Annotated in this window: 96 protein-coding genes and 1 tRNA gene (2 of these 97 only partly in view); 53 read left to right on the top strand and 44 right to left on the bottom strand. The window is 56.6% G+C overall.

Going from position 1 to position 115,343, the window contains the following annotated elements; all coding sequences use genetic code 11:
• Positions 1–1,800, bottom strand: partial view of a M13 family metallopeptidase gene (locus V9K67_RS12290; protein WP_336722833.1) — the 5' portion only. 231 nt of this gene lie to the left of the window's left edge; 1,800 of the gene's 2,031 nt are visible here — the first part of the coding sequence; its start codon is at positions 1,798–1,800; the stop codon falls past the left edge of the window.
• A 117-nt stretch (positions 1,801–1,917) separates the two neighbouring features.
• Here V9K67_RS12290 and V9K67_RS12285 point away from each other — a divergent pair, with 117 nt between their 5' ends.
• Positions 1,918–3,381 (top strand): D-alanyl-D-alanine carboxypeptidase/D-alanyl-D-alanine-endopeptidase, encoded by a 1,464-nt coding sequence (locus V9K67_RS12285; RefSeq protein ID WP_336722831.1) that lies wholly within the window; start codon positions 1,918–1,920, stop codon positions 3,379–3,381.
• A 32-nt stretch (positions 3,382–3,413) separates the two neighbouring features.
• Complete coding sequence (locus V9K67_RS12280) at positions 3,414–4,019, top strand: L-threonylcarbamoyladenylate synthase (protein ID WP_336722829.1); 606 nt, start codon at positions 3,414–3,416, stop codon at positions 4,017–4,019.
• 506 nt (positions 4,020–4,525) lie between these two features.
• Here the strand turns inward: V9K67_RS12280 and rnhB are convergent.
• The gene (gene rnhB, locus V9K67_RS12275) at positions 4,526–5,104 is read right to left on the bottom strand and encodes a ribonuclease HII (RefSeq protein ID WP_336722827.1); all 579 of its coding nucleotides are present in this window, start codon (positions 5,102–5,104) and stop codon (positions 4,526–4,528) included.
• A 124-nt stretch (positions 5,105–5,228) separates the two neighbouring features.
• Between rnhB and V9K67_RS12270 the strand changes: the two genes are divergently transcribed.
• Complete coding sequence (locus V9K67_RS12270) at positions 5,229–6,332, top strand: COX15/CtaA family protein (RefSeq protein WP_336722826.1); 1,104 nt, start codon at positions 5,229–5,231, stop codon at positions 6,330–6,332.
• A gap of 158 nt (positions 6,333–6,490) precedes the next feature.
• Positions 6,491–8,650, top strand: coding sequence for a hypothetical protein (locus V9K67_RS12265; RefSeq protein ID WP_336722825.1), 2,160 nt, complete (start codon positions 6,491–6,493; stop codon positions 8,648–8,650).
• Positions 8,651–8,735: 85 nt separating this feature from the next.
• Here V9K67_RS12265 and V9K67_RS12260 read toward each other — a convergent pair whose 3' ends face one another.
• Positions 8,736–9,638: a diacylglycerol/lipid kinase family protein gene (locus tag V9K67_RS12260; protein ID WP_336722823.1), complete on the bottom strand. Its 903-nt coding sequence runs from the start codon at positions 9,636–9,638 to the stop codon at positions 8,736–8,738.
• A gap of 45 nt (positions 9,639–9,683) precedes the next feature.
• Between V9K67_RS12260 and V9K67_RS12255 the strand changes: the two genes are divergently transcribed.
• The 4 genes from V9K67_RS12255 (at position 9,684) to V9K67_RS12240 (ending at position 13,537) form a co-directional block, all read left to right on the top strand.
• The gene (locus V9K67_RS12255; protein ID WP_336722821.1) at positions 9,684–9,908 is read left to right on the top strand and encodes a DUF2905 domain-containing protein; all 225 of its coding nucleotides are present in this window, start codon (positions 9,684–9,686) and stop codon (positions 9,906–9,908) included.
• Between the two features lie 154 nt (positions 9,909–10,062).
• Positions 10,063–11,874, top strand: coding sequence for a translational GTPase TypA (gene typA, locus V9K67_RS12250; RefSeq protein ID WP_336722819.1), 1,812 nt, complete (start codon positions 10,063–10,065; stop codon positions 11,872–11,874).
• A 93-nt stretch (positions 11,875–11,967) separates the two neighbouring features.
• Positions 11,968–12,192 (top strand): hypothetical protein, encoded by a 225-nt coding sequence (locus V9K67_RS12245; RefSeq protein ID WP_336722817.1) that lies wholly within the window; start codon positions 11,968–11,970, stop codon positions 12,190–12,192.
• 391 nt (positions 12,193–12,583) lie between these two features.
• Positions 12,584–13,537 carry an aldo/keto reductase gene (locus V9K67_RS12240; RefSeq protein WP_336722816.1) on the top strand — a complete coding sequence of 318 codons (954 nt, stop codon included), beginning with the start codon at positions 12,584–12,586 and terminating at the stop codon, positions 13,535–13,537.
• A gap of 264 nt (positions 13,538–13,801) precedes the next feature.
• Here the strand turns inward: V9K67_RS12240 and V9K67_RS12235 are convergent, their stop codons facing one another.
• The 4 genes from V9K67_RS12235 to V9K67_RS12220 all read right to left on the bottom strand — a co-directional run bounded on the left by V9K67_RS12235 (position 13,802) and on the right by V9K67_RS12220 (position 15,905).
• A complete protein-coding gene (locus tag V9K67_RS12235; RefSeq protein WP_336722813.1) occupies positions 13,802–14,008 on the bottom strand; it encodes a hypothetical protein in 207 nt (68 codons plus the stop codon).
• A gap of 75 nt (positions 14,009–14,083) precedes the next feature.
• Positions 14,084–14,587, bottom strand: coding sequence for a GNAT family N-acetyltransferase (locus V9K67_RS12230; protein WP_336722810.1), 504 nt, complete (start codon positions 14,585–14,587; stop codon positions 14,084–14,086).
• 96 nt (positions 14,588–14,683) lie between these two features.
• Positions 14,684–15,337 carry a hypothetical protein gene (locus tag V9K67_RS12225; RefSeq protein WP_336722809.1) on the bottom strand — a complete coding sequence of 218 codons (654 nt, stop codon included), beginning with the start codon at positions 15,335–15,337 and terminating at the stop codon, positions 14,684–14,686.
• Between the two features lie 142 nt (positions 15,338–15,479).
• Positions 15,480–15,905 carry a VOC family protein gene (locus V9K67_RS12220; protein ID WP_336722807.1) on the bottom strand — a complete coding sequence of 142 codons (426 nt, stop codon included), beginning with the start codon at positions 15,903–15,905 and terminating at the stop codon, positions 15,480–15,482.
• Positions 15,906–16,050: 145 nt separating this feature from the next.
• Between V9K67_RS12220 and V9K67_RS12215 the strand changes: the two genes are divergently transcribed.
• From V9K67_RS12215 to V9K67_RS12205, 3 genes are all read left to right on the top strand, one after another.
• Positions 16,051–16,122 (top strand) — tRNA-Arg (locus tag V9K67_RS12215).
• A 114-nt stretch (positions 16,123–16,236) separates the two neighbouring features.
• On the top strand, positions 16,237–17,601 hold the full coding sequence (locus V9K67_RS12210; protein WP_336722804.1) for a right-handed parallel beta-helix repeat-containing protein: 1,365 nt from the start codon (positions 16,237–16,239) through the stop codon (positions 17,599–17,601).
• Positions 17,602–17,700: 99 nt separating this feature from the next.
• On the top strand, positions 17,701–18,183 hold the full coding sequence (locus V9K67_RS12205; RefSeq protein ID WP_336722802.1) for a VanZ family protein: 483 nt from the start codon (positions 17,701–17,703) through the stop codon (positions 18,181–18,183).
• A gap of 160 nt (positions 18,184–18,343) precedes the next feature.
• Here the strand turns inward: V9K67_RS12205 and V9K67_RS12200 are convergent, their stop codons facing one another.
• Positions 18,344–19,840, bottom strand: a complete 1,497-nt coding sequence (locus tag V9K67_RS12200; RefSeq protein WP_336722800.1) for a sensor histidine kinase — start codon at positions 19,838–19,840, stop codon at positions 18,344–18,346.
• A 297-nt stretch (positions 19,841–20,137) separates the two neighbouring features.
• On the opposite strand from V9K67_RS12200, the gene V9K67_RS12195 reads away from it, so the two are divergent.
• From V9K67_RS12195 to V9K67_RS12175, 5 genes are all read left to right on the top strand, one after another.
• Complete coding sequence (locus V9K67_RS12195) at positions 20,138–20,551, top strand: OsmC family protein (RefSeq protein WP_336722798.1); 414 nt, start codon at positions 20,138–20,140, stop codon at positions 20,549–20,551.
• A gap of 132 nt (positions 20,552–20,683) precedes the next feature.
• Positions 20,684–20,896 carry a hypothetical protein gene (locus tag V9K67_RS12190; protein ID WP_336722796.1) on the top strand — a complete coding sequence of 71 codons (213 nt, stop codon included), beginning with the start codon at positions 20,684–20,686 and terminating at the stop codon, positions 20,894–20,896.
• Between the two features lie 51 nt (positions 20,897–20,947).
• On the top strand, positions 20,948–21,205 hold the full coding sequence (locus V9K67_RS12185) for a hypothetical protein (RefSeq protein ID WP_336722794.1): 258 nt from the start codon (positions 20,948–20,950) through the stop codon (positions 21,203–21,205).
• 223 nt (positions 21,206–21,428) lie between these two features.
• Positions 21,429–21,755 (top strand): hypothetical protein, encoded by a 327-nt coding sequence (locus V9K67_RS12180; protein WP_336722791.1) that lies wholly within the window; start codon positions 21,429–21,431, stop codon positions 21,753–21,755.
• A 205-nt stretch (positions 21,756–21,960) separates the two neighbouring features.
• Positions 21,961–22,176 (top strand): hypothetical protein, encoded by a 216-nt coding sequence (locus V9K67_RS12175; RefSeq protein WP_336722789.1) that lies wholly within the window; start codon positions 21,961–21,963, stop codon positions 22,174–22,176.
• Positions 22,177–22,638: 462 nt separating this feature from the next.
• Here V9K67_RS12175 and V9K67_RS12170 read toward each other — a convergent pair whose 3' ends face one another.
• The 8 genes from V9K67_RS12170 to V9K67_RS12135 all read right to left on the bottom strand — a co-directional run bounded on the left by V9K67_RS12170 (position 22,639) and on the right by V9K67_RS12135 (position 35,221).
• Positions 22,639–24,420, bottom strand: a complete 1,782-nt coding sequence (locus V9K67_RS12170; protein ID WP_336722786.1) for an AMP-dependent synthetase/ligase — start codon at positions 24,418–24,420, stop codon at positions 22,639–22,641.
• A 210-nt stretch (positions 24,421–24,630) separates the two neighbouring features.
• Positions 24,631–25,644, bottom strand: a complete 1,014-nt coding sequence (locus V9K67_RS12165) for a tetratricopeptide repeat protein (protein ID WP_336722783.1) — start codon at positions 25,642–25,644, stop codon at positions 24,631–24,633.
• 115 nt (positions 25,645–25,759) lie between these two features.
• Entirely contained in the window at positions 25,760–26,980 is a 1,221-nt protein-coding gene (locus V9K67_RS12160) for a DUF1015 domain-containing protein (protein ID WP_336722781.1), read from the bottom strand.
• Positions 26,981–27,016: 36 nt separating this feature from the next.
• Positions 27,017–28,120 carry a 3-phosphoserine/phosphohydroxythreonine transaminase gene (gene serC / locus V9K67_RS12155; RefSeq protein ID WP_336722780.1) on the bottom strand — a complete coding sequence of 368 codons (1,104 nt, stop codon included), beginning with the start codon at positions 28,118–28,120 and terminating at the stop codon, positions 27,017–27,019.
• Between the two features lie 109 nt (positions 28,121–28,229).
• Entirely contained in the window at positions 28,230–31,811 is a 3,582-nt protein-coding gene (locus V9K67_RS12150; RefSeq protein ID WP_336722777.1) for an efflux RND transporter permease subunit, read from the bottom strand.
• Positions 31,812–31,935: 124 nt separating this feature from the next.
• A complete protein-coding gene (locus V9K67_RS12145; protein ID WP_336722774.1) occupies positions 31,936–33,102 on the bottom strand; it encodes an efflux RND transporter periplasmic adaptor subunit in 1,167 nt (388 codons plus the stop codon).
• A gap of 87 nt (positions 33,103–33,189) precedes the next feature.
• Entirely contained in the window at positions 33,190–34,602 is a 1,413-nt protein-coding gene (locus V9K67_RS12140; protein WP_336722771.1) for a TolC family protein, read from the bottom strand.
• Between the two features lie 4 nt (positions 34,603–34,606).
• Positions 34,607–35,221 (bottom strand): TetR/AcrR family transcriptional regulator, encoded by a 615-nt coding sequence (locus V9K67_RS12135; RefSeq protein WP_336722769.1) that lies wholly within the window; start codon positions 35,219–35,221, stop codon positions 34,607–34,609.
• Between the two features lie 144 nt (positions 35,222–35,365).
• On the opposite strand from V9K67_RS12135, the gene V9K67_RS12130 reads away from it, so the two are divergent.
• Entirely contained in the window at positions 35,366–35,959 is a 594-nt protein-coding gene (locus V9K67_RS12130; RefSeq protein WP_336722768.1) for a DUF502 domain-containing protein, read from the top strand.
• A gap of 374 nt (positions 35,960–36,333) precedes the next feature.
• Here V9K67_RS12130 and V9K67_RS12125 read toward each other — a convergent pair whose 3' ends face one another.
• A complete protein-coding gene (locus V9K67_RS12125; RefSeq protein ID WP_336722765.1) occupies positions 36,334–37,137 on the bottom strand; it encodes an ion transporter in 804 nt (267 codons plus the stop codon).
• 116 nt (positions 37,138–37,253) lie between these two features.
• The gene (locus V9K67_RS12120) at positions 37,254–37,505 is read right to left on the bottom strand and encodes a hypothetical protein (RefSeq protein ID WP_336722763.1); all 252 of its coding nucleotides are present in this window, start codon (positions 37,503–37,505) and stop codon (positions 37,254–37,256) included.
• Between the two features lie 194 nt (positions 37,506–37,699).
• On the opposite strand from V9K67_RS12120, the gene htpG reads away from it, so the two are divergent.
• A complete protein-coding gene (gene htpG, locus V9K67_RS12115) occupies positions 37,700–39,592 on the top strand; it encodes a molecular chaperone HtpG (RefSeq protein WP_414696771.1) in 1,893 nt (630 codons plus the stop codon).
• Positions 39,593–39,655: 63 nt separating this feature from the next.
• Here htpG and V9K67_RS12110 read toward each other — a convergent pair whose 3' ends face one another.
• The gene (locus V9K67_RS12110) at positions 39,656–39,883 is read right to left on the bottom strand and encodes a hypothetical protein (protein ID WP_336722762.1); all 228 of its coding nucleotides are present in this window, start codon (positions 39,881–39,883) and stop codon (positions 39,656–39,658) included.
• 412 nt (positions 39,884–40,295) lie between these two features.
• Between V9K67_RS12110 and V9K67_RS12105 the strand changes: the two genes are divergently transcribed.
• Both V9K67_RS12105 and V9K67_RS12100 read left to right on the top strand, forming a co-directional pair.
• Positions 40,296–40,706, top strand: a complete 411-nt coding sequence (locus V9K67_RS12105; RefSeq protein WP_336722760.1) for a response regulator — start codon at positions 40,296–40,298, stop codon at positions 40,704–40,706.
• A gap of 285 nt (positions 40,707–40,991) precedes the next feature.
• The gene (locus V9K67_RS12100) at positions 40,992–41,891 is read left to right on the top strand and encodes a carbohydrate kinase family protein (protein WP_336722758.1); all 900 of its coding nucleotides are present in this window, start codon (positions 40,992–40,994) and stop codon (positions 41,889–41,891) included.
• A gap of 299 nt (positions 41,892–42,190) precedes the next feature.
• Here the strand turns inward: V9K67_RS12100 and V9K67_RS12095 are convergent, their stop codons facing one another.
• A complete protein-coding gene (locus V9K67_RS12095; protein ID WP_336722756.1) occupies positions 42,191–43,105 on the bottom strand; it encodes a toxin-antitoxin system YwqK family antitoxin in 915 nt (304 codons plus the stop codon).
• Positions 43,106–43,393: 288 nt separating this feature from the next.
• The gene (locus V9K67_RS12090) at positions 43,394–44,509 is read right to left on the bottom strand and encodes a mechanosensitive ion channel family protein (RefSeq protein ID WP_336722754.1); all 1,116 of its coding nucleotides are present in this window, start codon (positions 44,507–44,509) and stop codon (positions 43,394–43,396) included.
• A 171-nt stretch (positions 44,510–44,680) separates the two neighbouring features.
• Here V9K67_RS12090 and V9K67_RS12085 point away from each other — a divergent pair, with 171 nt between their 5' ends.
• Together V9K67_RS12085 and V9K67_RS12080 are read left to right on the top strand one after the other, a co-directional pair.
• Positions 44,681–44,902 carry a hypothetical protein gene (locus tag V9K67_RS12085; protein WP_336722752.1) on the top strand — a complete coding sequence of 74 codons (222 nt, stop codon included), beginning with the start codon at positions 44,681–44,683 and terminating at the stop codon, positions 44,900–44,902.
• 80 nt (positions 44,903–44,982) lie between these two features.
• Positions 44,983–45,873 (top strand): alpha/beta fold hydrolase, encoded by an 891-nt coding sequence (locus V9K67_RS12080; protein ID WP_336722750.1) that lies wholly within the window; start codon positions 44,983–44,985, stop codon positions 45,871–45,873.
• A 120-nt stretch (positions 45,874–45,993) separates the two neighbouring features.
• Here the strand turns inward: V9K67_RS12080 and V9K67_RS12075 are convergent, their stop codons facing one another.
• Positions 45,994–48,231, bottom strand: a complete 2,238-nt coding sequence (locus V9K67_RS12075; protein ID WP_336722748.1) for a TonB-dependent receptor — start codon at positions 48,229–48,231, stop codon at positions 45,994–45,996.
• Between the two features lie 108 nt (positions 48,232–48,339).
• Here V9K67_RS12075 and V9K67_RS12070 point away from each other — a divergent pair, with 108 nt between their 5' ends.
• A complete protein-coding gene (locus V9K67_RS12070) occupies positions 48,340–48,993 on the top strand; it encodes a metal-dependent transcriptional regulator (protein ID WP_336722746.1) in 654 nt (217 codons plus the stop codon).
• A 105-nt stretch (positions 48,994–49,098) separates the two neighbouring features.
• On the opposite strand, the gene V9K67_RS12065 is transcribed toward V9K67_RS12070, so the two are convergent.
• Positions 49,099–49,347: a hypothetical protein gene (locus V9K67_RS12065; RefSeq protein WP_336722744.1), complete on the bottom strand. Its 249-nt coding sequence runs from the start codon at positions 49,345–49,347 to the stop codon at positions 49,099–49,101.
• 101 nt (positions 49,348–49,448) lie between these two features.
• Between V9K67_RS12065 and V9K67_RS12060 the strand changes: the two genes are divergently transcribed.
• Positions 49,449–50,249 carry a TIGR00266 family protein gene (locus V9K67_RS12060; RefSeq protein ID WP_336722742.1) on the top strand — a complete coding sequence of 267 codons (801 nt, stop codon included), beginning with the start codon at positions 49,449–49,451 and terminating at the stop codon, positions 50,247–50,249.
• A 180-nt stretch (positions 50,250–50,429) separates the two neighbouring features.
• Positions 50,430–51,509: a PA0069 family radical SAM protein gene (locus V9K67_RS12055; protein ID WP_336722740.1), complete on the top strand. Its 1,080-nt coding sequence runs from the start codon at positions 50,430–50,432 to the stop codon at positions 51,507–51,509.
• On the opposite strand, the gene V9K67_RS12050 is transcribed toward V9K67_RS12055, so the two are convergent.
• Both V9K67_RS12050 and V9K67_RS12045 read right to left on the bottom strand, forming a co-directional pair.
• Positions 51,506–52,567, bottom strand: a complete 1,062-nt coding sequence (locus tag V9K67_RS12050; protein ID WP_336722737.1) for a DNA polymerase beta superfamily protein — start codon at positions 52,565–52,567, stop codon at positions 51,506–51,508. The two genes, V9K67_RS12055 and V9K67_RS12050, sit on opposite strands and share 4 nt — an antisense overlap.
• Before the next feature lie 179 nt (positions 52,568–52,746).
• Positions 52,747–53,502 (bottom strand): nucleotidyltransferase domain-containing protein, encoded by a 756-nt coding sequence (locus tag V9K67_RS12045; protein WP_336722734.1) that lies wholly within the window; start codon positions 53,500–53,502, stop codon positions 52,747–52,749.
• Between the two features lie 460 nt (positions 53,503–53,962).
• On the opposite strand from V9K67_RS12045, the gene V9K67_RS12040 reads away from it, so the two are divergent.
• The 4 genes from V9K67_RS12040 to V9K67_RS12025 all read left to right on the top strand — a co-directional run bounded on the left by V9K67_RS12040 (position 53,963) and on the right by V9K67_RS12025 (position 59,882).
• A complete protein-coding gene (locus tag V9K67_RS12040) occupies positions 53,963–55,426 on the top strand; it encodes an RtcB family protein (protein WP_336722731.1) in 1,464 nt (487 codons plus the stop codon).
• 151 nt (positions 55,427–55,577) lie between these two features.
• Complete coding sequence (locus V9K67_RS12035; protein ID WP_336722729.1) at positions 55,578–57,071, top strand: RapZ C-terminal domain-containing protein; 1,494 nt, start codon at positions 55,578–55,580, stop codon at positions 57,069–57,071.
• A gap of 16 nt (positions 57,072–57,087) precedes the next feature.
• On the top strand, positions 57,088–57,837 hold the full coding sequence (locus V9K67_RS12030) for a nucleotidyltransferase family protein (protein ID WP_336722727.1): 750 nt from the start codon (positions 57,088–57,090) through the stop codon (positions 57,835–57,837).
• A 101-nt stretch (positions 57,838–57,938) separates the two neighbouring features.
• Positions 57,939–59,882: a M1 family metallopeptidase gene (locus V9K67_RS12025; RefSeq protein WP_336722725.1), complete on the top strand. Its 1,944-nt coding sequence runs from the start codon at positions 57,939–57,941 to the stop codon at positions 59,880–59,882.
• Positions 59,883–59,977: 95 nt separating this feature from the next.
• On the opposite strand, the gene V9K67_RS12020 is transcribed toward V9K67_RS12025, so the two are convergent.
• Entirely contained in the window at positions 59,978–61,081 is a 1,104-nt protein-coding gene (locus V9K67_RS12020) for a metallophosphoesterase (RefSeq protein ID WP_336722723.1), read from the bottom strand.
• 38 nt (positions 61,082–61,119) lie between these two features.
• On the bottom strand, positions 61,120–62,655 hold the full coding sequence (gene treA, locus V9K67_RS12015) for an alpha,alpha-trehalase TreA (protein ID WP_336722721.1): 1,536 nt from the start codon (positions 62,653–62,655) through the stop codon (positions 61,120–61,122).
• A 304-nt stretch (positions 62,656–62,959) separates the two neighbouring features.
• On the opposite strand from treA, the gene V9K67_RS12010 reads away from it, so the two are divergent.
• A complete protein-coding gene (locus tag V9K67_RS12010; protein ID WP_336722718.1) occupies positions 62,960–66,394 on the top strand; it encodes an Ig-like domain-containing protein in 3,435 nt (1,144 codons plus the stop codon).
• 79 nt (positions 66,395–66,473) lie between these two features.
• Here V9K67_RS12010 and V9K67_RS12005 read toward each other — a convergent pair whose 3' ends face one another.
• Positions 66,474–66,854, bottom strand: coding sequence for a RidA family protein (locus V9K67_RS12005; protein ID WP_336722716.1), 381 nt, complete (start codon positions 66,852–66,854; stop codon positions 66,474–66,476).
• A 116-nt stretch (positions 66,855–66,970) separates the two neighbouring features.
• On the opposite strand from V9K67_RS12005, the gene V9K67_RS12000 reads away from it, so the two are divergent.
• The 5 genes from V9K67_RS12000 (at position 66,971) to V9K67_RS11980 (ending at position 70,949) form a co-directional block, all read left to right on the top strand.
• Entirely contained in the window at positions 66,971–67,600 is a 630-nt protein-coding gene (locus tag V9K67_RS12000) for a 3-hydroxyacyl-CoA dehydrogenase family protein (RefSeq protein WP_336722715.1), read from the top strand.
• Between the two features lie 162 nt (positions 67,601–67,762).
• Positions 67,763–68,248, top strand: coding sequence for an RNA polymerase sigma factor (locus V9K67_RS11995; protein ID WP_336722714.1), 486 nt, complete (start codon positions 67,763–67,765; stop codon positions 68,246–68,248).
• Positions 68,238–69,332: an anti-sigma factor family protein gene (locus V9K67_RS11990; RefSeq protein WP_336722713.1), complete on the top strand. Its 1,095-nt coding sequence runs from the start codon at positions 68,238–68,240 to the stop codon at positions 69,330–69,332. The genes V9K67_RS11995 and V9K67_RS11990 overlap by 11 nt, the downstream gene beginning before the upstream one ends.
• Before the next feature lie 49 nt (positions 69,333–69,381).
• A complete protein-coding gene (locus V9K67_RS11985) occupies positions 69,382–70,230 on the top strand; it encodes an outer membrane beta-barrel protein (protein WP_336722712.1) in 849 nt (282 codons plus the stop codon).
• Positions 70,231–70,370: 140 nt separating this feature from the next.
• Positions 70,371–70,949, top strand: a complete 579-nt coding sequence (locus V9K67_RS11980; RefSeq protein WP_336722711.1) for a L,D-transpeptidase family protein — start codon at positions 70,371–70,373, stop codon at positions 70,947–70,949.
• 185 nt (positions 70,950–71,134) lie between these two features.
• On the opposite strand, the gene acs is transcribed toward V9K67_RS11980, so the two are convergent.
• Both acs and V9K67_RS11970 read right to left on the bottom strand, forming a co-directional pair.
• Positions 71,135–73,048, bottom strand: a complete 1,914-nt coding sequence (gene acs, locus V9K67_RS11975) for an acetate--CoA ligase (protein ID WP_336722710.1) — start codon at positions 73,046–73,048, stop codon at positions 71,135–71,137.
• A 209-nt stretch (positions 73,049–73,257) separates the two neighbouring features.
• Complete coding sequence (locus tag V9K67_RS11970; RefSeq protein ID WP_336722708.1) at positions 73,258–73,896, bottom strand: acetate uptake transporter; 639 nt, start codon at positions 73,894–73,896, stop codon at positions 73,258–73,260.
• 268 nt (positions 73,897–74,164) lie between these two features.
• On the opposite strand from V9K67_RS11970, the gene V9K67_RS11965 reads away from it, so the two are divergent.
• From V9K67_RS11965 to gldA, 5 genes are all read left to right on the top strand, one after another.
• Positions 74,165–74,506 (top strand): hypothetical protein, encoded by a 342-nt coding sequence (locus tag V9K67_RS11965; RefSeq protein ID WP_336722706.1) that lies wholly within the window; start codon positions 74,165–74,167, stop codon positions 74,504–74,506.
• A 367-nt stretch (positions 74,507–74,873) separates the two neighbouring features.
• Positions 74,874–76,499, top strand: coding sequence for a SulP family inorganic anion transporter (locus V9K67_RS11960; protein WP_336722704.1), 1,626 nt, complete (start codon positions 74,874–74,876; stop codon positions 76,497–76,499).
• 159 nt (positions 76,500–76,658) lie between these two features.
• Positions 76,659–77,297: a carbonic anhydrase gene (locus V9K67_RS11955; protein ID WP_336722702.1), complete on the top strand. Its 639-nt coding sequence runs from the start codon at positions 76,659–76,661 to the stop codon at positions 77,295–77,297.
• Between the two features lie 15 nt (positions 77,298–77,312).
• Entirely contained in the window at positions 77,313–77,579 is a 267-nt protein-coding gene (locus V9K67_RS11950; protein WP_336722700.1) for a TFIIB-type zinc ribbon-containing protein, read from the top strand.
• Positions 77,580–77,708: 129 nt separating this feature from the next.
• Positions 77,709–78,614: a gliding motility-associated ABC transporter ATP-binding subunit GldA gene (gene gldA, locus V9K67_RS11945; RefSeq protein WP_336722697.1), complete on the top strand. Its 906-nt coding sequence runs from the start codon at positions 77,709–77,711 to the stop codon at positions 78,612–78,614.
• A gap of 112 nt (positions 78,615–78,726) precedes the next feature.
• On the opposite strand, the gene V9K67_RS11940 is transcribed toward gldA, so the two are convergent.
• Complete coding sequence (locus V9K67_RS11940) at positions 78,727–79,275, bottom strand: dihydrofolate reductase family protein (protein WP_336722696.1); 549 nt, start codon at positions 79,273–79,275, stop codon at positions 78,727–78,729.
• A gap of 202 nt (positions 79,276–79,477) precedes the next feature.
• Between V9K67_RS11940 and V9K67_RS11935 the strand changes: the two genes are divergently transcribed.
• From V9K67_RS11935 to V9K67_RS11925, 3 genes are all read left to right on the top strand, one after another.
• Positions 79,478–79,615 carry a hypothetical protein gene (locus V9K67_RS11935; protein WP_336722695.1) on the top strand — a complete coding sequence of 46 codons (138 nt, stop codon included), beginning with the start codon at positions 79,478–79,480 and terminating at the stop codon, positions 79,613–79,615.
• A 199-nt stretch (positions 79,616–79,814) separates the two neighbouring features.
• A complete protein-coding gene (locus tag V9K67_RS11930) occupies positions 79,815–86,222 on the top strand; it encodes a pectinesterase family protein (RefSeq protein ID WP_336722693.1) in 6,408 nt (2,135 codons plus the stop codon).
• 544 nt (positions 86,223–86,766) lie between these two features.
• The gene (locus V9K67_RS11925) at positions 86,767–89,376 is read left to right on the top strand and encodes a MopE-related protein (RefSeq protein ID WP_336722692.1); all 2,610 of its coding nucleotides are present in this window, start codon (positions 86,767–86,769) and stop codon (positions 89,374–89,376) included.
• 64 nt (positions 89,377–89,440) lie between these two features.
• Here V9K67_RS11925 and V9K67_RS11920 read toward each other — a convergent pair whose 3' ends face one another.
• The 3 genes from V9K67_RS11920 to V9K67_RS11910 are packed head-to-tail and all read right to left on the bottom strand — an operon-like array spanning position 89,441 to position 92,411.
• Positions 89,441–89,974, bottom strand: a complete 534-nt coding sequence (locus V9K67_RS11920; RefSeq protein ID WP_336722689.1) for a hypothetical protein — start codon at positions 89,972–89,974, stop codon at positions 89,441–89,443.
• Between the two features lie 10 nt (positions 89,975–89,984).
• Positions 89,985–91,142, bottom strand: a complete 1,158-nt coding sequence (locus tag V9K67_RS11915; protein WP_336722687.1) for a zinc-dependent alcohol dehydrogenase — start codon at positions 91,140–91,142, stop codon at positions 89,985–89,987.
• Between the two features lie 51 nt (positions 91,143–91,193).
• Complete coding sequence (locus V9K67_RS11910; RefSeq protein ID WP_336722686.1) at positions 91,194–92,411, bottom strand: amine oxidase; 1,218 nt, start codon at positions 92,409–92,411, stop codon at positions 91,194–91,196.
• A gap of 195 nt (positions 92,412–92,606) precedes the next feature.
• Between V9K67_RS11910 and V9K67_RS11905 the strand changes: the two genes are divergently transcribed.
• The 3 genes from V9K67_RS11905 (at position 92,607) to V9K67_RS11895 (ending at position 96,812) form a co-directional block, all read left to right on the top strand.
• Entirely contained in the window at positions 92,607–94,103 is a 1,497-nt protein-coding gene (locus tag V9K67_RS11905; protein ID WP_336722684.1) for an ankyrin repeat domain-containing protein, read from the top strand.
• Positions 94,104–94,109: 6 nt separating this feature from the next.
• Entirely contained in the window at positions 94,110–94,595 is a 486-nt protein-coding gene (locus tag V9K67_RS11900; protein WP_336722682.1) for a DUF2271 domain-containing protein, read from the top strand.
• A 66-nt stretch (positions 94,596–94,661) separates the two neighbouring features.
• Entirely contained in the window at positions 94,662–96,812 is a 2,151-nt protein-coding gene (locus V9K67_RS11895; protein ID WP_336722680.1) for a PepSY domain-containing protein, read from the top strand.
• A 6-nt stretch (positions 96,813–96,818) separates the two neighbouring features.
• Here V9K67_RS11895 and V9K67_RS11890 read toward each other — a convergent pair whose 3' ends face one another.
• Entirely contained in the window at positions 96,819–97,817 is a 999-nt protein-coding gene (locus tag V9K67_RS11890) for an FAD:protein FMN transferase (protein WP_336722678.1), read from the bottom strand.
• Positions 97,818–97,868: 51 nt separating this feature from the next.
• Between V9K67_RS11890 and V9K67_RS11885 the strand changes: the two genes are divergently transcribed.
• Entirely contained in the window at positions 97,869–98,714 is an 846-nt protein-coding gene (locus V9K67_RS11885; protein WP_336722675.1) for an alpha/beta hydrolase family protein, read from the top strand.
• Between the two features lie 74 nt (positions 98,715–98,788).
• Here the strand turns inward: V9K67_RS11885 and V9K67_RS11880 are convergent, their stop codons facing one another.
• Together V9K67_RS11880 and V9K67_RS11875 are read right to left on the bottom strand one after the other, a co-directional pair.
• Complete coding sequence (locus tag V9K67_RS11880) at positions 98,789–100,099, bottom strand: APC family permease (protein WP_336722672.1); 1,311 nt, start codon at positions 100,097–100,099, stop codon at positions 98,789–98,791.
• Between the two features lie 174 nt (positions 100,100–100,273).
• The gene (locus V9K67_RS11875) at positions 100,274–100,492 is read right to left on the bottom strand and encodes a hypothetical protein (RefSeq protein WP_336722670.1); all 219 of its coding nucleotides are present in this window, start codon (positions 100,490–100,492) and stop codon (positions 100,274–100,276) included.
• Positions 100,493–100,725: 233 nt separating this feature from the next.
• Here V9K67_RS11875 and V9K67_RS11870 point away from each other — a divergent pair, with 233 nt between their 5' ends.
• A complete protein-coding gene (locus tag V9K67_RS11870; RefSeq protein WP_336722668.1) occupies positions 100,726–101,592 on the top strand; it encodes a cyanophycinase in 867 nt (288 codons plus the stop codon).
• Between the two features lie 75 nt (positions 101,593–101,667).
• Here the strand turns inward: V9K67_RS11870 and V9K67_RS11865 are convergent, their stop codons facing one another.
• The 5 genes from V9K67_RS11865 to V9K67_RS11845 form a co-directional block, all read right to left on the bottom strand.
• A complete protein-coding gene (locus tag V9K67_RS11865; protein ID WP_336722667.1) occupies positions 101,668–102,312 on the bottom strand; it encodes a response regulator in 645 nt (214 codons plus the stop codon).
• Between the two features lie 3 nt (positions 102,313–102,315).
• On the bottom strand, positions 102,316–104,958 hold the full coding sequence (locus V9K67_RS11860) for a sensor histidine kinase (protein ID WP_336722665.1): 2,643 nt from the start codon (positions 104,956–104,958) through the stop codon (positions 102,316–102,318).
• Positions 104,959–105,254: 296 nt separating this feature from the next.
• Entirely contained in the window at positions 105,255–105,713 is a 459-nt protein-coding gene (locus tag V9K67_RS11855; RefSeq protein ID WP_336722664.1) for a DUF983 domain-containing protein, read from the bottom strand.
• A gap of 2 nt (positions 105,714–105,715) precedes the next feature.
• A complete protein-coding gene (locus V9K67_RS11850) occupies positions 105,716–107,002 on the bottom strand; it encodes a UDP-N-acetylmuramoyl-tripeptide--D-alanyl-D-alanine ligase (RefSeq protein ID WP_336722663.1) in 1,287 nt (428 codons plus the stop codon).
• A gap of 90 nt (positions 107,003–107,092) precedes the next feature.
• Complete coding sequence (locus V9K67_RS11845; protein ID WP_336722661.1) at positions 107,093–108,505, bottom strand: SUMF1/EgtB/PvdO family nonheme iron enzyme; 1,413 nt, start codon at positions 108,503–108,505, stop codon at positions 107,093–107,095.
• Positions 108,506–109,099: 594 nt separating this feature from the next.
• Here V9K67_RS11845 and porV point away from each other — a divergent pair.
• The 5 genes from porV to V9K67_RS11820 all read left to right on the top strand — a co-directional run bounded on the left by porV (position 109,100) and on the right by V9K67_RS11820 (position 113,745).
• The gene (gene porV, locus V9K67_RS11840; RefSeq protein ID WP_336722659.1) at positions 109,100–110,263 is read left to right on the top strand and encodes a type IX secretion system outer membrane channel protein PorV; all 1,164 of its coding nucleotides are present in this window, start codon (positions 109,100–109,102) and stop codon (positions 110,261–110,263) included.
• Between the two features lie 159 nt (positions 110,264–110,422).
• Entirely contained in the window at positions 110,423–110,902 is a 480-nt protein-coding gene (gene ispF / locus V9K67_RS11835) for a 2-C-methyl-D-erythritol 2,4-cyclodiphosphate synthase (protein WP_336722658.1), read from the top strand.
• Between the two features lie 35 nt (positions 110,903–110,937).
• Complete coding sequence (dut, locus tag V9K67_RS11830) at positions 110,938–111,378, top strand: dUTP diphosphatase (protein ID WP_336722655.1); 441 nt, start codon at positions 110,938–110,940, stop codon at positions 111,376–111,378.
• A gap of 5 nt (positions 111,379–111,383) precedes the next feature.
• Positions 111,384–112,196: a lipoprotein insertase outer membrane protein LolB1 gene (gene lolB1, locus V9K67_RS11825; RefSeq protein ID WP_336722653.1), complete on the top strand. Its 813-nt coding sequence runs from the start codon at positions 111,384–111,386 to the stop codon at positions 112,194–112,196.
• A 67-nt stretch (positions 112,197–112,263) separates the two neighbouring features.
• Positions 112,264–113,745, top strand: coding sequence for a murein hydrolase activator EnvC family protein (locus V9K67_RS11820; RefSeq protein ID WP_336722652.1), 1,482 nt, complete (start codon positions 112,264–112,266; stop codon positions 113,743–113,745).
• A 180-nt stretch (positions 113,746–113,925) separates the two neighbouring features.
• Here V9K67_RS11820 and bshA read toward each other — a convergent pair whose 3' ends face one another.
• Together bshA and V9K67_RS11810 are read right to left on the bottom strand one after the other, a co-directional pair.
• Entirely contained in the window at positions 113,926–115,059 is a 1,134-nt protein-coding gene (gene bshA, locus V9K67_RS11815) for an N-acetyl-alpha-D-glucosaminyl L-malate synthase BshA (protein WP_336722650.1), read from the bottom strand.
• Positions 115,060–115,189: 130 nt separating this feature from the next.
• On the bottom strand, positions 115,190–115,343 hold the final stretch of the coding sequence (locus tag V9K67_RS11810) for an SAM-dependent methyltransferase (protein ID WP_336722647.1). Its footprint extends 554 nt past the window's final position; the window shows 154 of its 708 coding nt (coding positions 555–708); its start codon lies beyond the right edge, outside the window; it ends in the stop codon at positions 115,190–115,192.

Genomic DNA, 115,343 nt, shown 5'->3' with positions numbered 1-115,343 from the left:
CTTTTTGCCGCCCTTGAATTGCTTGGTATGCGTGAAGGCTTCGTAGGCGATGCTCAGTCCGCCCAGGTCGGCCAGGTTCTCGCCCAGGGTCAGGCGGCCATTGACATGCAGGGTATCCTGCACGGTATACGCATTGTACTGCTCCACCACTTTGTCGGCTTTGGCCTTGAATTGAGCGGCATCGGCGGGCGTCCACCAGTTTTTGAGGTTGCCGTCGGCGGCGTACTGGCTGCCGTTGTCGTCGAAGCCGTGGGTCATTTCGTGGCCGATCACGGCACCGATGCCGCCGTAGTTCACGGCATCGCTGGCGCCGAAGTCAAAGAAGGGGAATTGCAGGATGCCCGCCGGGAACACGATCTCGTTATTGACCGGGCTGTAATAAGCGTTGATGGTGGGCGGGGTCATGCTCCAGCGGGATTTGTCCACCGGCTTACCGAAGCGGTTGACCATGTCGTCGTACGCCCAGGCGTTGGCCCGGCGGATGTTGCCGAGGAAGTCGTCCTTGCGGATGGTGATGGCGCCGTAGTCCTTCCATTTGTCGGGGTAGCCGATCTTTTTGGTAAAGGCGTTCAGCTTTTCCAGGGCGCGGGCCTTGGTTTCGTCGCTCATCCAGTCGAGGCGCTGGATGCGGGCGGCAAAGGTGGTCTGCAGGTTGGTCACCAGTTCCTGCATGCGGGCCTTGGCTTCGGGCTTGAAATGGCGGGCAACGTACAGCTGGCCGATCAGGTCGCCCAGTTGACGGTCGATGAGGCCGCTGATGCGCTGCCAGCGCGGTGATTGCTCCTTCTGGCCGGTCAGCACCCGGGTAAAGGAAAAGTCCTGTTTGACGAAATCACTGCTCAGGTAGGGGGCCAGGTCGTTCAGCAGGCTCCATTTTACATAAGCCTTCCAGTCCTGCAGGGGCAGGGCGGTCAGCAGCAGGTCGGCCGACTTAAAGAAGGACGGGTTGTTGACCACGACGCTGTCGCCGCCGTTCAGCTTTAATTTTTTCAGCAGCCCGGTCCAGTCCATGGTAGGCGTGAGGGCCGAAAAATCTTTGATGGAAAACTTGTTGTAGGTCTTGTGGGGATCCCGCAGTTCGGTGCGGCTCATCTGGACCTTGGCCAGGGCGGTTTCGATGCGCAGGACCGCATCGGCGTTGCGCCGGGCTGCCGCCGCGTCTTCGCCGGCCAGGAGGAACATTTTTTCCAGGTGCTCGCCGTAGGCCTTGCGGATGGTGGTGCTGCGGGCATCGCCCTTCAGGTAATAATCCCGGTCGGGCAGGGTGGTGCCGCTCTGGTAGATGTGTGGAATGTACTGGGTGACGTTTTTACGGTCCTGGGCCACGCCGAAGGCGAAGATGCCGTTGCCGATGCCCTGGGTGCGTTCCAGCGCAATTTCGTCCAGGAGGGCTTCCAGGGAGGTCAGGGCGTCGATGCGGTGGAGGTCGGCCTGGATGGGGGTGGCGCCCAGTTGCTCGATGCGGGCGCTGTCCATGCCGCTGGTGTAAAAGTCGCCGATCTGCTGCATGCCGGGATTGGAGGCTGCCTTGGCGGCGGCTTCGGCCAGCAGGGCCTTCAGGCGCTTGGTGCTTTCTTCGGCCAGGATGTTGAAGGTGCCCCAGCGGGTTTTGGAAGCGGGAACAGGGTTATTCTTCAGCCAGTTGCCGTCGGCATAGAGGTAGAAGTTGTCGCCGGGCTTCACGGTCAGGTCCATGTTGGCGCGGTCAATGTATTTCGGTTTCTTATCGCCGGGAGGTACAAAAGATGCCAGCGCCAGGGCCGAGGAACCCAGCAAGGCTATTTTGAAAAAGTTCTTCATAAAATCGTTTGATGGCGCGAAGGTATTTACACACTTATTTAAAACATTGGTAAAGTGATGAATGGTGCCGGGAAGGGTACTTTTGTGCGCTACATTTGAGCTTTATTTAACAATTGAATGAGATCCTGCTTTTTCCTCCTTTTTCTCGTCCTGGCTGTTGTTTCCTGCGGCCCTTCCCGTACCCTGTCGCGGTCGGCCCGAAAAGGCCTGTTGGCCGAAATGGACCGGGCGGGCGCCCATACGGGCATTACCCTGTACGAGCCGGCAACGGGCAGGTACTGGTACGATCATGACGGGGATAAATACTTCGTGCCGGCCAGCAACGTCAAGATCGCCACCTGCTATGCCGCCCTGAAATACCTGGGCGACAGCCTGCCGGGAATAAAATACGGCTATTCCGAAGCGGGAGATCCCAACAGTGTGATCCTGGCGCTGCAGCCCACCGGCGATCCCACCCTGATGCACCGGGATTTTCCCCGTCAGCCGGTGCTCGATTTCCTGTTGCAGCAATCCAAAAGCTATAAGGACCGCATGGCCGTGCTGGATACGGCCTGGAAGGACCGGCCGTGGGGCAGGGGATGGGCCTGGGAGGATTATGATGCCGGCTTTATGCCCGAGAAAAGCAGCCTGCCCGTTTATGGAAACGTCATGCGGGTATCGGTCAACCCCTTATCCGATAGGCAGATAACGGATACAGTTGCCCCCCAGCTTAATTATGTGCGTCTTTTTAAAACCCAGGACCGCCTGTTCGATACGCTGCTGAATGAGCGCTATTACCTGATTTCAAGAGAAAACCTGCTGGCCCCGAAACCGCACCTCCGGATCCGGCGGGGGCTTTCGGGAAATACCATTTCCTTCGAGGAAACAAAGAATGAGTTCAGCGACCTGTCGCTGCCTTTTGTAACCAACGGCAGCTCCACGGCGCTCTGGATCTTATCCGATACGTTGAAAACCCAACTAGGGCTGTTAAATAAGGTGAGCCATGAAGGGGCAGCGGACCGTTACCGGTATTTTGGTGCGGATGCGAAGATCAGTACCCTGGGCATTCCTTCCTGGTCGGTCCTGCATTCCCGGCCCACCGATTCCCTGCTGCGCCCCATGATGCACCAGAGCGACAACTTCTTTGCCGAGCAGTCGCTGCTGATGGTGAGCAACAGGTTGCGGGGCGTCATGAACGGCGAGAGCGCCATCGACACGCTGCTGCAGGCCGACTTCCGCGACCTGCCGCAAAAGCCGCGCTGGGTGGACGGGTCGGGCCTCAGCCGCTACAACCTGTTTACACCCCGCGACCTGGTGACGATCCTGGACAAAATGCAGCGGGAATTCGGCATGGCACGCCTGAAGACCCTGTTTCCTACCGGCGGCGAAGGAACGCTGGGCAGTGCGTTCCTGCAGGACAGCGGCTCTCTCTTTGCCAAGACGGGTTCTCTATCCGGCATCGTGGCGCTGAGCGGCTACCTGTACACCCGCAAAGGCAGGCTGCTGCTGTTTTCGGTGCTGGTGAACAACCACATGACCACGGGTACGGCTGTACGTGGGGCTGTTGCCCAATTTTTGCAGCAGGTGAGGCAACGCTATTGAGCAATCAACTTCTACACTTTTAAACAGGATCTATGCGTATTCATATCCATCCCGACAATCCGCAACAGCGTCTTATCCGGCAGGTAGCCGATGTGTTGCGGAAAGGAGGCGTGATCATTTACCCTACCGATACCATCTACGGCCTGGGTTGCGACATCAACCAGCACAAGGCCGTCGAACGCATTTGCCAGATCAAAGGCGTGGACCCCGCCAAAGCCCACCTTTCGTTTGTGTGCTTCGACCTGAGCCACCTGAGCGAATACACCAAGCAGTTGCCTACCTCGGTCTACCGCGACCTGAAGCAGCACCTGCCCGGCCCGTACACCTTTATCCTGGAAGCCAGCAAGCAGGTGCCCAAGATCTTAAAGACCAAAAAAGACACGATCGGGCTGCGGATCCCCGACAATAAGATCGCCCGCTGCATTGTACAGGAACTGGGCAACCCCATATTGAGCGCCACCCTTCCGGGCGAATACGTGGAAGAATATACCGATCCGGAGGTGATCCACGACCGGTTTGGAAAGCTGGTGGACCTGGTAATTGATGGCGGCGCCGGGGGCATGACCCCTTCCACTATTGTTGACTATACGGGGGAGGAGCCGGTAGTGACCCGGCAGGGCGCCGGAACCTGGCGTTAAGGAGATCATAATCTCCCGGTCTCCAAAAACGAAAGCGCCGCTGTACGCGGCGCTTTGTAACCTTTAACCATTTCTACGGCAGAAACTGAGAAAATACAACACAAGAAAAAGACGGAGATAGGACGTCAAAGCGTTGCATGGGTTTAATCCATTTTGAAGAAAGTTTTTTCCGGGGACCGGTAGGGGCAAAAAAAAGCCCCGAGTAGAAACAAGGGGCGACTAACGATTGCTTGCCATATGAAAGAGTTCGAAAAATATCTGTTGTGCTGATTCACAGCTTCTGGTTGCTCTGAGCTTTTGTCTTCACTTTTTTCTTTTCGTCCGCTTTTCGCTCATTTGCTACAGCAAAAATAGGCGGAGATTATTTCCCTGTCGAATCAAATAGGGCGGAATTCTATGATTACAAAATACCTTTATGTATGTTAAAACCCTTGACTGTATTGAGTTTCAGGTCCTTATTCTCATTATGTCCAACCGTTTTTTCGGCCGTTTTTTAGCCCGGCAGATTAATATTCCAGGCGAAAAGAGGTCCGGTGATAGGGTGAAGGACCGTACTGGCGCAGGGCTTCCTGGTGGTCTTTGGTGCCATAGCCCTTGTTTTTTTCCCATTTATAGTGGGGCAGCTCGTGGTGGAGCGCCTTCATGAAGTCGTCGCGGTAGGTTTTGGCCAGGATGCTGGCCGCCGCGATGGAGGCATAGGTGCTGTCGCCCTTGACCACGCAGCGGTGGGGTGTATCCTTGTACGGCAGGAAGCGGTTGCCGTCGATCAGCAGTAGTTGCGGCACCACCAGCAGCTTCTCGATGGCCAGGTGCATGCTGTGGAAGGAAGCTTTTAATATGTTAACAGCGTCGATCTGGCGGTTGCACAGGCTGGCCACCCCGAAGGCCACGGCCTCCTGTTCAATGATGGGGCGAAGGGCGTAGCGGTCCTTTTCGGACAAGAGCTTCGAGTCGTTGAGCAGGGGGTGGTGAAAATTTTTTGGCAAAATGACCGCCGCGGCAAATACCGGCCCGGCCAGGCAGCCTCTTCCGGCCTCGTCGCAGCCGGCCTCCACCAGCTCTTCCTGAAAATAGGGATGCAGCATAGAGGTGCAAGTTCCGGCAATTTTTATTAAGGATTTCCGAAAGTAGGCGCCCTGCCAGCGGCCACAGGCGCAGTTTTCCACTTCCCAACCGGACTTTCCGGCCATCGCTTTACATTTGCGGTGCATGAAAAAATTACAACATTCTTCGAAGCCTGTGGCGATCTGGTTGTTGGTGGGCGTGTTTATGATCATCGTCCAGATTATTTTAGGCGGCATCACCCGGCTTACCGGCTCCGGGCTTTCGATCACGGAATGGGATGTAATTACCGGCGCCCTGCCCCCGCTCAATAAGCAGCAGTGGGTGGAAGAATTTCATAAATACCAGCAAACGCCGCAATACCGGCTGCTGAACCAGGACTTTACCCTCAGCAACTTTAAATTCATCTTTTTCTGGGAATGGTTTCACCGCCTCTGGGGCCGGCTGATCGGCGTGGTGTTCTTTATTCCCTTTGTCATTTTCCTGATCCAGCGCCGCTTTCGCACCGACATGATCAAGCCGCTGGTAATCCTGTTCCTGCTCGGCGGCCTGCAGGGAGCGATCGGCTGGATCATGGTGGCCAGCGGGCTCACCGGCGACGCGGTTTATGTAAAGCCTACCCGCCTGGCCCTGCATTTCGTTTTTGCGCTGGTGCTGCTGTTCTACACCTTTTGGTTTGCCCTGCGGCTGCTGGTGAAACGGGACGACAAGGTGTACAATACCACCCTTCGGAATTCCACCTGGGTCATCATCATCCTGCTGTTCGTGCAACTGGTATTCGGTGCCCTGATGGCGGGGCATAAAGCGGCCACCGCCGCCCCCACCTGGCCCGATATCAACGGCGAGTTCATCCCGGCCTATGCCCTGCACCCGCCCGAAGGCTTTCTGGGGATCATTGAAAACCGCATCACCGTTCACCTCGTTCACCGCATGCTGGCGTACCTGCTGGTGGTGCTGATCGTCACCTGGACGCTGCGGGCCTACCGCAGCCGCTCCTCTACCACTCTATTCGCCCTGGCCCGCATGCTGCCCCTGTTCTTCGTGGTCATCCAGCTGGTGCTGGGTATTGCCACGGTGCTTTCCAGCCTCAAGATCGTGCCCGGCACTTGGGGCGTATTCGAGTGGATGGCCCAGTTGCATCAGCTGACCGCCATCTTCCTGCTGCTGTCGCTGGTGTTTGCCCTGTACCTCGTTCAGCACAAGGAGCGGTCGGCCTACAAAACCCCGGCTTTCGACCCGCATGTGATTTAACGGCCTTACCGGAAAGAACGGCATTTTACCCGGCATTAATTTAGTAGTATCTTACACTACGGAGTACAAGCTGCGGTATGGTCTACTTAAGAGGGATATTTTTTTCATTGCCCGTACAACTGGTGTTTCTGCATTTTCGGAAATACCAGGTTCTTCTTGTGTTCTGGATCATTCTGTTTACCACCGTTAATGGTGTTTTCCTGAAAGACTTCGGCGCCGACGCCCTGTTCCTGGCCCCGGAATACCTCGGAGATGTCAATGCCATCAGCGCCGCCCTTATGGGCATTTCCATCGGCGTGTTCATCATGTGCTGGAACATCACCACCTTTATCCTGTTCAGCCGGCACTTCACCTTCCTGGCCGCCACGCAATACCCCTTTGTCAAGTACTGCATCAACAACAGCGTCATTCCGATTGTCTTCCTGATCTTTTACCTGGTCAAAGGTTACGAGTTCGCCCACTACAAGGAGTTGATCGGCAACGGCAGCATCGTGCTGCTGGCCGTCGGTTTCCTTTTAGGCCTGCTCCTGATCCTGGCCCTTTCGTTTTCCTATTTTTTCAATGCCGACAAAACCATCCTGCGCAAGCTGAAGCCCCTGTTCGACGAAGCCAAGGATTACATTGCCCAACTGCAACCCGACAAGCCTCCGTCGGGTTCGTTGCTTCATACCGAGTATTTTCTGGATTCGTTCGTGTCGTTCCGCCGCTGCCGCGACGTATCGCACTATTCGGTGCAGCTGATGGAAACCATTTTCAAGCGCCACCACTTTGCCGCCGCCGCCTCGGTGCTGATCGCTATCGGCTTTTTGATCATCACCGGCTATTTCCTGGAGTACCGCCTGTTCCAGATCCCGGCGGGGGCGTCCATTACCCTGTTCTTCGCTATCCTTATCGGGGTGTCGGGGGCGGTGACCTACTTTCTGCAAAGCTGGAGCGTGCCCTTTATGGTGGTGTGCATCCTGCTGCTCAACTTTTTTTACCGCCTCAACTGGCTCGACCCCAAAAACAAAGCCTATGGCCTCAGCTACCGCAATTCCAAGCAGTGGCCGGCCTACACAAGGGCCAACATTTCGGGGCTTTGCGCGCCGCAGAACGTACAGCAGGACAAGAAGAACATGGAAGGCATCCTGGACCGCTGGAAGCAGCGGCAACCGGAAGAAAAACCCCTGATGGTGCTGATCTGCACCAGCGGGGGCGGCAACCGCAGCGCCACCTTTACCATGAACGTGCTGCAGTACCTCGACTCCGCCACCCGGGGCCAGTTGTTTTCCCAGACCTTCCTGGTCACCGGCGCCTCCGGCGGCATGATCGGCGCCACTTACTTCCGCGAGCTGTACCGGCAAAAAGTCCACGGCACCCCCATCAACCTGCACGACAGCCGCTATATCGACCACGTTTCCGAAGACCTGCTGAATCCTACCTTTTCTTCCTTCGTCACCCGGGATATCTTTTCGCCCCCGCAGTATTTTACGGTAGGACCGTACCGCTACATTAAGGACCGGGCCTTTTCCTTTGAGCGGGAGCTGAACAGCAATACGGGCGGCATTCTGAACAACCAGCTGAAGGATTACATACAGGACGAATGGGAAGCGAAGATCCCGCTGGCCGTTTTCCACTCGGTGATCACCCGCGATGCCAAAAAGCTGTACATCAGCAGCCAGCCCCTGCGGTTTATGATGCAGCCGGCCCAGGACACCGCCGTGGCCCTGACCAACGAACCGGACGCCATCGACTATGTTTCGTTCTTTTCGCGCCAGAATCCTTACAACCTGCGGATGCTGACCGTCATGCGCATGAATGCCACCTTTCCCATTGTGCTGCCGTCGGTCTGGTTGCCGACCAAGCCGGTGGTGGACGCCATGGACGGCGGCCTGCGGGACAACTACGGCGTGGAAACGGGCCTGCGCTTCTTGAGCAGTATGCGCTCCTGGATCAGCCAGAATACCCGGGGGGTGCTGCTGCTGCAGATCCGCGACCGCGAGGCCGGCGGCTGGGAGAATCCCTACGAGCTGCAGGGCCTGGCCGACCATACCATCAAGCCGATCCTGCTGCTGCAGCACAACTGGAGCAAGATGATGGAATACTCCCAGACCGACATGTTCGCCTATTTCGCCCATGACAACGGCTTCCCGGTTTACCGGGCGGTACTGCAGTACATTTCGGAGAACGAAGAAAATAAGGCGGCCCTCAACTTCCACCTCACCCAGCGCGAAAAGCACGACATCCGCGAATCCCTGAACTCCCCGGTGAATGCCAAAACTTTTGAAAAAATTGCGGCGCTAATGGCCGATACCGCCAAGGGGAAATTGGGGAATTAGTTAATTGGGAATTTGGCGGGAAAAGCCTGTTCCGCCTCCCTAATTCCCAATTAACCAATTAACCAATTAACGAATCCCTTATCCCTTACGCAGGAAAGATCAATTGAAAAGTACCGGGTAAAATAGCCACATCGATCACGCCGGCGGTGTCCACGGGCTCGCCATCGAGGTGCAGGGGGGCAAAGGCGGGGTTGCGGATGACGATGTCCTGGGTCTGGAAGTAGAGGATGCCGGTCTGTTCGTGGATCATTTCCACCTGTTGCAGGCGGTTGAAGCCCCTTACCTGCCGGAAGGTTTGCAGCAGCAGGTGGAAGCGGTTCAGCGAGGTGGCTACCACCACGTCCAGCAGGCCGTCGGTCAGGGAGGCCCGGGGCGCTATGGTGAAATTGTTGCCGAACTGGTTGCTGTTGGCGATGCTGATGAAGTAGGCATCCAGGGAAAGGGTTTTGCCGCCGACCCTCAATTCGAAGGGGTAGGTGGCCGCTTTGACGAAGTTGCGGATCACCTGCTTGACGTAGGTGGCCAGGCCCCGGTTGGGGTCGCGGGCAAAATCGTGCGCCACCTGGGCGTCGAAGCCGAGGCCGCAAAGCATGCAGGCAAAGTGGTGGTTGATCCGGAAAGCGTCGGCCCAGGCGATTTTGCCCCGGAAAACGATCTCCAGCGCCCGGGCGGGGTCCCTGGGAATGCCGGCGCTGAAAGCCAGGCCGTTGCCCGAGCCGCAGGGGATGATGCCGAAGGGCAGGCGGTGCTTCTTCAATCCCGCCAGGCAGGCGTTGACGGTGCCGTCACCCCCGGCCACAACGATGTCGGTATAGCCTTTTTCCCGGATAATGGGGTCCAGGGCGCTGTAATCCCCGGCCGGGTCGGAAGGATAAATGTCATAAGGCAGGCCGACGGCTTCCGTGGTGGAGCGGATGAGCTGCTGCAGCGACTGCTTGTTCCGGGTGCCGGAAATGGGGTTGACGATGTACAGTAAACGGCGTTGCATGAAAGGGATTCGAGCAGCAATAATAAGGTATTGTACCTTGCAGTCATGGATCAGAACACCGGAAAATACCTCATTTTCATCGGCGGGGCCGTAGTGGTCGCGGGCCTGCTGGTGTATTTCCTGCACGACAAGCTCCACTGGCTGGGCCGGCTGCCCGGCGATATCCGGGTGGAACGGGAAAATTTCCGCTTTTATTTCCCCCTGACCACGATGATACTGCTCAGCCTGGTGCTTAGCCTTATTGTGAATCTTATTAAAAAATTCCTGTAAAGTCTTTTTTAGCGACTGTTCCGCTGCCAGAATGCCGTACCTTTGCGGCTCTTTATCCATTTTCCGGGCCGGCAATGCATCTTTTTGCCCGTTCAGAAAATGAGTAGGGGAGCAAAGAATCGTACATATTAAAATTAAATTCCCGTCAGGGTTTATGGAAATCAGAAATATAGCCATCATTGCGCACGTTGACCACGGTAAAACTACCCTGGTAGACAAGATCTTACACGCCACCAAGGTGTTTCGTGACAACCAGGAAACCGGTGAGCTGATCATGGACAGCAATGACCTCGAACGCGAACGTGGTATCACCATCTTCAGCAAGAATGCCGCTGTGGAATACAATGGCATTAAAATCAATGTAATCGATACCCCGGGCCACGCCGACTTTGGCGGTGAGGTGGAACGCGTATTGAAAATGGCCGACGGTGTGATCCTGCTGGTGGATGCCTTCGAAGGCCCCATGCCGCAGACCCGCTTCGTACTGCAGAAAGCCCTGCAGCTGAACCTGAAGCCCATCGTAGTGATCAACAAAGTGGATAAGCCCAACTGCCGCCCCGACGAGGTGCACGACGCGGTTTTCGAGCTGTTCTTCAACCTCGATGCCACTGAAGAGCAACTGGACTTCCCCACTTATTATGGTTCCGGCAAGAACGGCTGGTTCAACGATTCCCTGACCCAGATCGATAATATTAACCCCCTGCTGGACGGTATCGTGAAGCACGTACCGCCCCCGACCGTAAGCGAAGGTACCCTGCAGTTGCAGATCACCTCCCTGGATTATTCCTCTTTCCTGGGCCGTATCGCCATCGGTAAAGTAAGCCGCGGCAACATCAAAGAAGGCCAGCCCATCTCCCTGATGCAGGCCGACGGTACCGTGAAAAAGCAGCGCGTACGCGAACTGTACGTGTTCGAAGGCATGGGCAAGAAGAAAGTGACGGAAGTAGTAGCCGGCGACCTCTGCGCCGTAGTAGGCCTGGAAGGTTTCAACATCGGCGATACCGTTGCCGATTTCGAGAACCCCGAAGCCCTGCCCGTGATCAGCGTGGACGAGCCCACCATGAACATGATGTTCAGCATCAACAACTCGCCTTTCTATGGTAAGGACGGTAAGTTCGTTACTTCCCGCCACCTGCGCGACCGCCTGATCAAGGAAACTGAAAAGAACCTCGCCCTCCGCGTGGTAGATACCGACAGCGCCGACTCCTTCCTGGTGTACGGTCGCGGTATCCTGCACCTGGGTGTACTGGTGGAAACCATGCGCCGCGAAGGCTACGAGCTGACCATCGGCCAGCCCCAGGTAATTGTAAAAAATATCGACGGCGTTAAATGCGAGCCTTACGAAAACCTGGTGGTGGACGTGCCGCAGGAATACGCTTCCAAGGTGATCGACCTGGTAACCCGCCGCAAGGGTGAAATGCTGATCATGGAAACCAAAGGTGAAATGCAGCACCTGGAATTCGACATTCCTTCGCGCGGCCTGATCGGTCTGCGTACCCAGATGCTGACCAACACCGCCGGTGAAGCCGTGATGAACCACCGCTTCAGCGAATACAAACCCTGGAAAGGACCCATCCCCGGCCGTAGCAACGGTGTGCTGATTGCCAAAGAGGCCGGTACCACTACCGGTTACTCGCTGGACAAGCTGCAGGACAGGGGCTTCTTCTTTGTGGATCCGGGTGAGGAAGTTTACCGCGGCATGGTGATCGGCGAGAACAACAAGCCTGGCGACCTGGTGGTAAACCCCAACGAAGGCAAGAAGCTGACCAACATGCGCGCCAGCGGTTCGGATGCAGCCACTTCCATCGCCCCCAAACGCCTGATGACCCTCGAAGAATGTATGGAGTACATCCAGCATGACGAGTGCATCGAGGTAACTCCCAACTACATCCGGATGCGTAAGACCATCCTGGACGAAGAGGAAAGAAAGCGGAATCAGAAGAGAATGAGCTCTGAAGCTGTTTAAATAAAAATGAAAAGCCCCGGTATCAAACCGGGGTTTTTCATTTTTATACTTCACCGGTTCACGGGTTCATTTAGGCTGTACCTTTGCAGCCTTATGAAACGATTTATTGTGTTGATCCTCCTGGTGGTAGCGCTGATGGCAACCGTTTCTTCTTACGCCCAGTGTTCCATCTGCACCCGCACGGCCGAGCAGCTGGGTGAGAAGCCAGCCCAGGGCCTGAATGCAGGCATCATTTACCTGGCCCTGACGCCCTTCGTGATTGTGGGCATCATCGGTTACCGCTGGTGGAAGGGCCGGAGCGCTAACCTCCAGGCATAAAAAAAGGCAGTTGTGAGTACAACTGCCCTGTTTTTTTAACGCACGTCTTTTGCTCTAGAAAATATTGACCAGCACAAACAGCAGGATAAAAACTGCAACTGCGCGGAGGGCTATTTTGATCGAGTAAGCATCAATGGATTTCTGCTTCATGGTGCATAGGTTATTTTAGAGAAACAAAATTAAAAGGGCGTCTGCTAAAAAAGGGTTAAATAGCTGATAACCATTTTTTTATCGGTGAAACCGGTAAAGGGAACGGTGTGCCGGGCAACATATGGCGCGCCTTTTTTATTTGACAGGAGATCTTCCTGTCTCTTTTTCTTCCCTGCACCCTTCCATCCTTCGTACTTCATACCTCTAACCTCGTACCTTCCTTCTGTCTTACATTTATAGCATGGAAAAAAGAAAGATCGGCACTTCGGCTTTGGAAGTAGCGCCCCTGGCTTTTGGGGGTAATGTTTTTGGCTGGACGGCGGATGAAGCCGCGTCCTTCGGGCTGCTGGATGCGTTTACAGAGGCAGGCTTTAACCTGATTGATACGGCGGATTCGTATTCGCACTGGGTGCCGGGCAACCAGGGAGGCGAGTCGGAAACCATTATCGGCAAATGGCTCCGGCAGCGGGGCAACCGCCACAATGTTATTATTGCCACGAAGGTGGGCAGCGCCGTCGGGAAAGGAAAGAAAGACCTGTCGCGGGCCCATATCCTGCGGTCCGTGGAGGCATCGCTGCGCCGCCTGCAAACCGATTATATCGACCTGTACCAGTCACATTACGATGATGTGGATACGCCGGTGGGAGAGACGCTGGAAACCTATGCCCAACTGATCCGTGAGGGTAAGGTGCGGGTGATCGGCGCTTCCAACTTTACGCCCGCCCGCCTGGAGGAGTCGCTGCGGTACAGCCGCGAGCACGGGCTGCCGCGTTACGAGTCGCTGCAACCCGAGTACAATTTATACAACCGTTCTACATACGAGCAGGAATTTGCGGGTCTTTGCCAGCAGGAAGGGTTGGGCGTGATTCCTTATTATGCCCTTGCCAGCGGTTTTCTTACCGGCAAATACCGTTCGGAAGCCGACGCTGCCAAAAGCGCCCGGGGCGGCGGGGTAATTAAAAATTACCTGAACGAACGGGGCTTCCGCATCCTTTCCGCGCTGGACGAAGTTGCCGCCCGGTACGGGGCCAGTGTGGCGGCTGTTTCGCTGGCCTGGCTCCTGACACGACCGGGGATTACCGCCCCCATCGCCTCGGCCACCAGCCTCTCCCAACTGGGCGACCTGGAGCAGTCGGCCCGGTTGCAACTGGATGCGGAGGCGTTGGCCTTATTGAACGAAGCATCGGAACGCTGAAGTTGCAGGAATACGACCATATTTCCTTACGGCATTTGGGCACCGTAGGTGCCGCCTGTTTATAGAAACATCCCAACACAGGGAAATCGCTCCGTAGGAGCGCCCTGTGAAAGAAGGAGATTCGCTTTCCGATAAAGGGGCTGTCTCTGCTGCACAGGGGGCTCCTATGGAGCCATAGCTCTGCTCCGTTGTTTCTATAAACAGGCGGCACCTACGGTGCCCAAATGCTTTAGAAGAAAGCCATTTTCTATATATTCTGTGTATTTAATCCTTCTTTTTACCGGTGTCGGTGGCGGTGCGGGTATTATCCGGCGGTGTCATGGCGGCGGTATCGGTGCTGATCACGCTGCCGCTGGTAATGCCCGTCGGGTGCTGGGTGGTGTCAATAGCCGAAGGGTTTTCCGTGGCCGGCGCTTCATTGGCAGTATTGTTATCATTTCCTCCACAGCTCCATAATGCTACAAGTATCATTGATCCCAAGGCTAACTTTTTCATGGCTAAAGGTTTACCGTTTCCTTTCAATTTTTCTGCCAATTGCCCTTTTCCTCAGGGAGCGATGCGTTTGCCCAGGATGACCAGGCTGCGCTCGATGCCGTCCAGCACGGCAATATTGGGCATATTGGCCCAGGCTTCGAAGCCCTGCTGGTAAAAGAGTTTCAGGCTGGGTTCGTTGTGGGCAAAGACGAAGCCCAGGAGGGTTTTGATGCCGAAGCGGGGGGCGTTCCGGATGCAGTAGTGCAGTGCTTCTTTGCCCACGCCTTTGCCCCGGGCGGCGGGGGCCAGGTAGATGCTGATCTCGGCGGTACCATTATAGGCTTCGCGTCCGTAAAAGTCCTGGAAGCTTACCCAGCCCAGGATGTCGCCCTGTTCGTTTTCCACCATCCAGAGTGGTCGCCGGTCGGGGGTGTGTGCGTGGAACCAGGGCAGGCGGCTGTCCGCCGATACCGGTTCCAGGTCGGCCGTGACCATGCGCCCGGCTATGGTGGAGTTGTATATGTCTACGATCAGGGGAAGGTCTGCCAGGGTAGCATCCCGGAAAGAAAGTGCCATAGTATCGTTTTTAGCTTGCTTCTACATAAGAATCGCCATATTCTTACCCGCTTGCGGATAAAAATACGGCGATTCTTTATTGCTTTTGCTCCTGTGTTAACCAGGAATGCGGGAGATGTATTTTTCGATCTGCTTGATCTGGTCCACGATCTGCGGGGTGGTGGGCTTCAGTTCTTTTGCCTTGCGGAAAAAGTCCTTGGCGGCCCGGAACTCGCGCTTGTTCATCATGATGCTGCACATCTGCAGGTAGGCGGCGGCTTTGTTTTCCTTGTCGGGCAGGCCGGCACGGAGGGCGGCGCGGATGTAGTTCTCGCCCCCTTTCAGGTCGTTGCGCTGCAGGGCCAGCATTCCCATTTGCAGCATGCTGGCGCCTTCGGCTTCTTTCATGGGCATGCCCAGGTCGAGGCCTTTTTTCATGTTCTTTTCGGCTTCGTCAAAGTTCTGGTTCATCATGGCCAGGTTGCCCTTGAGGGTAAAGTAAACCGAGCGGATCGGCTTGTACAGCAGGTTGGGAAACTTGATAGAGTTCACGATCTTTTCGGCCTCGGCGGTATTGCCGCTTTCGAGGTGTTCCTGGATCAGGCGCAGCGGGCCGAAGAAAAAGTGGCCGGCGATGAGGATGACGCCAATGAGGTACAGGGGAAATACAGGCCAGAAGCCGCTTACAGTGACATTCAGGGCAATGCCTAAAACAATGAGGGCAATACCAACATATAAGCGGTATTTGATTAACCAGTTGTAAAATTTCATTCGTTATGAGTTTTTTTAATCGGACGGTACAGCAGTTTTTCGCCTTTTTGGGCGGCCGGGGCCTGAAGGTACACGCAAACGGTGCGCAAATTTACGCCGATTTCTCCATCCGCAGGAAGCCGGCGAGCCTATTGGAAATAAATTACTTAGGATCCCGGGGGTGATCGTTGTTGATTTCGATCCAGTAACCGTCGGGGTCCTGCAAATAGATTTGAAGAATGCCGTCCGCCCGGGTGGTCACGCTGCGGTACCTGCCTTTGGCGTCCTCGAACAGGATGTTGGCCTGCTGCAGGCGGGCGATGAACGCTTCGATTGACGGTACGCTGAAGCACATATGGTGGTCCTTGTCCTTGGGGGCGGCGGCATGGGCGCCGGCTTTGAGGTGCAGGGTCTGGCCCCCGCCTACGCTCAGCCAGGTATGCCGGCCGTCGTGGAAGGGTTCGGGCACGGTGTCCAGGCCGATCACCTGCCGGTAAAAATCGGTGCTGCGGGCAAGGTCCTGCACGTACAGGGCCAGGTGGTTCAAAACGGGGGGCTGCTTCTGTGCGGCAAGGTTAAGGACGCTCATAAAACAAAGAAGGAATAAAAGATAGGCTTTTTTCATAAAAAGAGGTAGAAGGTAAAAAAACTTCGGCGGAAAGCGAAAAATGGAGCGGAACAAGCGCCACAATCATTTATTTTTGCTGCGCTGCAGCCGTTTCGGCTGTGCTGCCGGCCCGGTAGTTCAATGGATAGAATAGGAGTTTCCTAAACTCTAGATACAAGTTCGATTCTTGTCCGGGCTACACTTCCCAAAAGCCGCTGTTTCAGTCCATTGCTGCAACGGCGGCTTTGTCTTTTTGCTGCACTTTCGTACGTTCGGGCAAATCGTCGTTTTCTTTTCTTAATCACTGCCGTCCATGAGAAAAACAATCGTGTCCACCTTATTGCTCCTCTTTACTACTATCCACGCGTTTGCCGCCACCTGGTACATTGCTCCGGATGGGGCCGATACCAATGCCGGCACGCAAGCCCGTCCCTTCTTAACCATTCAAAAGGCGCAAAGCGCCGCGGCGCCGGGTGATACGGTCTATGCCCGTGGCGGCACCTACCGGGTGCAGGAAGCCCAGATCGCTTCCTTTGCACGCATCTCGGCCTTCGTCCACCTGCTGGACAAAAGCGGCGCGCCCGGCAAGCCCATTTACTACTGGGCCTACCCGGGCGAAAAGCCGGTATTTGATTTTGCCGACGTCAAGCCCGCCAACTACCGCGTCCATGCCTTCGAGGTCACGGGCTCGTGGCTCCACCTGAAAGGGTTGGAGGTAGTGGGCGTACAGGTGCCCCTGGTCAATGCCAATACCCAGTCCATCTGCTTTTCCAACAACGGCGGCAGCAACAATATTTACGAGCAATTGAGCATGCACGACGGGCAGGCCATCGGCTTTTACCTGGTCAAAGGCTCCAACAACCTTATTTTGAACTGCGATGCTTATCGCAACAACGACTACACCTCTCAAACCGCCGGCGCCCGCAGGGGTGGCAACGTGGACGGCTTCGGCAACCACCCCGACAAGGGCAGTGTCAACAACATATTCCGCGGATGCCGGGCCTGGTTCAACAGCGACGACGGCTACGACTGCATCTCGGCCCATGAAGCAACGGTCTTTGAAAACTGCTGGGCCTTTTACAACGGCTATACTCCCGGCTTTGTGAGCAGGGCCGACGGCAACGGCTTCAAGGCCGGCGGCTATGGCGCCCGCCCCTTTGGCCTGTTGCCCGCCCCCATTCCCCGCAATACCATCCGCTTTTGCCTGGCGGTGATGAACAAGTCCAACGGCTTTTATGCCAACCATCACCTCGAGGGCAGCGACTGGTACCACAACACGGCCTATAAGAACGGCGTGAATTACAATATGCTGAACCGAAAGGGTAAGACGGAAGGGGAATACCTGGCAGATGGCCCGGGCTACAACCATGTGCTCCGGAACAACATCAGCCTGGAACCCCGTACCGAAGGCAACGACATCGCCAACTACGACCCTGCCCGCTGCACCATCGACCATAACAGCTTTTTGAACCCGGCGATCCGCATAAGCGCTACTGATTTTATCAGCCTGGATACCGCCCTGCTGACGGCACCCCGCCAACCGGACGGCAGCCTGCCGGCAGTTGATTTCCTGCGGCTGCGGCCGAAAAGCGCCCTGGTGGACAAAGGCGTAAACGTGGGCCTGCCCTTTACCGGCAAAGCGCCCGACCTGGGATGTTTTGAAGTAAAGAGAAAATAAAGGAAAAGGTTTTGCCGGCGGCAGCCCTGATGCATGAGTATTTCTGAGCATTTGTTATCTTCGGTTTGTTCGCCCTATTCATAACCGCAACCCGTGCCTATGAATTCTAATGCAGCTTCGAGGCTTTCTGTGCTTCTTTTCGTTATCTACCTGCTGGTATTGTGCAAATTGATCCTGTTCAAGGGGTCGTTTGGCGACCTGTACCAGCACTTCAGCCAGCATTACGGGGGCGCTGCCATCCGGAAAACCTGGGCGCATGCCAACCTGGTTCCCACCAGCAGGATCCGGTACTACCTGCGGGGCGAGGAGCCCCTGGAGCCGGCGGTGCAAAACCTGGCGGGCAATATTTTGCTGTTCGTTCCCTTCGGTTTCCTGCTGCCCTGGATCCATGCGCGCCTGGCGGCCTACCGCAAAGTCTTTGTGGCGGCGGCGCTTGCCAGCCTTTCCTTGGAGCTGCTGCAGCTGGCCCTTGCCTGCGGCGATTTTGATGTGGATGATCTGCTGCTGAATACCTTAGGCGCCCTGCTGGGCTACGGCTGTTTTGTCCTCCTGCCTACCAGTCCTGATTTTCAAAAGACCTGACAGGGTTTTTTTTGTGTCCTGTATTTTTTCTGAAAAAAGTCTGACCACGTACCCCGGAATTGTATTCCGGGTAAGTTCACTTCATCCTAAGAAACCAAGTACATGGAAGTCCCGCCTAATACCCAATTACCCAATTAACTAATTCCCAATACCGCCTCCCTCAGTCGTATTTACTGGGAAGGGTGATGATGAAGGTGGTGCCCATCAGCGGCGTGCTTTCTACGGTTATGGATCCCCGGTGGCGCTCCACGATCTTTTTGCACATGGCCAGCCCGATGCCGGTGCCTTCGAGCTTCGGCGATACCTTGATGCGCTGGAACAGGCGGAAGATCTTTTCCTGCTCGTTCGTGTCCATGCCGATCCCATTGTCCCTGACCAGTATCTGCACCATGCCCGGGAGGTCCTGCCGGGCCATGATCTCCACAAACGGCTCCAGGTCCTTCCGCCGGTATTTTATGGCATTGCTCACCAGGTTTTGAAACAGCTGCCGCATTTGCTGGGGAGCGGCCTCTATGGAGGGCAGGGGGCCGGTTCGGACGTGCACCCCGTTATCGCGGATCAGCAACTCCAGGTCGGTGAGTACGCCCTGCAGCACTTCGTTCAGGTCGGTTTGCTCGAAATGATGCCGGTCGCTGGTATGGTTCGAATACGCCAGGATCGAGTCGATCAGGTGCGACATCCGGCGGGCGGCCTTGCAGATCTTTTCCGCGTACCGCTCCACCGCCTCGGGCAGCTCGGACCGTTTCTGTGTCAGGATCAGGTCGCTGAAGGTGATGATCTTGCGCAGCGGCTCTTTCAGGTCGTGCGAGGCCAGCCAGGAATATTGCTCCACTTCCCGGTTCGACTGGTCCAGCTCTTTCTGCTTTCTTTCCAGCGCCTGGGCGTTCTTCTTCTGGATGGAAATGTCCTTGACAAAGGCGATGAAGGCGGATTGGCCGTTTTGCGCCGTAGCCGAAACGGTAAAGGAAACCGGGAACTCGTCCCCGTTTTTGCGCAGCGCCCAGGCCTCCAGCGGCTTGTTCAGCAGGGGCGCCTCGCGGCTGGTTAGGTATTTCTGGACGCCCTTGCTGTAGGCTTCGCGGTACATGGGCGGGATGATCCGGTCGAATACGCGGCTGCCGGTAATTTCTGCGGCCTTCCAGCCAAAGATTTTTTCCGCCCTCGGGTTCCACAGCAGGATGCGGCTGAGTTCGTCGATGACAATGATGGCGTCGGGGGCGTTCCGGATCAGTTGCTGCAGGTTGTCTTCGCTTTCCTTTAGCTGGCGGGTAAAGGCGGCTAGCTGCGCTTGGTGCTGCACGCGGGCCGTGATGTCGCGGAAGATGGCAAAGGTATACGCCGGCGCGTCCGTGGGTGTTTCCAGGCATACCACGCCTTCCACGATCACTTTGCGCCCGCTCTTTGCCCGCAGGGTCACCACGATTTCGCGGGATTCGGCGGCGCCGGTCAGTATATTTTCACGGTAATGGACAAACCGTTCGCGGTCGGCTTCGTCCACGATCGAGTAGAGATTGAGGTGACTGACCTCGTCGGCAGTATATTCCAGGGTTCTGATCCAGGAGGGGTTGACATGCAGGAGCGTGCCATCGAGCCGCACCATATGTATCAGGTCGTTTGCATGGTCAAAAACAGCTTTATAACAGTCTTCACATTCCATAAAATGAGAACAAATAGTTTTGGCCCGTTTGCATGGGGTTCTTTATAAAACATTCCATGAATGTTTTATGTTTGTTTGTCCTTGTAATTTACTAAGAAAAACGCTGTTTTCATAGCCGGTCAACCGGGCGCAGGTGTTGTAGGGGGCTGGTAACGGGCTTCTGTTATGAAAAGATACGTGTGTTAATTTTTATTTACCCTTTATGGTCGGCGGAAGGGTGCTTTTTCCCGCCTTGCATTGCAATGCCGTTTTACTCTATATTTACTCATTATTCATACTAAACCCTAATTTTTTTGTATGGTACGTAACGCAACAGCCGTATGGAACGGCTCCGGCAAGGAAGGAAAAGGACATTTGACGGCCCCGAGCAATGTATTGAATGCTACCCCTTATTCGTTCAAAGACCGTTTTGAAGACGGCCCCGGTACCAACCCGGAAGAGCTGGTAGCCGCCGCCCATTCCGGCTGCTTTACCATGAAGCTGAGCTTTGTACTGGGCGAAGCCGGCTTTACTCCCGAAAGCCTGCAGACTAAATGCGAGATCACCTTCGCCAATGGCGCCATCACCAAGTCCCACCTGATCGTGGAAGGCAAGGTGCCGGGCATTACCGAGGAAAAATTCCAGGAGGCCGTGAAGAACGCCGAGCAGAACTGCCCCATCTCCAAATTATTGAATACCGCTATTTCTTCCGAGGCCAAGCTGATCCAGTAAGGCGCTGAAGAAAGTTTTTGCAAGGGGCGGGTGGTAACACCCGCCCCTTTTGTTTAGGGCCGTAGCTTGCGGCAACGGCATGGTTTTCGGGTACAAAGCGGTAGAACCTGTTTGGTGATTAAATGCAGGATTATGAAAAATAAAGCGAAAGAGGAGGGCAGCCGGATCACCCGTTTGCCCGACGACCATGAGGCGGCCGGCGGCTTCAGCCAGAAAAACAAAGGCGTGAGCGACAAGCCCTCCGGCGAAGGCCTCAACAGCGGTAAAGCGGGCGAGCACCGCCCGCACCGGCAGCACAGCGGATCCGATGGTTCCGGTAATATGGGCAGGGGCAGCAACCACTGACCCGGCGAATGGATTTGTTTTATCCCTATTTCATCATTAAAACCGAAGCGTATGTCAGAGAATGTAAGAGGGCAGAATACGGAGCGCAATCGGCCCGAAAGTGAAAATGAAGTGAACCAGGGCAGTGGCCGGCCGGACCTGGCCCAAACAAACCTGGGCAGCGAGCGGCAGGTGTCCCTCAACCGGGGAACGACCGATATGGACCCGCAACCTTCCATAGGTACCAATGTACGTCCTTCCGGTTCCGGTATTACGACCAAACGGAACGTGACCGGCAGCGACTATGACGGCCAGCTTTCCTCCGACTGACGGAATGGGAAGCCCCCGGAACAGCCCCTGGCCTTCAACGGTACAGGGGCTTTTTATGCCACACCCCGTTGTTGATTTCCTTCTACAAAGAATTGAGGGACAATGCTTAATGATGAGATTGGCTTCTTTTCGGCCCTCTCGGAAAGCCCTGTGGCGACTAAAAGGCACAATGTTTTCTATACTATAATCTCTTTACTATTTCTTGACTCTAAAACTTTCAGTTATGGCAGACAATCAAAGAAATCAGGATCAAAGCAGAAACCAGGGCCAACAAAGTGGTGGCCAGGAAAATCAATCCTGGGGCTCTCAAAGTGGTTCTCAGTCAGGTCAAGGACAAACAGGTAGCCGCAGTTCGCAAGGATTAGGCAACCAAAGTCAAAATACCAGCAGCTCCCAGCAATCTGGTACCAGCCGCACCCAGCAGGGTTCCTCCGATTACGGCAGTTCCGGCCAGGGTCTTGAAGGCGGCGATGCCGGCAGAGGCAGCAGCTCGGGCCTGGGACGCGATAAAGACCTGGGCAGCTCCCGCAGCGGACAAGGCGGTATGTAATACCGTAAACGATTGCTAAAGCCAAACCTATTGCTGGCCTTAGCTGAACCAGTAAGCCCTGTTGGTACAGGGCTTACTGGCTTTTTATCCCAAGGGGCCAACGGGTGGATAGGAATTCGTTAATTGGTTCATTGGGAATTGGGAGAGACGCCGAAGAGTGGAACGGTATTTTTTATGGTGATACGAATCAACTAAAATATATTTTATGTATAACGACAGAAAAGACAGGGAACGGCCGGAAGCTTATCCGAAGCCGAGCCAAACAGACCAGCAATGGAAAGGCCAGCACGAGTTCCTGGAACCCGAACCCAACCGCAACGAGGAGGACTTCCAGGTAGATAATGAACGCGGAGAACGGGACTGGTCCCGGGCCTCCAGCGCCACGGAAGAAAACAGGGACTCCCAGAAAGGAGGGGAATGAGGGAATTTCGGATTTCGGATCCCCTTGACAGGAGCATGGTTCTTTTCCATGAGGAAATTATAGAAATGCGAAAAAAAAATAGCCCCTGGGTTTCGGGGGCTTTTTATTTCGTAGGAGTCGTTCGATTGTCAAGAGGATCCGAAATCCGAAATCTGACATCCGAAATTACTACACTGTAATTAAAGTAAGTTATTATCCATCGGAATAGGGCACCGTAGGTGCCTCCTGTTTATAGAAACAGCCTTAGAGATATTCCCAGGCTCTGTAGGAGCCACCTGTGCAGAACGGAAGGCGCCATTACAGGAAGGGAAATGCTCGGGGCTTCACAGGGCGCTCCTACGGAGCGACGTTCCTCGGTTGTTGATTTGCTATAAACAGGAGGCACCTACGGTGCCCTAAAACCAGAAACAAGAACAGGGATGCCGCCATAAAATGACTTTCATTACAGTGTAATTACTGGGTCTAATCAAAAATCTTTTCGATCTCCTCCTTGTATTTGTCCATGATTACTTTTCGCTTCAGCTTCAGGGTAGGGGTGAGCTCACCGCCTTCGATGGTCCATTCCCGTCCCAGGAGCTCGAACTTCTTGATCTGCTCTACCTGGCTGAAGTTTTTGTTGAGCTTGTCCACCGTTTCCTTGATCAGGCCCACGACTTCCGGCCGGCAGATCAGCTCCTCGTTCGTAGTGCCCTTCAGTCCGTTTTTGGAGCACCACTCCCGTACCCGCTGAAAGGAAGGAACGATCAGGGCGCCGGCAAACTTCTTCCCGGCACCGACCACCATCACCTGCTCGATCAGTGGCGATTCGACCAGCTTGTTCTCGATGGGCTGGGGCGCCACGTATTTCCCGCCCGAGGTTTTAAAGATCTCTTTCTTGCGGTCGGTGATCTTTAAAAACTTGTTGTTGATCAGCACGCCGATGTCGCCGGTGTGCAACCATCCATCCTGGATGGCCTCTTCCGTCAGGTCGGGACGCTTATAATAGCCCATCATCACATTGGGGCCTTTGCACAGAATTTCCCCGTCTTCCGCAATCCGCACTTCCACCCCGTCGATCACCGTACCTACGGTACCAAACATCCGTTGCTTGGCATCAGGGCGGTTAAAGCTGATCACCGGTGAGGATTCGGTCAGACCGTATCCTTCCAGGATGGGAATGCCGGCAGCGGTAAACAGGCGGATCAGCTTTACCGGGCAGGCAGCCGCACCTGTTACAATACATTCCACCTCGCCGCCCAGGGCCTCCCGCCATTTTTTAAAGACGATCTTGCCGGCCAGCGCCAGCTGCAGGCGGTACCAAAGGCTTTTCTTGCCATGGACGTCGTATTGACCCCCCAGGTGCAGCGACCAGCCAAAGATTTTCTGCTTCAGGTTGCTCTGCTCCCTGGCTTTGGACAGGATGCGCTCGTACACTTTTTCCAGCAGCCGCGGAACGGTGGTAAACATATGGGGTTTCACTTCCCGCAGGTTTTCGCCCAGGGTGTCCATGCTTTCGGCATAGTAGATGGAGGTGCCGCTGAACAGGTAGAGGTAAGTGGCCACCCGCTCGAACACGTGGTTCAGGGGCAGGAAGGACAGGGAGCGCTTATGCCGGCCCAGGTTAAAGGAGGGCATGGCGCTCATCACGTTGCTCAGCACATTGTGGTGCGACAGCATGACGCCTTTGGGCGTGCCGGTAGTGCCCGAGGTATAAATGATGGTGAACAGGTCTTCGGTATTGATCTTATCGGCGATCTCCGCCAGTTGCTCAAACTGCTTTTGCTTGCCCAGGGGCAGGATCTCGGCCCAGTGCCGGGCGCCCTCTACCCGTTCGAAGCTGTAAATGTCCTGGACGGTAGACAGGCGGGATTTGATACCCTGCACCTTGGCAAAAAGGTCGTCGTCGTTTACGAACACCAGCTTTACCTGGGCGTCGTTCAGCACAAATTCCAGGTCGGTGGGGTGTACCGTGGGGTAGATAGGCACCAGCACGGCGCCTACCTGCTGCACCGCCAGGTCGAGCAGCACCCACTCGGGCCGGTTTTTCGACAGCAGGGCTATTTTGTCGCGTCCTTCCAGGGACATGTCGTTGCCGCTGATGCCTAAGGCCAGCAGGCCGGCGGCCAGCTTGTCCACCGTATCTTTTATTTCCGCCGTGCTGTACTTCCGCCACTGCCCGCCTTCCTTGCCCACAAGGGCGGCGTCGTGCGAACCGTTTTTCAGCTGTTCCTCAATACAATCAAATAATCGGCGAGGCCTGGACATAAGCATTTATTTTATCGTGAAGGGTCAATGGACAATAGTCAACCGTCAAAAGAACGAAAACTTTTACAGATAGACGTGAAACGTGTTCTTCCGGCAAACGAACGCGTGAACCCGTAAACTGGTAAACGCGTGAACTTCTTCTAAGTTAAGCTACTGCCGGGTATAAAAAAAGCCCCTGCGGGGAGCAGGGGCTGTGCGGGGGAAAAGAAGTTATTTGTCCTGGTAATACTGCCCGGCGGGCATTTTAAAGATGCGGCCTTTCTGGAAAGCGGAAAAGCTGGTATAGGCATCGGAATGGGTCTTTGTCCAGTTTTCGTAGGCAGCCAGGTTTTCCACGGTGCCGAACAGCCACTGGTTGTAGGCATCGAACATACCTTCCTGCAGTAGCTGGCGGTGGTAGTCGAACAGGCGGAAGGGAAACTTGTTGGCGTAGTTGGTGTACCAGTCCAGGATAAAGCGGGCGCGGATCATGGTCAGCGTTTCGGCGTTGAGGCCCCGGTTGGCCAGGGACGACTGCCGGCTCATGGCCTGCAGGTAGGCTTTGGCAAACTCGCTTTTGTTCTCGTTAATATCTTTGGTCAGGTCGGCTTCCGCGAATAATTTCTCCTTATAGGCGTCCAGCACCAGCTTTTTCATGGCCAGGCCTCTTTCCGTCAGGCTTTCCATGTTCACGAACACCTCGCCGTAGATGATCGTCCAGATCTTGTCCTTGGTGTTGGCGTAGAAAAGTGCGGCATTGTAGTAGTTGCCCGAAAAAGAGGGGTCGGCTTTAATGCCTTTTTCCCATTGGTCGATCGCGAAAGGATCTTTCCGCGCAAAGAGCAGCTCGCCGTATTCGCTGTAGAGGGGGCCGCTGTTGGGAAACCGCTTCAGGGCCTTTTTGTACATTTTTTCGGCTTCCTTCACTTCTTCCAGGGCCTTGAAGATGTTGCCGCCCAGCTGGTAGGTCACTACGTCCACGTCGGCATCGTTGTCCAGCAGGGGCTTGAGCACCTCCAGCGCTTTGGCGTAGTTCCTTTTATAATAATACGATTGTACCAGGTCGGTTTGGATGGCGATATTCTTTTTATCCTGTTCCAGGGCCCGGTTCAGTACAACAATGGCATTGTCGAAATCGCCCTGCTTCAGGAAGGAGCGCCCGGTTTCGTGCAGGCTTTCCTCCTGGGCGCCGGCCTGGAAGAACAGGCCGCACAAGGCAATGGCCACGAGAAAGAAAAATTTCATTTGGTTCAGTTTAGAGGTGATCCCTGCTGCTGAGGCTTTGCCGGGAAAGCGCAAGTTACATACAAAAAGAGACGCCGGGGGCGTCTCTTTTTACAAAATAACAAATCGTTATCCATTAGATCAGGTGCGTCAGCAGGCCGTCGCGGAGCTTCGGTTCGAACCAGGTGCTCTTGGGCGGCATCACGTTGCCGCTGTCGGCGATGTCGAACAGCTGCTGGATGCTTACGGGGTACAGGCTGAAGGCGGCCTTCATATCGGCGCTTTTTACCCGCTTTTCCAGTTCGCCCAGGCCGCGGATGCCGCCTACGAAGTCGAGGCGCTTGTCGGTCCGGGGATCCTGGATGTTCAGGATCTTGCTCAGCACGTTGTCCTGCAGGATGGTCACGTCCAGCACGCCGATGGGGTCGTTCTTGTAGGTGCCTTCCTTGGCGGTCAGGGTGTACCAGGTGTTGCCCAGGAACAGGCCGAACTGGTGCAGCCGGGCGGGGCTAACGGCAGTCTCGCTCTTTTCCACGGTAAAGTCTTCTTCCAGCTTTTTCAAAAATTCCTCGTTGGTCAGGCCGTTGAGGTCCTTTACCACCCGGTTGTAGTCCAGGATGGCCAGTTGGTTGGCCGGGAAGATGGTGGTGAGGAAGTACTGGGCGTCCTCGCTGTCGGGCAGCTCGCGGCTTACCTTGGCGGCGGAGGCGGCGCGGTGATGGCCGTCGGCGATGTAGGTAAAGGGAACTTTCTCCTTGAACAGGTTGGTGATCACGTCCACGGTTGCCGGGGAATTCACCACCCAGATGGTGTGCTGTACGCCATCGGGAGCGGTAAAGTCGTACTCAGCCACGTTGTGCTTTTTCCAGTGGTCGAAAATATCGTTCAGTTCTTTAATGTCTTTGCAGGCCAGGAACACATTGCCGGTCTGGGCGCCGATAACGCGCATGTGGTTGATGCGGTCCTGCTCTTTTTCGGGGCGGGTGAATTCGTGCTTTTTGATCACGTCGTCGAAATAGTCCTTTACCGAGGAGGCGCAGACCAGGCCGGTCTGGCGGCGGCCCTTCCACTGCAGCTCGTAAATATAATAAGCGGGTTGCTCGTCCTGGAACAGCACTTTTTCGTCGATGAACTTCTGCAGGTTGCTTTTGGCTTTTTCGTACACTTCGTTGCTGTACAGGTTGACATCTGCCGGCAGGTCGATCTCGGATTTGGTCACGTGCAGGAAGGACAGCAGGTCGCCTTCGGTTTCCTTGCGGGCTTCTTCCGAGTTCAAAACGTCATAAGGCTTGGAGGCTACCTGGGCCGCAAACTCGTTGTGCGGGCGGAGCGCTCTGAAGGGTTTGATAACAGACATAGTATCTTATTGATCTATTTTGAAAAGTGGGGGGGGTTATCCTTTGGATTGGGCAAAGTGCTTCATCAGGTCGGTCAGCGCTACCACGCTGTCATACGCCAGGGCGTTGTACATCGAGATGCGGAAGCCGCCGACGCTGCGGTGTCCTTTCACACCTACGGCGCCTTCCTGTACGCACAGGTCGTTGAATTCCTTCTCCAGGGAGGAGTCTTCCATCACGAAGCAGGCGTTCATCTTGCTGCGGTCTTCTTTGGCCACGGTGCCTTTGAATACCGGCAGGCTGTCGATGGTGTCGTAGAGCAGTTGGGCCTTTTTGTCGTTCAGGTGCTCGATGGCATGGACGCCGCCGATGCTCTTGAGCCAGCGCAGGGTGAGCATGCACACGTAGACGGCAAAAACCGGTGGGGTGTTCAGCATGGAGCCGTTGTCGATATGGTTGCGGTAGTCGAGCATGGTGGGCAGCGGGCGGTTCACCTTGCCGAGGGCGTTCTTGTTCACCACCACCATGGTCACGCCGGCAGCGCCGATGTTCTTCTGGGCGCCGGCATAGATCAGGTCGAACTTGTTGAAGTCGAGCTGGCGGCTCAGGATGTCGGAGCTCATGTCGGCTACCAGGGGCACGTTCGTATCGTAAAACAGCGACAGGTCCTGCCACTGGGTGCCATAAATGGTGTTGTTGGTGGTCAGGTGCAGGTAGGCCGACTGGGGATTTACGGTAAAATCCTTGGGCAGCCAGGTGTAGTTTTCTTTTTTGGAAGAGCACACCACGTCCACAGTGCCGAACAGTTTGGCCTCCTTGATGGCTTTGGCGCCCCAAACGCCGGTATCGGTATAGGCGGCGGTAGCGTTGCTGTCGAGCAGGTTCATGGGCACCTGGAAAAACTGGGTGGAGGCGCCGCCCTGCAGGAACAGCACTTCATGGTCGGCATCCAGGTTCATCAGCTCCTTGGCCAGGCTTACCGCCTCGTCCATAACAGGCTGGAACAGCTTGGTGCGGTGGCCGATCTCGAGGATGGACAGGCCCGAATCATTGAAGTTCAGAATAGCCCGGGAGGCTTCCTCGAACACTTCACGGGGTAGAATGGCCGGTCCGGCGCCGAAGTTGTGGAGGGTAGAGGTAATGGAAGTTGCTGTGTGCATGTGCTTTAAATTGAGGGTGCAAAAGTAGCGAGTTAATCCCAAACTGGCTTAAAATGCAAAGGCGGCCCCTTGCGGAACCGCCTTGCTAATTATACAACGCTAACTACAACTAGAGCCAACTGCCGATAAAGGCTCCGTTCACCGGCTGGCCGGCCAGCTTGCGCTTGCGGCGGACAACGTCCCGGTTATGAACGATCATGGCAATTATGGCCAGGATGATAAAGATGGGGGTCAGCGGCGGAATGCCCAGCATGGACACCCACTTGCCGCCGTACAGGCGCTGCATCGGGCGGCGCAGGCGCTCGGCCATCAGGTACATGCCCGGCACCATCAGCAGGGTCATGAAGAAGGCGAAGATCAACCCGAAGATGATAGTCCAGGAAAGGGGTTTCCAGAACACCGCGTTGTCGCCGCCGAAGAAAATGTGGGGGTTCAGCTCCGAAAACAGCGAAACGAAGTTGATGTTGAAGCCCACGGCAATGGGAATAAAGCCCAGGATCGCTGCCAGGGCGGTCAGCAGTACGGGGATGATCCGCGTCTTGCCGGCCTGGATCACCGCTTCGCGGGTACGCATGCCCCGGGCCCGCAGCTCTTCGGCAAATTCGATCACCAGGATCCCGTTCTTCACCACGATGCCCGCCAGGCCCACAATCCCGATACCGGTCATGACCACGGAGACGGTCATGCCGGTCAGGGCAAAGCCCAGCAGCACGCCAATCACGCTGAAAAGGATCTCGGTTAAAATGATCACCGGCTTGCTGATGGAGTTGAACTGCAGCACCAGGATGAACAGGATCAGCATCAAGGCAATGCCCAGGGCCTTGCCCAGGAAGGCGCCGGTTTCGGCCTGCTGTTCGCCTTCGCCGGTCTGGCGGATGGTCACGTCCTCGGGTTTGCCTTTGAAGTCCTTGATATAGCTGGCCAGGCGTTCGTTCACCTCGGTAGGGGTGTAGCCCTGCGTCAGCAGCACGTTGGACGAAAGGGTGATCACCCGCTTCTGGTTTTTGCGCTTCACACTGCCCAGGGTGCTGGTGTAATCCACCTTCACCAGGCCGCTGATAGGGACGTTCTTGAACCGGCCGGTGGCCATGTCCATAAAGGAAACGTTCATGTTCAGCAGGTCCACGAGGTTCTTGCGCTGCACTTCCTTGTTGCGCAGCTGGATCTTGTATTCGTCCTCGCCTTCCTTGATCTTCGACACTTCGCGTCCGAACAGGGCGGTGCGCAGCGACATGCCGATCTGGGCCGAGGAAACGCCTTCCGACAGGGCCCGTTCGCGGTCCACGGTCAGGGCGATCTCGGGGTTGGTGAGGTCCACGTCCATTTTCAGCTCTTCCACGCCGGCCACCTGGATGGAGTCGAGGTAGTTCTTCAGCGCTACGGAAGTCTTGATCAGGTGGTCAAAGTCCTCACTGGCCACCTCGATATTCACCGGGGGCTCGGTCGGAGGACCGCCTTGTTCTTTATTCACGGAGATCTCGGCGCCGGGGATGCCCTTCATCACCTTGCGGATCTCGTCGAGGTAGGGGGCGGTGGATACGCCGTGGCGTTTTTCAAACTCCACGAAGGACACCTGGATACGGCCGCGTTCGGGGCGGGTGCTGCGATCGCCGCTCATGGGGTCGCTGGCGCCTACCGCCACGTTGGTGATCACGCTTTCCACCACGGGGTTTTCCTTACCGTTTTCCATGTGCAGCACTTTATACACCCGCTTTTCCAGGGTTTTGGTCACCGAGTCGGTATAGTCCACGTCGGTGCCCACGGGCAGCTTCAGGTACACGAAGATCTGGTTGGGGTCGCCGTCGGGGAAGAACACCACCGGCACTTTGCTGGCGCCGAAGATGACAAAGGAGGAGATGAGCAGTCCTACGGTGGCCAGCAGCATCCATACCGGCCGCCAGCCGGCCAGGGCCCAGCGCAGCGAACGCTCGTAGCGGGTCATGATGCCCGGCAGCATGCGGTTCTGGAAGCTATGGATGGCGTCGTTGATGAAATAACGGTTCAGCACGGCCAGTATGACCATGAACAGCACCAGGTTGCCCAGGAAGAAGGCGCCCAGGAGGTCGAGGATGATGCCACCCGCTACGGCCAGCCAGAGGGTTTTTTTGCGGAAGATGGCCGACTTCGGCTCACGGTGCGCGCCTTCTTCGTGGTTCATGAAGTCCACCGCAAATACGGGGTTCATCAGGAAGGCCACGATCAGCGAGGCCGAGAGCGTGAAGATGAGCATCGTGGGCAGGTAGATCATGAACTTGCCGATAATGCCCGGCCAGAACAGCAGCGGCACGAAGGGCGCCAGGGTGGTGAGCGTACCGGTAAGTACGGGCACGAACACTTCGCCGGCGGCCATCATGGCGGCATTGCGCGCCGAGATGCGGCCCCGCGCCTCCACGAAGATGCGGTGGGTGTTCTCGATCACCACGATGGCGTCGTCCACGATGATCCCCAGCCCGAAGAGCAGGGCAAAGAGCACGATGAAGTTGAGCGTCACGTTGCCGCCGACGATCAGTTCGGCCGCGGGCAGGAACAGGAAGGCCACGAACATGCTCAGGGGTACCGACAGGGCTACGAAGAAGGCGTTGGTCACCCCCATGAAGAACATCAGGATCAGCAGCACCAGGATAAAGCCGATAACGATAGTGTTCACCAGGTCGTTAAAGGAGGTGCGGGTAGCCTTGCTCTGGTCGCCGGTGATCACTACCTTCAGGTCCTTGGGGTAGTAGGACTCCTTCAGCTCGTCCACCACTTTCTTGACGGCATCGGAGGTTTCGATGAGGTTTTCACCGGAACGCTTGATGATGTTCAGGGTGATGACCTTCTCGCCGTTCAGGCGGGCGTAGCTTTCGGTTTCCTTGATGGTATCCTTGATCTCGGCGATGTCTTTGAGGTAGATGGGGTTGCCGCGGGAGTTGCGCACCAGGATGCCCTGGATGTCATAAGCGGTTTTCAGCTGGCCTTTAAGCTGGAGGGAGCGCTTCATGTTGCCCACGTCGAGCAGGCCGCCGGAGATGTCCATGTTTTCGCGGGCCACGGCGCCGGAGATGTCGTCGAAGGTGACGCCGGCCGCCTGCATGCGGTAGTTGTCCACGTTGATCTGGAATTCCCGCTCGGGGCCGCCCACGATGTCCACGCGGTTGATCTGGGAGAGTTCTTCCAGCTTGTCCTGGGTTTCGTCGGCCATGGCTTTCAGGCGCATCAGGTCGTAGCTGCCGCTGATGTTCACGTACATGATCGGCTGGTCGGAGAAGCTCACTTCCAGCACGGTGGGCTGCTGGGTAAGGTCGGTGGGCAGGTCCTGCTTGGACTTATCCACGGCATCCTTCACCTTTTGCAGGGCCACGTCGGTCTTTACGTCGGTGCTGAACTCCACGATAATGGCCGAATAGTCCTGCACCGAGGTGCTGGTGACTTTATTGATCTTGGCGCCGGTGATGCCCTTGATCTGTTTTTCGATGGGCTGGGTCACCAGGTTTTCGATGTCGCGGGGCGAGTTGCCTACGTGGATGGTCTGTACGTAGATAGTGGGGATGACGATATCGGGAAACTGCTCCTTGGGCAGCGTCACGAACTGCATCACCCCGATGATGGTGACGAAGATCATCACCAGGTACATGGAGGTTTTGTTCTTGATGCTCCATGTGGTAGGTCCAAAGTGTTTGAACTTACCGGTAAAGTTTTCTAAAGCGCTCATACAATGTATTTGGAGGTTGGAGGCGGTTATGTTGGTGGTAGGTTCCGGGCAAGGGAGTCCCCGCAAAACCGGGCAGGTGTTAAAAACCTGCCGGGTTTGTAGACAGTTTCCCTGGAAACGTTCCTTATTTCACTACGGTAGTGATCTTCTGACCTTCGTACAGGCCCTGGAAGCCTTCGGTGATCAGCTGGTCGCCGCTTTGCAGACCGCTTTTCACTTCCAGTGCGTTGCCATACAGTTCGCCTACGGTGATGGTGCGCTTGTGGGCCACGAGCTTGTCGCCTTCCTTGGCGGCCACCATCACGAATTTGCCTTTTTCATCATTCTGAAGGGTGTTCACCGGGATGGTCACGGCGTTGTTGTTGCCGTAATCCTTGATCTTCACCTTCGCCAGCTGGTTGGCTTTGAGGCCGGCTGCAGCGGGGATCTTCGCTTCGATATAGAACGTACGCGAAGAGGGGTCGATCACGGGGCTCAGCACCGACACGGTGGCATTGATGGTGCGGTTGTTTTCTTCGGGCAGTACGATTTCCACGGTGCTGCCTTTGGAGATGCGGTCCAGGTAGTTTTCCGGAACCTGGGTCACCACCTTCAGGTCGCCGGTATTGACGATGCGGATCTGGGGGCCCAGCTGGGTGGCGCCGGTAAACAGTTCGCCTACCCGCACGTTCACCTGGTCGGCGATGCCCGAATTCGGAGCGGTAACGGTCATCAGCGATGCCTGGCGCTGGATGAGGGCGATATTTTTTTGCAGGGTTTCTACCTGGGTTTGGGCGGTCAGTACCTGCTGGTACGTGCCGATGCCCTGGTCCCAGAGGCTTTTGGTGCGCTTGTAGGTGTCCTCGGCAGCGGCCAGCTGCACTTTCAGGGGATCGATCTGCTGGCGGATCAGCTGGTCGTCGAGGCGGGCGAGCACCTGGCCTTTACGCACCACGTCGCCCTGCTTTACATAAAGGGCTTTCACCACGCCGCCCTGGCCGTTGGGGGGCGCCACGTAGGAAATGTTCTGGGCTTCCACCTTTCCCTGCAGCTCGATGAAGTGCGAGAAGGCGTTGGGTTCCAGGATGGCGATGGTCACCAGCTTGGCGTTCTCCACCTTGGCCGTGGTATCGAGTTTGGAAATATCTCCCTCCAGTTTGGTGATCTTGTCGTTCAGCTCTTTTTGTTCTCCTTTCAGTTTTTCCAAAGCAGCTTTCTTGTCATTCAGTTCTCCCTGGCTGTCTTTCCGGGCATTGCCGCAGGAAGCTCCCAGGATGCCTACGAACAGCAGGCCGTAAATTATCTTTTGCATGAGTCGGTTGGTTTTTACGTGAATCGTGAGTCGTCAATGGTCAATGGTTCTCTCATTGAGCATTGCTTATTGTCTATTGCTTATTGCTTATTCTTTTTCGTCCAGTTTGCCCAGCGATTTCAGGTAGCTGACCTTCGCCACCACGGCGTTGTACAGGGCGGTGAAGAAGTTCGATTGGGCGGTTTGGAAGTCATTGTCGGCCTGCAGCACTTCGAAGGAGCTGCCCAGTCCCTGCTCGAACTTGATCTTGGTGGTCTGGTATACGCGTTCGGCCAGGCCCACGTTGCGTTCCTGGATGTCGAGGTTCAGCAGGGCGTTTTTGAGGCTTTCCCGGGTCATCACCTGCTCCAGGTCGATGCCCTGTTTGGCATTGGCGAGGGTGTTGTCCACTTTTTCCACGTTCAGCTGCGCCTGGTTTACTTTCTGGCGGCGCTGGAAGCCGTCGAAAATGGGCACGTTCACATTCAGCCCGACATAGGAGCTTTTGAACCAAAGAGTGTTGTCGTTGGTAAAGAACTTCTGTCCCATGGCATTGATGGAATAATTGCCGGCCAGCGCCACGGTCGGCAGGTTGCCCATCTGGTAGCGCTTTTTATCCAGCTCCTGCAGCCGCTTCACGTGGTTGAGGGTCCGGATCTCGGGGCGGTCTTCGTATTTGAAGTCGTTTTGCAGGATGTCTTTCTTCACCTGGGCCACGGTCAGCTCTTCTTTCAGCTTCACGGTGTCCGCCTGCGAAAGGCCGAGGGCGAACTTCAGGGCGGCATAGGAAAGCTCGATGCCGCTGCGCACGGTGTTTTGCGTGGTCTTCAGGTTGGTCAGCTGCACCTGCACTTTATCCAGGTCGAGCTTTTCGGCAAAGCCGTTTTTATACATGACCGAGTCGTCGTGGTACAGCTTTTCCAGCCGTTTCACGCCTTCGTTCAGGAAATGCAGCTGCTTTTCGCCAATGAGGATGGCGTAATATTTTTTATAGGCGTCGTCCTTGATCTTTTCCCTGGTCTGGTCGATCATGGAGCTGCTGTAGTCCAGGGCGGTCTGGCGGGCTTTCAGGCCTACGAATACGTCGGGCTGGAACAGCAGTTGGGTGAGGCCGGCGCCCACGCCCAGGTTCCAGGGCTGCTGGAAGCTTACCTGCTGCATCTTCGGCTCGGGGATCTTGGTGATCGGGCCCGCAGCACCACTGACGCCTTCATCTTTTAAAATCGAGTAAACGGCGGTGGAGGTGGCGTCGGGGAACAGGAAGACCGGCAGTTTCATATAGTACTGGGCCCCGGCGGTGCCGCTGACCTGGGGCAGGGCCGAACCTTCGATCTCGCGGTTCTTGGCTTCCTGCAGCTTGTAGTCGATCTTGGCGTTTTTCAGTTCCGCCACGTTTTTAAAGGCCAGTTCTACGGCTTCCTTTACGGTGAGCTCGTAGCGTTGCTGCGCCTGTGCCTGTCGGGCACCGGCAAACAGCAGGGTAACGGCTGCAAGAACCACCTTGGGTATCACCTTTTTCATGGATTTATTTTTTTTGTCGTTGGTTTTTGTATTCGTGAATCAGTTCTTGTCCCTTGGGCGTAGCCAGTCCGAACAGGAAGTGCTCCAGCAGGTGCTGCTCGATATACACCAGGGCCGTGCGGTTGTTGGGAAACACCTCGGGGTTGAAACCCAGCATGATGCTGTGGATCCGGTAACGGGTCAGCAGGTCCACGTCGATCTCGGGACGGTACAAGCCTTCGGCTACGCCCCGCTCCAGGTTGGCGCGGATCGACTGGTACAGGAAGCCGTTCTTGAATTCCTGGTACACCTTGAAAGCTGCCGGGTGGTATTTCTCCATGTCGTACAGCACGGCAGGGTTCATGGTGGCGAACATTTCCTGGATCTGGTCGTAGGCCAAAAATACCTCGTGCAGGGCGTTGTCGGCCCGCTGCTGGTCGGCGCAGCATTGCTCGCGGCTACAGTCCATGATGCCGGCAAAAACGGCAGACACCAGTTCGTCCTTATCGGTAAAGTATTGGTAAAGGGTTTTCTTCGACATGCCCAGCTGGGCCGCTATATCATCCATCGACACCGAGCGGATGCCGTAACGGTTGAACAATTCGTGCGATTTGTGCAGTATGCGTTCTTTAGGTTCCATCTCTACAGGCAAAACTATGGAAACTTTTTCTGTTGCTAGAGTTTCCAATAAGATTTTTCTGTTACGATCTCTTCGGTCCGCTTGGCCTGGTGCACCTATTTTTGCGGCGCGAACAAGCGTACATTTACCCAATAACCATTCAAAATGAGTAAGATAGTAAGTAAGTTGGTGCAATATTTCCTGCAGGGGCTGCTGGTAATCGCCCCGGTGACCATCACCATTTATGCCATTTACTGGATCGTTTCCTCCATCGACAGCCTGATTCCGCTGTTTACCGTGCGGGGCGCGGACGGCCAGGTGTATGTGCAGAACTATGGCCTGGGCTTTTTGCTGGTGCTGGCCATCATTTGCATGATCGGCTACCTCAGCAACTTTTTGCTCCGCCTGAAGCTGTTCAACCTGTTTGAAACTTTTCTGGAAAAAACCCCCGGCGTCCGCCTGATCTATTCTACGGTAAAGGACTTTTTTGAAGCTTTTGCCGGGGAAAAGAAAAAATTCAACCAGCCGGTGCTGGCCAATATCGACGACAACGACGTCTGGCGCATGGGCTTTATCACCCAGACGCAGCTGGCCGATTTCGGCTTCGACGGCTACCTGGCGGTCTATATCCCGGCCTCGTACTCCATCGCCGGCAACGTGTACATGCTACCGGCCAGCCGTGTCAAACCCGTAACCAATATCAACGCCACCGAGGCGATGAAGTTCGCCATTAGTGGCGGGATTACGCATTTTGAATAGTTTACGGATTTATAGGTCATCAGCTCTCTAGTACAAGTCGATTTTATATGGATCGCCGGGGTAAGCGGAAGCCCGCAGGGCTTCAACAAAAGTAGCCCCGGGTGAAACCCGGGGTCAGCAGTAGTTTATCACTACAACCCCGAATGGGGTTGAATGTATCCTGTTCAACTTAAAGCAGTATTCGGCTTCGAAGGAGTTTTCGGAAAGCCTTCCCGATTGGGTACTGTTTACTTGCTGTGGGTTCCAAATTCAACCCCTGCGGGGTTGAGGTAACGAACTACTGCTGACCCCGGGTTTCACCCGGGGCTACTTTTGTTGAAGCCCTGCGGGCTTCCTGTCCATTGAGGTCCATCCGCGTTAAAATGGTATAAAGTCTATTTTCTATTTTCCTCCCGGTCCTGTTTTTCGATCAAAGTGCGGAGGTCGTTGATGGTATGTGTGAGTTGCTCCACCTGCCGGCGGAGGGCGGCGATGTCGTCGGCGCCGGCCACCGGCGCCTCTTTTTCTTCTGCGTCGCGGCCCACGAAGAACGAGGCAAGCGTGGCGGTAATATACCCGAAGATGGAAAAGGCATACAGCGCCAGCAGGAAGCAAAGGGCGCGGCCTTCGGCGCTTTGCGGCCAGTACTCGCTGCCGCTGGTCGTGAGCATCATGGCCGTCCACCACAGCGCCTGCCCGTAATCCTGCAACCCGCCCTGCACTTCTTTTTCAAAGGCAAACATGCCCGCCGCCCCGGCCAGCAGGACCAGGAGGGTTAATACAAATACATAGCGCACCCCCCGCCGCCGCATGGTGGCGCCCAGGCTGCGCATGCCCCGGTTCAGCGAGGCCACGACTTTTACCAGCCGCACGCCCCGCAAACCACGCAGCAGCCGCACCACCCGGACCACCCGTACCAGCCGGAAGGCCGGAATGACCAGGGAAAGCACCGTCAGCCAGTTCTTTTTCAGAAATTTCAGCTTTTTCGGGGCCAGCAGGAGCTTGAGAACGAAGTCCAGGATAAAAACCACCCAGATGCCCATGCTCATCAGCTCCAGAGCCGGGCTCAGGCCATGGGTCAGCTCGATGACCAGCAGCACCAGCCATACAAAGCCCAGGAAGACCAGGGGGCCTTCCAGCAATTGTTCCAGGCGGTAGAGCAGGGTGTTGCGTTGGTGGGTGAGGGGTTTGGAGGTCACGTATTTGCGAATTTAAAAGTTCCTAAGTTCCTGAGTTCTTTTGAAGGAAAAAGCATATAGGTTTCCAATAATAGTGATTTACTTTTCGGGGTTAGGTTAACTTAGAAACTCAGGAGCTATTCATCGGTATAAACTTCCCTTCCATCCGCCTCGTGCCCCAGGGAAATCTTTCCTTCCGCGGCCAGCTTTTTCAATAATTCCTGCACTTCGATCTTCAGGCCGGCCACGCCTTCTTCGGTTGTCACTTCCTGCAGTTCCATCAGCTCGGTGGCTACTTCTTCGGCCGTACCTTTCTGAAAAAGCGACAGTACATACAAGACTTTCTCTTCCAGGGGAAGGTCGTTGGAGTATTTGTTGTTCGGATCCATATTCCTTGGTTTAAGGGTGTTTTCTGAAAAGGTTTTCAAACAACAAGCCATTCTGCAGGCCGAAGCCCGGCGGTGCGGCGTTTTTTCGCCTGCTGTACTGCCGGGCCTGTCAATTTGGCAAGGTAGGGGCGTTTGGAACAAGCCTTGATCGGGACAAGGGCCAATTTATACGTAAAATTTAATTCATTCATATTATGGTGCAAGAGAAAGGATCCATTTCGATCCATACCGAGAATATCTTCCCGATCATCAAGAAATTTTTGTATTCCGACCACGAGATCTTCCTGCGGGAGCTGGTGTCCAACTCCGTGGATGCCACCCAGAAGATCAAGCGCCTGTCGTCCATGGGCCAGTACCAGGGCGAGCTGGGTGACCTGAAAGTGGAGGTTTCGGTGGATGAGGCTGCCAAAACCATCACCATATCCGACAGGGGGATTGGCATGACCGCCGACGAGATCAAGAAATACATCAACCAGATCGCCTTCTCCGGCGCCGAGGATTTTCTGGAAAAGTTCAAGGAAGCCAAGGACGCCAACGAGATCATCGGTCGTTTCGGCCTGGGCTTTTACTCCGCCTTCATGGTGGCCGACCGGGTAGAGATCCAGACCCTCAGCTACCAGCAGGGCGCCGAGCCCGCCCGCTGGATCTGCGACGGCAGCACCGAATTTGAAATTACCGAGGGCAGCCGCACCGAACGGGGTACCGATGTGATCCTGTACGTGAATGCCGATAACGAGGAATTCCTGCAGAAGACACGCCTGGAGGATATCCTGAACAAATACGGCAAATTCCTGCCCGTGCCCATCCAGTTCGGTACCCGCACCGACGACGTGGAAGACGGCGAGGACGAGGAAGGCAAACCCAAATACAAAGAGGTGGAGGTGCCCAACATCATCAACAATACCACCCCCATCTGGACCAAGGCGCCTTCGGACCTGAAGGACGAAGATTACCTGAAGTTCTACAAAGAGCTCTATCCCTTCTCCGAAGACCCGCTGTTCTGGATCCACCTCAATGTAGACTACCCCTTCAACCTGACCGGCGTACTCTACTTCCCCAAAGTGAAGAACGAGTTCGACCTGCAGCGCAACAAGATCAAGCTGTTCTCGCGCCAGGTATTCATTACCGATGAAGTGAAAGACATCGTGCCCGAATTCCTGATGCTGCTGCACGGCGTCATCGATTCGCCCGATATCCCGCTCAACGTGTCGCGCAGCTACCTGCAGGCCGACGCCAACGTGAAAAAGATCAACGGCTATATTACCCGCAAAGTGGCCGACAAGCTGAACGAGCTGTTCCGCAAGGACCGTAAGTCGTACGAAGAGAAGTGGCCCGACATCGGCATGTTCGTGAAGTACGGCATGCTCAGCGATGACAAGTTTTATGACAAGGCGAAGGACTTCGCCCTGCTGACCAATACCAAAAACGAGCATGCTACCCTGGCGGAATACCGCGAGAAGGTGAAGGATGCCCAAACCGATAAGAGCGATACCGTTGTATACCTGTATACCAACGACCCTACCCGCCAGGACAGCTTTATCCAGGCCGCCAACCGCAAGGGCTTTGATGTGCTGCTGATGAATTCGCCCATCGACAACCACTTCCTGCACCACCTGGAAACAAAGCTGGAAAAGACCAACCTGAAGCGCGTGGACGCCGACGTGATGGAGAAGCTGATCCAGAAATCGGAAGAGCCCAAACACGAGCTGACTACCGAGGAAGCGCAAACCGTGCAGGAGGTATTTGAGAAAGCCATCAACAAGCCCAACATGAAGCCCGAAGTGGAGGCCCTGGCTACCGACGACCTGCCGGTAACCGTAACGGTAGACGAATTCATGCGCCGCATGAAGGATATGGCCAAGTTGAGTGGCGGTGCCGGCATGGGTTTCTACGGTTCCCTGCCCGATACCTACAAGGTAGCCATCAACGGTAACCACAAGCTGATCCGCCGCATCCTGGAAACCGAAGGCGAAGAGCAGCGCCTGCAGCTCGCCCGCCAGGTATTCGACCTGGCCCTGCTGTCGCAAGGCATGCTCACCGGTGCCGACCTTACCGAGTTTGTGCAGCGAAGCGCGAATATGATCTAAACGAAAAAGCCCCCCGCTGCAGCGGGGGGCTTTTTCGTTTAGATAGTTTACGCGTTTACGGGTTTACAAGTATTTGTAAACATTCTTCTTATAGTTGGCCAGATCCTGTTCCGTGGAAAATTCATCGAACTTGTCGGATTTGCCGTTGGCGTATTTGCGCACCAGCACGACGGTGCCGCCGCCGATGATCATGCGTTCGGCCCGGCTGAAGATCTGGTCCAGGGCATCGCGGTTCTGAATGGTTTGCAGCTCTTCGATTTGAGTAACGTTGATGAGGTATTCGTGGTTCATGAGTTCTGCTATAAAGGCGGTAAGGGTAATTAATTGTCGGGGTTAAGTGTTTTTTTTAGCATCCTTTTTTCGAGCACAAGGTATAGCCGGGCTGTCATAAAAAAATAACAATTTAACCGGGAGAGAAGCGGATTTCACCTCCTTTTTATGCGCCTTTGCCTAAACAAACTACTTACCTGCGCTTCTATAAGTACTTTTGTTTCGGTCAAACAGAAAAAACGTTTTAATTTTTAAACAAAAGTAATTCGTACGCTGTTTGACGCTATTTTTACCGGTGCGTCAGCAGAAAACGGCGAAACCTGCAGCGTGCCGCTCCACAGGCTCAAAAGGCCAAAGGAGCTACCCACCGCCGATCACCCTGAAGAAGCTGCCGTTATCGACAAAACGGATAAATAATTGCTAAAGGAAACCAATGGACAGTACTAAAAAACATGTAATTCTTTGCGTAGACGATGACCCGGAAGACCTGGAACTCTTGCAGCATGCCTTACAGACCGTTGGCTCCAATTACCTCATTGAAAAAGCGCATAACGGTGAAGAGGCCCTGATGCGCCTGCGGGAGATGAAAGAAACCGAAGACCTGCCCTGCCTGGTGGTGCTCGACATTAACATGCCCCGCATGGACGGCAAGCAAACGCTGGTGTCCATCCAGGCCGACCCCGTACTGGCCGCCGTGCCGGTGGTGATCTTTACCACCTCCTCCAGCATGCTGGACAAAATGTTCTTTGCCAAAAAGAATGTGGAGTTCATTACCAAACCGGTGAGCTTCGATACGTTCTACAAGATCGCTTCCCGGCTGATCTCTTTTTGCAAATGTCCCTAGCAATCACTTTTATGACCCTGCAATAATGCTGATGCCGGGAGCAGGCCACTCCTGTCCCGCATCGGCCCGAAACTAACTGCACTTTTTCGGCCGCAACTAACTGCTTTATTTTTACCCTGACTAACTGCTTCATTTTTTTTACTGCTGCTGCCTGCATGTTTTGGAGGGTGTAAAAATCTTACGCCGTTCCCTGGTTAAATTCACTATATTAACATCTGTTTCAACGTAACGGCGAAGGCCGCTTTGGCGCCAAAGGTTTTCCCGGCGGCTAAATTCATTTGCAGCATGATACAACCTTTATCGTTCCAGGTAGTGTGCTTTGGGGAAACCCTGTGGGATATCCTGCCCGACAGTTTCCAGCCGGGCGGCGCTCCTATGAACGTGGCGTATCACCTCAATAAGCTGGGGCTGCATCCCGCCCTGATCACCCGGATCGGCACCGATGTACTGGGCAGCCGGCTGGTCGGCCTGTTCCAGGAAAACAATATTTCTACCGATTATTTCCAGGTCGACGGCAAGTATGCAACGGGCAAGGTGTATGCAAAGCCCGATAGCCAGGGAGAAGTGGACTACGAGATCGTTTATCCTTCGGCCTGGGACTGCATTGCCTGGGAGGACCGGTTTACCCCCTTACTGCAGCAGGCTCATTACTTCGTTTACGGTTCGCTGACGTCCCGCAACCCCGAATCGCGCCAAACGCTGCACCGGTTGCTGGAGGAGGCTACCATAAAAGTTTTCGACACCAACCTCCGCCCGCCTTATTTCGAGCGCTCCCAGGTGGAATACCTGATGCAGCAGGCCGACATCCTAAAAATGAACCAGTCGGAGTTTGATCACATTGCCGGCTGGTTCCGGCAGTACCGGCAGCCCGAAGACCAGATGCGCTTCTTCCAGGATCGTTTTCAACTGGAAACCGTGGTGGTGAGCAGGGCCGGCGCCGGTGCGCTGATGCTGCACAAAGGCGGCCTGTACCGGCACCAGGGATACGGCGTGGCGGTGCAGGATACCATTGGTTGCGGAGACGGGTTCATTGCCGGCCTCCTGCACCAGCTGTGCAAAGGCGCCGCCCCGGCCGCTGTGCTGCCCTATGCCAATGCCCTGGGTGCCCTGGTGGCCACCTATCCCGGCGCTTGTCCGGATTATGAAACGGAAGAGATTTTCTCCCTCATAAATTCGGCAGAATAGAGCGATTTGTTAAAAGGAAAAAAAGGGGAGAAAAAAAGATTGATACTGATCAATTAATGGGCTTTTGTTGTATCTTCATGTCTCATCAAAAAAAAGGAGGTATTCATGCAATCTACAGAATATTCATGGAAACCTTCGGTTGGTATCGCCTAACCGGGTTGCTCCATTCAAATATCTGAAGACGCCGAAGCAGGCGTCAAGGGCCACTAAGTTTTCTTAGTGGCTTTTTTTATGCCCTGCAAAAAAAGCCTCCGGAGAGGCTTTGCTGTTTTTTATAGGTGAGGCTTTCGCCTGGGACGTTAATGGTGAAAGTGGATAACCTTTTTGGTATGGGCCCGCTTGAAATGGTGGGGCGTGCTTTTCTTCCCGTTCCGGTCGTATTGCTCGGTGTAGAGCAACTTGCCTTCGGCATTATAAAATTTCCACTGGCCGGAGCGCACGCCATGGTTATAAAGGCCCGAGGCATGGGTGGTGCCGTCGGCCAGCGTTTCGGTCCACAGGCCGTCCTTCAGTCCGTCGGTATAATGGCCCGAGTCCTTTACCCGGCCCTGTTCGTCGTAGTTCACATAAGGGCCGTGGTGCACGCAACGGTCGAAGGGGGCGGCATAACCTTCCGGGCGGTCGCCGGTATTGTGCTGGATCTTTTGCAGCAGGGTCAGCGAGGCCGTGGTGGCGGCAGCGGGGGCCCCCGGGTACTTCGGCTTAAAGTGGGCCGACACGTCGCCCTTTTGCTGGGCCTGGCGGGTCAGGGCATAGCGCTGGTAGCGGGGGTGGTTGCGTTGCAGGTCGGCCTGGATATAGCGGTACTTACGGGCGCTGTAATGGTGCTCCGATTTCAGCTGGCCGTTGGGGTACCAGGTTTTCCAGGCGCCGTCGGGCAGGCCCCGGTCCAGTGTGCCCGAATCGCAGCGCTGCTTGTTGTTGTAAAAGCTTTCCCAGGGACCATGCAGCTGTTCCTTGCGGAAATGAATGACGAAATGCTTCCCTTCGCCAAAATGAAAGCCGGTAGCCCGCACCTGGTGACGCGACAGTTCCTTTTTATGCACGGAGGGATTCTCCAGGATGCTTTCGTGGTTCCGTGCGGCAGGAGCGGCAACTGCGCCTGCGGCCGCTTCATAGTCCGGAGCTACGAAACCGGAGGGGAGTTCCTGGCCGGAAGCAGCGGAAAAGCAGAAGAGCGCAGACAAGGCTATGAGCATATTTTTAGTAGTCATGGGAATCAGTTTGACAACTGCAAAAATGCAGCAACACGGATAAAATGTATTCCTCCTGCTTCAAAAAAGGTACCGCATTAACATTTCTGAAACACAATACCATGGCGGGTTTGGAGCGAAACGGGCCCGGTTCTAAAGATGGTAAAAACGTACATATTTGCTTTCTGCGGTACCTGCCCGGGGATAAACCTTGCTAATGGGAAAAAAGTGTGTTTATTTCCGTAACTGCACCTGAAAAACGGGGTCCATCTCCCGGAATACTCCAAAAAGCAAAACCGTTTTACGTCCTTAGTTTTTTTCTTCACCCGCCTCCGCCAGGGCCATTTCGCCCAGGCCGTTTTCCACAAATGCCCGGGCTTTGGGAAGGCAGTCGGGGTAATTTTCGTTCAGGAAGCGCAGGAGGTTTTCCCGAACATAACAGCGAAGGTCAAAGGCGTTGCCCGAGGTGCGGGCGCTCATAAGGGCCCGGATCTCCACCGTTTTTTCGGTGGTATTGGTCACATGCACGGCATTGACCCGGCCGTCCCATAAGGGCGTGTTCTTCAGCAGTTTGGTCAGTTCTTCCCGCAGGGGCGCCACGGGAACGCTGTAGTCGGCATAGAGAAAAACCGTTCCCAGCAGCTGGGCCGACGTACGGGTCCAGTTTTGAAAGGGCTTTTCAATAAAGTAATTGATGGGGAGGATCAGCCGCCTTTCGTCCCAGAGACGCACCACCACGTAGGTGAGGTTGATTTCCTCGATGACGCCGTATTCCCCTTCCACGATCACCACGTCGTCGATGCGGACCGGCTGGGTAAAGGCGATCTGGAAACCGGCCAGCAGGTTGCCCAGCGACTTCTGGGCGGCAAAGCCGATGATGATGCCGCCGATGCCCACGCCGGTCAGCAGCCCGGCGCCGATCTTGCGCATAGCGCTGAACGTTAGCAGCACGGCCGCTATGGTCAGCAGCACGATCAGCCCGGACAGCACTTGTCGCAGGAACTGCACCTGGGTGCGGATCTTGCGTTCGCGCAGGTTGTCGGCCTTGCGGAAGTCGAACCGGTGGTAAAAATAATCCTGTGCCACATGCAGGCAGCTCAAGAGGATCCAGGAAAAATTAATGATCAGGAGGATCTCCACCATCCGGCTGATCCTTTTCAGGAACACGGGACGGATATCCATCACCGGCAGGAGGAAGTTGACCAGGAACAGCGGCAGGAACCAGGCCATCGGGTTCCCAAGATGCCGGAGGGCTACCCGGAACAGCGAAAAGTTGCCGGTTTGCACTGCCTTGTTGCGGGCGAAGAGCGACAGCAGCAGGCGCAGCACCAGTCCCAGCACCAGGGCTGCCGCGAAAAGGAGAATATTCCAGCCCCAGGCAGGCAGGTAGCCCGCATGGAGTAACTGTTTTATTTGTTCTTCCATGAAATGTGGTTTCGTTTTTCGATTTTTGGGAAATCCTGTCCCAATGTTGCCTGCTGTTTTACCAACATCATACCTGTTTTTTTACTTCAGCAAACGTTTTTTTAATATGTAAAGTATTTGTTATTTTATAATTACCGGCGTAATACTTGTACAGGCTTCCAAAACGTTGCTATGGAACGAAAGGATGCTATCATTACCGAAGACGGTCAGCGCCTGACCGTGGAGAACGGAGAGATTGTGGGTACGGAAGATACGGGAGGCGGCCTGGCCTATGAAGGCGAGCCCGTGCAGCCCGGCGACGAAAACCGGAAATCCGTTCCTGCTCAAAACCCGCATGGTGTGGGCGGCGACTGCCCCAAACGTGACCGTGACCGGGAGAACAACCGGCAATAAGCAATAGGCAATAAGCAATAGGCAAATTGTATGTTCCTTCTTGCCTATTGCCCATTGCCTGTTCAATTTGATTGTTTGTCATGACGAAACATTTTTTTACGCTTTCGGATGACCGGCGCTTGTGTTATGCGCAGGTAGGCCCGGTCGCCGGAACGCCGGTCCTGTATTTTCACGGCACGCCCAGTTCGCGGCTGGAGGTGCTGCTGCCCCAGGAGTATGGCCTGGACCTTCCTGCCGTGCTGGAGCAACTGCACCTGCGCCTGCTGGTGGTCGACCGGCCGGGCCTGGGCGGTTCAGATTTCAACCCCCAGGGCACCTTTACTTCGTTTGCCCACGACCTGCGGCAGTTACTGCAGCACCTGCATATTAGCACCTGCCACCTCTTGTGCTGGTCGGGGGGCGGCCCCTTTGGCCTGACCATGGCCTACCTGTATCCCACCGTCATCAAAACCGTGTTTATCCTGTGCGGTTTTACCCGTCCCCTGGACCGCGAGGTCATGCGGCAAATGGGCACCAACAAATGGTATTTCCGTGCTGCCCGCACGGTGCCGCCGCTGGCAAAGCTGGCCCTGCGGCTGGCCTGCCGCCACCAGCAGGGGTTGTCCGTTCCCCGCCGGCTGGTGGGACTGCCGCCGGTGGATTATGACCTGATCCGGGACCGGCAGCGCTTCCGGAAATTTTCGGCCCTTACACTCCGGGAAGCCTGCAGCCAGGGCGCCCGGGGAGCGGTGTACGAGGCCGCCCTTTATTTCCGCGAGCTGGGCTTCGAGCTGTCCGATATCGTGCAGCCCGTACATTACTGGTGGGGCACGGAAGACTGCAGTGTCATACGCGCACATGCCGCTGCCGCCGAACAGCAGATCTTCGACTGCACCATGCATTACAAAGAGGGCGAAGGCCATTTTTCCTTATACCTGCGTTATTTCCGCGAGGTGCTCGACGCCATTGCGGCCGCCGGCCCGGTGGAGTAGGCAGATAAAAAAAATCCCCGGTGCTGCTTTTTGCACCGGGGAGGAAAACTCCGCCCGCTTTACCAAACCCTGCGGGCAGCAGTGTTGTAATTAGCTCCTCAAATTTCTTTCCATCCTTTTTTATTTCACGGTCCAGCGCACGCCCAAGAAGCCCTTGATGCCCTGGATGGGCGCATAGTTGTAGCTGGGGTCGAATGTATAGCCATAAGGGTTGTTCACCTTATCGTTTACGAAGTTATTGAACGGGTCGTAGGGCCGCAGGATGGGATCTTTGGGAATAAAGTTCAGCAGGTTTTTGGCGCCGGCAAAAACCTCCAGGTTGTGCGGCAGCCGCTTGGTCAGCTGCAGGTTCATGAGGCAGTGCCAGGGCGACTGTTCGGGCCGGAAATCATCGGGCACGGTCGGCAGGTGCATGGGGCCCATCACCTTGCCGGTAAGGTCGGCGGTCAGGCCTGCCTTGCGGAAATTATAGCTGAGGGCGAAGTTGCCGGAAAACCGGGGCGCAAACAGCTGCGGCATTTTGGTCCTATGGCCGTCGGTTCGTTCTTTCCGGTACACGTTCATCAGGGTGGCGCCGGTCACCAGTTTGAGGCCCTTGGGAAATGAAAGCTCCGCATTGATGGTAGCGCCCCGGGAAACCGCATGGCCGTCCAGGTTGCCGTAAATGATTTTCCGGGGATCGGTCAGGTAGTCGGCAATGATCTGGTTGGTAAAATAGGTATAAAACAGGCTGGCATCCAGCGACAGGGTAGCCCGGTCGCCCTTCCACCAGCCGTTGTAGTTGGCGTTCACGTTCCAGCTTTGCTCGGGCTTCAGTTGTTCTTCCACCACCACCTCGCGGGCACCCGACAGGGCCGCATGGTCTTCGGTAAACAGGTTCACCACCCGGTAGCCGCTGCCGCCGGTCAGCCGCAGGGTGTGGCGGGGATGCAGGGCATATTTAAAGCTCAGGCGCGGAGTGACGATTCCGCCGTGGATGCTGTTGTAGTCGTACCGCAGGCCGGTGAGTACGGTCAGGCCCGAGCCGAAGGTGACCTCATTCTGCACGAAGATGCCGGGGAGCCAGGTGGCCGAAGGCTTGTTTTTCTTGGCGGTGCTGTCGGCGGTTGCAATGGAGTTGTCATCGTACCAGATGTAGCGCAGGGGGATGCCGGCCAGCAGGCTGCTGCTGCCCAGGCGGCCGTCCCATACCAGCTGGGTAAAGGCGGTATGCTGCAGGGCGTCGTACTTGGTGGTGCCGTAGTACGAGTCCTGGTGATGGAAGTTGTATGAATAGTCCAGCCGGATTTTCTCCCGCAGGGGCAGGTCGTAGGTGCCGATCACTTCCAGGCGGTCGGTGGAGATGCTTTCGCCGTAAATGCTGTCGCTGCCGCGCCAGCTCTTGTTCCATTGCAGTTCGCCGCCCCAGCGGTTCTCGGTCACGTAGCGGGCGGCCAGGGAAGCCTTGCGGCCGGCCTTGCGCTCAAAGCTCCACTTGTTGAACAGCGACAGCCGTTGCTGCTGGGTGACGTCGGTAAAGTTGTCGTGATTGATGTCCTGGGGCGTCCAGTAGTGGAAATGGTTCACGCCCAGCAGGGCCGATGCTTTTTTGCCCGCCGACCAGCGGGTGGAAATGTCGGTATTGAGCTCGCCGATGCTGGTGGCCATCAGGTCGACGCTCAGCTTGTGGGCATCCGAGGGGTCCTTGGTCATCACGTTCACCAGGCCGGCCACGGCTTCGCTACCGTAGAGGGTAGAGGCGGGGCCTTTCACCACTTCCACCCGCTTGATGATGGATTGCGGGATGCCGTGCAGGCCGTAGACCGTGGCCAGCGACGACACGATGGGCATGCCGTCGATCAGGATCATGGTGTAGGGGCCTTCCAGGCCGTTGATATGGATATCGCCGGTATTGCACACGTTGCAATTGATCTGGGGCTGCACGCCGGTGACCATATTGAGGGCTTCAAACAGGGCAGGTGCGGGGTTTTTCCTAAAAAACTGGGGCGAATAGACCTCTACCGGTATCGGTGAGGACAGCCGGGTCACGGCCTTCATGGTTCCTGATACCACCACCTCGTCCAGGTTGTTGGTGGACGGTTCGAGGAAAACGGTGTAGGCGCTGCCCTGGGCCTTGAGCAGGAGGGTGTCGGTATGATAACCGGTATGCGAGGCCAGCAGGCGGGTGGCGCCCGGGGGCAGGGTAAGGCTGAACGTGCCGTTTTTACCCGTGCGGGTGCCGCCGCCGTTTTCCAGCACGATGCTGCAGTCGGCCACGGGTTCGTTATTGGCGGCGTCTTTTACCGTGCCGGTCACGGTCCTCGTTTGGGCCGCCGCCACAAAAGGCAGCAGGAGCAGGCTCAGTACAATTCGCTTCATGTAACTATAAAGATTAGGTTGCAAAAGTATAAAGTTAGAGGATTCTAACAAATTTGTTCCCGGCTCGTTTTTTTTATTGCCGTAAGTTTGGCGCTTTAATAGTGAGGAATGGATCATTCATTGACTGAAGAGAACTACCTGAAAACAATCCTGGCTTTGTCGGGAGGGTCGGACGAAGTAACCGTGAACGAACTGTCGCAGCGGCTGGGCATCAAAATGCCCACGGTGACCAGCATGATGAAAAAGCTGGCGGAGAAAAAGCTGGTGCAATACCAGAGCTACAAGCCGCTGAAGCTGACCGAGCAGGGTCGCCAGGAGGCCAGCGCCATTATCCGCAAGCACCGGCTGACCGAGATGTTCCTGGTGCAGGTGATGGGCTTCGGGTGGGAGGAGGTGCACGAGATCGCCGAGCAGGTGGAACACGTGCGCTCGTCGCATTTTTTTGAAAAGATGGATGAAATGCTGGGCTACCCCAAGATCGACCCGCACGGCTCGCCCATTCCCGACAAGCACGGGCGGATGGAAGGGGTGCCGCACAAAAAGCTAAGCGAAGCCGGCCCGGGCGAAACGGTTACCCTGGCCGCCGTACTGAATTCTTCGGCCGATTTTCTCAAATACCTCAACAGCCGCGACCTGCGGCTGGGCACCGCCATTACCGTCCGATCGGTGGAAGCCTTCGACGGCAGCATGATCATCAGCTACGACGACCGCCCCGGCGAAACCATCAGTCTGACGGTAAGTGATTTATTGCTGGTAGAATAGAGAATTGAGGAATTGGTAAATTGGTTAATTGGGGTATTGGGTCCAGAGAGCAGGAATGTTCCTCCTTTCCTAATATCCCAATTAACCAATTAACCAATACCTGCATTAGACTTTCCCCTTGTAGTCCCAATGATCCTTGATGGTTTTTCCTTCCGCGTCTTTCAGCAGGCGGCGGGCATAGCGGTCGCCCCGGATCATGCCGGAGGCGTCGGCCTCACCGATAAACATCAGGATGGGGTTGCCTTCTTCGTCGGTTTTCAGCGCCAGGTCGTAGTCCCGGAATTTCAAATTGACCATAGTGCTGGGCTCGTATTTCTTATTGAGCTTTTTCAACAGATTTTCACCAATATGCATAGATAAGGATTAAGAATATACTGTCTGCCAACACAATGCCGGAAACAGTGACCGCAGCCGAACTCGTGAACTTGTAATACCTTGGCAGAAAATACCAAACTATGAACGGATTCTCTCAATCGCACCAGATCGACTATAAAATATTGGGTGAGGAAATGCAGTGTGTGGAGATCGAGCTCGATCCCAACGAAACGGCCGTTGCCGAAAGCGGTTCCTTTATGATGATGGAGGACGGCATCCAGATGGAGACCATCTTCGGGGACGGCAGCGGGCAGCAGAAAGGCTTTTTCGGCAAGCTGCTCGGGGCGGGCAAGCGCCTGCTCACCGGCGAAAGCCTGTTCATGACGGCTTTTACCAATATCGGCGGCGGGAAGCGCCGGGTCACCTTTGCCTCTCCTTATCCCGGCAAAGTCATCCCGCTGGACCTGCTGCGCCTCGGCGGCCGGATGATCTGCCAGAAAGATTCGTTTTTGTGCGCCGCCAAGGGTGTGACGGTGGGCATCGAGTTCCAGCGCAAGCTAGGTTCCGGCCTGTTCGGCGGCGAAGGCTTTATCATGCAAAAGCTTGAAGGCGACGGCCTGGCCTTTGTGCATGCCGGCGGCCATATCGTGGAAAAGGAACTGCAGCCCGGCGAGCTGCTGAAGGTCGACACCGGCTGCCTGGTAGCCTTCCAGAGCTCGGTGGACTACGACATCCAGTTTGTCGGCGGCATCAAGAATACCATCTTCGGCGGTGAAGGCCTGTTCTTTGCCACCCTGCGCGGGCCCGGCCGTGTATGGATCCAAACGCTGCCGGTCAGCCGCCTGGCCAGCCGCATCCTCCAGTACGGCACCGTGGCCCGCAAAGAGGAAGGCGGCCTCCTTGGAAACTTCGGCAATATGGTCGACGGCGACGGCTGGTAGGTTTGGGAACAAGGGATTTGTTCATGGGTTAATTGGGATATTGGGAACCAGGAAGCGACCTTCCAACTTTCAATGCCCAATTAACCAATGAACAAATTAACCAATCCCTTCATTGTAAAATGCTAATATTTTTAGTAAATTTGCCCGTTACGCCCGTATTCGAAAATCAAATCTTTTACAGTGGACGAGCAACAAGGGAGCATTGATCCGGGTGCCTACCGGAAGGGGAGAGGAGCGCAGATGAACACGGCCAACCGGTTTGAACGGACGGAAGTGGTGCGCGAACACGTGGAGGGCATTGACGACTGGATGGAGCCGGGCGTGCAGACCCAATTCATCGACGTGGAGGCCAAAAGCCTGGTCAACAAGGTGGAGAGCCCCGATGTGCCCATGCTGTACAGCATGAATCCCTACCAGGGGTGCGAGCACGGCTGCATCTACTGCTATGCCCGCAACACCCACGAGTACTGGAGCTACAGTGCGGGCCTGGACTTCGAAAGCAAGATCCTGGTGAAGAAGAACGCCCCGCAGCTGCTGCGGAAATTCCTGATGCATCCCAAATGGGAATGCGTTCCGCTCAGCATCGCCGGCAATACCGACTGCTACCAGCCCGCGGAGCAAAAGTTCCGCCTTACCCGCAGCCTGCTGGAGGTGTGCCTGGAGTTCAACCAGCCGGTGGGCATCATTACGAAGAATGCCGGCATTTTACGCGACAAGGACCTGTTGCAGCAGCTGGCGAAGAAGGGGCTGGTATCGGTGATCATTACCATCACCACCCTCAACGAGGAGCTGCGCCGTACCCTGGAACCCCGCACCACCACGGCCAGGCAGCGGTTACGGGTGATCGAGGAGCTGAGCGCTGCCGGCGTGCAGGCAGGCGTGATCATGGCGCCAATGATCCCGGGACTGAACGAGCACGAAATGCCCGCCATTTTAAAGGCTGCCGCAGGCGCCGGCGCCACCTTTTCGGCTTATACCTTTGTCCGCCTCAACGGGGCGGTCAAGCTGCTTTTTCATGACTGGCTCTATAAAAATTTCCCCGACCGGGCCGACAAGGTCTGGCACCTGATCGAGTCGGGCCATAACGGGCAGGTAAACGACAGCCGCTGGGGCACCCGCATGATGGGCGAGGGCAACATTGCCCAAATGATCCGCGACCAGTACCACCTGTACGCCCGGAGATACAACCTGGATGCGGGCCGCCTGGCCCTGGATTGTTCCCGGTTCCGCCGTCCCGGTGAACAGGGTCGTTTATTTTAGCTTTGATACAACTCCGCTCTTAATGCATACAGCAATTCGTCTATCTTTTCCCTGTCCGGCAATTCCGGCAGGTCGGAGATCTCGTATAGATAGTCGATCTCCCGGATCTTTTCTTCTGCCTGGAGCAGCAGGTCGTCGTAGGCAAATTCACCGGCACGGATGCGCAGCAGGAAGTCGCGGTCCGGACGTTTGGTGATAACGCCCTGGCCGCGGGCAATTTCTTCCGCCATGCCCAGCAGGCGGAAGACGTGCATCATGTTCTTGGCGTCGTAGTTTTTGCCGTGCTGCAGCGTATTCTGATAACGCTCCTCGTTGCGCTTTTCCGTCCACTCCCAGTACGATTTGTATTCCTTGCAGTAGGTGGAATATCCGTCCTTGTTGAAGTACATGTAGGCGGCCGGTGTTTCGTCCTTTGGGATGGAGCTGAGGGTGACTTCGTTGGAGACTTCCTTGGCCATGATGCCGCGGTAGCCGAGAGCGCCGTCGGGGTCCGTGAACAGTGCATACAGGTCGCGCATATGGTTGATGGCCGCCAGGCCGCACTGTTCCTGCGTCCGCCCTTCCCTTTTCAGCCAGCTGTGGAGCGGAACGGAGCCCGACGCCTGGGTGACGAAACAGAAATGCAAAATATTCTTGCGCTCCCGGTCCACGGGCTTGTTGATCTTCTTGTTCAGGCCCCGGGCCTTTTTTACCTGCGCCACGGCATAGTTGGCAAAGGTTTGCCGGCACTGGCGGGAAAGAAATAGCTCCGGCCGCACCTTTTCCATCAGCGGGTGCCGGTACACGATGCTTTGGGGCTGCACGCCCAGCAGCTCCAGGATGTTCGGGTTGTTTTTATACAGCAGCTCGAAAAAGCGTTTCAGCTCGTAGAAGATGATATCGTTCTTGTCGTTGCTCACCTGGTCCACGTACTCCAGGCCGTAATACTCCTTTTTCGACAGGAGGAAGACGCCCTTGATGTCGGTATCGGATTGCGGCAGGTCGAGGCCGTAGGAACGGCTGCCGCTGATGCATTCGAACAGGATCCGGCTGTGGTGGCGCAGGTGGTGCAGGTCCATGGGAAATGTAGAATGTAAAATTTAAAATATAAAATGTAAAATAAGGAATAAGGCCTGTTGGTAACGAAAGATGCAATGGTTCTAATGTAAATACAGAGTCTTGGACGAGGGGCATTTTCATATTCTGCCTTTCATCCATATTTTACATTTTGCATTTTATATTTTAAATTTTATATTTCTCAGAGTCCGATGGTTTTCCGGAACAGGTCATTTAAGGGGGCGGCATCCGTATCCTTTCTTACCAGGCCCTTTGCATAGTGTTCGCATTCCTGCATATGCTCCTGGATAAAATGGTGCAGGAGCGGGTCGGGGGCTACCAGGTGCTTTTCGGCTACCAGCGCTTTTTTTTCCAGCAGGGCGGCAACGTGTTCGTTAACGGCACTATCGGTGATGAGGGTGCGCAGCTGGCTGAACTCCACCGGCGGCGGCGTGCCGTGCTGCTGGATCCAGCGGGCGGCCAGCACCGGCCGCAGGGCGTAGAAATATTTTTTCAGCCGTACCTGTTCGCCCTGCAAATGGGTTTCCAGCGTATTGCGGCACAACCCCAGGTAATGATGAAGGCCCACCTTGGGAGAGAAATAGTCCGGTACCAGGGAGCGGAGGTGCTGTAGGAAGGCATCGTGCTGCTCGTAAAAAATGGGCGACTGGATCCACTCGTAGATCTTGGCGTTGGAACCCCGGAACAACTTCAGGAGTTTGCGGATGTCATAGCCGTTAATGTCAAATACCTCGTTGACCGGCAGCTCGATAAAGTCCTTTTTGTCCTCGATGGTCAGGTACCAGTCGGCCGGGTGCGTGTAGGCAAAGCGCACATCATAGTCGCTGTCGGGCGAGTGAAAGCCCCAGGCCCGGCTGCCCGATTCGCAGGCAAACAGGATGGTGACGTGTTTGGCTTCCGCCGTTTCATGGAGTTGCTTCCGGATGGTGGTCAACATAAAAGGGATGGCTTTAAACTAAAAATAGGGTATTCCTGCATGCGGGGCAGTAAGGACTTTACCGCAATTTTTGCAGAAATGCTGCAAAAAAATAATTTGTGAAAGACTTGTTAATGAGGGAGAAAGGGCCGTACATTTGTGTTTCTCAATCATTTTCTTATGCTCCGCCTGCATTGCCATACTGAAGTAAAGCGCCTGTACCGACGCTGTTATGCTCTTCGCGGAGGCTATACCCACTTCAGGTAGCGTTAAACCAAAATTTACATAAATAAAGCCCTGCACAAAGTGCAGGGCTTTTTCCCCTTTTTCTTAAAAAAAATCGATCGTGCATCCTGGCAACCTGGGCATGCCCGCAACGGAACCCATCGCCATCGGCTTCCGCAGGGCCGCAAATGAAGCATGATTTATGATTTAAAAACAGGTTGTCGTTTGCCCGACGGCAACCTTTAAACAATTCACTATGGCAAAGCTGCAAATAACCGGAAAAGAACTCCGCGCCATCGGTTTCCCCGAAGGGCCGGTGATCAGTGTGGCCATCAACACGATGGAAAAGAATTTTAAGCACCTGGCCCATGAAGACGCAATGGAAGTGCTGCGGGCGATCGTGCAAAGCCCGAACGAATATGCCAATGACCCCGTGCTGGGAAAGATCGCCGAAGGGCTGCTGCCGAAGCCGAAGCGCGAAGGCGACATCCTGGAGCTGAAACCGCAGGGCGTGCACTTCGATGTGTTCGGTCGCGACTTTATCGAGCCGGGCGCCCTGGCGCAGATGCATACCGCCGCGAAGCTGCCGGTGGCCGTGGCCGGCGCCCTGATGCCCGACGCCCATAGCGGCTACGGCCTGCCCATCGGCGGAGTGCTGGCCACCGAAAACGCTGTCATCCCTTATGGCGTAGGCGTGGACATCGGCTGCCGCATGTGCCTGTCGGTCTTCGACATCAACCCCGAGGAGCTGGTGAGCCGGACGGCCTACTTTACCCGCGAGCTGAACGAGGCCACCCTCTTCGGCGCCGGCGGCCAGTTTGACAAGCCTTCCGACCACGAGGTGCTTACTCGTAAAGAGTTTGACGAGCTGGCGCTGCTGAAGGGCCTGCAGGACCGTGCCTGGCGGCAGCTGGGAAGCTCCGGCTCGGGCAACCACTTCGTGGAGTTCGGCATCGTGGACCTGACCGACGAGCACCACGCCATCGACGTGAACGGGCTGGGGCTGAAGCCCGGTAAATACCTGGGCCTGCTGTCGCATTCCGGTTCCCGGGCCCTGGGCGCCAACATCGCCAATCACTACACCAAGGTAGCCAAGGAGCTGCGGCGCCTGCCCACCGAAGCGCAAAACCTGGCCTGGCTGCGCCTGGACGAACAGGAAGGGGCGGAGTACTGGATGGCCATGAACCTGGCGGGCGATTATGCCTCGGCCTGCCACCACATCATCCACGAAAAGATCGCCCGGCAATTGCGTGCCCAGCCGCTGCTGATGGTGGAAAACCACCACAACTTCGCCTGGAAGGAACGGCACGAAGGCCGCGAGCTGATCGTGCACCGCAAGGGCGCCACCCCTGCCGGCAAGGATGTGCTGGGGATCATTCCCGGCTCCATGACGGCCCCGGGCTTTATCGTCAAAGGAAAGGGCGAGCCGGCCTCGCTGAATTCGGCCTCCCACGGCGCCGGAAGGCGGATGAGCCGAACCGCCGCGCTGAATACCGTCACCCACAAGGACCTGGACCACCTGCTGGCGCACCACGGCGTCAAGCTCCTGGGCGGTGGTCTCGACGAAGCGCCCATGGCCTACAAGGACATCTACCAGGTCATGAACGCCCAGAAGCACCTGGTGGAAGCCGTCGGCCTGTTCCATCCCAAGATTGTCAAAATGGACGGCGCCGTTCCGAAGCAATGGAAGAAGAAGGGGAAGCAGATCCTCGGACAATAAGGAATGGGTTAATGGGTTAATTGGGGTATGGGGCCCTGATGGTCGGATTGTTCCTCCTAATAGCCGAATTAACCAATTAACCAATTAACCTATTCCCTTTACTCCTGAGTGCGTTAAACCTCCCCTCCTCAGGCCTTATCTTTGCCGACTTATGCAGCAACTGAAGGAAGCACTGGCCCGGCTGTTCCGGGAATGGAACGGGAACGACCCGAAAGACATTGCCCTGCTGCCCGTTTCGGGCAGTGAGCGGCGCTACTTCCGCCTGGCGGGCGCCGGCGGCGAAAGCACCATCGGCACCGTGGGGCCCAACCAGAAGGAAAACGAGACCTTCGCCTATTTTGCCACCCATTTTGCGGAAAAAGGCCTGCCCGTACCCCGCATTTTAAAGACCAGCGACGATCATACCATGTATATCCAGGAAGATCTGGGAACCGTTTCCCTCTTAGACGTGTTGGAAGAAAAAGGCTATACCGACGGAGTGTACCGCCTGTTTGCCAAAAGCCTCGAAGAACTGGCCCGCCTGCAGGTGCTGGGTGATGCCGGCCTCGATTACGAGCGCTGCCTGACCAACAAGGAGTTCGGCAAACAAGCCATCATGGCCGACCTGCTGTACTTCAAATATTACTTCCTCGACGCCCTGCGCAAACCTTACGACAAGCAGCGGCTGATCGACGACTTCGAGGCCCTGGGCAACTACCTCACCCATACCGAGTACAAATACTTTATGTTCCGCGACTTCCAGAGCCGCAACATCATGATCCGGGACGAGAACGTACACTTCATCGACTTCCAGGGTGGTATGAAGGGCGCCCCCCAGTACGACGTGGCCAGCCTGCTGTGGCAGGCGAAAGCCAACCTGCCCGACGACTGGAAAAAGGGCCTTCTGGAGCACTACATGAACGCTTTTGAACGCATTATCCAAAAACCCCTGGACCGGGGCGTGTTCCGCAGCCAGTACAACGGCTATGTGCTCATCCGCCTGCTGCAGGTGCTGGGAGCCTATGGCTTCCGCGGCCTGTTCGAACGCAAGGCGCACTTCCTTACGTCCATCCCGCTGGCGCTGAAAAACCTCAAATGGTTCATTGAAAACAACAGCATCGGCATTGCCGTGCCCGAATTCCGCAAGGTGCTGGACCTTTGCGTGTCCGACGAGGTGATCCGGCACTTCACCCCCGTGCAGGCCGATGAGACCACCGCCCTGACCGTGAAGGTGTGCAGTTTTTCGTACAAGAAAGGCATCCCGGCCGACGAGTCGGGCAACGGCGGCGGCTTTGTGTTCGACTGCCGCGGCATCGACAACCCGGGACGCTACGAGCAATACAAGCTTTTCCACGGTCGCGACAAGTCGGTAATGGACTACCTGGAGCAGCAGACCCGCATGCAGGATTTTCTGAACAGCGTTTTCGATATCGTGGACATCAGCGTGGAAGAATACATCCGCCGCGGCTTCGCCAACCTGTCGGTCAGCTTTGGCTGCACCGGCGGCCAGCACCGCAGCGTGTACGCAGCCGATGCGCTGGCCCGCCACCTGAAGAACAAGTACAAGGTGAAGGTGAACCTGTGCCACGTGGTGCAGGATGAAAAGAAATGGATCAATGAAACCTACGGGCCGAAAACCGCCCCCGAAGGCGAAAAAAGCATTTAACCCCGCAACCCGATACATGGAAAACAGCAACAAGCCCGGGGCCGCCCACCCGCAAACAAAGGCCATGATCTTTTCCGCCGGCCTCGGCACCCGCTTCAAGCCCTGGACCGACCATCATCCGAAAGCGCTGGCCGTGGTGAACGGCAAATCCCTGCTGCAGCGCAACATCGAGTACCTGCAGCAATACGGCTTTACCGACCTGGTGGTGAACGTGCACCATTTCGCCGGCCAGGTAACGGCCGCCATCGAGCGGCACCAGGGCTGGGGCAGCCGCATCGCCATCAGCGACGAAACCGCCGAAGTGCTGGAAACCGGCGGCGGCCTGCTGCAGGCAAAGGACCTGCTGGACTGCGACACCTTCCTGACGCTGAACGTGGACATCCTCACCGACCTTGACCTGCACCGGATGCTGGCCTTCCACCGGCAGCAAGGGGCCCTGATCACGCTGGCCACCACCACCCGCAAAACATCGCGCTACCTGCTGTTCGATGACGAGGGGCGGCTGTGCGGCTGGCGCAATACCGATACGGGCAAGGAGCGGATCGCTATTCCTAAAGAAACCTACCACCAGCGGGCCTACAGCGGCATCGCTCTCTTCCAGCAGCCCGTGCTGGACCTGATCCCCTTCAGCGGCAAGTTTTCGCTGATCGACGTCTACCTGGCCCTGGCACCCGCCCATAAGATCCTCTCTTTCGACCACAGCGGCGGCAAGCTGATCGACGTTGGAAAGCCGGAGAGCGTGGCATTGGCGGAAACGTTATTCTAAAAGTTTACGAGTTTACGAGTTTACAAGTTTACGAGTTGCTTGCGCCCGTAAAGAACTCGTAAACCCGTAAACTTGTAAACTCGTAAACTCTAATTTTAGGAATGAAAAAACTCATCGTAACGTTGATCGGCAGCCTCTGGCTGTTCGTGGTATCGGCTCAATCGAAATACAACCCGCACGAGGCGTTCAATCCCCTGTTTTATCCCCAGAACGGCAATGACTACCGAAGCGCCAGCGGCGAACCCGGACCGAAGTACTGGCAGAACCGCGCCGACTACCGGATCAACTGCACCCTGGACCCCGACCGCCACTTTCTTTCCGGCGACGTGGAGATCAGCTACACCAATAACAGTCCCGACAACCTGAAGTTTTTGTGGCTGCAGCTCGATCAGAACATCTTCCAGGATACGTCCCGCGGATCGGCCACCACCACCCAGGCCGGCGGGCGTTGGGCCAACATCGGCTTTACCAAAGGCGACGTGATCAAGTCCGTTTCGGTGGAAGCCGACGGGAAAAAATACACGCCCCAATTCATCGTCAATGATACCCGCCTGCAGTTGTGGCTCCAGCAGCCCCTGAAGGCCGCCGGCAGCAAGGTGAAGGTGAACCTTACTTACGAGTTCGAGATCCCCGAGTACGGCGCCGACCGCATGGGCCGGCTGAATACGACCAACGGCTGGGTGTACGAAGTGGCCCAGTGGTTCCCCCGCATGTGCGTGTACGACGACATCCTGGGCTGGAATACCCTTCCCTACATCGGGGCCGGTGAGTTTTACCTCGAATACGGCGACATTGAATATGCCGTTACCCTGCCCGGCAACATGATCGTGGCGGGCTCCGGCGAGCTGCTGAACGAAAAGGAGGTGCTGACCGCCGAACAGCAAACCCGCCTGGCGGCGGCCCGCAACAGCGACAAGACTGTAGTGCTGCGCTCCGCAGCCGAAGTGAAGAGTCCCCGGTCACGGCCGTCGGGCATGCTTACCTGGAAGTTCCGCATCCAGAATGCCCGCGATGCGGCCTGGGCAGCCTCCAAGGCCTTTGTATGGGATGCGGCCCGCATTAACCTTCCCAGCGGTAAAAAGTCCCTGGCCGTGAGCGTTTATCCCGTGGAAAGCATGAAAAAGGACGGCTGGCAGCGCAGCACCGAAATGGTGAAAGCTTCCATCGAGCATTACTCGAAAACCTGGTTCGAGTATCCCTACCCGGTAGCCAGCAACGTGGCCGGCATCGTGGGCGGGATGGAATATCCCGGCATCGTGTTTTGCAGCTTTTCCGATTCCGGCTCCGGCCTGTGGGGCGTCACCGACCACGAGCTGGGACATACCTGGTTCCCGATGATCGTGGGCAGCAACGAGCGCCGCTATGCCTGGATGGACGAAGGCTTCAACACCTTCATCAACAGCCTGTCGACCAAAGCCTACAACGGGGGCGAGTTCGCCACATTTTCCTTTTTCCCCGCCGAGGACATGACCAGTGTGGTGTACAGTCCGAAGATGGACCCGCTGATGACCGCTCCCGACGTGATCCAGCAGCAAAACCTGGGCATCGTAGCCTACGACAAGCCTTCCAATATGCTTACCGCCCTGCGCGAAGTGGTGCTGGGGCCCCAGCGCTTCGATGCCGCTTTTCGCGAATACATCAGCCGCTGGGCCTTCCGCCATCCCACGCCCTGGGATTTTTTCCATACGATGGAGAACGTTGCCGGTGAGGACCTGTCGTGGTTCTGGCGGGCATGGGTGTTCAGCAACTGGAAGCTGGACCAGGGGGTAAAAGGCGTGCAATACCAGGAAAATAAGCCCGGGAACGGCGCCGCCATCACCATCGAGAACCTGGAGCAGATGGTGATGCCCGTGAGCGTGCTGGTAAAGGAAGCCGGCGGCAAGGAATACCGCGTGCACCTGCCGGTGGAGATCTGGCAGCGCGGGCCGGAATGGACCTTTACGGTGCCCACCACCAAACGCATCACCGAGGTAGTACTGGATCCCGATAAAAAGCTCCCCGACGTCAACCGCAAAAACAACAGTGTGCTGGTAAATGAAAAATAATGAAGATGACTGGCCCCTCGGTGGTTTCAAACTACAAAAGTCTTTAAGACTTTTGTAGTTTTCGGGACGAACTCATAAACAAGTAAACGCGTAAACTATTCAGACGCTTCTATCCCCATTAACTCCGCCAAAGGCGACTCTTCCAATATTGTCCGCCGCGACACCTCTTTCCGGCAGCTCCATTTCACCAGGCGCAGGGCGCCTTCGGACAGCTCGATGCCGGTGATGTCGCCGTCGTCGTAGCAGCAGCAGCCCGAATTGAAGTAGGTGGGCAGCAGCTTCAGGTAGTCTTCTGAAATGTGGGTGTGTTCAAATTTCCGCTTTTCAATCTCGGACTGCAGGGTGCCGACCATGCTTTCGTCGCGGACGTTGCGGGCAAACAGCAGCTGGCGGTACAGCCGCTCGATGTGGGTCAGCGATTCAAAGACCGGCTGGTGGGTATGGCCCGTGACCAGCAGCAGCCCCTGTTGGGCGGCGCTCCACTCGTACATGATCGAGTTGTGCAGGGTTTTCAGGTGGCCGTCGTAAGCCGGTGTGTTGGGGTTGATCTTCAGGTAGGACTGCAGCGGCGCCCAGATCTTGGAGACAAAGAATTTCGAGAACCAGTTGCCGTCGCTCACCTTATCGCCCTGGTGGCCATGGGTGCAGAAAATCTCCACTTTTTTGTCCCGGATAGTGGTTTGCAGCACTATCCCTTCATAGATCGGCACGTCCATGCCGTAGATGTCCTTGAGCTGCAGGGCGGCCAGCGGATCGTTTTGCCAGTACAGGTCGTGGTTGCCGAAGATCTTGATGAAGGCGTTATTGGGGAGGAACAGCTTTTCCTTTTCAAAGGTGGGCTTCTGTTCTTTCTTCACCGCCAGCAGGGTGTTTTCCCACAGCTCTTCGCAATCGCCCAGGGCGATGTAGTGGAAGCCGCTTTGGTGGTAATAGTTCAGGGCCTCCAGGTAGGCGGGCTCGCAGCTCAGGAAGTCGTCGGCGCCGTTGCGGGAGCCTTTGTGCTGGTCGGAAAAGATGATGAATTTTCCCGTGGCGATATCGAAGGGTACGACCAGGCCCCGTTTTTTGTCGCCCTTGCGGATGCTGTCCAGCAGCTGGCTGAGGGCGGCGAAAATGCGGTTGCGGTCGGGCCGGGAAGAGAACCGTTCGGTCAGGCGCAGCACCGGCTGTCGGAGTAATTTCTGGGCTAGTTTACGCATGGATATCAGGTATAGGGTCGTAGGACGTACGGGAAGCACTAATCGCCGTACTTCTTCCACAACGCTAAAAGTACGCCATTGGTCCAGCCGAAGCCATCCTGCGAGGGATATTCACCGCCGCCGGCCGCCAGGGAGGTGTCGGCCACGTTGTATTTTTCCATCAGTTTGCCGGTACGGGCGTACACCTGCAGGTTCAGCCTTATCCACCGCCCGGCGATGGTGCGGGCCAGGGCCGGCTGCCCGTAACGCTCCAGGCCGGTAATGGTCATCCATTGCAACGGGGCCCAGCCGTTGGGCGCATCCCATTGCTGGCCGGTGGTTTTCAGCGTGGTCACCACCCCGCCGGCAAGCAGGAACCGGAGGCGGATGTTCTCCGCCGCCGCGAAGATGCGGCCGGCCGGGGCTACCTCCAGGAAAAAAGGGGCCGTGCCGGCCAGGCTGAGTTCCGGGGAGTGTTTTTTCGTGGACAGGTTGTAGTCGGTGTACCAGCCCTGCCGGGCCGACCAGCAATACTTGTTAATAGCAGCTTTGCGCTGTTCCGCCAGTTTTCCATACCGGCGGCTGGCCGTGCTGTCGCCCTTCAGGGCCGTGGCCTTTGCCAGGGTTTGTTCCAGGTGGTAGAGCAGGCAGTTGAGGTCTACCGGTACCAGGTCGGTGGTGCGGATCGTGGGCAGGCTGCGGCCGTCGGCCAGCCAGCGGCTGCTGAAGTCCCAGCCGCTTTCGGCTGCCGAGCGCAGCTGCCGGTAGATCCCGCCCCGGTTCTTTGCTGCCCTAGCCGTTTCCAGGTCGGCCACGTACATCTCCTGCCGCGGGATATCCAGCTGGTCGTAATAGCGGTTCAGGGTGCTGCCGTCCGGCATTTTTACGACGTGCCGGGTAGGGGCGGTGCCGTCCATCCAGTAGCGGTATTCTTTTTGCAGAGCTTGTAAGTGTTCGGTGTACACCCGTGGTCCCCGGATCTCCGCCAGCAGGTCGAGCATGAGGGAAAAGAAAGGCGGCTGGGAGCGGCTCAGGTAATAGGTGCGGTTGCCGTTGGGGATATGACCGTAGGTGTCGATGAGGAAGGCGAAATTGCGGACCATGTTCGTAATGGTTTCATCCTCACCGCTTTCTTTCAGTCCCAGCAGGGTGAAGTAGGAATCCCAGTAATAGATTTCGCGGAAGCGGCCCCCGGGTACGATATAGGGGTGGGGCAGGGGCAGGAGCGAGCTGCCGGCGACGGTCGAATCGCTTTTTCGTTTCAACACGTTCCACAGTTTGTGGATGTGGGTCGTCACTTCTGTTTCCTTTGCCGCGAAGTCTGCCCCCGGGGCTTCCGGGAGATGAAAATTTTCGGCGACAAAGGTTTTCAGGTGGAAACCGGGGGTGTAGCGGGCGGCCCGGTAGGCCTGCAGGATGCGGGCAGGGTCTTTTCGGGGGATGCAATCCACAAAGGTTTTGTTATCCGGAAAGATGTGGCCCGTCTGAACCGCCGTAAACAATTCGCCATAAAGCCGGTCGGGGGTGAGAACGGTTTGTACAAAGGCCGGCCGGGCGCTTAAAAGAAAGAAGAGCAGAAATAAGGTTCTTATCATACAATGCCTGTTGAGGTTTGGGCGTTAGTCAAGGGTCACTGGTCAAAAGACATTCGCCATTGGTCGTTGACCCTCCCCGCTTCCCTCAGTCCTCCATCCAATATCCACTGACAAATGTTCCCTGTCCACGATCCACTGTCCTAAAGCGAAAGTTACGTTTCCGTTTCTAAGTTATTGTCTGTACCTTATTTACCCGCAAAATGGGGCCAGGCGCAGCTTTGGGCAGCTGTATGATGAAAAACATTTATAGTTCTTTCTTTTAATAAAAAAATTCTATACTTTAATTTGCTCAACATTACTGCTTATGAGGAACCTGTTGGTTTTGACGGTTGTTTGCCTGCTTGCAGGCGCCGGTTTGCATGCCCAGCAGACCATATCTTCCCTGTTTGCCCGGAAGGCAGCCTTGCAAAAAGACTACCATGCCCTTGCGCGTCAGTATGAGGCCCTGGAGCTGAACCTGTCCGAGGTGCAGCGACTCAGGGCCCAGGCCCCGGACAATTTAGAGTTGCAACTTCCCTACGGCGGGGGCGGCCTGTCCCTCGTGCTCCACAAATCCACCATAACGGCTCCCGGCTTTTCCCTGGTGGAAGCGCTGGGCAACGGAAAGACCCGGCAGGTGCCCTTTACCCTGCCGGTATCCTACCAGGGAACCATCAAGGGCAAGGAGGGCTCGTTTGCCACCCTCAGCGTGCTGGACGGGCAGGTAATGGCCATCATCAGCGATGAAAAGGGCAATATGATCCTGGGCGCGGTGGAGCAGCAGGGAAAGCCCACTACCGAGTATATCCTGTACCGGGAAAGCGACCTGCTGGTGCCTTCGCCCCTGCAGTGTTTTACCGACGATCCGCCGGAGGCCCATGCCACGGTTCCTTCGCCGCAGCAGGCTTCCCTGCCGGCCGCCCTGCCCGTACTGAATCTTTACTTTGAATGTGACAATAAAATGTACCGCGACAAAGGCAGCAACAGCGTGGCCACCATGTCCTATGTGCTGGGCTTTTTTAACAACGTTTCCTTGCTTTATGCCCGGGAGGGCATCACGGTGCAGGTGTCGCAGATCAAAGTGTGGACCGTGGCCGACCCTTATGCCGGTTACGGTAACGTTTCCACGATTCTTTCGTACTTCTCCAGCAATTTGGGCAGCACTTCTTTTACCGGTGATTACGCTCACTTCCTGACCACGCGGAACGCAGGCGGCGGTGTGGCCTACACCTTTGACAATCCCTGCGTATTTCCCAAGTCATCCAGGGCAGCTACCAGCCACATTTATGATGTTTACGAGGAGCTGCCGGTCTATCACTGGACGGTGCAGGTAGTGACCCATGAAACCGGCCATAACTTCGGCTCCCGGCACACGCACTGGTGTGGCTGGCAGGGCGGTCCGCTGGATAACTGCTATGCGGTGGAGGCCGGCCCCAATGGTACCTGCCCCCGGGGGCCCGCTCCCGTGAACGGCGGTACCATCATGAGTTATTGCCACCTCACGTCATCGGGCATTAATTTCAGCAATGGCTTTGGCCCGCAGCCGGGCAACAAGATCAGGAGCGTGCTGTCAGCGGCTTCCTGTTTCCGTTGCAAGCTTTCTTTTACCACTACCGTTACCAATCCCACCTGTGGGTTCAGCAACGGTTCGGCCACCATTACGCCCGCCGGTGGCGACGGCAACTATAGCTATTTCTGGAGCAACGGCCAAACCGGCGCCACGCTTACCGGCGTGCTGGCAGGAACCTACGTGGTGGAGGTAAAGGATGGCTCGGGCTGCAGCCAGGTGCAGGAGGTGGTGATCCGGGAAGGAGTGGAGGAACCGGTGGTGACACCGGCAGGGCCTACTACCTTTTGTGCCGGCGGCAGCGTGGTGCTGAACGCGCCTGCCCGTGACGCGGGTACCTACCAGTGGTACAAGGACGAAAGCCCGGTGGACAATGCCACCGGCACCAGCTATACGGCTACGGCCACCGGCAACTATACCGTAAAAGCCACGACGGGCGGGTGCAGCGGCAGTTCCGACCCGGTACCGGTTACAGTCATTACCCCTCCTGTCGCCGCTATCAGCCCGGCCGGATCCGCCGCCATCTGTAGCGGCGGCAGCGTGGTGCTGCAGGCAACGGCCGGCGCCGGTTACCAATACCAATGGTACCGGAACGGCGTCCTGGTGGACGGCGCTTCGGCTGCTTCGCTGACCGTTTCCACGCAGGGAACGTACAGGGCCGTGGTCAGCAACGGTACGTGCCAAAGCGCTTCGAACGAGGTTTCCGTAGCCCTATCGACGCCAACCGCTGCCGTGACAGCTTCCGGTCCCGCCGCCTTCTGCGAAGGGGGCAGCGTGGTGCTGAGCACCCCCGCCAGGGCCTCGTATACCTACCAATGGTACAAGGACAATGTGCTCCTGGACGGAGCCACAGCAGCCAGCTATACGGCTACGGCCACCGGTAGCTATACTGTAAAAGCCATGACGGGCGGGTGCGTCGGCACCTCCAGTCCAGTGCCGGTAATGGTCCTTGCTCCTCCTGCCGCTGCCATCAGCCCGGCCGGGTCCACTGCCATCTGTAGCGGTGGCAATGTGGTGCTGCAGGCAACGGCCGGCGCCGGTTACCAATACCAATGGTACCGGAACGGCGTCCTGGTGGACGGCGCTTCGGCTGCTTCGCTGACCGTTTCCACGCAGGGAACGTACAAGGCCGTGGTCAGCAACGGTACGTGCCAAAGCGCTTCGAACGAGGTTTCTATAACGGTAACGATGCCCGCGGCCGCCGTGACGGCTGCCGGTCCTGCGGCCTTTTGCGAAGGGGGCAGCGTGGTGTTGACCGCTACGGCCGGCTCCGGCTATACCTACCAATGGTATAAGGACAATGTGTTCCTGGACGGAGCCACGGCAGCCAGCTATACCGCTGCCGCCGCGGGCGCCTACCGGGTGCAGGTAACCGAAGGCGGGTGTTCGAATAATTCCCCTTCCCAGGCAGTAACCGTTTGGCCGCGGCCCGAAGTGCGGGTAAGCCCCGACAAGGTGATCCTTCATAAATATGCATCCCAGACCCTTACGGTGAGCGGGGCGGAAACGGTCACCTGGAGCGCTTTGCCGGGGCTGATCAGCAGTAGCGGCAAAACCGCCATTGTGCGGCCGCTGACCACCACCGTCTACAATGTAGAAGGCGTGGACGCCAAAGGCTGCAGGAATACCGCCAGCGCGGAGGTGACGGTAGTGGGCTGCGGGGAAATAAAAACACCGGCGGTCACCCTCCTTACGCCTTCGCGGGTAGCGGTGCAGTGGACCAACCCGGAAGGCACCAGCGGCGATACGCTGCAGTACCGCGTTGTTGGTTCGGAAGCGTGGACGAGTGTCTATGTGCCCGGGGCGGCTTACGAGTTGAGCGGCCTGTTGCCGGGAACGCAGTATGAATACCGGGTGGTGCCGCTTTGCACGGGTTCGACGGTATTCCTGCCCTCCGCGGTGGAACGTTTCCAAACGTCTGCCCTGAGCGCTGGCACCTATATGCAGCTGTCTCCCAACCCGGCGTATACCCAAACCCGCCTGGAAGTCATTTACGCCAAGGCGTTTACCCTGGTGGTGCGGGTGTTCAACAGCAATGGCCAGCTGGTGCTGCCGGTGCTGCAGCAAACCCGCCCCGGCGGCCAGGCGCTGGTAACGCTGGATGTGTCTACGCTGACGAGCGGTGTGTACCTGGTGAACGTTTTGCTGAACGGACAGTCGCAAACGCTGCGGATGGTGGTTGCCCGGAAGTAGCCTGCGGGCAATAGAAAAACAAGCGCATTGCGGTGGCCGGAGCCGGTCCACTGCAATGCGCTTGTTTTTGGGGGAGGGCTTATTTTACGGCGATCATGCTGATCTCCACGTTTACCAGTTTCGGCAGGGCAGCCACCTGTACGGTTTCGCGGGCAGGAAAATCGCCTTCAAAGTACTTTCCGTAAATTTCGTTGATCTCCGAAAAGCGGTTCATGTCGGTAATAAAGATGGTGGTCTTGACCACGTTGCTGAAGGTCATGCCGGCTTCCCGCAGGATGGCTTTCAGGTTGTGCATGGCCTGGTGGGTTTCTTCCTGTACGTCCCTGTTCTTCAGGTTGCCGGTTGCCGGGTCAATACAGATCTGGCCGGAAATATACAGTGTGTTTCCGGATAAGATAGCCTGGTTGTAGGGACCGATAGGAGCCGGGGCGTCGGTGGTATTTATGATTTGCTTTTCCATGATAGTTGATCTGAACCACGAATTTAATGACACGAATCAGACGAATTGCACGAATTTCACGAATTAGGCGGATTCCGCCCTATTCCTTCGTCTAACTCTTCTAATCCGGGAAAATTATGGAGCTGGTTGTCCGGTGCAGCGACGCACAGAAAAACGAATTGGCGGCGGGGGCGCTCCCCGGCCTCCAGGTACATTATGTAACGGAGGTGGCCGCTTTTGCCCGCTATCCGCAGGCCGCGGCCTGCCTGGACCTGTTGTTCGAAAACGACCCTTCGGGAGCACCCCTGCTGCGGCAGTTGCGGCAGCCCGTGATCCTCCATTCCGTTTCGCAAACGGGGGCCGAAGCCGGCGGGAGGTGGGTGCGCGTCAATGCCTGGCCGGGCTTCCTGCTGCACCCGGTGGTGGAAGGCAGTTGCCCCGACCCGGGCGTCCGCCAGGCCGCGGAAGCCGTCTGGCAGCAATGGGGCAAAACGGTGGCCTGGCTGCCCGATGAGCCGGGCTTTGTCACGGCAAGGGTCATCAGCAGCATTATCAATGAAGCTTATTTCGCCCTGGGCGAAGGCGTCGGCACCCGCGCGGCTATCGATACCGCCATGAAGCTGGGAACCAATTATCCCTTCGGACCCTTTGAATGGGCCGAAAGGATCGGGCGGGACAATATCGTGCGCCTGTTGCAAAAGCTGGCAATCAAAGATGAACGTTATCTTCCTGCGCCGCTGCTGCTGGAGGAAATGGGTATTGGTTAATTTGTTAATTGGTTAATTGGGATATTGGGAAGGGGAGGAGTCCTTCAGCTGTCACGGCCCAATACCCCAATTAACCAATTAACAAATACCCCAAAAATTTTTTTCTGTTTTTGTAACTTTTCCTTCCCCCGGCCGTAATACAGGAAAGAACGGCCGCTGTTTATGACCGAAAAAGAATACAACCATTGCGTAACGCTTTATGCCGACAACGTGTACCGCTTCGTGGTGAAGAACCTGCGGCACGAAGAAGATGCACGCGATATCGTGCAGACGGCTTTTGAACGGCTGTGGATGAACCGTGCGGCAATAGAGGCCGAAAGAAGCCGCTCGTATTTGTTTACCGTGGCCTACAATGCCATGATTGACCACCTGCGGAAGATAAAGCGGCTGTACCTGAAAGAAGAACTGGATGAAAACGCAAAAGTGTGCTTCCGCACCTTCGACAATGCCCGGGCGGTGCTGGAAGAAGCCCTGGGCAAGCTGAGCGAGGTGCAGCGCTCCCTGGTATTGCTGAAAGATTACGAAGGGTATTCCTACGAGGAAATGGCCGCCATCACCGGCCTCTCCACCAGCCAGGTGCGCGTGTACCTGCACCGGGCCCGAATCCAATTAAAAGAATATATAGTACGTATAGAAAATGTCATTTAACACCCATCATACCGGCACGATCACCCTCGCCAACTACGAGGAATACTTTATCCTGTACATGGATAACGAATTGACCGCGGAAGAAGGGGAGGCGGTGGAGGCATTCCTGCTGGTGCATCCCGGCCTGCGGGCCGAGTTGGAAGCACTGCTGGCGACCCGGCCCGAGCCGGAGTCCCTGCCGCTGGAGGGGAAGCAGTTCCTGCTGGCCGCAAGCATGAAGCAAAAGCTGCCGGACGAAGCCCTGTTGCTGTACGTGGACAACGAGCTCGGGGAGTCTGAAAAGCCGGAGGTGGAGGGCCGGATCCGCACCGACGAGCCTTACCGGCAAATGTACCTGCAGCTGATGAAGACCCGGCCCACGGACAAGGAAGTGATGGAATGTCCCGGAAAAGACCAACTGTACCGCCGCACGGAAAGCCGGCCTGCTATTGCCTACCGGTGGGCGGCAGCCGCTGCCGTTCTGCTGGTACTGGTGGCAGGTCTTTTACTGGTGGCGCCGCGGCAACGTCCCGTCCTGGTGGGCCGCAACCTGCCTGCGAAGCCATCCGCATCCCCGGTGGCCGGGGAGCAGCAGACGCCCTCTTTGCCCACAGTGCCGCAGGCGACCGCCGGTCTTACCGAAGCAGGGCCACAGACCGCTGGTGCGTTGACCGTGGCGCCGCCGCGGGAACAGAAACGTAAGCCCGGCCGGGAAGTCGCGTCTTCGGAGCCCATCGCTCCGCTAAAAGAAACGCCATCGATCGGGGCAACGGAACGAGACGCCAGCCCGCCGGCCCCGGTAGCACTGGTGGCCGCCCCAGTACCCGAGGCGCTTTCCACCACCCGGCTGCCGGCGCTAACGGTGATCGATAGTCCCCGGGTGCAGCCGATGATCCAGGAAAAGACGGCTGGTACGGAAATAATAGCGGCAGCGGGTGTCCCCAAAAAATCAGGATTGAAGAAGTTTTTACGCAAAGCGACCGATTTTGTGGAACAGACCACCGGCTTCAACCCGCTCAATGAAAACGACGAACTCCTCATCAACGTGATTGCCGTGAAGCTGGGCCCGGAACCCGAATCCTCAAAAGGCCGTAAGCTGCACTAGCACCGGTCTCCGGATATAGTAACTCATCAAGAACCATAAGAAGAACAAAATGAAAAAACTACTCATGACCGCAGGGGCATTGGTCGTGTGCCTGGCCTCTTTTGCCCAGGCCGACAGTACCCAAAGTAAAAAGGACACCACCATCGTACGGGAAGAAAGCGACACCATCCGCATTGGCGGGACCATTATTATCAAAAAAAGGTCCACCACGGAGAAAAAAGAGGTGCACGTAATGACGCATAAGAAAAAACGCTCCGGCGGGCCGAGCACCAGCTGGCTGGCGGTGGACCTGGGGTTTGCCAACTTCAGGGAACGCAGCAATTATGCGGCCGCCGCCGCCCAGGGAATGGTGCAGCCGGGGCTGACCAAGGACAACCTGGACCTGCGTACCGGCAAGTCGGTCAACGTGAACGTCTGGCTGTTTTTCCAGCGGCTGCCGCTGGTGAAGAAGGTAGTCAACCTGAAGTATGGCCTGGGCGTGGAGCTGAATAATTACCGCTTCGACAACGAAACCGTGGCCTTCCGGAAAAACCCCACCTTCATTGCCCTGGACAACAGTTACCAGGATGTCCGGAAAAACAAGCTGGCGGCCGATTACGTGACGGTGCCCATGATGCTGAACTTCAACCTTACGCCCCGGATGAAGTACGGCTTTGGCTTCAGCGGGGGGCTCAGCGCCGGCTACCTGTATTCCTCGCGGCAAAAGATCAAGAACAACGACGGCGGCAAATTCAAGGTGCGGGATGATTTCGACCTCCGCCGCTGGAAGCTGGCGTATGTGGGAGAGCTGAACCTGGGACCCGCCCGCCTGTACGGCTCTTATGCCCTGAAAAATATGTGGGAGAAAGGCCTCGACCAGCGGCCGTATACCGTTGGCATCCGGCTCAGCCACTTCTGATAAATATTTTCAAAAACTAACCCTGCTTTGGCAGGGTTTTTTCGGCAACTAACGATGCGTTAAATCCTTGCCTGTGGAAGTAATAAATGGAATTTGTGGGCGTTTGAAATTATAACTTTATAAATTCTCAAGCCAATAATATGAAATCCGCCATTTTTCTTTCCACGCTGCTGTCAGGGATCGGTTTACTTTCCCTGCCGTCTATGCATACTGCCGAAACCACTCATCTTTCGGCCTATAAGGTCAGTGCAGCCAAAAGAACCGCGGCCGGGCCTGCAGCTCCCATCAGGATCATCATCGACAAGTCGGATTACGAGCTAAGCGTTTACGACGCCCAGGGCTGGTATGCCACGTACCCCGTGGTCTTTGGCAACAACACCCTGGCCGACAAAAAGATGGAAGGCGACAAAAACACGCCTGAGGGCACGTTCAAGATCATTGCCAAGCGGCCGCACAATAAGTGGGACCGCTACCTGGCCCTGAATTATCCTACGCCCGAATGCATCCAGAAGTTCAACGCGCGCAAGCAGCGCGGCGAAGTGCCCCCGAACGCCCGGCCGGGCAGCGCCATCGGCATCCACGGTACCTTCCTGCACGAGGACTTTGTCGTGGACCGTTACAAGAACTGGACAGACGGCTGCATCTCCTTGAAACGCAGCGATGTGGAAGAAATCTACAGCTACGCCCCGGTGGGAACGCAAGTGATTATCAGGAGATAAGGAATTGGTTCATTGGTTCATTTGGATATTAGGGTAAGGGAAGAGCGTTTATTCATAACAGCATATAAAAAGGAAGCGGTCTGTGAAAACACAGACCGCTTCCTTTTTATATGGTTGAGCGAAAGGGTTCTTTCTGCCGAAAACCCTAATACCCCCATTAACTAATGAACCAATTCCTCCTGTCCCTAGAGCTTGCCTTCGGCAATCTCCGTCACTACATTCGGATCCAGCAGGGTAGTGGTGTCGCCCAGGTTGTTGTTTTCTCCTTCGGCGATCTTGCGCAGGATACGGCGCATGATCTTGCCGCTGCGGGTCTTGGGCAGGCCGCTGACGAACTGGATCTTGTCGGGCTTGGCGATGGGGCCGATGATGCGGCTGACCGTTTGCAGGATGTCCAGGCGGGTCAGGTCGACGTTCTCGAGGTTGCCGTTGAATACTACATAGGCATAGATGCCCTGGCCCTTGATCTGGTGCGGGTAGCCTACCACGGCGCTTTCCACCACGCCCAGGTGCATGTTGAGGGCGTTTTCCACTTCGGCGGTGCCAATGCGGTGGCCGCTCACGTTCAGCACATCGTCCACGCGGCCGGTGATGCGGTAGTTGCCTTTCTCGTCGCGGAGGGCGCCGTCGCCGGTAAAGTAGAGGCCCGGGTAAGTAGAGAAATAATTCAGGCGGCAACGCTCATGGTCGCCGTAGGTGGTGCGCAGGATGCCCGGCCAGGGAGCTTTGATGCACAGGTTGCCCGAAGCCGGGTTGCCGGTCACTTCCTTGCCGTTCTCATCCACCAGGATAGGGGCCACGCCCGGCAGGGGCAGGGTGGCATGTGCCGGGAGCGCCGGGGTCACACCTGCCAGGTTGGAGATCAGCACGCCGCCGGTTTCGGTCTGCCACCACGTGTCCACGATCGGGCAGCGCTTCTTGCCTACGTGCTCGTCGTACCAGTGCCAGGCTTCCTCGTTGATGGGCTCACCCACGCTGCCCAGCACCCGCAGCGACGACAGGTCCTTGCCCTGGAACGGCTCCAGTCCAAAGCCCATCAGCGAACGGATGGCGGTGGGGGCGGTATACAGGATATTGACCTGGTGCTTGTCCACGATCTCCCAGAAACGGCCGGCATCGGGCCAGGTGGGCACGCCTTCAAACATCAGCGTGGTGCCGCCGGCAGCCAGCGGGCCGTAAACAATATAGCTGTGGCCGGTGATCCAGCCGATATCGGCGGTACAGAAGTGGATATCGCCGGGCTGGTACTGGAATACGTTTACAAAGGAATAAGCCGTATACACCAGGTAGCCGGCGCAGGTATGCACCACGCCCTTGGGCTTGCCGGTGGAGCCGGAGGTGTACAGGATAAACAGCGTGTCTTCGGCATCCATTTCCTCGGCCGGGCTTTCGTGCAGGCCCAGGGTTTCCACTTTTTTGATCTCGTCTTCCCACCACACATCGCGGCCCTTGATCATGCTCACGGGGGTGCGGGTGCGGGTGCAGACGATCACTCTTTTTACAAAGGGGCAGGAGATGAGGGCGTCGTCGATGACTTTTTTCAGCGGTATGTCTTTAGCGCCGCGGTAGGCGCCGTCGCAGGTAACGATGAATTCGGCCTTGGCATCCTGCAGGCGGTCGGCGATGCTGGTAGAGCTGAAGCCGCCGAAGATCACGGAATGCACGGCGCCGATGCGGGCACAGGCCAGCACGGCAATAGCCAGCTCGGGGATCATGCCCATGTAGATGCACACCCGGTCGCCTTTTCGCACGCCGTTGTTCTTCAGTACGTTGGCAAACTGGCACACCTTGGTGTGCAGGTCTTTATACGTCAGCACCCGGTGGTGCTCCTCGGGGTCGTTGGGTTCCCAGATGATGGCCGGCTGGTTGGCTTTGTCGGCCAGGTGGCGGTCGAGGCAGTTTTCAGTGATGTTGAGCTTCCCGTTCTGGAACCATTTGATGTTGGGTTCGGTGAAGTTCCAGTCCAGGACCTTGTCCCATTTCTTGCGCCACTGGAAGTTTTCGGCTATTTCGCCCCAGAATTCTTCGGGCTGGTCAACGCTCTTCCGGTAAACTTCCTGGTACTGCTCCAGGGATTTGATTTGATAGGGATATGACATTGTGCGAATCGTTTAAAAAAACAAGATATATTAAGTGAAGCCATAAACTTAGGAAACAAACCTTTATTAACGGTTAAATTTTCCCTATTTAAAACAAAATGCAGCCTATTCGCAACAAAATTTGCCCTTATGCCGGCCATTAAGTAAAAAGGCCTGTGCCGGGGACGTCCCCGGGCACAGGCCTTTTCTATAAATATGGAATAAAGGGTTTATTGTTCGTGCAACATGGAGAACTTCTTCAGCTCGGCCTTGGTCATTTTTTGTTCCACGGGGCCCAGCGGCAGGATGGTGCGGCCGTAGACCTCGTTAAGCACCTGGGCGGCACCGGTGTACAGGGCGGAAGCGCCGCAGACGATGCCTTCAAAGCCGGTGAACTGTTTCAGCGCCGCATTGCCGGTGGCATCGCCCAGGGCCAACAGGAAGAACAGCAGCGTCAGGCTGGCGAAAACGAATTGCAGGGCCCGGCTGATCCGGAAGGTGCCGACCAGCAGGATAGCGGTAAAGATGCCCCACATGACCAGGTAGGCGATCATGGCATTATTGGAAGAGGGTGCCACCCATCCCAGCTTTGGCAGTACCAGCAGTCCCACCAGGGTCAGCCAGAAAAAGCCGTAGGAGATAAAGGCGGTCATGCCAAAAGTGTTGTTTTTCTTCGATTCCAGGATGCCGGCCACGATCTGGGCCAGGCCGCCGTAAAAGATACCCATGGCAAAGATCATGGAGTTCATTTCAAAGAAGCCCGCATTGTGCAGGTTCAGCAGGATAGTGGTCATGCCAAAGCCGAAAAGGCCTAAAGGGGCAGGATTAGCGGAAGTGTCTTTAATAGCAAAAGCATTCGTTTGATTCATATGGAGAACAATTTAGGAGCCTGAAGATAAGCATGAAATTCATGCAATCCCATCAGTATTAGGTTCGGAAGGCAATTTTGCCCGGTGAAAACATGATTTTTTTTCGTCAACCTCCCTTTAGCGCTGCCGGCAGCCGCAGCGCTCGGGGGTAACCGCCCTGTACCGGCCGCTGCCGTTAGATTGTTGATTAAATTAATATGTTATGAAAAAGTAATTTTTTCATAAGGCATCTTTTTCTACGGGACAAAAGTTATTTTCGCAACAATAAATGAAAGGATCGCTTTCCATACAAAAAATAGCATCAGCTATTTTCTTAATGTTTCTGTTGGCCTGGCTGACAGTAAGCACGCCCTTCATTTATAGCAGCCAGCAGATAAAAAAAGAACTGGCCAAAAAGCAGTGTGAGAAGGTGAACTGCGATGATCCGATTTCCCGGACAACCGAAGAAAAGGCCGAGTCGGGCATCAACACCTTATCGGAATACCTGCATGAGCATGGGGTGCCCGAGCGCGGCATGACGATGCTCATCGTCCGGTATTTCAAGTGCCACCCTGCCGACCTTTATTTTGCGTTCCATCCCGAACTGCTATCCCCCCCTCCCGAGGCCTAAGGCCTTGCTGTGCGTTTAACGGTACAGCAGGCATCTTTCCATCGTTTTTGCCGTCTCCGGACTCGTTCCGTTGGGGGAAACCCCAGGCGCCGCATCGTGCATGACCAGGCTGCAGCAAGCGATCCTTATTCCTTTCCATCAGCGTTTTTTACCGGTGCTCCCGGGTGCTGCAGGTTTCCTGTATCCCCTGAGGTTCCGGCGCGTCCTGGATTCCTGGGCAAGCTTCGCCCTTTACGAACCCAGCGTGCCCGGCCCCCAGGTTACGGACAGGTGCCGGTACATCCAAGTCTTCCTTCTTCCGGGAAGGGCGGCGGGAGCGCCAAATCCGATCAATACCTTACTTAATTAACTGTTCAAAAAATTTCTTATGAAGAAGGCTAACAATCCTTTGCTGAATCTCAAATCCGACTTTCCCTCGTCTATTGTTGTATTCCTGGTAGCCCTGCCGCTTTGCCTGGGTGTGGCCCTGGCCTCTAATGCGCCCCTGTTCAGCGGCATCATCGCCGGTATTGTGGGCGGTATCGTTATCGGTTCGCTGAGCGGATCGCAATTAAGCGTGAGCGGCCCGGCTGCCGGCCTGACGGCTATCGTGGCTGTGGCCATTGGCAAGATGCCCGCTTTTGAGGCCTTCCTGTTATCGGTATTTATTTGCGGTATTTTCCAGGTGATCCTGGGCTTTTTGAAGGCCGGCATCATCGGCGATTATATTCCCAACAGCGTTATCAAAGGCATGCTGGCCGCCATCGGCCTGATCCTTATCCTGAAGCAGATCCCGCACCTGGTGGGCTTCAACAGCTCGTTCGAGGGCGACGAAAGCTTCAAGGAAGCCGGTAACCAGAATACCTTTTCCAGCCTGGGCAATGCCCTGCGCCACATTACCCCGGTAGCCGTGCTGATCGGCGGCCTGTCCCTGGGTCTGCATATCATCTGGGATAAGTTTACCGCCAAGCGCAAAGGGTTCATCAAACTGGTACCCGCCCCGCTGCTGATCGTGCTGCTGGGTGTTGGCATCAACGAGTATTTCAAAAGCCAGGGCAGTGCCTACAGCATCAACCCCGAGCATATGGTGAACATCCCGGTAGCCAACAGCGCCGGCGAATTTTTCTCCTTCTTTACCTTCCCCGACTGGAGCCAGGTATTGAACAAAGAGGTGTGGATCACCGCAGTGACCCTGGCCCTGGTCGCCAGCCTGGAAACCCTGCTGAGCATTGAGGCCATCGACGACCTGGACCCCTACCAGCGCGTGACCAACAAGGAACGGGAGCTGAAAGCCCAGGGTATGGGCAACATGCTGTCCGGCCTGATCGGCGGTCTGCCCGTTACCAGTGTGATCGTGCGTTCCTCGGCCAACGTGAATTCCGGTGCCCAGTCGCGCATGTCCACCATCATGCACGGCATGCTGCTGCTGCTCTGCGTGGCCTTTATCCCCGTCATCCTGAACCTGATTCCCAAGGCAGCCCTGGCCGCCATCCTGATCTATACCGGCTACAAGCTGGCCAAGCCCTCGCTGTTCAAGATGTATTACAAAAAAGGCTGGGACCAGTTCCTGCCCTTCGTGATCACTATTGTGGCCATCCTGTTCACCGACCTGCTGAAAGGGGTGATGGTAGGTATGGTTGTCGGCATCTTCTTCGTGCTGCGCAGCAACTTCCGCACGGCCGTATTCATCGTGAACGACCTGAACACCTACCTGTTCCGCCTGCGCAAGGATGTATCGTTCCTGAATAAGCCCATCATTAAAAATAAGCTGGAGCAGGTGCCCGAGAACTCCTACGTGCTCATTGACGCCAGCCGCGCCGACTTCATCGACAAGGACGTGATCGACGTGATCGAGGACTTCATGATCCATGCACCGCTGAAGAACATCCGCGTGGAGCTAAAAAAAAGTTCGTCTAAAGTGCAGGGCTTCAGTGACATGCTGGACGTAAAAGCCAAAGACAACCACCACCTTATCCGCCAGCCGGAAACGACGCTGGCCGAAGTGGAGGACTAGACAATAAGTTCCAAAGTTCACAAGTTCCTCAGTTCATTTCCAAACCTGGCAGGTTGCTCAAACCTGTCAGGTTTTTCCATGTGGCAGACCAATTGACTATTGATTCTTGACGATTCACGGCAGACGAATAAATTTGTTTCACCAATCAACTAAAGCGCCATGTTATCTTACGAAAAATTATTACTGGAGAATAAAGCCTGGGCGGCCGAAAAGATAGCCGATGACCCCGAGTACTTCAACCGGCTGGCGGAAATTCAAACCCCCGAGTTTTTATGGATCGGCTGCAGCGACAGCCGCGTGCCCGCCAACGAAATTACCGGCACCCAGCCCGGCGAGATCTTCGTGCACCGCAACATTGCCAACCTGGTGGTGAATACCGATGTCAACCTGTTCAGTGTGTTGGATTATGCCGTTACCCACCTGAAAGTAAAGCACGTGATCGTATGCGGCCACTACGGCTGCGGCGGGGTAAAGGCCGCCTGCACCAAGCGCGACTTCAAGCCGGTGCTGAACATGTGGCTGCGCAACATCAAGGATGTGTACCGCATCCACCGCGACGAACTGGACGCCCTCGCGGACGAAGAGGCGAAAGTGAACCGCCTGGTAGAGCTGAACGTGAAAGAGCAGGTGCTGAACCTGGCCAAGACCTCGGTGATCCAGCGGGCCTGGCAGAACGACCAGCGTCCCGACCTGCACGGTTGGGTGTACGGCCTGAAAAACGGCATCATCAAGCCGGTGTTTGAATTAAAGGCGGGCTCCCACGTGATCGATCCTTTATTCGAATACGATAATTTGTAAATAAAACCTTTGCGTATGAAGTGCCCAAACTGTAACGAAGACCTGGTAATGTCGGAACGGCAGGGAGTGGAGATCGATTACTGTCCCCATTGCCGGGGCGTTTGGCTGGACCGGGGCGAGCTGGACAAGATCATTGAGCGTTCCGCCACCTACCGGAAGGACGACAACTACCGGAAGGATGATAAGTATTATGGCCGGCCTTCTGAAGGCGGATACCATGATCCGCATAATCCCCATAAGAAGAAAAAAGGCTTTTTATCTGATTTTTTTGATTTCGATTAAGACAAAACCGGCTTCTGGCCGGTTTTGCCGTTTTCGGGGGAAAGCAGGGAATTGCTTACTTTGTGCGCCGGGCCTCCAAGCGTACGCCCAACCACAAACTATAAACTACAAACCACAAACTTTTCGGACGTGTCTATTGAAGTAAAAGAGCTGACCAAGATCTACGGAGCGCAGCGGGCGGTGGATGGTATTTCCTTCGGGGTATCGAAAGGCGAGATCGTTGGTTTTCTGGGGCCGAACGGGGCCGGTAAATCCACGACCATGAAGATGATCACCGGTTACCTGGAGCCCGACGGCGGCCAGGTCAGCGTCAGCGGCATCGACGTGCGGACGCACCCCCTGGAAGCCAAAAGGAAGATCGGCTACCTGCCCGAATCCAACGCCCTGTACTACGACATGTACGTGCGGGAATACCTGCAGTTTGTGGCCGATATGCACCAGGTGCGGGGGAAGACAGCGGCGGTAGCCCGGGTGATCGGGCTGACGGGCCTGACGCCTGAAAGCTCCAAAAAGATCGGCCAGCTTTCCAAGGGCTATAAGCAGCGTGTGGGCCTGGCGGCCGCCCTGCTGCACGAGCCCGAAGTGCTCATCCTCGACGAGCCCACCAGCGGCCTCGACCCGAACCAGATCGTGGAGATCCGCCAGGTGATCAAGGAGCAGGGCCAGGAGCGGCTGGTGCTGTTTTCCTCCCATATTCTGCAGGAAGTGGAAGCCATTTGCGACCGGGTGATCATCATCAACAAGGGCCGGATCGTGGCCGATGACCGGCTGACCAACCTGCAGCGGCGCAGCCGCTCGCAGGCGGTGAAAGTAGCGTTCCGGGAGGCCCTGGAAACCGAGTGGCTGCGGCGCCTGCCCGGCGTGCAGCAGGTGACCAAGCTGGATACTTTTACCTGGAACCTGGAGACCACCGACCCGGAAACCGTGCGGAAAGAGATTTTGCGCATGGCCCTGGAGCACAACCTTAATATCGTTTCCCTGCAAAACCAGGGGGAAAGCCTGGAAGAGGTCTTCCGGTCGCTGACGAAAATGTAAAATATGGAGGAAGGCATGCAATCGGTTCCAAAATAGGGGTTCAGCATCAAGGGCTATTACTGTACCCGGAGGAGAGGTTTCCATCCTTATTTTATATTTTACATTCTATATTTTACATTTTCTTCTGGTACCACAGCTGTACCAGGCCGGAGGGGTAGGTGATACTTCGTTTGAGCGCGAGGGTTTGTTCGGGCCGGTTGTCGTGAAACAGGCGGATGCCGCTGCCCACCAGGTGCGGGATAACGGAAATGATCAACTGGTCGATCAGGGAGTGACGCAGCAGCTCGGACACGATTTCACCGCCGCCATCGCAATAAATGTTTTTTCCCTCCTGTGCCTTCAGGCCCCCGATCAGCTCTTGCAGGGAGCCGTTGTAGAATTCTACAAAACCCTCCGTTCCGCTCCGGCTGCGGGAAAGCACATAACACTTTTTATCCTTATGCGGGAAGTCGACACCCATGGATAGCACCTTGTCGTAGGTGCGCCGGCCCCAGATCAGCGTGTCTACCGTCGTCTGGAAGTCGGCATAACCGTAATCCTCACCTGCGTATTCTACTGTTGAAAGAAAGTCGATGTTGTCGCCTTCGGCTGCGATATATCCGTCCAGGCTCATGGCGATATAAAGCACCACTTCCCGCTGCGGTTTTTTGTTTGCTTCCATTTTTCGTGCGGGCCCTGGTTCGAAAGCCCGGGGAAAGCTACGAATTACCGGGCGTATTCAATTGCCGGCAACGTTTCCGGCAACGATTGCGTAAATAAATCGGTTGCATAAAAAAGGCAGCGCCCGTTTTCCTGTTAATATTGTTCAGCCTTTCGATCCGAAGGGCTGTTTTTAGATTGCTTGTATCAAACTTCATTGCCGTATGAAAAGAATTCTACACTTTCTTTTTCATTATTCTTATCTGTCCCGGCCACTGGTAGTGGCGCCGGTCATGAAGGTGACGCCTTCCCGTTTGCCCGTTTTACAGGGCGGCGTGCCGCTACGCGGGCCGGCTGTTTAATCCTTTTCTTTTTCTATGGGCGTACCGGGTTGCCGGTGCGAGCGTTCCTGTGTGGTAGTTTTCCCCGGTGCGGCAGTTCCTGTCCTGCCCCGAAGAGAGCCGGACGCGGTATGCCCGTAACCTTCTTCCGTACCTGCTTTTGCTGATTTGATTCCTTTTCATAATCAATCCGTTCAAAAACCAAACGCATCTACTCTGTATGTTTTCCAAAACCACTAAGCAATTGTTGAACAGCCTGTTTGTATGGCTGGGTCTGTTTGCTGCCGCCGGCGCGGGCGCCCAGCCTGCCTTCCCCGGGGCAGAAGGCGCCGGCATGTACACGACGGGCGGCAGGGGTACGGCCGCGACGCCGACCACCGTTTTCGAGGTTACCAACCTCAATGATGACAACCAACCCGGGAGCCTGCGCTATGCCCTTTCGGCAACAGCCACCCACCGGACGGTGGTGTTCCGCGTTTCGGGCACCATTCACCTGACTTCCCGGCTCGTTATCCGGGCCAACACTACCATAGCGGGCCAGACCGCTCCCGGCGACGGCATCTGTGTAGCCGACCACCCGGTGGCCATCAGCGGCGACAACGTCATCGTCCGCTACATGCGCTTCCGCCTGGGCGACCGCTACCAGAACAAAGGCATGGTGGACGGCTCGGGCGGCGACGATGCCTTCGGCGCCCTGGGCGCCAGCAACATCCTGATCGACCACTGCTCCGTCAGCTGGAGCGCCGACGAAGCCCTGACCATCTACCGCGGCGACAACCTCACCATCCAGTGGTGCATGATCTACGAACCGCTGAACTACTCCTACCACTTCGAAGAAGGCGGTACCGATTACCAGCAGCACGGCTACGGCGGCATCTGGGGCGCTAAACGCGGCTCCTTCCACCACAACCTCATCGCCCACGTCCGCAACCGGGCGCCCCGCTTCTCGGGCATCTCCACCTACTCTCCCAATACCGTAGGCGTGGAGAACGTGGACTTCCGCAACAACGTGCTCTACAACTGGGGCATCAACAACGTGTACGGCGGAGATGGCGGCAATTACAACATGGTGAACAATTTTTACAAATATGGTCCCAATACCAGCAGCGGCGTGCGCTACCGCATCTGTAACCCCAGCTACGGGGAAACCACTCCTTATGGAAAATGGTATGTAGCCGGGAACCATGTGGACGGCTCCGCCACCAATACCGCCGACAACTGGGCGGGTGGCGTTAACCCCCAGGGCGGGACCGGCGATATCGCCACGGTCAAAGCCTCCGTTCCGTTCAACCTGGGCTATACCGTGAGCACCCAGCCTGCCCTGGAGGCCTATGAATCCGTATTACAGGGCGCCGGCTGCTCCCTGCCTGCCCGCGATACGCTGGACCAGCGCATCGTCGGCAACGTACGCAACCGCACCGGCCGCATCATCGACGTGCAGGGGGGCTATCCCCACGGTACGCCTTATGCGCAAACCGTGAATGCCTGGCCCACCCTGGCATCCATGGCCGCTCCTGCCGATAACGACCACGACGGCATGGCCGACAGCTGGGAAAGCGCCAACGGCCTCAACCCGGCTGATGCTTCCGATCGCAGCGGCCTGGCCGCCAACGGCTACACCCACCTGGAAAACTACCTCAACAGCCTGACCAATGTTGCTGCAAGCACCGACCCGGCTATTTATGCCGCCGGCTCGTTCAGCGCGTTTGCGCAAACCGTAGGCGCCGCTTCCGCGGCCCAGAGCTTTTCGGTTTCCGGCGCCAACCTCACCGGTGCGGTAACCTTGACGGCTCCTGCCAGCTACCAGCTTTCGCTGGACGGCACTGCCTGGGCCGGCAGCGTGACGCTGACCCCCGATGCCGGCCTGCTGGCCGCCACTCCGGTTAGTGTGCGCCTGAATGCTTCGGCCGCAGGCCCCTATTCCGGGAACATCGTGCTTTCGGGCGGCGGTGCCTCTTCGGTGAGCCTGCCGGTGAGCGGCACGGCGGCGAACCCCGTACCCGTGGGTAGCAGTGTGCCCATCGGCGCCTTCCCCGACGTGGACGGCGGCTTTGAAAAACAGACCACCGGTTCGTATGCTACCGTGACGTCGCATACCTCCACCACGGCCTGGGAGGCTTCTTCCGGTTTCCAGATCGTGGCCAGCGGTGCCCGCACCGGCTCGAAGGTGATGCACTGGAACGGCGCTTCTTCCAGCGTCAAGTACCTGGTAGCCCCGGTACTGACGGCGCCTACCCTGCAGCCGGCCACCAGCTATGTCGTCCAGTTCTGGTATAAAAAGCCGGCCATTGCCGGCAATTCCACCAGCCTGGCGCTGAGCGGCTACAACAGTATTATCGGCAGCCTGAGCGGCGGCGGCGGCACTACCACCACCCAACGCGACGTCATCGTGCACAGCACGGCGCTGGACTGGACGCTGTTCCGCGGCGTTATGACCACCCAGAACGTAGCGGCTACCAGCACCTATCCCGGCATTAAAGTGGAAAACCCCCAGTCGCCCTTCTTCGACGTGGACGACTACGTGATCTATCCCGGCAACAGCTTTGACGTTACCGCTCCCGAGGCGGCTGTTTCCCTGCAAACCGCGGGTAACGGCAGCAATGCCATCGCGGTAAGCTGGACGGCTCCGGCCACCGGCGTGGACGGCGGCGGCTACGTGGTGGTGCGCAGCACTTCCGCAACGGCTCCCGTGCCCAACGCCAACGGCGTATACATAGCCGGCAACAGCATGGGCTCCGGCTACACCGTAGTGTATACCGGCACGACGCCCGGCTTTACCGATAACGGCAGCACGGCAGCAGTAGCGGCCGGCACCGTATATTATTATTATGTCTTCACGGCCGACAAGGCGTTCAACTATTCGGCTCCCGTATCCATGATGGGATCGGTTTCCGGTTCGTTCCCCGCGGCCACCCCGGCGCTGAACATCAGCGGTACCCTGGGCGCCTTTGCCCAGGACCTCGGCACGCCTTCGGCCGCCAGGACCTTCAGCCTTTCGGCCAGCAACCTCCAGGGTGACCTGACCCTGACGGCCCCTGCCGGCTTTGAACTGTCCGAAGACGACAATACCTGGAGCAACTCCCTGGTGCTGGCGCCTGCCGACGGCAGCCTGGAGGCGACCGTATTCGTACGGCTGAACGCCTCCGCCCCCGGTTCGTATTCGGGCAACATCTCGCTGGCCGGTACCGGCCTGACTACCGCCACCGTAGCGGTCAGCGGCACCTCGGCCCAAAGCCAGCCCACCGTGTTGAACGCTACCGGCAGCCTGGGCAGCTTTGCCCAAACCTCCGGCACGCCTTCCGCCGCCCAAACCTTTACGGTATCGGGCAGCAACCTGGCCGGCAACGTGACGGTAACCCCGCCGGCGAACTTCCAGCTGTCGGCTAACGGCACCACCTGGAGCGCAGCGCCGCTGACCCTGTGGCCCACCGGCGGCACCCTCGACGCTACTACCGTTAGTGTGCGCCTGAACGCCCCCGGCGCCGGCTCGTTTGCCGGTGATATCAGCGTGGCCGCCCCCGGCGCCACCACTACCACGGTGCCCGTCAGCGGCATGACCACCAACCCTGTCGTGTTCAACCCCGCCAGTGCCAACGCCGTCGTAGCGCTGGATGGCAGCGGCCACTATACCTCCATCCAGGCGGCGATCAATGCGGCCCCGTCCAACAGCACCACTCCTTATATCATTTATATAAAGAAGGGCAAGTACCGCGAAAAGATCTCGATCAACAAGCCCTTCATCCAGCTGATCGGTGAAAGCGTGGGCAACACCATCATCAGCTGGGACGACTATTCGGGCAAGGCCATGCCGGGCGGCGGTACCTACGGTACCAACAACTCCGGTACGCTGACGCTCAACTCCTCGGCCAACGACTTTTTCATGCTGAACATCACCGTGGAAAACGCGTCGGGTTATGTGGGCGACGGTCCCCAGGCCCTGGCCATTTACATCGCTTCCGACCGCGTCGTGTTCAAGAACTGCCGCTTCATCAGCGGCCAGGACACCGTATGGCACAACGGCGACGGCAAGCGCCACTATTTCAAGAACTGTTATATCGACGGCAATACCGACTTTATCTTCGGCGCTTCCATTGCCGTATTCGACTCCTGCATGATCCACCCCCGCGACCGCGTCGACGGCAGCAGCGGCGGTTATGTAACGGCGGCCAACACGCCTGCCGGCCAGGCCTACGGCGAAGTGTTCCGCGACTGTATCCTGACGAAGAACCGCGGCGTAACCTTCTATTCGCTGGGACGTCCCTGGCAGAATGATGGCGGCTCTACCGACAAGAAGCACAACAAGACCGTGTTCCTGAACTCGGTGATGGGCTCGTCCATCAACGCTACCGGCTGGTCGGCCTGGGATGCAGGCACCGATGTGTCGCTGATCACCTATGCCGAATACAAGACGAAGAAGTTCGACGGCACGCTGGCCGATGTCAGCAAGCGCCTTTCCTGGTCCAAACAACTGACCGACGAACAGGCGGCCGCTTACTACAACAATGCCAACCTGTTCGGTACCTGGGATCCCTGTTCCGTATCGCCTTATGTATGTTACAGCTCGGCCCCGGCCATAGCCGTATCGAACATCCGGGCGAAGAAGGGAACCTCCTCCACGCCTTCCACCATCAGCTGGAACCTCAGCTGGCCGCTGCCCGGCGTGGCGTACGAGCTGTACCGCAGCTCCGACAAGGTGACCTTCAGCAAGGTCAACGACCAAACGTCGGCCGTAGACTCCATCGTAGCCTTCAGCTACCAGGATGCCGTACCCGCTGCCGGCGTTACCTATTATTATTACGTACAGGCTTCCAAGGGCGGCTTTGCCACCCATACCTCCGACACGGTAGTGGTTTCCAGCACACCGACGCTGGTGGTCAGCGGATCGCTGGCCAACTTCAAGCAAGGGGTGGGGCTTCCTTCCGCCGCACAGGCCTTTTCGGTATCGGGAACCAACCTGCTGGGCAACGTGACCCTCACCGCTCCGGCGCCCTACGAGCTGTCGGCCAATAACGGCACCACCTGGTACAACAGTGCCAGCCCGCTGGTGCTGACCGCCTCCAGCAATACCCTGGCCGCCACCACCGTGCTGGTACGGCTCAACGGCACATCTGTCGGCACCTATGCCGGTACCATCACCCTGGCCAGCGGCGGTGCTATTCCCGCCCAGGGCCAGCTGGCCGTGAACGGAACGGTGCAAACCGATCCCCTGCCGCTGCCCGGCGTGGTGCTGCAGCAATGGCTGCTGACCGCGGGCAATGGGGACAATGCCGCTGTTCGCTCCGCGGCCCTGAAGCCCACGACCCCGGTGCTCAACCGCCTGGCGCTGTCCAACGGGTTGACCAACAACGGGGCAACCCTGGCGCCCTACAGCGCCACCTTCGGGCAGGCGTTCGCCGCCAGCGCCGATGGCATGTGGATCAGCACCACACCGGTATTCGGACCGGGTGGCAACCTGAACCGCAGTCACTACCAGCAGTTTACCGTTGCCGCCACTCAGGGCTACTCGGTACGGGTGGATTCGCTGGTGCTGAATACCGCCTTCTACGGCTCTTCCAGCAATACCAAGCTGGCCGTGGTGTATTCCAAATCCGGCTTCACCAAGGATTCCGCCAATGTTACCGGCGGGCTGGACAACACCGGCGTAGCTATGCTGAGCACCGCCAACGGTGGCTTTACCACTCCTGTGCTGCTGGCCAACCAAACCGGCGGACCGGCAAATAAATACGCCTTTGCGCTCAATGGCGAAAACGGCATCACGGTGGCGGCAGGCGACAGCCTCACCATCCGCCTGTACTACAGTTGCGGCTCCACCAGCGCCGGCCGCTATGCGATGATGAAGGACGTGAACGTAAAAGGCCTGGCCGCCCGGCTGCCCCTGCGCCTGCAGGTACAGCACGTGGACGGCGATGGCGGCCAAACGGCGAACAACAACATGCGTCCTTACCTGAAGATCGTGAACCTGGACACGGTTCCCGTTCCCTTCAGCGAGCTGACCGCCCGTTACTGGTTTACTGCCGAAAACGCCTCTTCGGTTATTGCCAACATCGACTGGGCGAAGATGGGCACTGCCAACGTGAAGGCGCGTTATGTAGCCCTGGCGACACCGCTGCAAGGCGCTACCGGCTATGTGGAATACAGTTTCGACGCTGCTGCCGGCCTGCTGAAGGCGGGCGCCAACTCCGGCGAGATCTTTTCCAAGGTTTATAACAGCAACTGGAAGGCCCTCAACGAGCTGAATGACTACTCCTATTCCGCCAACAGCGCCTACACCCCCAATAGCAAGATCACCCTGTACCACAACGGGCAGCTGGTCTGGGGGGTAGCGCCGGTTGCAGCAGGGGTAGTATCGGGCGCCCGTATAGGCGTGCCGGGAGAAGAGGCCTCCGCCTTTACGCTCAGCGCCGCTCCGAACCCTTCCGCTACCCGGTTTACCCTGGTCATGGGCGGCGGTTCCGGCCAGCCGCTCACCCTCCGGGTGTTTGATTTGGCTGGCCGCCTGGTGGAAGCCAAGGCTGGACTGGCGCCGAACCAGACGCTGCAGCTGGGTGGCGACTACCGCCCGGGTGCCTACCTGGTAGAAGTGATCCAGGGCAGTGAGCGCCGGATCATGAAGCTGGTGAAACAGTGATCCATTGGAATGGATACTTTATAAAAAAGGCGGCACCCCGGTGCCGCCTTTTGTTTTGCCGCCCTCGTGCCAGCGGGCAGGGCGGGAAATTGCCGCGAACGTTAAAAAAAAGTTGTAATTCAATGCCTTTAATGTATGAAATTGATGAGTATTGTTCTTATCTTGTGAGTGCCGCAATTTTGGGGTTTTTCCGTAGGGAATTTACTAGTGCCCCCTCAATCAGCGCTGTTTTCTCTTGTTGCTAACCGAACCAAAAACTTGTTTATGGAAAAAAAATTACCCTTTTCTTCCTTCGGATGGGTACATGAGGCCCATTTAGGTTTCTGGTCGCGTTAAACCTGCTTCCAAACGGTTTTTTTTCCATCTTCTACAACACCATTTTCTGTAGCCGGGTAATTTACCCGAAGAACGACCATAGCCAATATCCTGTACGGATGCCGTTTCCCGGACGCTTGAATACTCGGGTGGCCGCTTTACCGAAAGCTGCCCGGATTCCTTCCTGAAGAAACATCTATTCAATTATAATCTAAACCGTGATCGTGGTATGTTTTCAATCAGCAGAAAATTGACCGCTGGATTGCTGGCGGTGTGGTGTATGTTCTTTAGCTCCGTAGTGCAGGCACAACAACCTGACTTTTCGGCAAACCAGGCCGTGGGCTTCGGTTTATCCGGTTTTGCCCCGGGTGAAGGAAGCGCTATTCCCGCGCCTGCCATACAGTTCGAAACCCCTTCTCTTGTTTATAATGGCAAAACACAGGCGCCTTCGGCCTATGCCTATGGCGCCGGGGGTACGGACGACACACTTTCGCCGGGGCTTGGCTTTAGCTATGAAGGGATTAACGGAACGCTATATCCGAAATCCGCCAAGGCGCCGGTCAACGCCGGCGAATACCGGGTGGTGGCCGTTTTCACCGGAAACAGTGATTATAAAGCCTATAGCGATTCCTCGGATTTTACTATTAACCGCCGAGAAATTATCGTGCGTCCCAATGCCACCTCGAAGTATTATGGCGATCCTGATCCCAGGTTCACTTGGGCCGTTGTGGCAGGAAGCCTGGTGGCAGGGGATGAGATAACCGGGGAGCTTTCACGGGTGGAGGGAGAAGACGTCGGTGCCTATGACATTGAGCAGGGGGAGCTTACCGCCGGCCCTAACTATGAGCTGATCTATGATTTCGACGTGCTGCGTATCCGCACCGTCAAGCTGACCGTTACTGCTGCCAACCGGACCAAAGATTGTGGCAGCCTGCTGCAGCTGGGCACCACCGCGTTTACCGCTACAGGACTGAAGTTTGATGATACCATAACCGGTGTCAAGTTGACCAGCGAAGGTGCTGCCGCGGACAAAGCCCCCGGTATATACGATATATTACTCAGCGAGATCAAAGGAGTGGACCTGAATAATTACAGCCTGTCTGTTGCCAGGGGAAAGCTGGTCGTCAGCGATGCATCGGGACCTGTTCCTTCGCGCTCCCTGTTGCCCGATACGACGATCCTGGTCAACGAGCAGTTGCAGGCGCCTGCCGCTGTCGATGCCTGTGTCGGTCGCATTACCGGAGCCGCGGATTCCCTCAGCTTTCCGGCAACGGGCATCCGCCTGGTTACCTGGCGTTTCAACGATGGTAATGGTAATACTACTACCCAGACGCAAAAGGTGACGGTAAAACAAATTTTCTACCGGGATGTGGACAAGGATGGTTACGGCAATGGCAAATACTTTATTTCGGCGCTTGCTCCTACCAATACCTATATCGCCACTACTCCCGGTGATCCCAACGACGGCAATAATACGGTTTACCCGGGTGCGCCCGAGCTGTGCGATGCCCTGGACAACGACTGTAACGGCATCATCGATGATGGCCTGGTGGTGAAAACCTGGTACAAGGATGTGGACAAGGATGGTTACGGCAGCATCCGCTACCCGTTTGTCTCCTGTATGGCTCCTGCCGGCTATGTAGCCGACAGTACGGATTGCCACGATGGCAACAATACCATTTACCCGGGAGCGCCGGAACTCTGCGACGCCCTGGACAACGATTGTAACGGCAAGGTGGATGATGGCCTGATCGTGAAGACCTGGTACAAGGATGGGGATAGGGATGGCTATGGTACCACCCGGTACCGCTTTGTGTCCTGTGCGGCTCCCGCAGGCTATGTGGCGGACAGCACCGACTGCAATGATGCCAGCAAAACCGTTTACCCCGGTGCTCCGGAACTCTGCGACGCCCTGGACAACGATTGTAACGGTATCGTCGATGACGGCTCCGCGGTGAAAGTCTGGTACAAGGATGCCGATAAGGACGGTTATGGTACGACCCGCTACCGTTATGTCTCCTGTGTGGCACCTGCCGGTTATGTAGCGGACAGTACCGACTGCAACGATGCCAGCAAAACCGTTTACCCGGGAGCGCCGGAACTCTGCGACGCCCTGGACAACGACTGCAACGGCATCATCGATGATGGTTTCGCGGTGCAAGCCTGGTACAAGGATGTGGACAAGGACGGCTATGGCAGCATCAAGTACCGCATTGTGTCCTGTATGGCACCTGCCGGTTACGTGGCCGACAGCACGGATTGCAATGATGGCAACAATACCGTTTACCCCGGTGCTCCGGAACTCTGCGACGCCCTGGACAACGATTGTAACGGCAAGGTGGATGATGGCCTGATCGTGAAAACCTGGTATAAGGATGGGGATAAGGATGGTTATGGTACCACCAGATATCGTTTTGTGTCCTGTGCGCCTCCGGCCGGTTATGTGGCCGACAGCACCGATTGCAACGACAATAGCAGAAACGTCAACCCGGCGGCGCCGGAAGTGCCCAACGGCATCGACGATAACTGCAATGCAGTAAAAGATGAAAGCATCGCTTCCCTCAGAGCGGCGGACAGGGCGGAACCAATGGATACGCCCCTGGAAGCCATTGCCGCGCCGAATCCTTCCGTGAATGCCTTTACCTTGAATATCAGGGGAAGCAGTTTCGGGCCGCTGCAGATAAGAGTGGTCAATGAGGTAGGAGCCGTGGTGGAAATACGGACGAACGTGGCGCCGAACACCACCCTGACGCTGGGAGGCAGCTACCGCCCGGGCGTATACCTGGCAGAGATCGTACAGGGAGGAAAGCGGACCCTCGTGAAGCTGGTAAAACAATAACTCAGTCCTGATCTATCCAGCCATAACAAGGCGGCACACCGGTGCCGCCTTTCTTTTTTTATGCTTAAGCAAGCCGCCGCCGCCAGCCTTTCCGGCGGGCGGGCGGCGCCTTTTTTTTCTTCAGCAGGGATAGGGCCGCACAGGCGGCCACGGTAACGGCAGCGCCTACCAGCACCTTTTGCACAACGCCTTTGCGGTTGTACTTCCACTCCGCTGTCCAGCCCCGTTCGGCAATAATGTTGGGAATATAACCTTGCCGCAGGTCGTCGACGAGGGCTTCCACGGTTTGCACGCGGTCGGCCACCAGCAGGGGTAGCCAATGCGCGAGGCTGCCTTCGCTGTGCCGGAAGGCAAAGCGGCGGATGTGCCCGCTCAGGCCCGAAGGCGGAACGGAGGTGCCGAAGACCACCGTAATGTCGGGCCGCTCATTGGAGTGCAGCACTTCCACCGTCACCGGTTGCTGCGGCGGCCGCCGGTAGTCCAGGCGTTTGTGGTCGTCTCCCGTATAGTTCTTCATCGGGTAGGTGGGCTCGTTTTCCGGATCGGCATCGATGCCCCAACCCTTGATGTGCTTATATTTTTCCGGTGTATTTTCCATAAAGAAGTATTTAGGCCCGGGCGGCGGGCGGTATCAGGACGGTTTTGATGCAGTTGTCGCGCTTGGCGGAAAAGATGTGGTACCCTTCGGCCACTTCTTCCAGGGGCAGGCGGTGGGTGATGATGCCCTTGGGGTCGATGCGGCCGGCCTGCACGTGCTCGATCAGCCGGGGCAGCAGCCGCTTCACCGATGCCTGGTTGGCGCGGAGGGTCAGGCCTTTATTGACCACGTTGCCGATCGGCACCATATTGAAGGTGGGGCCGTACACGCCCACGATGGATACGATGCCGCCTTTTTTCACCGAGTTGATGGCCCACATCAGGGCGGTGGCGGAGCCGGCCTGCAGCAGGGTCTTGCGGCCGGTAATGGTTTGCAGGGCGCTGCCCGCGGCCTCGCAACCCACGGCGTCGATACACACGTCGGCCCCGAAGTAGCCGGTGGTTCGTTTCAGGAACAGCACGGGGTCGCCCAGCGAGCGGAAGTTATAGGCTTCGCACTGGGCGTAGTTGCGTACAAAATCCAGCCGGTACTCCAGGTGGTCGATCACGATCACGCGGCCGGCACCGAACAGCCAGGAACATTTGGCGGCCATGATGCCGACCGGGCCGGCGCCGAAGACCACCACGGTATCGCCCTTTTTGATGCCGCCCATCTCCGCTGCCTGGTAGCCGGTCGGCACCACGTCGGTCAGCAGCACGGCATCGTCGGGGTCCATGCCCGCCGGGATCACTACCGGTCCCACATCGGCATAGGGTACCCGCACATACTCGGCCTGCCCGCCATCGTAACCCCCGGCCGTATGCGAATAGCCGAAGATGGCGCCCACGGCCGTGGCCTCGGGGTTCGAGTCGTGGCAGTTGCCGAACAGTTGCTGTTTGCAGAACGGGCAGCTGCCGCAGGCGATATTGAAGGGAACGAGCACGTGGTCGCCCACCTTCAGGTTCTGCACGTTCGGCCCTACGGCTTCCACCACGCCGGTGAACTCGTGTCCGAAGGTGCTGCCCGCACGGGTATCCGGCACCAGCCCATGGTACAGGTGCAGGTCGGACCCGCAGATGCACGAACGGGTAACGCGTACGATGGCATCGCTGGGATGCAGGATCTCGGGATAAGGCTTGTTGCGGTCCAGACGCACACGGAAGGGGCCGCGGTAGTTCATAGCGAGCATAGGCATTTCATTTTAAGGTATACGACTGCTTGTCCATTCACTTTGACCTCTTTAAAAAACGTGCCATTGATCGTGCTGCTGCACCGCCGAAACGGCCAGTTGGGCTTGCCGCAGGGCGTCTGCATACGGGAGGTTCAGCAGGCGGCCCGGGGGCAGGTCTTCCAGGAGTTCCGCATCCCACAAACCGGAACTGTGCCAGTGGGAGAGGTTGTCCCAGTCGGGGCGGTCGATGATCGGGTAGAGGCAAACGCCCCAGAAGGGCACGTCCTGCTGCAGCAACAGGGTGCATTCCCTGGCAATGTAGCTGATCCATTCGGGGCGGTGTTCGCCCGGGTGGCTGGTTTCGGTCAACACTATCGGTTGCTGGTAGCGGTTATAGGCTTCCTGTGCCAGGGCACTGAAGGGGCGCCAGCGGGGGTCGTTGCCCTCATTGGCCCAGGGCAGCAATTGGCGGTAGCCCAGTTCCCATTGGTTGTTGAAGTAAAAGTTGACGCCCAGCATATCCATATGCTCCGGCGTTCCGCCCAGCTCGGGGCAGATGCGGCCGCACAGCATGTCGGTGGCCTGGTACTGGAGTTCGTGCTGGATGGCGGCGTCCACCACCTCCTGCTCCGTGGCCTCCAGGGGCGGAACGATCTGCACCAGGGGTTCGGTGGTCAGGATGCGCACGGAAGGGTCCGCCTCCTTCATGGCCGATACACCCTGGATATAGGCGCGCATCAGGTGGTATTTTACTTCCCACCCCATCCGGATGGCATAAGGCGCGGTGCCGGCCACGTCGCCGCCCAGCCACGAAAGAAAGCTCACCTCGTTGATGGGCGTTACGATCAGCTCCCGGTCGGGGTCAACCGAACGGTAAAACCGTACGAACTCCCGGCACAGCGCTACAAAACGCCGGGTGAAGTGGGGGTGCAGCGGCGAGAGGTCGTCGGGGTAGCCGAAATGACAGAGGTCCCATACCTGCTGGATGCCGCACTGCATGCCCGTACGGATCAACCGTTCCACGGTGCTCCAGTCGTAGGTATAGGGTTGTTTTTCCACGAAGCTCCAGCGAATGCCTTCGCGTACCGTACGAATGCCAAAGTCCTGGATCCGCCGGTAATCTTCTTCCAGCAGGTGCAGGTGGCCGGTGGCGGTGAGCAGGTCCACGCGGTTGCCGTGGGCATTGAGCTTGTCGGAACATTCGTATCCGCCCATCCAGAAGGATTGGAACGGGTTGTGGCGTTGGGGAACCGGCAGGTTGGTGCCGGGCAGTCCTGTAAATATCATAAGAAAAAAATATGTTTGAGGGTTGGCATGCTTTGGGTTGTTCCCCCACTATTATCATGCCTTAATAAAGTGGGGCGGGGACCGGAATTTCCTGTTGAGGTAAATACAATTTCCGAATTCGTAAGCCCGGGGCCTCAAAACTTTCTAATTTGGCGCCCTAAAACCGGCAACGGTCCTTTTATTTAAAACAGCAAAATGAAATATTTATTCATAGGCCTTTTGGCAGGCATGACCCTCGGGGCCCAGGCGCAGCGGGAGCCCCAGGCCCGGCAAAGCAGCAACAGCTTATTGAACGCCACCTTCTGGCAGGCAAAGCCGGGCGCCGACCTGGTAAAAGCGGAAGTGGCCAAAGGGCAGAATCCTGCCGAAATGAACGCCATGTCGTTCGACCCGGTGGTGCTGGCCATCAACAACGATGCGCCCAATGAGTCGGTGATTTATCTGCTGGAGCAAAAAGGCAACGGGGTGAACAAGCCCACGCACGACGGAAGGACCTACCTGTTCTGGGCCGCCGGCAAAGGCAACGTGGAACTGATGCAATACCTGCTTTCCAAAGGCGCCAGGGTGGATGTGGAAGACAGCCACGGCATGACGGTGGTGACCTATGCCGCCGCCGCCGGCCAGCAAAATACCGCCGTGTACGACCTGTGCGTGAAAAACGGCGTCAACCTCAAAAACACCCTCAACCACGACGGCGCCAATGCGCTGCTGCTGGCCGTGGGCGCCGACAACGACTTAAAGCTGACCGCCTACTTCCAGTCGAAAGGGCTGGACCTGAAAAGCAGGGACGCCGCCGGCAGCACGGCCTTCGACTACGCGGCCCGGGGGGGCAACATCGGCGTCATGAAAGCGTTGCGCGCCAAAGGCGTGGCGCCTACCGACAATGCCCTGCTGCTGGCCGCCCAGGGCTCGCGCCGCGGCGGCAATCCCCTGGAGGTGTTCCAATACCTGGAAAGCATCGGCATCAAGCCGACCGTTGTGGGTAAAGACGGGCAGAATGCCCTGCATGCCATCGTCCGCCGTCCCGACCAGATGCAAATCATCCGGTACTTCCTGGACAAAGGCGTTAACGTGAACCAGGTGAACGAGGACGGCAATACGGTATTCATGAACGCGGCGGCCTTCAACCGCGATACGGCTACCATAGCCTTGCTGCTGCCGCTGGCAAAGAACCTGGACCAGGCCAACAAAAGCGGCGCTACCGCACTGGCGCTGGCCGTACGCGGCAACGCCCCGGAAGTGGTGAACTACCTGCTGAAAAAAGGTGCCAACGTACAGGCCACCGATGCCAAAGGCAACAACCTGGTGTACTACCTGTTCGAGAGCTATACGCCCCGGACCGCAAAAGATTTTGAGCCCAAGTTGCAGCTGCTCCAGGCCAGGGGCGTGAATTTTGCGGCACCGCAGAAAGACGGCAACACCGTGTACCACCTGGCGGTAGCCAAGAACGACCTGGCCCTGCTGAAGCGCGTGCAGGCGTTCGGAGCGGATGTAAATGCCAAAAACGCCGAAGGGCTGACCGCCCTGCACAAAGCCGCCATGGTGTCGAAAGACGGCAGCCTGCTGCAGTTCCTGCTTTCCGCCGGCGCTCAAAAAGATGTAAAAACCAGTTTCAACGAAACGGCTTTCGACCTCGCCAGCGAGAACGAGTTCCTGGCAAAGGAAAAAGTGTCCGTAGACTTTTTAAAATAATACGCTATGATGTCCTTTATCCGGTTCGGGCTGCTGCTGGTGCTGTTTGCCCTGGCCGCACCCGCCACCACCCGGGCGCAGAACGCCAAATACAAATGCATGATCCAGATGACCAACTATATGGGCGAGGGCGCCTATATGGTGGTGTCGCTGATCAACAAAGACAATACCTACGCCAAAACCCTGTACGTGCTGGGATCCGACAAGAAATGGTATCCCGACCTGAAGGAGTGGCACAAGTCCTTTAAGAAAAAGCCCGCCAACATCAGCGCCATCACGGGGGCTTCCGTTTCCGGCGGCGACCGCAGCGTGGTGACGCTGGAGCTGGAAACGGCAAAGATCAATGCCGGCTACAAGCTGCGCTTCGAGAGTGCCGTGGAGGACAAGCCGTACCACGTGAAAGACCTGGAAATCCCCCTGACCACCGAAAGCCTTTCGGCCAAGAGCGAGGGAACGGGGTACATCCGCTACGTGCGCTTCAGTGCCCATTAATCCAACCGAAGAACAACAGCAAACGTTATAATGATCTTATCCGTTTGGAGATACAGCCATTTAGTATTGGCTGTATCTTCTTTTTTGCTCCTGACCCTGGCGTCGCTTTCCGGCATCGTGCTGGCCTTTGAACCCATAGCGGAAAAGGCCAAAGGCTATAAGGCGGAGGGGTTTGATACCATCATGCTGGCCCGGGCCGTTCCGGCGCTGAAAGAAAAGTACCCGGGCCTCCAGGAACTGTCGGTAAACGATTATGGCTTTGTAACGATCAAGTATGCCGATAAGGACGGCAACGACCAAAAGTCCTATGTGCATCCCCTGACCGGCGCCCTCCTGGGCCAGCCGGGCGAAAAGCTCCCCCTCTTTCAATGGATGACCACCCTGCACCGTTCGCTCTTCCTGCACGAGACGGGGCGGTGGATGATGGGCATTACCGCCTTCCTGCTGCTACTTATTGCCCTGTCGGGCATCCTGCTGGTGGTGCAGCGGCAAAAGGGGATCAGGCGTTTTTTTGCTCCCGTGGAACCTACGGGCTTTGCAGCCTATTACCATGTAGTGTTTGGCCGGGTGTCGCTGTTCTTTATCCTGGCCATTGCCCTGAGCGGCGCCTACCTGTCCTTTTCCCGCTTTGTGCTCCTGCCCCAAAAAGGAAAAGCCAAAGTGGACGTGGAAGCGATCCGCGAAGAGCCCGCCCGGGAGATCCCCGATTTTCCGCTGTTCCGGCAAACGCCGCTCTCCCGGGTACAAACCCTGGAATTTCCTTTTTCCGAATTCCCCGAAGACTATTTCACCCTGAAGCTGAAAGACCGCGAGGTAGCCGTGAACCAGTTTACCGGCGAGGTGCTGGCGCAGCAGCCGTACCCGCAGGCCTATCGCCTGTCGGAGTTCAGCCTGCGGTGGCATACCGGCCGCTCCGGCACGGTCTGGGCCCTGGTGCTGGCCGTTACGGCAGCCTATATTTTATTCTTCATCTACTCCGGCTTTGCCATTACTTTAAAAAGACGCAGCGGCCGCTCAAAAAATAAATACAAGCCTGCCGACTGCCGCATCATTATCCTGGTGGGGTCGGAGAACGGCAGCACCTTCCGGTTTGCCAGCGCCGTTTACCGGCAGTTGCTGAAGCATGGCGAAAAGGTATACCTCACCGACATGGACAACTATGCCGCCTTTCCGCGGGCGGAGCACCTGGTGGTCATGGCCAGCACTTACGGCCTGGGCGATCCGCCTTCCAATGCCCAAAAGTTTGCGTCCCGGCTGAAGAAGTACCCCCAGGTGCAGCCGGTGCGTTTTTCGGTTGTGGGCTTCGGCTCGCGCAGCTATCCCCGGTTCTGCCAGTTTGCGCTGGATGCGGAGGCGCTGCTGCAGCAGCAGGCGTGGGCGGTGCCGGTGACGGGGATGTTTACCGTAAATGACAGGTCGCCCCAGGATTTCAGCGACTGGCTGTCCGCCTGGATCGGGCAGACCGGCCTGAAGCTGATGATGCCCCGCGAGCTGCTGTTGCCCAACCAGGAAGGGCTGGAGCAACTATCCGTGGTGCACCGATCGGACGCCCGGGAGGACGGCGCCTTTTTCATCCGCCTGAAACCCAAACGCAATAAGGCTGTTTCCGGCGACCTGCTGGCTATTTATCCCAAAAACGACCACCGCGAACGCCTGTATTCCATCGGCAAGGTAGCCGGGGAGGTGCAGCTCAGTGTCAAGCTGCACCCGCACGGCCTGGGCTCCGGTTTCCTTCACTCCCTGAAGGAAGGCGAGACCATAAAAGGCCGTATCATCAAGAACCAGCATTTTCATTTTCCCCGTAAAGCAAAGCAGGTGGTCCTGGTGTCCAATGGTACCGGCATCGCCCCCTTCCTGGGCATGATCGCCGAAAACCGCGGGAAGCTCCCCCTTCATTTGTATTGCGGTTTCCGCACCCATGCCTCCTTCCACCTGTATGAAGAAGCCTTGTTGGAGAACAAGGCTTCAGGCCGGCTGAAAGCGCTCCAGGTGGCTTATTCCCGCGAAGGCGCCAAGCAATATGTTTTCGACCTGCTGGAAAAAGACGGGGATCTTATCGGCAAAATACTTTCGGAAGGCGGCGTGGTCATGATCTGCGGTTCGCTGGCCATGCAGGAAGACGTGCTGAAGGTGCTGGATGGGGTTTGCCGCTCCATTGGAAAGGGAGGCGTGGAAGCCTTGCGGGCCTCCGGGCAGATCCTCACCGACTGTTATTAAAAACCCTCAGCGTTTTACCCGGTATTTTTTCAGGGGGATGCCGGCGGAGTGGTAAAATTTGCCTTCGTCCGACACCATGATGCAGCGGTAGCGGGGGTATTTTTTCAGCAGGCGGAAGCCGGCTTCCCGGCCCATGACCATGATGGAGGTGCTGAAGGCGTTGGCCATTTCGGTGCTGGGGCCGAAGACCGTCACACTCATCAGCCCTGTGGCCGGGTAGCCGGTGGCGGGGTTAATGATATGCGCATAGCGTTTGCCGTTAAACTCCACGTATTTCTCATAGCTGCCCGAGGTCACCACGGCACTGGTTTTCAGCGGCACCACAGCATACAGCTCGCCGGGCCGGAAGGGGTCGGTGATGCCGATGGTCCAGCGCTTGCCGTTGGGCTGCCTTCCCCAGGTGCTCATGTCGCCGGAGCCGTTGACGATGCCCGCCTGGATACCTTTTGCGCGCATCATTTCGCGGCATTTATCGGCCGCATAGCCTTCGCCCAGCGCGCCAAAGCCGATCTTCATTCCTTTCAGCTTCAGAAAGATGGTGCCCTGTACCGTATCCACGATAATATTTTTATACCCTACTTTTTCAACGGCTTTTTTCACCGCTTCGGGAGTGGGCATTTCGGTCATGGAGCCGTCGAAGCGCCAGATGCGGTCCATGGCGGCAAAGCTGATGTCGAAGGCGCCCCCCGTGAGCTCCGAAATGCGGAGGGCCCGCAGGGTCAGCTCCCATACTTCGCGGTCCACCTTTACCGGTGCGATGCCGGCATTCTGGTTGACCCGCGATACCTGCGATTGAGGGATCCAGTCGGAGATCAGGTTTTCGATCCGCGCCACTTCGGCGATCACCGAATCGATCGCGTGTTCCGCCGAGGCCGAATCCCGGGCCACGATGGTGATATCGAAACGGCTGCCCATCAGCTTTTGCATGCGGGTACGGGCTACCTGCGCCCTGCCCAACAGGTTGGTGAGCAGCAAGGTGACGATCAACGCGTATTTCAGGTGCATGGTTCAAAGATAGGTTGCCCGGTATAAACCCATCGCGCGTTATATTGTGTCATGAAATATCCCTTCCTGTTGCCCGGGGCAGAAGGCAAACCCATCGCCCTGGATCTTTTTTATGAAGGAAATGAACCGCAACCGCTGGTCATCTATGCCCACGGATTCAACGGCTTTAAGGATTGGGGCAGCTTCGACCGGATTGCGGCGCAGTTTGCCGCCGCCGGCTTTGCCTTTATCAAGTTCAACTTCTCGCACAACGGCACTACCCCGGAGCAGCCCGAAGAATTTGTCGATCCCGAAGCCTTCGGCCACAATACCTACACCAAAGAGCTGTACGACCTGCAGGCCGTGATCGACTGGGCGCTGGACCCCTCCAATGGGCATGCGGCCGCCATCGACGGCAACCGCCTGTTCCTGATCGGGCACAGCCGGGGCGGCGGCATTGTGCTGCTCAAAGGGGCGGAGGAGCCCCGTATAAAAGGCATTGCCACCTGGGCTTCGGTGGCCCGCTGCCAAACGCCCTGGGGCAGCTGGCCGCCCGAAAAGCTCGAAGCCTGGAAGGCGGCGGGCGTGCAATACATCACCAACAGCCGTACAAAGCAGCAGTTGCCCGTTTATTACAGCCTGTACCTCGATTACCAGCAAAACCGGGAGCGGCTCGATATCCCGGCACAGGTAGCCCGCCTGCGCCAGCCGCTGCTGATCTGCCATGGTACCCGCGATGAAGCAGTGCCGGTGGAAAGAGCCCACGAACTGAAGGCTGCCCAACCAGCCGCCGAACTCTTCCTGGTCGACTCCGACCACGTCTTCGGCCGCAAACACCCCTGGACGGAAGACCAGCTGCCCCAGGCGACGCAGCAGGTTGTAGATCGGACGATCGCGTTTTTTAAGAAGATATTCTAAGAAGAAGTTCCTGAGTTCCTGAGTTAAGAAGGCATGCATTCGGAGTTACGCCAACTCAGGAACTCAGGAACTCCTCATTTGGAAACCCTCCCCTTCAAAAAATAAACCCCCAACCCCGCCAGCGCTAACACGCAGCCCCACAGGGCGAATTTTCCGGTGGAGAAAAAGACAAACAGCCAGACGATCACCGATACCACTACCGGCAGAGGATAGAGCCACATTTTGAACGGCAGGTGGGCGGTGCCCCGGGTTTTGCGCAACTGCACCACGCCGGCGGCCTGGGCGATGAATTGTACCAGGATGCGCATGGCCAGGATGGCGCTGATCACGTCCTTTAATTTGAACAGCAGCGAAAACAGCAGCCCGATGCCGGCAAGGAACAGCAGCGAAATATGGGGAAAGGCCTTGGTCGGGTGGAGGCGGGCGAATATCCTGAAAAAGTTGCCGTCCACCGCGGCCGCATAGGGCACCCGGGAGTAGCCCAGTAACACGGCGAACAGCGAGGCGAAGGCGATCCACAGCACCAGGCCCGTGGCGAAGCGGGCCGCCGCCTGCCCGTAGATCCGTTCAATGAAGATGCTGACAATAAAATCGTATTGCTGCGCCTCCTGCCAGGGAACGACCCCCGCAATGCTGATGTTCATGCCCAGGTACAACACGGCAATGCAGATCACCGAAATAAAGATGCTCCGGGGAATGTTCTTGCCCGGGTTTTTGATCTCGCCCCCCAGGTGGCAGACATTATAGTAGCCCAGGTAGCTGTAGATGGTTTTGACGCTGCCCTGGCCCAGGGCGAACCAGAAGGCTTTTTGGAAAAAGTCGCCGCTGTCGGCAGGCATGGGCGTGTAGGACACCTGGCGGTGGGTGATGCCGCCCCAGATGATCCAGCCAATGGTCACCAGTACGCCGATCCACAGCAGCACCGATATCTTCCCGACCGTTTCAATTTTCCGGTACAGCAGGAAGGTAAGCAGCAGGATAACGCCTGCCGATACCGCCTTGGCTTCGTAGGGGCCCAGGGGTACCAGGTAGGAAAAATACTGGGCAAAGCCGATGGCGCCGGAAGCCACCACCAGGGGCGCCTGGATGGAGGTCTGCCATACGTACAAAAAGCTCATGACCCGGCCGCGGCGGGGGCCATACGCCTCGTTCAGGAAGTTGTAGCTGCCCCCGGCCAGGGGGTAGGCGGCGCCCAGCTCGCTCCAGATCATGCTGTCGACCAGGGCCACGAAGGCGCCGAAGATCCAGGCCCATAAGAACAGCCCGTTATCAAAATACCTGATGACCAAAGGGATCACCACAAAGGGGCCTATGCCCACCATATCGATCATATTCAGCGCAGTAGCCTGCAGCAGGTTGATTTTTCTGTTGGTAAGTTGCTTCATTAAACAGGGTTGAAAAACTGCGAAACAGGCAAGCAGGGTTGTTCGCAAATGTTTTTCAAAGATATGACGGAGGGGGACAAACGAAGCAAGTACCGTCACCGGCAAAGGATTTTACCGGTGTTGAGTTTTTTGAGCGCTGGCCGGTGCGAAGGGGGCAGGTTATGGGAAATCGCCTTATTCGTCCAGGATAAAGTTGCCGCTGCCTTCCGGCTCTTCCCGGTAGGTAAATTCCAGGCGCTCGATCGGATCCTGTGGCACCCCTGAAACGGCCAAAGACGGGTTCACAATATGCTTAAAGGACGAATAAACCGACAGGTCGGCATCTATTTCCAACGCGCTGCCATCCAGGGGACCACCCTGGAACCGGGCTATTTTCTTTTCGTTTACTGCCATAATGAAACTATTTGTTTTGTTGCTCTTTGAAGTTTGGTGCAAAATCCATGAAAGAAGAAGGGAGCAGGGAGAAAAGTTATGCAGCAGGAGTCTTCCTTTTCCGAGAGGAAAAGGCAACGGGAGGGGTGTGGAAAAGTCTGGCCTGCAGAGGTTTAGCCCTGCACCGGGGCCGGAGCATACTAGCGTGCTTTTTGTATAAATACCCCTAATAGGTTGGTTTAAAACAGAAGCACATGACAAAGAATAAGGGTAATAGCTGCCCGGTTCCCCAGGGGATCCTCATGATCATCGGGGGAAAGGAGAACAAAGGGCAGGAGCCGGAGGAGAAGGCGGACAGCAAGGATTTTGAACGTATGGAAATACTGAAGGCATTTATCGGGCTGATGAAGAAAAACAAGCCGGTACTGGAAGTGATCACCAGCGCCTCGGGCGAGGGGACGGAAGCGTTTCGGGAATACCGCAAGTTGTTTGAAGAGCTGGGCGTCCCGCAGATCGGGCATATCCATCACGGCAGCCGCAAAGAGGTAGGGGATCCCGAGCTGGTAGAGCGCATAGAGAAGGCCGACGGGATCTTCTTTACCGGCGGCGACCAGCTATTGCTCACCGGCCTGTACGGCGGCTCGGAGTTTCTTTCCCGGCTGAAGCAGCGCTATATTTCCCATCCCATCGTTATCGGCGGTACCAGCGCCGGCGCCATGGCGCTTTCCACCCCCATGATCTATGCCGGTACGGGAGCGGATGAAAAGCTGGGCGGTGAGATCCATATTACCACCGGCCTCGAGTTCGTGAAAGACGTTTGCATCGACACCCACTTCGTGAACCGGGGCCGCTTTGTGCGGATGGCCCAGGTAATTGTCACCAATCCCACCTGTATCGGCCTCGGCATAGAGGAAGACACGGCCCTGGTGGTGCGTCATGGCCTGGAGGGCGAAGTGATCGGATCGGGGATCATTATCGTGATCGAAGGGTTTCATATCGGCGATTCCAACCTGGCGGACTTTGCCGCCCATAAGCCGGTATCCATCCACAACCTGAAGGTGCACCTGATCGTCAAAGGCGAGAAATACAAGATCCCGCAGCTGAACCCACCGCATATTTAATAGGCAATAAGCAATGGGCAATGGGCAATGGGCAACAGTCATTGCATATTGTCTATTGCTTATTGCTTATTGCTCCTAAAACTCGAAAGTAGCGGTGCTGATAAAATTGACCAGGGCGGCGGTATTTTTAAGCTTCAGCTTTTTGAGGATGTTGTTGCGGTGGGCTTCCACGGTTTTCACGCTTACGAACAGCTCGCCGGCAATCTCCTTCGAGGAAAAGCCCTGTTTGAGGTAGCGCACCACCTCCATTTCGCGGCTGGTAAGCAGGTTAATATCGGGTTGCCCATCCTTTTCGACACCGCTCAGCTGTTCGCTCAGGATATCCTTCACCTCCTTGCAGACATATTTTTTATTGTTGCTCACCTCCAGGATGGCTTCCACCATTTCCTCGTGCGAGGAATTTTTGGTGACATAGCCGGTGGCGCCCATCTGGAACATCTTTTTGGCGTAGCCGGGCTGCGAAAAGCTCGACAGGCCTATGACGCGGGAGGAGGGCGACTTCTTCAGCACCTGGGGGGTGGCCTCGATGCCCGAGAGCGGCGCCATGTTGATGTCCAGCAGCACGATCCGGGGCTGCAACTGGCCCGACAGCGCCACGGCTTCCTCTCCGTTGCCGCATTCGGCAATGACCCGGAACCGTTTATCGGTATTCAGAATAAGTTTCCAGGTTTCACGGATCAGCTTGTGATCGTCAGCGATCAAGATGGTAATCGGTTCCATGCCTTATGATTTTAATGGGATACGTACAACGATCTTGCAACCCTTGTGTGGCGAGCTGTCAATAGTAGCCGTGCCTTTAAATAGGGCCGCCCGGTTGGCGATATTGGCCAGGCCCAGGCCTTTTTTGACGGTGGCGAAGGTAAAGCCCACGCCATTGTCGCGGATGGACAATACCAGGTCGTTCTGCTCCCTGGCTACCTTAATGGATACCCTGCTGGCCCGGGCGTATTTGATAATATTGTTCAGCTGCTCCTGCACAATGCGGTACAGGGACAGCTTCATTTCTTCGGAGGCCAGCTTGTCGATGCTCCGGGTAAAGCTAAAGGATATTTTTATTTGCTGCAGCAGCGACAGGTTGCGCAGGTGTTCCTCGATGGCATCCTGCAGGCCCAGCTGGCGCAGGCCGGGAGGGGCCAGGGTGTGCGACAGCCTCCGGATCTCGTTGATGCCCATCATGATGAAGTCGATGCTCTTCGTCACCAGCAGGGGTTCTATTTCGTCCCGCTTCTGGGCCAGCTCAAGGTACAGCTTGGCCGAGGACAGGATCTGGTTGACGTTGTCGTGCAGCTCGCGGCTGATCTCGGAACGCTGCCGTTCCGATCCCTCCAGGATGGCTTCCTTGATGCGCTGTTGCTTGTCGATCTCCTCCAGCACCAGCTGCTGTTCCAGCTCTTTCTGCTTGGTGATGTCCTTGATGGAGCCGATCAGGCGTAGGGGTTCGTTGCCGGCGCCGGTGATCAGGCAGGCCGTGGCCTGTACAAACACATAGGAGCCGTCGGCTTTCTGCAGGCGGTACTCGGCCAGGTGGTTCATCTTGTTTTTCGGAATACCCGAAAAGAACCGGCAGGCTTTTTCGCGGTCTTCGGGATGGGCCTTGTCGTAGAGGAAGGAGGGGCCGATGCCCGTTTCGGGCAGCTCGTAGCCAAACAGCCGCTTCCAGCCGGCGCTCAGGTCTACCCGGCCGGTTTTCAGGTCGATGCCCCAGATAATTTCATTGGTGGCCGCTTTCAGGAATTCGTAGCGGTCGTTGGAAACCTTCAGCGCCTTGGTCTGGAGTTCAAGCTGCATTTCGCGTCGTTTGCGCTCGGTGGTATCGCGGCAGTAGACGAAAAAGCCGTCGGCAAAGGGAAAGACATGGGCTTCCACCCACTTGTCGGTTTCGCTGATGTATTCCTCGAACCGGGTGGTTTGCCGGTTCTGCAGGGCGGTGTTCAGCAGGGCAGCGCCCCGGGTATTTTTATAGGCTTTGAAATGGGTATGCGCCGGCCGGCCAACGGCGTCTTCCGCTTTTATCCGGAACAGCTCCTCGGCGGCCGTGTTCCACATGGTCACGATAAAGTTGTTGTCCATGGCCAGGAAGCCGTCGGTGATGCTGCGGAGCAGATTGCCCATGTATTCGGCCTGCTTCAGGCGCTGTTCGTCGGCTTCCTTGCGGTCCTGGATGTCGTAGCCGATACCTATATAACCCACATAGGTGCCGTCTTCGAGATAGCGGGGCGTGGCCCGGTCAATGATCCAGCGGAAGGAGCCGTCGCCCGTGCGCAGGCGGTATTCCACGTCGAAGGGTTTGCGGGCGAGCGTATTGGAATAATAGATTTGCTTTACCCGCACCACGTCATCGGGGTGAATGTTGTCGTCGACGTTGGAGGCGATCTCTTCCTCCAGCGTACGGCCGGTAAACTCCAGCCATTTGCGGTTGAAATAGACCGGCCATTCCTTTTCATTGACCACGTAGATCATGGCGGGAGTGGCATCGGCCATATTGCGGAAGCGTTCCTCGCTTTCCTTCAGCAGGTTTTCGGCTTTTTTATTTTCCGACAGGTCCTTGCAAAAAACCAGGAAGCGGGTGAAGTTGTTGCTGCCGTCGCGGAGGCTGATGATGGTCACCAGCAGGAAGAGGGGGCGTCCGTGCCGGCCGTTTTCCACCTCTATTTCGCCTTTCCAGCTGCCGTTGCGCCGCAGGGTGGTATTGATCTCGCGGAGCGAGGCGCTTTTATAGCGGTACTGCAGCAGGGAACGCACCGGGTGGCCCAGGATGTCGCGGGGAGCGATGCCGGTCAGTTCCTGGCAGGCTTTGTTCCAGGAGCACACCTTTCCGTCGGGGGTAAAGGAGTAAATGGCGTCGGTAGCATTGTCCACGATGCTGGCCATGTACTGGATGCTTTCCTCGTTGATCTTTTGCTGGGTCACGTCCCGTTTGCTGCTCCACACCCGCAGCAGGCAGCCGTTTTCGACGAGGCCGGTAACGTTGTTGGAGCCCATGCGGGGGGCGCCGGCAGGCGCAGCCAAGTGGGCTGCTTCACTGGCAATGGCCGTCACTTGCCCGGGAATGCCGGGCACAAAGGAGGTGTTCAGCCAGTGCCAGGAACCATTGCGGAGGGAAAAGCGGTGGAGGATGTTTTTGGCCCGCTGGCCTTCGGCGGCCTGTTGCAGCAGCTCGCGAAGCACCGGTTTGTCGTCGGGGTGCACCAGGTGCAGGAAGTTGGCCTTTTCTAGGTCGGCTTTTCCATGGCCGCAGAGGGGCTGGTCGGCCTCCAGGATACGGCCGTCCGCACCCAGCGTCAGCAGGGCGTGGCCATGGACAAGGGGCCCGGAAAGGACCGCCTTCTCCTGTTGGGAAAGCGACAAATTATGCGGGACATTCATATGACCTCTTCCGGATTGGGGCACTTGGCAATAAAGGGCAGGTTTAGGGCTTTGTTTTTCATGTATGTACCCCTTGTGCCCGGTAAGGGAGGACAAAAGGATATTGCTGTGCTAAGATAACGGAAATCAAGCGGTAATGAAGAGTTGAAACTATTAAATTATCGTTAGTGGTAAGTAAAAGTCCGTAGTGATGTAAGGGATGAGTTAATTGGTTAATTGGTTAATGGGCGATAGGGAGAATCCCTTCACTATTCATGGCCTAATATCCCAATTAACCAATTAACCAATTCCCGCAACTACCAGTTGCCCATTTGCCCTTCCACTACCCGTTCGGTATCGTCGGGCTTGTGGTTCTTCCAGTTGGGATCGTAGCGCACGAACCAGGAGATCCAGAGGCTGCGGGAAAGGCGCATCAGCCAGGGCTGCAGCACGATCAGCAGCACCGCGTTGGCGATGACCCAGTACAGGAAGCGGTTGTCCTGGAACGAAAAGCCAATGGCCAGCCACCAGGCAACGAAGCTGATACCGCTGATCAGCAGGGCCAGCACATAGCTGACATAGCCGGTGCCATAATAAAACCCTACCTCGATATCGGTAGGCTGCCCGCAGACCGGGCAATGGGGGTTCATTTCCATGTTGCGCTTCAGGCCGATGGAAACGGGGTTTTTGAAAAGTTTGCCCTCGCGGCAGCGCGGGCAGCGGCATTGCAACACCGAGGCAGGATAACTTCTATGCGGAGGGTTGGCGTTCATCATAATCAAGCGGGTAAATAGTCTAAAACTTTTTCCATGCGGGTGCTGCGTGAACCCTTGATCAGCAGGCTGGCGCCTTCCAGGGGGTGGGCCTGCAGCCAGGCGCCGGCTTCATCGGCCGTACCGAAGTGCAGGAACGGGTGGGCGACGGAGGCAAACTCGCCGCCTACCAGCAGCACATTTTTCCAGGGATGTTGTTGAATAACCTCGATGATCTGGCGATGCTCGTCGCTGCTTTGTTTGCCCAGTTCGGCCATAGCGCCCAGCACCAGCACTTTGTTCTGCCCCTCTGCCTGGGCAAAGTTCTCGATGGCCAGCTTCATGCTGCTGGGATTGGCATTGTAGGCGTCCAGGATGATCTGATGGCTGCCCCGGGTCATCAGCTGCGACCGGCTGTTGGAGGGACTATACCCCTCGATGGCCTTGCGAATATTTTCTTCGGGAATGTGAAAGAACTTGCCGATGGTAACGGCGGCCAGCACGTTGGGCAGGTTGTAGCCCCCGACCAGGTGGGTGTCGACCGTGCCCTGGAAGCCTTTGGTAAAGCTCACCGACAGGAAAGGATCGTTTTTGCTGGCTTGGCCGCTGATGTCGGCCTCCCCGGTGCCATAGGTAACGATGGTCTGGATGCCCGCGCTCATGGGCTGCAGGTAGTCGTAGTCCTGCATCACGAAGGCGCCGCCGTTGTACTGGCGCAGGAAGTCGTACAGTTCGCCTTTCCCTTTCCGGACGCCCTCCTCGCTGCCAAAGCCTTCGAGGTGGGCCTTGCCGCAGTTGGTGATCAGGCCGTGGGTCGGCCGGGCGATCTGGCAATAGGAGGCGATCTCGTGGAGGTGGTTGGCCCCCATTTCAATGATGGCGAATTCCGCGTCCGGCCGGATCTTGAGGAGGGTCAGCGGTACGCCGATATGGTTGTTGAGGTTTCCCTCCGTTGTATAGGTTTTATGGGTGCTGGAAAGGACGGCATGGGCCAGTTCCTTGGTGGTGGTTTTGCCGTTGCTGCCGGTGATGGCGATAAACGGAATGGTAAACTCCCGGCGGTGGTGGGTGGCCAGCAGCTGCAGGGCTTTCAGCACATCGTCCACCAGGATGGTTTTGCCCGGGATGGCAAAGGCCTCTTCGTCGATGACGGCATAGGCGGCGCCCTGCTCCAGGGCCTGGCGGGCAAAGGCGTTGCCGTTGAAGTTGGGGCCTTTCAGGGCAAAGAACAGGTCGCCGGGTTGCAGCTTCCGGGTATCGGTTTGCACCGAGGGGTGCTGAAGATATAGGTCGTAGAGTTCTTCGATCTTCATAACTATTCGGGGGAGGTTTATGGCAAATGTAGTCAGTCGCCAATAAAAAAGCCCTCCGCGGGGGAGGGCTTTGGTTGTATTTTCAGGAGATTACCTGTTTTGTCTTCTCGGCTTCCAGAAGTTGCCGGTTTTGCGTTTGTTGCCTTCGGGGCTGCCCATGCGGTCCATGGCGCAACGGAAACCAACGGTGCTGCTGGCCTGGTCTTCCTCCATGTAGCGGCGGGTACCGGGGCTGAGCCAGTAGGCGCGGTCGTTCCAGCTGCCGCCTTTATACACCCGCGACTTGTCGCTTACCAGGGTGGTGATGCCATAGCCGTAGGAGGCGTTCGAGAGGCTGTCGCCGTCGAGGAAGTTGATCACGTTACCGCGCTGGTAGTTGCGGCGGTGCTTGCTTTCTTCGTCGGTCACCGGTATCATTTTCACGCGGCCGGTGCTGTCCACTTCGGCTTCGTTCTGCTCGTTTTTATACACCTTCATGAACTTGTTGCCCCGTACCGGTGCCACGTCGTCGGCGTCCAGGCTGGTCAGCGGACGGTACACGTCGTATACCCATTCGCTGACGTTGCCGGCCATGTTGTAGAGGCCAAAGCCGTTGGGGTAGAACGATTTCACGGGGGCGGTGTAGATGGCGCGGTCGTTCAGGCCACCGGCTACACCGGCGTTGTCGCCCGAACCTCTTTTAAAGTTCGCCATGAACTGGCCCTGCCAGCTTCCGTGCTTGGTGTCGCGAAGGCCGGTGGTATTGTGTGCCCAGGGATAGATTTGTTTGTTGGTGATCAGCTCTTCGCCGCGTTTGCCTTCTTTGGCGGAAGGACGGGGGTTCTGGTTGATGTAACCGTAGGCGGCGTATTCCCACTCCGCTTCAAAGGGCAGGCGGTAGTCGGGGAGCAGCAGGCCGTCTTCCATGGTTACCTGCATGCGGGGGGTGCCCTGGGAAGTTTTCAGCGAGTTGTTCTTCACCTTGCCCGGCTGTGCCTGGTACAGACCCAGCAGGTAGGATTTGGTGGTGAAGTTGCTTTCCTGCTGCTGGCCCTGGATGCCCTTGCCGGACACATAGCCTTTTTTCATCAGGATGCCTTCGTTCACGCGGTCGCTTCTCCAGAGACAGAAGTCATAAGCCTGGCGCCAGGAAACGCCCACCACCGGGTAGTCGTTAAAGCCCGGGTGACGGAAATAGTATTCCACCAAGGGTTCGTTATAGCTTAATTCGCTACGCCATACCAGGGTATCGGGCAGGGCGTTTTCGAGGATCTTTTTGTTGTTTTCGTCCGCTTCGGGGTCAAATACCCGGTTCAGCCAGTGGATGTATTCGCGGTAGTGGACGTTGGCCACTTCGGAGCGGTCAATATAAAAGGAAGGAACCGTTACGCGGCGTTTGATGTTGTTGAAGTCGCCCATGATGTCTTCTTCGGTCTGCCCCATGGTAAAGGTACCACCCTGGACAAACACCAGTCCGGGCCCTGTAGCCTGGTCCTGCGATTTGGCGACCTGGTAGCCTCCCATGTTTTTATCATTGTAATTCCACCCGGTAACTTCGGATTGTTCTTTTTTCTTGCCTCCAAAGAGGCCACCGCCCTTGCATGAGGACAGCAAGGCGGCTGAGGATAGAAGGATTAAAAGATTTTTGACTTGCATGTGTTTAGTTTTTGTCGTTCAGAAAGGCGAATGTTGGCGCATATCCCACGGGAGCCACTGTCTGACAATAGGAATAAACGTTGTTAAAAAAAGATTATTGCCTTTTTCTGCTGAGTTTTTCTTCTTAAAGGGTGCGAATATATTACTATTGGTAGAAAACAACAGGTGGCAAACAACCTACTTTTTTATAATTCGTTAAAACCCAGGCGGGTAGAAGTAATTCCCTAGTAAAATGCCGGTGATTTTTTTCGGCAGGGGGCAATAATGGTTGCTGATGAGCGTTCATGGAATTCGGAACGGGTGCAACGTTTTGTTAACCTTTTGAATAGTTGCCGGGCAAGACCGCCAGCGCCGCGTTTGTATACTTCCTATCCGGGAAAAGGCCTGCCAGTGGATAATTAACCGATTAAAATGTTATTTCAGTAAAAACTCTCTATTTTCACACACTTTTAAAAGATTCATATGAGACCAACTGCCTTAAAATGCGGCGCCGTTCTGGCTTTGTTTTTAGGTTTGTCTGCTTCTTCCCTGAAAGCACAGGATGCCCCGCGGATTAACGTAGTCACTACCGCTGTTCCCTTTCTGAGAATTTCCCCCGATGCCCGCTCCGGCGGCATGGGCGACCTGTCCCTGGCTACTTCCGCCGACCCCAGCTCGGCCCACTTCAACCTGGGCAAGGTACCGTTCAACACGTCGAACGCCGGCGCCAACGTCACCTACACCCCCTGGTTGAAAAATATTGTCAATGACGTTTACATGGCTTCGGCCGCAGGCTTCTACAAACTGGACGAGCTGCAGGCGATTTCGGCTTCCCTGCGCTACTTCAGCCTTGGCAGCATCAAATTCACCGATGCCAACGGCAACTTCGGGGGCGAAGGCAATCCCCGCGAGCTGGGCCTGCAGTTTGGCTACTCCCGCCGCCTGTCCGACAAGTTTGGCCTGGGTGTGGGCATGAAATATATCAATTCGAGCCTGGCCAAGGGCACGTTTCCGGGCAATTCGGCTGTATACAAGGCCGGTAATGCCGTGGCTGCCGACCTGGGCATCTACTTCAACAACCAGAATGAAGAAGGACAGGGCTGGGCCTTCGGCGGCGCCCTGACGAACCTGGGCACCAAGGTGGGTTATACCAACTCGGCCGATCAGAAGGACTTTATTCCCGCCAACTTCGGTATCGGTACCACCTATACCCATGTCATTGATGAAAGCAACAAGGTCAGCTTTGGTGCGGACCTGAACAAGCTGATGGTGCCTACGCCCCCGGCTCAGCCCGCCACGCAGGCCGATTACGATGCCTACCGCAGCAAAAGCGTGATCAGCAGCTGGTTCAGCTCTTTCGGTGACGCTCCCGGCGGCTTCAGCGAAGAAATGAAGGAGTTCCAGGTGTCTGCAGGTGCCGAGTACACCTACAACAACCAGTTCTCCCTGCGTACCGGTTACTTCTGGGAAGACAAGACCAAGGGCAACCGTCGCTACTTCACTGCCGGCGCCGGCATTAAGTACAATGTATTCGGCCTGAACTTTTCGTACCTGATCCCCAGCGGCTCGGGCGTGAATCAGAACCCCTTATCGAATACCCTGCGTTTCTCGCTCGTATTTGACCTGGATAATACATCGGAGGAATAAGTACGAAGTAAGGAAATACCTGAATCATACTATTAAAAAGCGGAGGCCTTACAGCTTCCGCTTTTTTATTTTCTACTTCCTGCTTCCTGCCGCTTTCCTTTTACTTTGTACTTCTTACCTCGTACCTGTTTTCTGATATCTTTGCGCCAAATTAAGAATATGGGTTACCGCATCGGATTTGGAGTGGACTATCATCAGTTGGCAGAAGGCCGACCCTTTATGCTGGGCGGCGTGGAAGTACCGCATCACAGCGGTGCCGTCGGGCACAGCGATGCCGATGTGCTGCTGCACGCCATCTGCGATGCGCTGCTGGGCGCTGCCTGTTTGGGCGATATCGGCGTCCACTTCCCCGATACCGATGCTTCCTACAAAGGCATCGACAGCAAGATCCTGCTGCAGAAAACCGCAGCGCTGGTGCAGCAGGAAGGCTATGGCGTAGTGAACATCGACTGCACCCTTTGCCTGCAGGAGCCCAAGATAAAGCCCTTCATTCCGCAGATGCAGGCCGCCATTACCGGCATCCTGGGGCTGGGCGAGCGGACCGTTTCCATCAAGGCCACCACTACCGAAAAAATGGGCTTCGTCGGCCGTAAGGAAGGCGTGGTGGCCTATGCCACCGCCTTATTGGAAACTATTTAATTTCTTTCCTTTACATCACTATTATCTTTGAAAGCATGGAGGTCGCCGTAAAGATCGTCAACAAATCCACTAACCCCCTGCCGGAATACGTGACCGAAGGGGCTGCCGGCATGGATATCCGGGCTTCACTGGAAGCGCCGCTGGAGCTGCCCCCTTTGGGGCGCGCCCTGGTGCCTACCGGCCTGTACCTGGAGCTCCCCGCGGGCTTTGAAGCCCAGGTACGGCCCCGCAGCGGCCTGGCCATCCGCCAGGGCATTACCTGCCTGAACACCCCGGGTACCATCGACAGCGACTACCGCGGGGAAATTAAGGTGATCCTGATCAATCTTTCCGCCGAAGCCCAGGTCATAGCTGCCGGCGACCGCATTGCCCAAATCGTGGTGCAGCGGGTGGAACGGGTGCGCTGGGAAAGCGTAGCGCTGCTGTCCGAAACCGTTAGAAACCACGGAGGCTTTGGCTCGACCGGAAAAATATAAGCATTATGATGAGAATTTTTGCCTTTGTCTTGGCAGTCTGCCTGATGGCTTCCTGCCGGTCCACGAAAAAGATACAGACCGCCATTGCCAAAAAAGACTCGGCCGAGGTGGTGCCCGTGCACGATTACCGGGCCGACTCGCTCCGGTTTATCCGCACCACCCTGGGAAAGCTGGACTCCAACCAGGTAGTATACAAAACCTTTACCGCCAAGATGGACGTGGACTACAGCGGATCCGGCGACAAAAAATACCGGGTGAATGCCAACCTGCGCATGTACAAGGACAGCGCCATCTGGCTGTCGGTAAATGCCATCCTGGGAATTGAAGCCATGCGGGTGCTGGTGACCCGGGACTCGGTTTTTCTCATCGATAAGCTGAATAAAACCTACACCTCCCGCTCCGTCGACTACCTGAAGGAGATCACGGCCCTGCCGCTGAACCTGCCCACCCTGCAAAACCTGCTGATCGGCAACGTGGTGTTCCTCGACAGCAATATCGTCTCCTACTCCAAGAACAGCAACAACACGCTGTCGCTGCTGAGCATAGGAAGCTATTTCAAAAACCTCATCACCCTCAGCGCCGACAACGACCTGCTGCTGCACAGCAAACTGGATGATAAGGACAATGCGCGCAGCCGTACCGCCGACCTGAGCTATAGCGACTACGAAACCAAACGGGGACCGCTCTTTTCGACCAAGCGGAAAATTACGGTAGCCGAAAAAAATAAGTTGGATATAGAAATGGAATTCAAACAGTACGACTTCAACCAGGAGGTGAGCTTCCCGTTTTCCATTCCCAAAAATTTCCGGAAGAAATAAACGTTAACCGGCACACCAAAATTTAAGCACCGGGCGTTACCCTAGACGCCTTGTAAATATTTTGCGCATGAAAAAACTCTTGACAGGGATCCTGTTCAGCGCCTGCTTTATTACCGGCTTTGCCCAGGGGCAGGACCGGTCGAAAATGGAAAAGGAGCGCCAGGCCATCCAGAAGGAACTGAGCGAGATTCAGTCGGTGTACCAGCAGGTAAAAGGCCAGCGGAAAGAAACCATCGGCCAGCTGAACCTGCTGCAGCGGAAAATGAGTTTGCAGGGCCGTTACATCAGCAACATCAACAAGGAGATCAAGCTGGTATCGGACGAGATCTACCTGAGCACGCTGGAGATCAACCGCCTGCAGCGCCAGCTGGATACCCTCAAAATGCAGTACGAGCGCAGCGTGGTCTATGCCTACAAGAACCGCAGCACCTACGACTACCTGAACTTTATCTTTTCTGCCAGCAGCTTCAACGACGCCCTGAAGCGGGTAAGCTACCTGAAGTCGTACCGGTCGTACCGGCAGCAGCAGGTGACCAATATCGTGCAGACGAAGCAGGAGATCACCGATAAGAAATCGCAGCTGCTGGGCAAGAAAACCCAGAAAAACGATGCCCTGCAAAACCAGACGCAGCAAATGACCGTGCTGGAAGACCAGAAAAAGGAAAAAGACCAGGTGGTGGCCAAGCTGCAGACGCAGGAAAAAGACCTGCAAAAGCAGATCACTACCCGTAAAAAACGCGATGCCCAGCTGAAAAGCGCCATTGCCGCCGTTATCCGCCGTGAAATTGAGCTGGCCCGCAAGGAAGCCGAACGAAAAGCCGCGGAAAAGCGGGAGGCGGAACGCAGGGAGCTGGCCCGCCGCGAGGCGGAACGCAAAGCTGCCGCCGAGAAAGCCGAACGCGAACGCCTGGCCCGCCTGGAGGCGGAGCGCAGGGCGGCCGAGGCCAATAAGCCGGCGGCGGCTCCACCGGTAGCGGCTGCGCCCCGGACCACCCCGGCCGCCACGCCCCCGGCTACGACCACTGCGCCTCCCGCTACCTCGGTAACGACTCCCCCGGCAGCTCGGACCGAAGAACCCAAAGCTGCCCCCACCGGCCGGCCCAAAAGCTACCTGGACCTGAACGAAACCGACGTGGCGTTGAACAACAGCTTTGAAGGCAACCGCGCACGCCTGCCCTGGCCCGTGGATAACGGTTATGTATGTATCCCTTTCGGCACCAGCAAGGTAGGCAACCTGTCCATGGACAACCCCGGCATTACGGTCTGTACACCTTCCGCAGGGGTGAATGTGAAATCGGTTTTTGACGGAGAGGTGAGTTCTGTAGCCAATATCGGCGACGGCATGACGGTGATCATCCGCCACGGGAAATATTTTACCATCTACAGCAACCTGTCTGCTGTCAGTGTCAGCAAGGGAATGGCCATACGCACCGGCCAGTCTTTGGGCCGCGCCGCTGCCGCCGATGACGGCAACGGCGGCCAGATCGACTTCATGCTGATGATCGAGTCGCGCAACGTGAACCCCGAACCATGGCTGAGACGCAGGTGATGTCGGATTTCGTCTCGCCCAAGGCGAGAGGATTTCGGATCCCCTTGAAAGCTGATGGCATCCTTCAGGATAAAATTGTCTACAATCGAAATAAAAATGCCCCCGGTTTTCGGGGGCTTTCTATTTTGTAAGAGTCTTTTTGCTGTCAAGGGGATCCGAAATCCGACATCCGAAATCTCCTCATGCGTCTCCTTCCGGCAGGAAGCGCCGGTACAGTTCCTCGTAAATGGGAATAATGTTGTGGATGTCGAATTTATAGGCGTGCTCCGCGGCGGCGGTCTTGAACTGTTGCAGCGTTTCGTCGTCCTTCAGGATGGAAATGGCCTGCTTGCTCATGGTGGCCACGTCGCCCACATTGCCCATATAGCCCGTGACGCCCTGTACATTCACCTCGCCCAGGCCGCCGGCATTGGTCGAGATCACCGGTACGCCTGCCGCCATGGCTTCCAGGGCCGCCAGGCCGAAGCTTTCGTAGTCAGACGTCAGCAGGAACAGGTCGGCAATGGCCAGGATATCTTCCATTTGTTCCTGCTTGCCCACGAAGCGGATCTCGTCGCAGATGCCCAGGCTTCGGCTCAGGTCCTCGGCCGTAACCCGCTCGGGGCCGTCGCCTACAAACAGCAGCTTGCTGGGTACTTCCTTGATCACTTCATTAAAGATCTTCACCACGTCCTGCACCCGCTTGATCTTGCGGAAGTTGGAGGCGTGCAGCAGGATGCGCTCGCCGTTAGGGGCGATCACCTTGCGGAAGGCGTCGATACCCTTGCGGTTGAAACGTTCCACGTCCACGAAGTTGTGAATAACCTCTATGGGCTTGATGATCTTGAAGTGCTTGTAGGTTTCTTCGGCCAGGTTGTTTGAAACCGCCGTGATGGCATCGCTCTGGTTGATGGAAAAGGTCACCACCGGCGAAAAGGTCTTGTCGCGGCCCACCAGCGTGATGTCGGTGCCGTGCAGCGTGGTGATGAAGGGAATATTGTAGCCTTCCTCTTCCAGGATCTTCTTGGCCATGTAGGCGGCCGAAGCGTGCGGGATGGCGTAGTGTACGTGCAGCAGCTGCAGGTGGTTGTTCTTGATCACATCCACCAGGGTGCTGGCCAGCGCCGTTTCGTAAGGCGGGTAATCGAACAGGGGATAGGTAGGCACCTGCACCTCGTGGTAGAACAGGTTGGGCACAAACACGTTGAGCCGCACGGGCTGCTGGTACGTAATGAAGTGCACATGGTGGCCTTTCTGCGCCAGTGCCTTTCCCAGTTCGGTTGCCAATACGCCACTGCCGCCAAAAGTCGGATAACAAACAATTCCAATCCGCATAACGATAAGTTCATTAATATTTAAAAACTATTGAATCGCACTGCGCCCGTGAAAAGGCTGTAAAAGGGGACTAAGGTAATTACAATTATGCGATGACGATTTAAACATTATCCGCCGGCCTTTGCCCCCCTTACTGGCCGGCATACAGCAGGAAGATGGCGGGCCGCTTGTGCAGCGGGGGCAGGGCGCCCTTCCATTGCGCCACGGTTTTGGTCACCACCAGTTCGGTAGGGCCGGTCAGGTCGGCGGCCACACACACCTGGGTTTGCGGCTGCAGGGTTTTC

This window comes from Huijunlia imazamoxiresistens (assembly GCF_037132455.1).
Lineage (GTDB): Bacteria > Bacteroidota > Bacteroidia > Chitinophagales > Chitinophagaceae > Flavisolibacter > Flavisolibacter imazamoxiresistens.
This window is presented reverse-complemented; position numbering and strand designations above follow the sequence as displayed.

Excerpts from the sequence above, each read along its gene's own strand:
- V9K67_RS12285 (WP_336722831.1), top strand. The coding sequence starts at position 1,918 with ATGAGATCCTGCTTTTTCCTCCTTTTTCTCGTCCTGGCTGTTGTTTCC.
- V9K67_RS12280 (WP_336722829.1), top strand. The coding sequence starts at position 3,414 with ATGCGTATTCATATCCATCCCGACAATCCGCAACAGCGTCTTATCCGG.
- rnhB (WP_336722827.1), bottom strand. The coding sequence starts at position 5,104 with ATGCTGCATCCCTATTTTCAGGAAGAGCTGGTGGAGGCCGGCTGCGAC.
- V9K67_RS12270 (WP_336722826.1), top strand. The coding sequence starts at position 5,229 with ATGAAAAAATTACAACATTCTTCGAAGCCTGTGGCGATCTGGTTGTTG.
- V9K67_RS12260 (WP_336722823.1), bottom strand. The coding sequence starts at position 9,638 with ATGCAACGCCGTTTACTGTACATCGTCAACCCCATTTCCGGCACCCGG.
- V9K67_RS12255 (WP_336722821.1), top strand. The coding sequence starts at position 9,684 with ATGGATCAGAACACCGGAAAATACCTCATTTTCATCGGCGGGGCCGTA.
- typA (WP_336722819.1), top strand. The coding sequence starts at position 10,063 with ATGGAAATCAGAAATATAGCCATCATTGCGCACGTTGACCACGGTAAA.
- V9K67_RS12245 (WP_336722817.1), top strand. The coding sequence starts at position 11,968 with ATGAAACGATTTATTGTGTTGATCCTCCTGGTGGTAGCGCTGATGGCA.
- V9K67_RS12240 (WP_336722816.1), top strand. The coding sequence starts at position 12,584 with ATGGAAAAAAGAAAGATCGGCACTTCGGCTTTGGAAGTAGCGCCCCTG.
- V9K67_RS12235 (WP_336722813.1), bottom strand. The coding sequence starts at position 14,008 with ATGATACTTGTAGCATTATGGAGCTGTGGAGGAAATGATAACAATACT.
- V9K67_RS12230 (WP_336722810.1), bottom strand. The coding sequence starts at position 14,587 with ATGGCACTTTCTTTCCGGGATGCTACCCTGGCAGACCTTCCCCTGATC.
- V9K67_RS12225 (WP_336722809.1), bottom strand. The coding sequence starts at position 15,337 with ATGAAATTTTACAACTGGTTAATCAAATACCGCTTATATGTTGGTATT.
- V9K67_RS12220 (WP_336722807.1), bottom strand. The coding sequence starts at position 15,905 with ATGAGCGTCCTTAACCTTGCCGCACAGAAGCAGCCCCCCGTTTTGAAC.
- V9K67_RS12210 (WP_336722804.1), top strand. The coding sequence starts at position 16,237 with ATGAGAAAAACAATCGTGTCCACCTTATTGCTCCTCTTTACTACTATC.
- V9K67_RS12205 (WP_336722802.1), top strand. The coding sequence starts at position 17,701 with ATGAATTCTAATGCAGCTTCGAGGCTTTCTGTGCTTCTTTTCGTTATC.
- V9K67_RS12200 (WP_336722800.1), bottom strand. The coding sequence starts at position 19,840 with ATGGAATGTGAAGACTGTTATAAAGCTGTTTTTGACCATGCAAACGAC.
- V9K67_RS12195 (WP_336722798.1), top strand. The coding sequence starts at position 20,138 with ATGGTACGTAACGCAACAGCCGTATGGAACGGCTCCGGCAAGGAAGGA.
- V9K67_RS12190 (WP_336722796.1), top strand. The coding sequence starts at position 20,684 with ATGAAAAATAAAGCGAAAGAGGAGGGCAGCCGGATCACCCGTTTGCCC.
- V9K67_RS12185 (WP_336722794.1), top strand. The coding sequence starts at position 20,948 with ATGTCAGAGAATGTAAGAGGGCAGAATACGGAGCGCAATCGGCCCGAA.
- V9K67_RS12180 (WP_336722791.1), top strand. The coding sequence starts at position 21,429 with ATGGCAGACAATCAAAGAAATCAGGATCAAAGCAGAAACCAGGGCCAA.
- V9K67_RS12175 (WP_336722789.1), top strand. The coding sequence starts at position 21,961 with ATGTATAACGACAGAAAAGACAGGGAACGGCCGGAAGCTTATCCGAAG.
- V9K67_RS12170 (WP_336722786.1), bottom strand. The coding sequence starts at position 24,420 with ATGTCCAGGCCTCGCCGATTATTTGATTGTATTGAGGAACAGCTGAAA.
- V9K67_RS12165 (WP_336722783.1), bottom strand. The coding sequence starts at position 25,644 with ATGAAATTTTTCTTTCTCGTGGCCATTGCCTTGTGCGGCCTGTTCTTC.
- V9K67_RS12160 (WP_336722781.1), bottom strand. The coding sequence starts at position 26,980 with ATGTCTGTTATCAAACCCTTCAGAGCGCTCCGCCCGCACAACGAGTTT.
- serC (WP_336722780.1), bottom strand. The coding sequence starts at position 28,120 with ATGCACACAGCAACTTCCATTACCTCTACCCTCCACAACTTCGGCGCC.
- V9K67_RS12150 (WP_336722777.1), bottom strand. The coding sequence starts at position 31,811 with ATGAGCGCTTTAGAAAACTTTACCGGTAAGTTCAAACACTTTGGACCT.
- V9K67_RS12145 (WP_336722774.1), bottom strand. The coding sequence starts at position 33,102 with ATGCAAAAGATAATTTACGGCCTGCTGTTCGTAGGCATCCTGGGAGCT.
- V9K67_RS12140 (WP_336722771.1), bottom strand. The coding sequence starts at position 34,602 with ATGAAAAAGGTGATACCCAAGGTGGTTCTTGCAGCCGTTACCCTGCTG.
- V9K67_RS12135 (WP_336722769.1), bottom strand. The coding sequence starts at position 35,221 with ATGGAACCTAAAGAACGCATACTGCACAAATCGCACGAATTGTTCAAC.
- V9K67_RS12130 (WP_336722768.1), top strand. The coding sequence starts at position 35,366 with ATGAGTAAGATAGTAAGTAAGTTGGTGCAATATTTCCTGCAGGGGCTG.
- V9K67_RS12120 (WP_336722763.1), bottom strand. The coding sequence starts at position 37,505 with ATGGATCCGAACAACAAATACTCCAACGACCTTCCCCTGGAAGAGAAA.
- htpG (WP_414696771.1), top strand. The coding sequence starts at position 37,700 with ATGGTGCAAGAGAAAGGATCCATTTCGATCCATACCGAGAATATCTTC.
- V9K67_RS12110 (WP_336722762.1), bottom strand. The coding sequence starts at position 39,883 with ATGAACCACGAATACCTCATCAACGTTACTCAAATCGAAGAGCTGCAA.
- V9K67_RS12105 (WP_336722760.1), top strand. The coding sequence starts at position 40,296 with ATGGACAGTACTAAAAAACATGTAATTCTTTGCGTAGACGATGACCCG.
- V9K67_RS12100 (WP_336722758.1), top strand. The coding sequence starts at position 40,992 with ATGATACAACCTTTATCGTTCCAGGTAGTGTGCTTTGGGGAAACCCTG.
- V9K67_RS12095 (WP_336722756.1), bottom strand. The coding sequence starts at position 43,105 with ATGACTACTAAAAATATGCTCATAGCCTTGTCTGCGCTCTTCTGCTTT.
- V9K67_RS12090 (WP_336722754.1), bottom strand. The coding sequence starts at position 44,509 with ATGGAAGAACAAATAAAACAGTTACTCCATGCGGGCTACCTGCCTGCC.
- V9K67_RS12085 (WP_336722752.1), top strand. The coding sequence starts at position 44,681 with ATGGAACGAAAGGATGCTATCATTACCGAAGACGGTCAGCGCCTGACC.
- V9K67_RS12080 (WP_336722750.1), top strand. The coding sequence starts at position 44,983 with ATGACGAAACATTTTTTTACGCTTTCGGATGACCGGCGCTTGTGTTAT.
- V9K67_RS12075 (WP_336722748.1), bottom strand. The coding sequence starts at position 48,231 with ATGAAGCGAATTGTACTGAGCCTGCTCCTGCTGCCTTTTGTGGCGGCG.
- V9K67_RS12070 (WP_336722746.1), top strand. The coding sequence starts at position 48,340 with ATGGATCATTCATTGACTGAAGAGAACTACCTGAAAACAATCCTGGCT.
- V9K67_RS12065 (WP_336722744.1), bottom strand. The coding sequence starts at position 49,347 with ATGCATATTGGTGAAAATCTGTTGAAAAAGCTCAATAAGAAATACGAG.
- V9K67_RS12060 (WP_336722742.1), top strand. The coding sequence starts at position 49,449 with ATGAACGGATTCTCTCAATCGCACCAGATCGACTATAAAATATTGGGT.
- V9K67_RS12050 (WP_336722737.1), bottom strand. The coding sequence starts at position 52,567 with ATGGACCTGCACCACCTGCGCCACCACAGCCGGATCCTGTTCGAATGC.
- V9K67_RS12045 (WP_336722734.1), bottom strand. The coding sequence starts at position 53,502 with ATGTTGACCACCATCCGGAAGCAACTCCATGAAACGGCGGAAGCCAAA.
- V9K67_RS12040 (WP_336722731.1), top strand. The coding sequence starts at position 53,963 with ATGGCAAAGCTGCAAATAACCGGAAAAGAACTCCGCGCCATCGGTTTC.
- V9K67_RS12035 (WP_336722729.1), top strand. The coding sequence starts at position 55,578 with ATGCAGCAACTGAAGGAAGCACTGGCCCGGCTGTTCCGGGAATGGAAC.
- V9K67_RS12030 (WP_336722727.1), top strand. The coding sequence starts at position 57,088 with ATGGAAAACAGCAACAAGCCCGGGGCCGCCCACCCGCAAACAAAGGCC.
- V9K67_RS12025 (WP_336722725.1), top strand. The coding sequence starts at position 57,939 with ATGAAAAAACTCATCGTAACGTTGATCGGCAGCCTCTGGCTGTTCGTG.
- V9K67_RS12020 (WP_336722723.1), bottom strand. The coding sequence starts at position 61,081 with ATGCGTAAACTAGCCCAGAAATTACTCCGACAGCCGGTGCTGCGCCTG.
- treA (WP_336722721.1), bottom strand. The coding sequence starts at position 62,655 with ATGATAAGAACCTTATTTCTGCTCTTCTTTCTTTTAAGCGCCCGGCCG.
- V9K67_RS12010 (WP_336722718.1), top strand. The coding sequence starts at position 62,960 with ATGAGGAACCTGTTGGTTTTGACGGTTGTTTGCCTGCTTGCAGGCGCC.
- V9K67_RS12005 (WP_336722716.1), bottom strand. The coding sequence starts at position 66,854 with ATGGAAAAGCAAATCATAAATACCACCGACGCCCCGGCTCCTATCGGT.
- V9K67_RS12000 (WP_336722715.1), top strand. The coding sequence starts at position 66,971 with ATGGAGCTGGTTGTCCGGTGCAGCGACGCACAGAAAAACGAATTGGCG.
- V9K67_RS11995 (WP_336722714.1), top strand. The coding sequence starts at position 67,763 with ATGACCGAAAAAGAATACAACCATTGCGTAACGCTTTATGCCGACAAC.
- V9K67_RS11990 (WP_336722713.1), top strand. The coding sequence starts at position 68,238 with ATGTCATTTAACACCCATCATACCGGCACGATCACCCTCGCCAACTAC.
- V9K67_RS11985 (WP_336722712.1), top strand. The coding sequence starts at position 69,382 with ATGAAAAAACTACTCATGACCGCAGGGGCATTGGTCGTGTGCCTGGCC.
- V9K67_RS11980 (WP_336722711.1), top strand. The coding sequence starts at position 70,371 with ATGAAATCCGCCATTTTTCTTTCCACGCTGCTGTCAGGGATCGGTTTA.
- acs (WP_336722710.1), bottom strand. The coding sequence starts at position 73,048 with ATGTCATATCCCTATCAAATCAAATCCCTGGAGCAGTACCAGGAAGTT.
- V9K67_RS11970 (WP_336722708.1), bottom strand. The coding sequence starts at position 73,896 with ATGAATCAAACGAATGCTTTTGCTATTAAAGACACTTCCGCTAATCCT.
- V9K67_RS11965 (WP_336722706.1), top strand. The coding sequence starts at position 74,165 with ATGAAAGGATCGCTTTCCATACAAAAAATAGCATCAGCTATTTTCTTA.
- V9K67_RS11960 (WP_336722704.1), top strand. The coding sequence starts at position 74,874 with ATGAAGAAGGCTAACAATCCTTTGCTGAATCTCAAATCCGACTTTCCC.
- V9K67_RS11955 (WP_336722702.1), top strand. The coding sequence starts at position 76,659 with ATGTTATCTTACGAAAAATTATTACTGGAGAATAAAGCCTGGGCGGCC.
- V9K67_RS11950 (WP_336722700.1), top strand. The coding sequence starts at position 77,313 with ATGAAGTGCCCAAACTGTAACGAAGACCTGGTAATGTCGGAACGGCAG.
- V9K67_RS11940 (WP_336722696.1), bottom strand. The coding sequence starts at position 79,275 with ATGGAAGCAAACAAAAAACCGCAGCGGGAAGTGGTGCTTTATATCGCC.
- V9K67_RS11935 (WP_336722695.1), top strand. The coding sequence starts at position 79,478 with ATGAAAAGAATTCTACACTTTCTTTTTCATTATTCTTATCTGTCCCGG.
- V9K67_RS11930 (WP_336722693.1), top strand. The coding sequence starts at position 79,815 with ATGTTTTCCAAAACCACTAAGCAATTGTTGAACAGCCTGTTTGTATGG.
- V9K67_RS11925 (WP_336722692.1), top strand. The coding sequence starts at position 86,767 with ATGTTTTCAATCAGCAGAAAATTGACCGCTGGATTGCTGGCGGTGTGG.
- V9K67_RS11920 (WP_336722689.1), bottom strand. The coding sequence starts at position 89,974 with ATGGAAAATACACCGGAAAAATATAAGCACATCAAGGGTTGGGGCATC.
- V9K67_RS11915 (WP_336722687.1), bottom strand. The coding sequence starts at position 91,142 with ATGCTCGCTATGAACTACCGCGGCCCCTTCCGTGTGCGTCTGGACCGC.
- V9K67_RS11910 (WP_336722686.1), bottom strand. The coding sequence starts at position 92,411 with ATGATATTTACAGGACTGCCCGGCACCAACCTGCCGGTTCCCCAACGC.
- V9K67_RS11905 (WP_336722684.1), top strand. The coding sequence starts at position 92,607 with ATGAAATATTTATTCATAGGCCTTTTGGCAGGCATGACCCTCGGGGCC.
- V9K67_RS11900 (WP_336722682.1), top strand. The coding sequence starts at position 94,110 with ATGATGTCCTTTATCCGGTTCGGGCTGCTGCTGGTGCTGTTTGCCCTG.
- V9K67_RS11890 (WP_336722678.1), bottom strand. The coding sequence starts at position 97,817 with ATGCACCTGAAATACGCGTTGATCGTCACCTTGCTGCTCACCAACCTG.
- V9K67_RS11885 (WP_336722675.1), top strand. The coding sequence starts at position 97,869 with ATGAAATATCCCTTCCTGTTGCCCGGGGCAGAAGGCAAACCCATCGCC.
- V9K67_RS11880 (WP_336722672.1), bottom strand. The coding sequence starts at position 100,099 with ATGAAGCAACTTACCAACAGAAAAATCAACCTGCTGCAGGCTACTGCG.
- V9K67_RS11875 (WP_336722670.1), bottom strand. The coding sequence starts at position 100,492 with ATGGCAGTAAACGAAAAGAAAATAGCCCGGTTCCAGGGTGGTCCCCTG.
- V9K67_RS11870 (WP_336722668.1), top strand. The coding sequence starts at position 100,726 with ATGACAAAGAATAAGGGTAATAGCTGCCCGGTTCCCCAGGGGATCCTC.
- V9K67_RS11865 (WP_336722667.1), bottom strand. The coding sequence starts at position 102,312 with ATGGAACCGATTACCATCTTGATCGCTGACGATCACAAGCTGATCCGT.
- V9K67_RS11860 (WP_336722665.1), bottom strand. The coding sequence starts at position 104,958 with ATGAATGTCCCGCATAATTTGTCGCTTTCCCAACAGGAGAAGGCGGTC.
- V9K67_RS11855 (WP_336722664.1), bottom strand. The coding sequence starts at position 105,713 with ATGATGAACGCCAACCCTCCGCATAGAAGTTATCCTGCCTCGGTGTTG.
- V9K67_RS11850 (WP_336722663.1), bottom strand. The coding sequence starts at position 107,002 with ATGAAGATCGAAGAACTCTACGACCTATATCTTCAGCACCCCTCGGTG.
- V9K67_RS11845 (WP_336722661.1), bottom strand. The coding sequence starts at position 108,505 with ATGGGAGGCTACCAGGTCGCCAAATCGCAGGACCAGGCTACAGGGCCC.
- porV (WP_336722659.1), top strand. The coding sequence starts at position 109,100 with ATGAGACCAACTGCCTTAAAATGCGGCGCCGTTCTGGCTTTGTTTTTA.
- ispF (WP_336722658.1), top strand. The coding sequence starts at position 110,423 with ATGGGTTACCGCATCGGATTTGGAGTGGACTATCATCAGTTGGCAGAA.
- dut (WP_336722655.1), top strand. The coding sequence starts at position 110,938 with ATGGAGGTCGCCGTAAAGATCGTCAACAAATCCACTAACCCCCTGCCG.
- lolB1 (WP_336722653.1), top strand. The coding sequence starts at position 111,384 with ATGATGAGAATTTTTGCCTTTGTCTTGGCAGTCTGCCTGATGGCTTCC.
- V9K67_RS11820 (WP_336722652.1), top strand. The coding sequence starts at position 112,264 with ATGAAAAAACTCTTGACAGGGATCCTGTTCAGCGCCTGCTTTATTACC.
- bshA (WP_336722650.1), bottom strand. The coding sequence starts at position 115,059 with ATGCGGATTGGAATTGTTTGTTATCCGACTTTTGGCGGCAGTGGCGTA.